This is a genomic window from Streptococcus zalophi, assembly GCF_016481285.1.
GTDB classification, from domain to species: Bacteria; Bacillota; Bacilli; order Lactobacillales; family Streptococcaceae; genus Streptococcus; species Streptococcus zalophi.
In genome coordinates this window covers 57,672-141,158 of record NZ_JAENBP010000005.1, presented here as the reverse complement: position 1 = coordinate 141,158, position 83,487 = coordinate 57,672, and the positions used below count along the sequence as shown (strand labels likewise).

At 36.0% G+C, this 83,487-nt stretch carries 68 protein-coding genes, 1 pseudogene and 1 riboswitch (1 of these 70 cut by a window edge); of the genes and pseudogenes, 19 read left to right on the top strand and 50 right to left on the bottom strand.

Annotation, left to right across the window (positions count from 1 at the left end; genetic code table 11):
• Both JHK64_RS05315 and JHK64_RS05310 read right to left on the bottom strand, forming a co-directional pair.
• The coding region (locus tag JHK64_RS05315) for a discoidin domain-containing protein (protein ID WP_199567961.1) at positions 1-10,450 on the bottom strand (10,450 nt) is incomplete at its 3' end.
• A 335-nt stretch (positions 10,451-10,785) separates the two neighbouring features.
• Positions 10,786-16,653 carry a discoidin domain-containing protein gene (locus JHK64_RS05310; protein ID WP_199567960.1) on the bottom strand — a complete coding sequence of 1,956 codons (5,868 nt, stop codon included), beginning with the start codon at positions 16,651-16,653 and terminating at the stop codon, positions 10,786-10,788.
• A 351-nt stretch (positions 16,654-17,004) separates the two neighbouring features.
• On the opposite strand from JHK64_RS05310, the gene JHK64_RS05305 reads away from it, so the two are divergent.
• Positions 17,005-17,328 carry a hypothetical protein gene (locus JHK64_RS05305; protein ID WP_199567959.1) on the top strand — a complete coding sequence of 108 codons (324 nt, stop codon included), beginning with the start codon at positions 17,005-17,007 and terminating at the stop codon, positions 17,326-17,328.
• 188 nt (positions 17,329-17,516) lie between these two features.
• A complete protein-coding gene (locus JHK64_RS05300; protein WP_199567958.1) occupies positions 17,517-18,002 on the top strand; it encodes a hypothetical protein in 486 nt (161 codons plus the stop codon).
• A 75-nt stretch (positions 18,003-18,077) separates the two neighbouring features.
• Here the strand turns inward: JHK64_RS05300 and dinB are convergent, their stop codons facing one another.
• Positions 18,078-19,172, bottom strand: a complete 1,095-nt coding sequence (gene dinB, locus JHK64_RS05295; RefSeq protein WP_199567957.1) for a DNA polymerase IV — start codon at positions 19,170-19,172, stop codon at positions 18,078-18,080.
• Positions 19,173-19,377: 205 nt separating this feature from the next.
• Here dinB and pflB point away from each other — a divergent pair, with 205 nt between their 5' ends.
• A complete protein-coding gene (pflB, locus tag JHK64_RS05290) occupies positions 19,378-21,690 on the top strand; it encodes a formate C-acetyltransferase (RefSeq protein WP_213086833.1) in 2,313 nt (770 codons plus the stop codon).
• Between the two features lie 63 nt (positions 21,691-21,753).
• Positions 21,754-22,194, top strand: coding sequence for a GNAT family N-acetyltransferase (locus JHK64_RS05285; protein ID WP_199567956.1), 441 nt, complete (start codon positions 21,754-21,756; stop codon positions 22,192-22,194).
• A 47-nt stretch (positions 22,195-22,241) separates the two neighbouring features.
• Here the strand turns inward: JHK64_RS05285 and JHK64_RS05280 are convergent, their stop codons facing one another.
• The 4 genes from JHK64_RS05280 to gla all read right to left on the bottom strand — a co-directional run bounded on the left by JHK64_RS05280 (position 22,242) and on the right by gla (position 25,904).
• Positions 22,242-23,024, bottom strand: a complete 783-nt coding sequence (locus JHK64_RS05280; protein WP_199567955.1) for a histidine phosphatase family protein — start codon at positions 23,022-23,024, stop codon at positions 22,242-22,244.
• A 175-nt stretch (positions 23,025-23,199) separates the two neighbouring features.
• Entirely contained in the window at positions 23,200-24,141 is a 942-nt protein-coding gene (locus tag JHK64_RS05275; protein WP_199567954.1) for a serine hydrolase domain-containing protein, read from the bottom strand.
• Positions 24,138-24,893, bottom strand: coding sequence for a CppA family protein (locus tag JHK64_RS05270; RefSeq protein WP_199567953.1), 756 nt, complete (start codon positions 24,891-24,893; stop codon positions 24,138-24,140). The genes JHK64_RS05275 and JHK64_RS05270 overlap by 4 nt, the downstream gene beginning before the upstream one ends.
• 153 nt (positions 24,894-25,046) lie before the next feature.
• Positions 25,047-25,904 carry an aquaglyceroporin Gla gene (gla, locus tag JHK64_RS05265; RefSeq protein ID WP_199567952.1) on the bottom strand — a complete coding sequence of 286 codons (858 nt, stop codon included), beginning with the start codon at positions 25,902-25,904 and terminating at the stop codon, positions 25,047-25,049.
• A 124-nt stretch (positions 25,905-26,028) separates the two neighbouring features.
• On the opposite strand from gla, the gene JHK64_RS05260 reads away from it, so the two are divergent.
• Entirely contained in the window at positions 26,029-28,305 is a 2,277-nt protein-coding gene (locus tag JHK64_RS05260) for a Xaa-Pro dipeptidyl-peptidase (RefSeq protein WP_199567951.1), read from the top strand.
• A 76-nt stretch (positions 28,306-28,381) separates the two neighbouring features.
• Here the strand turns inward: JHK64_RS05260 and JHK64_RS05255 are convergent, their stop codons facing one another.
• Both JHK64_RS05255 and JHK64_RS05250 read right to left on the bottom strand, forming a co-directional pair.
• A complete protein-coding gene (locus JHK64_RS05255) occupies positions 28,382-29,200 on the bottom strand; it encodes a hypothetical protein (protein WP_199567950.1) in 819 nt (272 codons plus the stop codon).
• A 14-nt stretch (positions 29,201-29,214) separates the two neighbouring features.
• Positions 29,215-29,535 carry a helix-turn-helix transcriptional regulator gene (locus JHK64_RS05250; protein ID WP_199567949.1) on the bottom strand — a complete coding sequence of 107 codons (321 nt, stop codon included), beginning with the start codon at positions 29,533-29,535 and terminating at the stop codon, positions 29,215-29,217.
• 251 nt (positions 29,536-29,786) lie between these two features.
• On the opposite strand from JHK64_RS05250, the gene JHK64_RS05245 reads away from it, so the two are divergent.
• The 5 genes from JHK64_RS05245 to JHK64_RS05225 all read left to right on the top strand — a co-directional run bounded on the left by JHK64_RS05245 (position 29,787) and on the right by JHK64_RS05225 (position 34,036).
• Positions 29,787-30,416, top strand: a complete 630-nt coding sequence (locus JHK64_RS05245) for a TetR/AcrR family transcriptional regulator (protein WP_199567948.1) — start codon at positions 29,787-29,789, stop codon at positions 30,414-30,416.
• Complete coding sequence (locus JHK64_RS05240; protein WP_199567947.1) at positions 30,413-31,267, top strand: ABC transporter ATP-binding protein; 855 nt, start codon at positions 30,413-30,415, stop codon at positions 31,265-31,267. Before JHK64_RS05245 ends, JHK64_RS05240 begins: the two co-directional genes overlap by 4 nt.
• A 1-nt stretch (position 31,268) precedes the next feature.
• Entirely contained in the window at positions 31,269-32,489 is a 1,221-nt protein-coding gene (locus JHK64_RS05235) for an ABC transporter permease (RefSeq protein ID WP_199567946.1), read from the top strand.
• A 14-nt stretch (positions 32,490-32,503) separates the two neighbouring features.
• The gene (locus tag JHK64_RS05230) at positions 32,504-33,517 is read left to right on the top strand and encodes an ABC transporter permease (protein WP_199567945.1); all 1,014 of its coding nucleotides are present in this window, start codon (positions 32,504-32,506) and stop codon (positions 33,515-33,517) included.
• 63 nt (positions 33,518-33,580) lie between these two features.
• Positions 33,581-34,036 (top strand): DIP1984 family protein, encoded by a 456-nt coding sequence (locus JHK64_RS05225; RefSeq protein ID WP_199567944.1) that lies wholly within the window; start codon positions 33,581-33,583, stop codon positions 34,034-34,036.
• A 264-nt stretch (positions 34,037-34,300) separates the two neighbouring features.
• Here JHK64_RS05225 and JHK64_RS05220 read toward each other — a convergent pair whose 3' ends face one another.
• The 29 genes from JHK64_RS05220 to JHK64_RS05080 all read right to left on the bottom strand — a co-directional run bounded on the left by JHK64_RS05220 (position 34,301) and on the right by JHK64_RS05080 (position 65,054).
• The gene (locus JHK64_RS05220) at positions 34,301-36,982 is read right to left on the bottom strand and encodes a pneumococcal-type histidine triad protein (RefSeq protein WP_199567943.1); all 2,682 of its coding nucleotides are present in this window, start codon (positions 36,980-36,982) and stop codon (positions 34,301-34,303) included.
• Between the two features lie 134 nt (positions 36,983-37,116).
• Complete coding sequence (locus tag JHK64_RS05215) at positions 37,117-37,740, bottom strand: DUF8188 family protein (RefSeq protein WP_199567942.1); 624 nt, start codon at positions 37,738-37,740, stop codon at positions 37,117-37,119.
• 66 nt (positions 37,741-37,806) lie between these two features.
• A complete protein-coding gene (locus JHK64_RS05210) occupies positions 37,807-38,355 on the bottom strand; it encodes a GNAT family N-acetyltransferase (protein ID WP_199567941.1) in 549 nt (182 codons plus the stop codon).
• Positions 38,356-38,587: 232 nt separating this feature from the next.
• Positions 38,588-39,679 carry an L-ascorbate 6-phosphate lactonase gene (gene ulaG, locus JHK64_RS05205; protein WP_199567940.1) on the bottom strand — a complete coding sequence of 364 codons (1,092 nt, stop codon included), beginning with the start codon at positions 39,677-39,679 and terminating at the stop codon, positions 38,588-38,590.
• A gap of 171 nt (positions 39,680-39,850) precedes the next feature.
• Complete coding sequence (locus JHK64_RS05200) at positions 39,851-41,521, bottom strand: BglG family transcription antiterminator (RefSeq protein WP_199567967.1); 1,671 nt, start codon at positions 41,519-41,521, stop codon at positions 39,851-39,853.
• A gap of 294 nt (positions 41,522-41,815) precedes the next feature.
• Positions 41,816-42,922: a butyrate kinase gene (buk, locus tag JHK64_RS05195; protein ID WP_246450905.1), complete on the bottom strand. Its 1,107-nt coding sequence runs from the start codon at positions 42,920-42,922 to the stop codon at positions 41,816-41,818.
• Complete coding sequence (locus JHK64_RS05190; RefSeq protein ID WP_199567938.1) at positions 42,922-43,839, bottom strand: bifunctional enoyl-CoA hydratase/phosphate acetyltransferase; 918 nt, start codon at positions 43,837-43,839, stop codon at positions 42,922-42,924. The genes buk and JHK64_RS05190 overlap by 1 nt, the downstream gene beginning before the upstream one ends.
• Before the next feature lie 9 nt (positions 43,840-43,848).
• Positions 43,849-44,655, bottom strand: coding sequence for a helix-turn-helix domain-containing protein (locus JHK64_RS05185; protein ID WP_199567937.1), 807 nt, complete (start codon positions 44,653-44,655; stop codon positions 43,849-43,851).
• A 35-nt stretch (positions 44,656-44,690) separates the two neighbouring features.
• Positions 44,691-46,055 carry an aldehyde dehydrogenase family protein gene (locus tag JHK64_RS05180; protein ID WP_199567936.1) on the bottom strand — a complete coding sequence of 455 codons (1,365 nt, stop codon included), beginning with the start codon at positions 46,053-46,055 and terminating at the stop codon, positions 44,691-44,693.
• A gap of 532 nt (positions 46,056-46,587) precedes the next feature.
• Positions 46,588-47,295 (bottom strand): L-ribulose-5-phosphate 4-epimerase, encoded by a 708-nt coding sequence (locus JHK64_RS05175; protein ID WP_199567935.1) that lies wholly within the window; start codon positions 47,293-47,295, stop codon positions 46,588-46,590.
• Positions 47,289-48,158, bottom strand: a complete 870-nt coding sequence (locus tag JHK64_RS05170) for an L-ribulose-5-phosphate 3-epimerase (protein ID WP_199567934.1) — start codon at positions 48,156-48,158, stop codon at positions 47,289-47,291. The genes JHK64_RS05175 and JHK64_RS05170 overlap by 7 nt, the downstream gene beginning before the upstream one ends.
• Before the next feature lies 1 nt (position 48,159).
• Positions 48,160-48,828 carry a 3-keto-L-gulonate-6-phosphate decarboxylase UlaD gene (locus tag JHK64_RS05165; RefSeq protein ID WP_199567933.1) on the bottom strand — a complete coding sequence of 223 codons (669 nt, stop codon included), beginning with the start codon at positions 48,826-48,828 and terminating at the stop codon, positions 48,160-48,162.
• 66 nt (positions 48,829-48,894) lie between these two features.
• Positions 48,895-49,380, bottom strand: a complete 486-nt coding sequence (locus tag JHK64_RS05160) for a PTS sugar transporter subunit IIA (RefSeq protein WP_199567932.1) — start codon at positions 49,378-49,380, stop codon at positions 48,895-48,897.
• Positions 49,381-49,506: 126 nt separating this feature from the next.
• On the bottom strand, positions 49,507-49,785 hold the full coding sequence (locus JHK64_RS05155; RefSeq protein ID WP_199567931.1) for a PTS sugar transporter subunit IIB: 279 nt from the start codon (positions 49,783-49,785) through the stop codon (positions 49,507-49,509).
• Positions 49,786-49,863: 78 nt separating this feature from the next.
• Complete coding sequence (locus JHK64_RS05150; RefSeq protein ID WP_199567930.1) at positions 49,864-51,300, bottom strand: PTS sugar transporter subunit IIC; 1,437 nt, start codon at positions 51,298-51,300, stop codon at positions 49,864-49,866.
• Positions 51,301-51,606: 306 nt separating this feature from the next.
• Positions 51,607-52,251 (bottom strand): thiamine phosphate synthase, encoded by a 645-nt coding sequence (thiE, locus tag JHK64_RS05145; protein ID WP_199567966.1) that lies wholly within the window; start codon positions 52,249-52,251, stop codon positions 51,607-51,609.
• Complete coding sequence (thiM, locus tag JHK64_RS05140; protein ID WP_199567929.1) at positions 52,247-53,035, bottom strand: hydroxyethylthiazole kinase; 789 nt, start codon at positions 53,033-53,035, stop codon at positions 52,247-52,249. The genes thiE and thiM overlap by 5 nt, the downstream gene beginning before the upstream one ends.
• Before the next feature lie 3 nt (positions 53,036-53,038).
• Positions 53,039-53,833 carry a bifunctional hydroxymethylpyrimidine kinase/phosphomethylpyrimidine kinase gene (thiD, locus tag JHK64_RS05135; RefSeq protein WP_199567928.1) on the bottom strand — a complete coding sequence of 265 codons (795 nt, stop codon included), beginning with the start codon at positions 53,831-53,833 and terminating at the stop codon, positions 53,039-53,041.
• 1 nt (position 53,834) lies between these two features.
• A complete protein-coding gene (gene tenA, locus JHK64_RS05130; protein ID WP_199567927.1) occupies positions 53,835-54,515 on the bottom strand; it encodes a thiaminase II in 681 nt (226 codons plus the stop codon).
• 64 nt (positions 54,516-54,579) lie between these two features.
• The gene (locus tag JHK64_RS05125; protein WP_199567926.1) at positions 54,580-55,248 is read right to left on the bottom strand and encodes an energy-coupling factor transporter transmembrane component T family protein; all 669 of its coding nucleotides are present in this window, start codon (positions 55,246-55,248) and stop codon (positions 54,580-54,582) included.
• The gene (locus JHK64_RS05120; RefSeq protein WP_199567925.1) at positions 55,235-56,521 is read right to left on the bottom strand and encodes an ATP-binding cassette domain-containing protein; all 1,287 of its coding nucleotides are present in this window, start codon (positions 56,519-56,521) and stop codon (positions 55,235-55,237) included. The genes JHK64_RS05125 and JHK64_RS05120 overlap by 14 nt, the downstream gene beginning before the upstream one ends.
• A 3-nt stretch (positions 56,522-56,524) precedes the next feature.
• Positions 56,525-57,082, bottom strand: a complete 558-nt coding sequence (locus JHK64_RS05115) for an ECF transporter S component (RefSeq protein WP_199567924.1) — start codon at positions 57,080-57,082, stop codon at positions 56,525-56,527.
• A 13-nt stretch (positions 57,083-57,095) separates the two neighbouring features.
• Positions 57,096-57,650, bottom strand: a complete 555-nt coding sequence (thiW, locus tag JHK64_RS05110; protein WP_199567923.1) for an energy coupling factor transporter S component ThiW — start codon at positions 57,648-57,650, stop codon at positions 57,096-57,098.
• 161 nt (positions 57,651-57,811) lie between these two features.
• Positions 57,812-57,901, bottom strand: a riboswitch (TPP riboswitch).
• Positions 57,902-57,958: 57 nt separating this feature from the next.
• Positions 57,959-58,612 (bottom strand): HAD hydrolase-like protein, encoded by a 654-nt coding sequence (locus tag JHK64_RS05105; protein ID WP_199567922.1) that lies wholly within the window; start codon positions 58,610-58,612, stop codon positions 57,959-57,961.
• A 147-nt stretch (positions 58,613-58,759) separates the two neighbouring features.
• Positions 58,760-60,424: an ABC transporter permease gene (locus tag JHK64_RS05100; RefSeq protein WP_199567921.1), complete on the bottom strand. Its 1,665-nt coding sequence runs from the start codon at positions 60,422-60,424 to the stop codon at positions 58,760-58,762.
• Entirely contained in the window at positions 60,424-61,503 is a 1,080-nt protein-coding gene (locus JHK64_RS05095) for an ABC transporter ATP-binding protein (RefSeq protein WP_199567920.1), read from the bottom strand. The genes JHK64_RS05100 and JHK64_RS05095 overlap by 1 nt, the downstream gene beginning before the upstream one ends.
• Positions 61,504-61,513: 10 nt before the next feature.
• Positions 61,514-62,548, bottom strand: a complete 1,035-nt coding sequence (locus JHK64_RS05090) for an ABC transporter substrate-binding protein (protein WP_199567919.1) — start codon at positions 62,546-62,548, stop codon at positions 61,514-61,516.
• Between the two features lie 66 nt (positions 62,549-62,614).
• Positions 62,615-63,394 carry a helix-turn-helix domain-containing protein gene (locus JHK64_RS05085; protein WP_199567918.1) on the bottom strand — a complete coding sequence of 260 codons (780 nt, stop codon included), beginning with the start codon at positions 63,392-63,394 and terminating at the stop codon, positions 62,615-62,617.
• Entirely contained in the window at positions 63,372-65,054 is a 1,683-nt protein-coding gene (locus JHK64_RS05080; protein WP_199567917.1) for a sensor histidine kinase, read from the bottom strand. The genes JHK64_RS05085 and JHK64_RS05080 overlap by 23 nt, the downstream gene beginning before the upstream one ends.
• Positions 65,055-65,738: 684 nt before the next feature.
• Here JHK64_RS05080 and JHK64_RS05075 point away from each other — a divergent pair.
• The 4 genes from JHK64_RS05075 to JHK64_RS05060 all read left to right on the top strand — a co-directional run bounded on the left by JHK64_RS05075 (position 65,739) and on the right by JHK64_RS05060 (position 68,567).
• Positions 65,739-66,440: an XRE family transcriptional regulator gene (locus JHK64_RS05075; RefSeq protein WP_199567916.1), complete on the top strand. Its 702-nt coding sequence runs from the start codon at positions 65,739-65,741 to the stop codon at positions 66,438-66,440.
• Between the two features lie 66 nt (positions 66,441-66,506).
• Complete coding sequence (locus JHK64_RS05070) at positions 66,507-67,922, top strand: Y-family DNA polymerase (protein WP_199567915.1); 1,416 nt, start codon at positions 66,507-66,509, stop codon at positions 67,920-67,922.
• Complete coding sequence (locus JHK64_RS05065) at positions 67,919-68,287, top strand: hypothetical protein (protein WP_199567914.1); 369 nt, start codon at positions 67,919-67,921, stop codon at positions 68,285-68,287. Before JHK64_RS05070 ends, JHK64_RS05065 begins: the two co-directional genes overlap by 4 nt.
• On the top strand, positions 68,274-68,567 hold the full coding sequence (locus JHK64_RS05060) for a DUF5960 family protein (protein ID WP_199567965.1): 294 nt from the start codon (positions 68,274-68,276) through the stop codon (positions 68,565-68,567). Before JHK64_RS05065 ends, JHK64_RS05060 begins: the two co-directional genes overlap by 14 nt.
• Positions 68,568-68,632: 65 nt before the next feature.
• Here JHK64_RS05060 and JHK64_RS05055 read toward each other — a convergent pair.
• Positions 68,633-68,848 (bottom strand): annotated as a pseudogene (locus JHK64_RS05055) (YjbQ family protein); the annotation flags it as partial.
• On the opposite strand from JHK64_RS05055, the gene JHK64_RS05050 reads away from it, so the two are divergent.
• Positions 68,803-69,057, top strand: a complete 255-nt coding sequence (locus JHK64_RS05050; protein ID WP_199567913.1) for a nuclear transport factor 2 family protein — start codon at positions 68,803-68,805, stop codon at positions 69,055-69,057. The pseudogene JHK64_RS05055 and the gene JHK64_RS05050 overlap by 46 nt on opposite strands.
• A 54-nt stretch (positions 69,058-69,111) precedes the next feature.
• On the opposite strand, the gene JHK64_RS05045 is transcribed toward JHK64_RS05050, so the two are convergent.
• From JHK64_RS05045 to JHK64_RS05025, 5 genes are all read right to left on the bottom strand, one after another.
• Positions 69,112-69,801: a L,D-transpeptidase gene (locus tag JHK64_RS05045; protein WP_199567912.1), complete on the bottom strand. Its 690-nt coding sequence runs from the start codon at positions 69,799-69,801 to the stop codon at positions 69,112-69,114.
• Between the two features lie 312 nt (positions 69,802-70,113).
• A complete protein-coding gene (locus JHK64_RS05040; protein ID WP_199567911.1) occupies positions 70,114-71,769 on the bottom strand; it encodes a P-loop NTPase family protein in 1,656 nt (551 codons plus the stop codon).
• Positions 71,762-72,697: a dsDNA nuclease domain-containing protein gene (locus JHK64_RS05035; protein ID WP_199567910.1), complete on the bottom strand. Its 936-nt coding sequence runs from the start codon at positions 72,695-72,697 to the stop codon at positions 71,762-71,764. The genes JHK64_RS05040 and JHK64_RS05035 overlap by 8 nt, the downstream gene beginning before the upstream one ends.
• Before the next feature lie 130 nt (positions 72,698-72,827).
• Positions 72,828-75,044, bottom strand: a complete 2,217-nt coding sequence (locus JHK64_RS05030; protein WP_199567909.1) for a DEAD/DEAH box helicase — start codon at positions 75,042-75,044, stop codon at positions 72,828-72,830.
• The gene (locus JHK64_RS05025) at positions 75,037-76,842 is read right to left on the bottom strand and encodes a site-specific DNA-methyltransferase (RefSeq protein ID WP_199567908.1); all 1,806 of its coding nucleotides are present in this window, start codon (positions 76,840-76,842) and stop codon (positions 75,037-75,039) included. The genes JHK64_RS05030 and JHK64_RS05025 overlap by 8 nt, the downstream gene beginning before the upstream one ends.
• A 212-nt stretch (positions 76,843-77,054) precedes the next feature.
• Here JHK64_RS05025 and JHK64_RS05020 point away from each other — a divergent pair, with 212 nt between their 5' ends.
• Positions 77,055-77,354, top strand: coding sequence for a YbaB/EbfC family nucleoid-associated protein (locus JHK64_RS05020; RefSeq protein ID WP_199567907.1), 300 nt, complete (start codon positions 77,055-77,057; stop codon positions 77,352-77,354).
• A gap of 30 nt (positions 77,355-77,384) precedes the next feature.
• Here the strand turns inward: JHK64_RS05020 and JHK64_RS05015 are convergent, their stop codons facing one another.
• Complete coding sequence (locus JHK64_RS05015; RefSeq protein WP_199567906.1) at positions 77,385-77,978, bottom strand: 3'-5' exonuclease; 594 nt, start codon at positions 77,976-77,978, stop codon at positions 77,385-77,387.
• Positions 77,979-78,019: 41 nt separating this feature from the next.
• Positions 78,020-78,553, bottom strand: a complete 534-nt coding sequence (locus tag JHK64_RS05010) for a DUF536 domain-containing protein (protein WP_199567905.1) — start codon at positions 78,551-78,553, stop codon at positions 78,020-78,022.
• Between the two features lie 203 nt (positions 78,554-78,756).
• Between JHK64_RS05010 and aao the strand changes: the two genes are divergently transcribed.
• The gene (gene aao / locus JHK64_RS05005) at positions 78,757-79,932 is read left to right on the top strand and encodes an aminoacetone oxidase (RefSeq protein ID WP_199567904.1); all 1,176 of its coding nucleotides are present in this window, start codon (positions 78,757-78,759) and stop codon (positions 79,930-79,932) included.
• A gap of 52 nt (positions 79,933-79,984) precedes the next feature.
• On the opposite strand, the gene JHK64_RS05000 is transcribed toward aao, so the two are convergent.
• The 4 genes from JHK64_RS05000 to tsaB are packed head-to-tail and all read right to left on the bottom strand — an operon-like array spanning position 79,985 to position 82,571.
• Entirely contained in the window at positions 79,985-80,422 is a 438-nt protein-coding gene (locus JHK64_RS05000) for a GNAT family N-acetyltransferase (RefSeq protein ID WP_199567903.1), read from the bottom strand.
• A 32-nt stretch (positions 80,423-80,454) separates the two neighbouring features.
• The gene (gene tsaD, locus JHK64_RS04995) at positions 80,455-81,465 is read right to left on the bottom strand and encodes a tRNA (adenosine(37)-N6)-threonylcarbamoyltransferase complex transferase subunit TsaD (protein ID WP_199567902.1); all 1,011 of its coding nucleotides are present in this window, start codon (positions 81,463-81,465) and stop codon (positions 80,455-80,457) included.
• A complete protein-coding gene (rimI, locus tag JHK64_RS04990) occupies positions 81,455-81,880 on the bottom strand; it encodes a ribosomal protein S18-alanine N-acetyltransferase (protein ID WP_199567901.1) in 426 nt (141 codons plus the stop codon). The genes tsaD and rimI overlap by 11 nt, the downstream gene beginning before the upstream one ends.
• Before the next feature lies 1 nt (position 81,881).
• Complete coding sequence (gene tsaB, locus JHK64_RS04985) at positions 81,882-82,571, bottom strand: tRNA (adenosine(37)-N6)-threonylcarbamoyltransferase complex dimerization subunit type 1 TsaB (RefSeq protein WP_199567900.1); 690 nt, start codon at positions 82,569-82,571, stop codon at positions 81,882-81,884.
• A gap of 186 nt (positions 82,572-82,757) precedes the next feature.
• On the opposite strand from tsaB, the gene JHK64_RS04980 reads away from it, so the two are divergent.
• Both JHK64_RS04980 and rnjA read left to right on the top strand, forming a co-directional pair.
• Positions 82,758-82,988: a DNA-directed RNA polymerase subunit epsilon gene (locus tag JHK64_RS04980; RefSeq protein WP_199567899.1), complete on the top strand. Its 231-nt coding sequence runs from the start codon at positions 82,758-82,760 to the stop codon at positions 82,986-82,988.
• Between the two features lie 4 nt (positions 82,989-82,992).
• A protein-coding gene (gene rnjA, locus JHK64_RS04975; protein WP_199567898.1) for a ribonuclease J1 crosses the window boundary here: on the top strand, positions 82,993-83,487 show its beginning. Its footprint extends 1,185 nt past the window's final position; 495 of the gene's 1,680 nt are visible here — the first part of the coding sequence; the start codon lies at positions 82,993-82,995; its stop codon lies beyond the right edge, outside the window.

The following is an 83,487-nucleotide window of genomic DNA, read 5'->3' as shown; positions in this document are numbered from 1 at the left end:
AAACCACTTTTTCAACGACTTTACCATCATCAATTGGCATGATAACAAGTGTGTCTTTAAGCGGGCTAATAGCTTCACCTTTAGCATCAACAAGTGAGATGTCAAAGAGATCATAGTCTTGATCTTTAAGCACATTTGGTGTGCTTGGATCTTTGGTTTCTTTATGGGTAACTTCTGCTCCTGTAATCAGTGCTAAATCACCGGTTTCAAGAGTGACGCGAACGCCTGTGCCAGTATGAATGAGTTCACGTGGACTTGTCAACAATGGCACTTCTGAAACTTCATTTACAACACCACTACCATTTGCAAATTCAATTGATGGTTTATCTTCAGCTGTTGGAGCTGTATCTGGTACTTTTGAAATTCTTTCTTCTTGGCTAATTTCAAGAGCATCAATAGCAGCTTGAAGACTTGTCATTGCTTGACTAACAGCAGCTTGATTGCTGTCTGTTGCAGCTAGAATAGCTTTAGCATTATCTAGGGCTTGTACCAATCCTTTAACCGAATCAGCCGTATAATGACTTGCAAGTTCTTGATGTGCTTTCCCTTCAAGAGCAAGTTCTCTAAGTGGTTTTTTAATATCACTTTGAGCAATCATAATTTCTGCCGCAGAACCAAAGCCACCATATCCAGAAATAACATCTAATTTAAGATAACGAAGTTCCTCTGTTGCAAAAGCGATTGTCTTAGTTGAGGCATCATCTGAGAGGGTACCTTCTTTAAGTAGATGATATTCATCAGTATCAGCTAATTTACCATAGAGTTTGTAGCCAGTAATATTACCATTCTTAACCCCTTTTCTTGGAACATAAACAAGTTTGTCTACGTGATGAGGAGCTGTCATATCAATAGTAATACTTGCAGGAAGTTCTTGCTTACTTGGCGACCATTTCGTATGCCAAATGGTTGATAAGTCACCATCAAAGGCTTTATCTGCCGTGCCATCAGCATTTTCATTGTCACTTGCCACTTGCCAGCCAGCTCTATCTAGATAACCATCCTCAGATTGGTATTGATTAATAACAAGATCATCAAGCATTCCCTTAAGAGCTTTTGTCTTACTACCGATAAATTGCGTTGGTAATACCAAGGTAGCTGAACGACGACCGGTTTGTGACTGAGAAAGGGTATCAACTAGATTATTGTTGACATACAATTCTGTACGACCTTCATAACCTCTAAAGGTTAATTGTACCCACTCATCTTTTGGTAAGGTGTAGTTGAATGAGTAATCATAGTTCTCAGCAGAGAAGCCTACTTTACCAGTTTCTTTTTGAACCAGTTTAAGAGCTGTATGATCATTTTCAGCTAGGATTTGTTCGCCATCTGCATCAGCATCTAATTTCACCCAGACAGAGAAACTATTATTTGGCCCAACTGATGTGATTGGTGTTTCAATATAGCTTTCTCCGCCATTAAAACGAACTGCTGTCTTGTTCTTACCTGCTTCATAGTCAACATTCTTAGCTGTTACACCATCATTATTATTTCCTGATAAGTCTTCTAAGTTACTTAAATCAAAACGGTAACGACTAATAACAGATGATTCTGAAGCAACTTCTTTGTAAGGATTTTGTTTAGCAGGTTTACCAATAGCTTCAACTCTAGCAGTTAAATCACGGTAATTTCCGACTGCACGGTTACCCCACATCTTAGCAGCTAGAGCTGGGAGTGATTGTTCAAATCCTTTATAAACATCATAATCTTGGACACCATTAGCACGATTACCAATCAAGTCATTCCAAATCGCAAAGGCTGCTCCAAGCATTTGTTTAGAACCTGCCGGAATAACAGTGTTGCCCATCTTATTAGCTTCCCAGTTGTTATAGAGTGCTTCACTATTTAATAAGTTTTGATAATAGTTTGCACCTGGAACCCAATAAAGTGAAGAATCTAAGGTATTGATAAGTTTATAGCCTTTGTTGTACATATCAGATGGTCTTGCCCATCCTTCACTCCAGATATTCATTTCAACACCATCAACTTGAACTGGAGTGCTTCCTGGTTTAGCTGTTAAACTACCCCAGAAACGAGGTGTTTTCCCTTTACTAATAGCATACTTCAAGAGACTATCTGTGAAGGCACGGAAGGCTTCGTTATTTCCTTCAAATTCATCAACACCCATATGAATAACATTGGTTGAACCAAAGACAGGATCTTCTCCATCGAGGTATTCGTCCCAAACACTCTTGATAAACTCTAATGCTTCTGGATTACTTACTTCTAAATGGTCAACCCAACGTCTAACACTCTTATCAGTCATTGTTAGGTCTGGTCTTACCTTAGTAAAGGCCAAAGCATGAGCTGGTGCATCAAATTCTGGAACAATTTGAATACCACGATTCTTCGCAAAGAGCATTAAGTCTCTAAATTCTTCTTTAGTGTAGAAGAGATCTTTAGCGGTTAAATCAGCCTTGTTAAGACCATTATTGCCACCTTCTTTAATATCTGATTCAAGACGGAAAGCAGAGTATGCACCATAAGGATTGTCAGTATTTTGATATTCTTCTACCCAGATGTAGTTATCATTTAAGTGAAGTTGGAAATCATTGTATTTGTACCATGATAGACTCTTAATCATGTCTTTTAAGGTTGATAACTGCACAGGTTTACGTCCAACATCAAGAACAAAGCCACGACGAGCGTATTTTGGATAATCTCTTGCAATTCCTTTAGCAATTTGATCTGGATCTTGTTTTAAGACTTGTAGAAGGGTTTGCGTTGACCAGAAAGCACCTGTTTTATGGCTAGCCTCTACCTTAACCACATCATCGATGGTCATTAAGTAGCCTTCTTCTTTGAGACCTGGATGAGTTTCATTCAACTCAAAATAGAAGTCTCCTGCAGTTGGATTTGTGTCATAAACAATGGTAATAGTCTTACCAGTGATAGCTTCATAATCTTCTTTAAAGCTTTGAACAGCATAATCAAGAGTATCTTTATCTTTTGGATTAACAACAATACGAGTTGAGGCATTAACCGTAAAGTGACCGGTATGACCTTTCCACTCTGCAATACCTGGTACAACTGGAAGAACCGCATTGTCTTCAGCAGTCACTTCGTACTGACCTTTAACAAGGATAGAGTAGGCTGGTGTTTCGTAGACTTCATCGCCTCTAGTTAGCTTGTAGTTAACTTGAACAGTGGTATCTACTAATGGTTGATAAACGGTTAAATCATAATCAATAATTTGTTCGAAATCAGCACCAATAAAGCTAATCTCAACACCTGCTGGAACTGTTGGTAGAGCCCAACTTGTCATCCCTTTAGCAAGTTCTGGAAGCACTAATTCATTAGCAATGTCTCTAAGTGATTTAACTGCTTTTGTAACAATTGGTTGACCATAAACTTCAAAATCAAAGAGAGAGACTGTTGCCCAATCAACCATTCGACCTGAACGATCTTCTGCACGTGAATCAAATGCTTCAATCAACACTTTCACATGATGAGCTTCTTGTGGAGTATCTAAGTTAATGATTTCCTTCAATTCACTTGGTTTTCTAGTTAATGTTTTTACGGTTGTCCACGTTTGGCCATCTTGTGAAATTTGAATCTTGTATTGACTAGCATTTAGACGCTCCCAATTTAAGACAACTGAAGCGACTTCTTTAGTTGCTCCTAGATCAACTTGAATCGATTTAGTGCCTTGACCAACACTACTTGCCCAACGAGTTGTTGAATTGCCATCAACGGCTTTATCAGCACTTAGACTTGTAACTTCATCTCCATTAGAGGTTGCTACTTTTTGGTGAGCAAAATCTTCAATTTCTTCTGTACCAATGATTTGGAACTCATAAAGTGAAACAGATTGCCAGTTAGATGTACCTCCATCAAAGCGGTCAATTGTTAAACGAACATGTTGAGCAGTAATTGGGTTAGTTAAAGTAATAGTTGTGTCTAACTCATTATAAGCATCATCTGTCTTATGATAAGCCGTTTGATAGGTACTGCCATCTGTTGAATAATCAATCTTGAAGCCTTTAATATTACTTCTTTCCCAGTTAATCACAAAGGAATCAATTGTTTTTTGAGCACCTAAGTCAACATTAAGAACGCGAGGTGTGTCACCACGATTCGTTGACCAACGTGATTGAGATGATTTATTGCTTTCTTCACGATTGACAATACCATCTATTGCCTTGTCTGCTCCCCAGAAATCACGTTCAGTATCACTTGCTGTTGCTGTTGCACCAATCGAATGATTGATACGTTGTGCTTTAAGGGCTTCTGGATTAGTAGTTTGTGGTGTTTCTGGATCAGCTGGTGGTGTGGTACCATCTGATTCTACTCTGAGACGAACTTCACTAGCTGACATAAAGCGATCTGCTTGAGCTTGTGAATCTCCAAGAGTATGAATAGCTTTTAATCTCACATAACGTGCATCAACACCTTCAAAAGTGACCTCTTGCCAAGATTTAACATCACTAAAGCGACCTTCTTTAACTTTTCTCCATGTTGAATTATCACTGCTAACTAAGATCTCATAATCAGTCACTTTACCATTGTTACTATTGTCTTGACGACCCATGTAGGCTAAACCATTAACTTTTTGCACACTACCAGCATCTAATTGAATCCACAAGTTTTCTTTTGCTGTTCCAGCCCAAGCACTGTGCCAAATAGTATTAAGATTAAAGTCTTTAGCATTTGCCACTTGGTTACCATCTCTTTGTTCAGTTGAACCTGCTGTTAGGTTAACACTATTTCTTGGTAAGTAACGACTATCTTCATCTGTAGCTGGACTTTCTGTGATAAGCGTTAAATCATATACCATACGACGTGACTTATCTTCTGACTCAGTAAATATTTTTACCTTATTATTTTTAAGCGGAATAATAGTCACGGCAACGTTTTTCTCTGTGTTGCTTGCAATAATTGTGCCAGCCGCTGCCTTAATTGACATATTTTGAGAAATTTGACTAACAGGAACAGTGTAGTTACCAATTTTAAGACTGTTGATTGTTGCATCTGAGTTTTGTGTAAAGGTTTCAATTGCAGTCATTAACTGAAGTTCAGCAATTCCTGTTGATGGTTTGCGATTATTAGTTAATGTTTCTTCAGAGTTTTCAATATGAACATTAAAGATAACTGCTGGTGTAATATTCTCTAATTGATAGGTTATTTTTGTTAAGCCACCAACGGTTTCTCTTTTAGCGATAGTAGCCGCAACAGCAACATTTCCAGAATCTTTACTAGTACTCCATGTAAATGTAGTTGCCTTTGGAAGACGTAGTGATGCACTATCTTGATGATAGTAAACAACCACTTGCGAAATGTTTTGTGCTGTATCATATCTAAAGGTTAATGTTGAATTCTTATCTCCTTGTTGTGCAGAAGCATAATTTGACCAAATTGTTTGGTTTGGTCCACCATTTGGATTAGGAGAAACCGTTAAACTACCATCTTTGATGGCATCTAAACTATCAGAAGTTTGACCTGCTGTATCTTCCGTTAATTCAACCACAGCAGGAGCTACGTTTTGATCAATTTGTACTATTTTTCTAGCCACACGAATGGTTGCTTTAACTGGTAATTTGTCACCTAAGACATCAGCTATACCATTAATGGTTACAAGACCTTCTCTGTCAAATGGTGCATCCTGTGGAACAGTCCAAGTCACTGGGAATTGTGCACTTAATAAGGTACCATCTGCCAAATAAGCTTGTACTTGTGTTGGAAGTGTCAATTCTTGATCAACTTCTAAAGCCTGACTAATATTTTTAATAGCTGCTACTTGGTCAATAACTGAAATCACAATTTCAGCATTAGTATCTAAACCTTGAATAGCTCCTTTAGCAACAAAAGTCGTACCAGTTTGTAAGGCTTGATTAATAGCTTCTTGATTAAAGGTTAATGTTCTTTCTTCCTCACTACCATCTGTGTAACGAATCTTCACTTTGTCTGGGAGAGAAAGTGGTGTTCCTTTTTTGATGTACATAGTCTTAGAAAGGAGGTAACTATCAATTGATTTATCTCCATTATTTGCTACTCCAATGACATCAAATGAGGCACTAGAAGCTGTTAGACCTACAGAGGAAGCTGTTACTTTAACCGTTCCAGTTTTACCAGTCATTCTTAAGATAGCAACAACTTTCCCTGAAAAGGCTTTACGATTGTTATCTTGATATGATTGATGGTCAGTAGCATCACCATTGTCCATAGCTACTAATTCAGCTGGTCCTTCAACAGCAATAGAGATAACATTATTTGCGTCAGCCACAAAGTTTCCTTCACTATCTTGAACTTCAATTTCAACATAAGCAAGAGAATGATCAGTTACTTTTTCAGATTTCTTAGTAACCTTTGTTACTAATTGATTTGCTGCACCAAATGTTTTAACTTCTTTATTACCGACAGTCTTATCAATGATTTGACCATTAACATCATAAGCAATGGCTTTTAGCGTACCATCTTCATAAGGCACATCAAAAGTCAGATAAAGATTCTTATGTTCTGCTGTTTGTTTTCCTGTCCCTTTATAAATTTGATAAGTGTAACCAGCATCTGTTGTTTCTTGGGTGAATTTTTTCTTACCAAGAGAAGTTATTTGCCCTTGTTTATTGATAAATTGCAATTCAACTTCAGCAGCATTAGAATAAACAACTACTTCAACTTTATTGTTATTATCTTTTTTAACAACTGATTCTTTCCAAGCTGGTAAAACATGTAAGGTGGTGTCTTTAGTATTCCATTGGCTACGATAGAAGTAGTAAGAATCTTTTGGAAGTCCCGCTGTATCAATAATACCAAAGTAAGAACTCTTAGGAAGTGGATTGGTAAATGCTGCTCCTGAAGTGGTATTGTTCCAAGGTGTTGGTTCTCCTAAGTAGTCAAAACCTGTCCAAACAAACTCACCGGCAACAAAGTCACGAGTAATGACATCATACCAAGCTTCACTAGCCACTTTACCCCAGTTAACAGTACTTTGATCATAGGCTGTTAATTGTTTATCAGCACGACGGTCTACACCCTTAACATTATAGATACCACGACTATTAATAGCTGATGCGGTTTCAGAACCATAGATAATCCAGTTTGGATTAGTATTATGTCCTTCATCATATTGAGCACCATTTGCATAGTTATAACCAACTACCCCTTTTGGTCCTTGCGTTTTATTGGTTAAAGCATTAGCCATACTAATAGAGGTTTGGTGTTTATTTTTAAGTTTATTATCTCCTAAAGTAGAAGGACGAGTACCATCCACTTCATCAACCCATTTCATCAAATTAGTAATAATTTGCGGATAAGTTGAAGGATTTCCACCATGTCCTTCAAGGACCTCATTACCTGTTGACCACATAATGATTGATGGATCATTAAGACCACTCTTAACCATTTGTTTGATGTGGTATTCTGCCCAAGTTTGTTCTGCTGATCTAGCACCATTTAAGTGCTGAGCAGTGGTTCCTAATTGTTGATTAAACCAACGAGCATAGTCATAAGTGTTACCGTTTTTAGCATGAATCCAAGTGTCAAAAGCCTCATCAATCAACATCATTCCTTTGCGATTAGCGATATCTTTCATAACACGCGCAGAAGGATTGTGGGTAACACGAACAGTATTAACTCCCATATCTTTTAAGAGCTCAAACTGTCTTTCAACAGCATCATAGTAAGCTGATGCACCTAAACTACCTTGGTCATGGTGCATGCTGACACCTTTTAGTTTCATGGCTTGACCATTTAATTTGAAACCAGTATTAGCATCGAAAGAAACAAATCTAAAGCCAACTTCTTGTTGATTAGTTTGGATTTTTTGACCATCTTTATAAACTTCTGTTCTAAGGACATAAAGATTAGGATTGTCCACAGACCAAAGCTTAGGATTAACTAATTTGAAGGAGCTATTAACTGTACCAGTTTGGTTGGCTAAAATAGCTTGTGAGCTGCTTAACTCAGTCGCATGAATTTGTTGACCTAAACTACCATCTGCATTTCGTTCAAATAAAATAGCTTTTATTTGAACATTGGCCGCATTACTGTCACCATTAACTACTTGAGCACTGATATTTACTGTGCTTCCAGTTGCTTGATTATGAGTTGTTGCAAGATCTGGGGTCTTAACAGAAACCCCATATTCAGCCAAATGTACTTTTGGTTCAAGATTTAAATGCACTGAACGGTAAATACCACTTCCTGAATAAAAACGTGAGCTAGGTACTTTATTAACCACTTTAACAGCCAATGTGTTTTCTTCATTAACCTTCAAATGTGGTGTTAAATCAAAACTAAAGGCATTATAACCATACGGATGCACTCCTAGTGAAATGCCATTAATAAAGACTTCTGTCTCCATATATGAACCATCAAACTGAATGCTAACACGACCATTAGCAACTTCATCATTGACAGAGAATGATTTACGATACCAACCTGTTCCACCTGGTTTATAACCACTTTCAGCCTCACCGTTTGTAGTATAGTCTTGAGTGATACTAAAGTCGTGTGGCAAATTAAGAGTTGACCAGCTAGAATCATCAAATTCTTTACTTGAAGCTCCAGCAACTTCACCTAAATGGAATTTCCAGTCATTATCAAAATTCACATTTTGATCTGTTTTGGTGAAATGATTAAATTTGTGCCATCCTTCAGGAGAAGTGCTAACACCAGCTGTTGACTGAGAGTCTCCTTGATTTGAAGAATCTGTACTATCATTTGCACTTGAATCAGTTCCTTCACCTTGTGAGGTGTCGTTAGTGTCTGAACCATTGTTAGTATCTTCTGTAGCATCAGAATCCTCTGATTCAGTATTTTTAGAAAGCTCTTCTAATTCTTGTTTTAATTGTTTAATTTTAGTTAGACTCGGAACATCTTTATCTAATTCTGCTTTTAAAGCATCTAGTTTCTCTTGGTAAGTTGCTGTATCACTTACTGAACTAGCTGAAGCCTTAAATGATTCATAAGCTTCTTGATCTGAAGTCACAGCAGTTTCTTTAGATAAAACTTGTGAACCATTACCTAAAAGAACGAACTTATCAATTTGAATACCAATATTTTGTGCTGTATCATTTTTTTCAGAATCTAAGCGAACAGTTAAAGAATGATTTCCTTCTGAAAGAGATTTTAGAGTAATTATTTTCTGATTAATTTGTTCAGTATCTGATTTTCCACTGAAATATTGAATTCCTTCAACAGTTGTTGAGTGTCCGTATCCTTCTTGGAAATCAAGTTTTTGACCATCTAATTCAACAGTATAAATACCATGCGCTGGTGCTAGCTTACCGATAACTTCAATACCAGTTCCTTTAAAGAATATATTGGCACTAATATCACTTTTATCATTGTTGTTATTCTTAGGGAAATTACTCCACTTATTGGTTTTATCTGTACGGAACCAAGCACCTTTATAAATAACCTCACTAGCATTATCTGGAACATTGTTACGAACTTCTTCAGAAGGATTTTCTGATTCTGTATTCCCAACTAGAGCTCCCAATTCTTGTTTTAATTGCTTAATTTTAGTTAGACTTGGAACATCTTTATCTAATTCTGCTTTTAAAGCATCTAGTTTCTCTTGGTAGGTTGCTGTATCACTTACTGAGCTAGCTGATGCCTTAAATGATTCATAGGCCTCTTTATCTGGTGTAATAGCAACTTCTTTAGATAAAATTTGTGAATTATTACCTAATAGAGTGAACTTATCAATTTGAATACCAATATTCTGTGTTTTATCATTTTTATCAGGATCCAAACGAAGGGTTAAAGAATGAGTTCCTTCTGAAAGAGAGTTTAGAGTAATGAATTTTTGATCAGTCTGTACTGTATCTGATTTGCCACTAAACTCCTTCACGCCATCTACAGTTGTGGCATGTCCATAACCTTCTTGGTAAGCTAGTTTTTGACCATCTAACTCAACCGTATAAATGCCATGAGTTGGAGCTAGTTTTCCTGTAACTTCAATACCTGTTCCTTTAAAGAAAATATTGGCACTAATGTCACTTTTATCGTTGTCTTGATTCTTAGGGAAATTACTCCACTTATTAGTTTGATTGGTACGGAACCAATTACTATGATAAATCACTTCACTAGCATTATCTGGAACATCATTGCGAACTTCTTCAGTTGGAGTTTCTGACTCAGTATCAGATAAAGTGGTCAAGTCGTTTTCTCCAGCAGCTGTTGGTATAGCTGGTACTTCTGATTCAGAAGATGATGGTTCTGATATCTCATTAACTGTTGACGTTTGATCTGACGTTTCAATAAGTAAACTTTGATCAGTTTTTTCAGCTTGTGGCTGTGATTTTTCTGATGGTTCCTCTAACTTTTCTATCTCAACTGCTGTCAACTGAGTTTCTTCAGGTATTGACTGTGGGGTATTTGCTAAAACTGTTCCTGGATTTGCTCCAAATAAGAAAACCCCTACAACTACCGAACCAACTCCCAGAGTTGTTTTACGGATAGAATAGTGAAAAATTTTATTCCAATTTGATTCTTCACGACGATTCATAAATCCCTCCTATATTTGAAAAAATAATGACGACAATAAATTAGAATATAGTTCTATTTTTCCTAAAAAGTGTTTAACAATTTGATAGTGATTAAAATAAAACTATATTCCTTATAAGAGCACTACTAAAATAGCTTGTGAAAGCGCTTCATATCAATATATTAACATATCTATTTTTTAAATTCAATGATTACTGATAAAATTTTTAATTTGTTATCAACACTAACTAAAAGAAACCAAACCGAACATCCAAAAAGAAGGTTTGATTTCTTTTTTATTCTGAGACTTTAAAATAGTTGTGAGTCATTTAAACATAACTATTTTTTAAGCCATTATTAAATGGTGCGTTTTCTTCTACCATAACCATAAAGAGATAGTGACGATAAAGCTACGATTGTACCTAGCACTGTTGTGCTTGTCGCATCACCAGTGTTTGGTAAGGCTTTAGCCTGTGCTGTTGAAGAGGCTTGATTATCTTTCTTCTCAGACATACCCTTAGCCTTATGACTAGATTCGCTACTCATTGGTGCTAACTTACCATCAAAGGCTAACAACTCATGAGTTGGCGCTGTCTTTGGTATGGCTGTTTCAATCTTACCTTCTGGTAACTCGTAACTTGGTGCAGTCTTAGGCACTTGTGTCTCTAAGGTTCCTTCAAAAACTGGTTTATCTTCTGCCGTTGGAGCAGTATTTGGTACCTTCGTTTCTGGTGTTGAGACTTCTTTATACACAATACCATACTCACTAAAGTGTTTTGCGACAAAGACAACGCCTTGACGAGTCACACCATCAGCATCTACGTATGGCGTCATTTCAAAGTCAAGCTCTTCTTCTTGATCAGTATTTGGTAGGTAAACCACTTTAGCTACTGTTTTACCATCATCAATTGGCATAATCACAAGAGTGTCTTTGAGTGGACTGACCACATTACCTTTAGCATCTACTAGTGAGATATCAAAGAGATCGTAGTCTTGATCTTTAAGCACATTTGGTGTGCTTGGATCTTTGGTTTCTTTATGGGTAACCTCTGCTCCTGTAATCAGTGCTAAATCACCGGTTTCAAGAGTGACGCGAACACCTGTGCCAGTATGAATGAGTTCACGTGGACTTGTTAACAATGGCACTTCTGAAACTTCATTGACGACGCCACTACCATTTGCAAATTCAATAGATGGTTTGTCCTCAGTTGTTGGGGCAGTGTCTGGAATTGCTACTTGACCATCACTACCTGAACCAGAGATGACATAGAGTTCTTGTCCAGAAATAAAGCCACCAACACTTGCTTTAAAATTCAATCTAATAAATTGTGCTTTAGTATTTCTTGGTAGATAAGCTACTTTATCACCACTACTTCTCACCCAATTAATCATTTCACCCGTACTTGACCAATTTTCTCCGTCTAGACTAGTATCTATTGTCAATCCAGTCAATGTGCCATTTCCAGCATCTCTACGTGGGACATAGATAATATGATCAACAATCTGTTGACTACCTAAATCTAGTACCATTGATGATGGAACAGCTTTATCATTAAACCATTGACTGTGATATTGCGTTGATTCATCACCATCAAATAATAACGTCAACGGTTGGTTAGGTTGATCAGGAGCTTCTGCAGTTGCAGTAATACCATCAATCTTATGAGAAAGATCTTTAGTCACTGTTTGTACTGAAATAATTTCAGATGGTTCTGAATTGCCAAGGGGATTATTAGCAATCACTCTGAAACGATAACTTGTTTCTGGTGAAAGATTGTAAACATTAAGAACATTATTTTCTGTTCGATCGACTTCAACAAACTGCGTTTGTCCTCCTTGTGACACTTCTTGTTCTACAATATACCACATGGTTTTTGGATCTTTATGCCATGAAAGTCTTACGCCACCTTGAGTTGCTCTACTTGCTTTCACCTCAGTTGGAACAACTGCCTTATCTTCATAATCAATGGTTTGACGAATTGGCATTGCTGAAACCCTTTGAGTTCTTAAATTATTGGCTACTAAAACGGTATCAAGAGTACTTTCATCTAGGTAAACATCTTTCAAAGCTTCCAAGGTAATGTAGGCTATTTCTCCTGAACCTGACATTGCTTCTTTTTGACCAAAGTTTACAAAACTGAACACAACATCCGTTTTTTCATCACGCGCACGAACACGAGAGAAGTTTTCTGATTGCTTGATAAAGTCAGTTGGTGTCACTGAATTGCTTACTAAACGATATTTTGTATTATCAAATTGGAAAATAGAAGTTAGGGCATTAGTATTGTCCAAATTATCAGCAATCAATCTCACCTTAACTTGTTCACCAGCACCCACTTCCAACTTATCAGCTTCTAGGAAGATGCGACCAGAAGGTGCTTGAGTGGCTGGTGTTTGAACACCACCCTCTAGTTGAACAGCAATGACACTGATATCTTGAGCATCAATCAGACCGTTGTTGTTAACATCGACATGTTTGATGTAATCAAAATCACTATCCACAGTTCTAAGACCAGTATAGTTTAAGAAGGATGTCTTATCATCTTCAGAGATTTTACCATCGCGGTTAATATCTCCAACGATTTCCATTCTTGTTCCTGGTTTTTTGAAGATTAAGATTTCTTCACCAGAGACGAAATTGTTATAGCCTGCTGCAATATTAGCACGAACGTAACGAGCTTTTGGAGCTGTGAAGCGATATGTTTTTACTTGACTATTTCTAGCCCAGTTAGTGTAAAATTCATCTCTTGTCCAGTTTTTACCATCTTCACTCGTTTCAAAGAAAATTCTAGTAATAATACCGTTAGAACCACCGTCTGTTCTTGGATGATATTCCAAATAATCGACTTGATAAACACCACCAAGGTCCATGGTAATGGTTGCTGGGAAGGTTACTCGTTGATTCCATTGACTATGGAATTGGTCACCTAGTTGTTTGTTAAACAATTTTTCAAGACCTTGACCTGGTTGTGCTGTCATACTTGATGTGGCACTAATGCCTTCAATAGCATTCATCAATGGATCTTCACTGGTTTTTGCAGTAACGACAGCTGACCAATCAGAAACACCTTTCGCATTAACCGCTCTGACAGAAAACTCGTGTGAGCTACCATAGTTTAAATCTTCAAACAAGAAAGAGTTGCCTTTAATACCTGTGTAGATAACACCATCTCTCTTAATATCATAAGTATCAGCATCATCTACTGGTTGCCAAACAACTGTGATAGAAGTCGCAGAAATAAGTTCTTCTGGTGTTTCCACTTGAGTGGGAACAGTTGGTTCAGCTAAATCTTCGGGAACTTCTTTATCTGCAGCTTTATTAATGAAACCATTAACTGTTACCACCATTTTAGATGTTGATACATCTATTGCTGCCAATTTAATCTTCACAAGGCTATTTTGAGCCACGCGTAATCCTTGAACCTCTGTGCTCTTAGGATTATAAGTTTCCATGATGGGATGTTCATGGTAGAAGAAGACATTAGTGCCATTTTGATAGGCTTCTAAACTATTAACACGCGTTAGAGTAACTGCTTCACCATTGATGGTTGCTGTCACACTGTCAACATCTTCAGAAACATTGACATGAAGTTCAGTGGTTTTGTTTTTGTTGAATCCTTCAAAACTACCTTCGGTTGCATTGATGGTTAAAACAGCTGTCCCTTTTTCGTTAGAATCGCCAGCATGACTTTCAATGAGTGTTTTTGCAACTTTACCTGATTTGTAATCAACAGTCAAACCATCATCTTCAACTAAAGTGAAGTTAGAATCCTTATGAGGGTAGAAAGTAATGAGGCGATTAGTACGATCAATCTCAGTTGGATTGTTATTAGGATTTGTCATCGGGATAATAGCCCCGTTTTTAACAAACACAGGAATTTTCCAAAGTGGTGCTTCAAAGCCATTTAAGACCTGACCACCTTGATATTTTTCACCCGTATAAAAATCAATCCACTCTATAGAAGCATCCGGCAAGAAGATATTGTTACGAATATCATCACCATTTTCTTGCATGGCAGTATCTTGATAAATCGGCGCCACTAACAAGTTATCACCATACATATATTGATATTGAACAGATTTAGAATAATTGATAGCCTCATCTGGGAAATCAATCAGTATAGCTCTTACAATTGGTTTTCCTTCAGTGCTTGCTTGATGACCAATTGAATAAGCATAAGGCACTAAAGTAGATTTGCGTTTTAATGAAATTCTGTTTAAGTCTGTTGTCTTATCATCAAATGAGAATGGTGTCTTAGGTTTTGCTCCCCAACCATCCATATTCATCATAATTGAAGTGAATGTCTTCCATTGGTATTCTCTAGCATTAATGATTGGATTAGCACCACCAAAGATACCATCCATATCTGACCCCATGTTAGGATTTCCAGATAGACCTAATCCGATATAAGTTGGGATGTGGAAACGTATATACTCCCATTCTCCTCCTGTTTGGTCACCACTCCAGATGGCTGCACTACGTTGGGTTCCTCCCCAACCATCAAGTGAGATGATAAATGGTCTTGCATGCTCTTCACTCTTTTCAGTGATGAGCTTTGCACCCTTATCCACACCATTTAAACCAAAGGAATAACCAGGACCAACCCAAGCCACATCGGTTTTAATGACACGAATACCAGCTTCGCCTACTTCTTTATCAATATCTCTGTGAAGAACAACTTCTTTGCTAGGATCTGTATCATACAAGTCAGATTGCGTCCACAATCCTACCTTAACACCATTTTCTTTGGCGTAATCAACGAATGATTTCAAGTTTTGGATATTACCATCTAGACTATCGGTTTGACCATAACCTGCACCGTAACCATCATTTGGTAAGAACCATGATAATGGCATATCCATAGCTTTATAACGGTCAATCACTGCACGAGCTGAGAATTTGTAGCTATCACCTTCACCATTTAAAGTTTCTTTGATGGCATTTGGACGATCAGCTTCAGGCAATTGGTTGGGTTGATATTCTTTGTAATACTTGCCATCCAATAAGATAGCACCTCTGGTATTACTTGGCACTTCTACCCAATAATCTCTGTTGTAGGCATTCAAATGACCTAGATAAAGGGCATACTCTGGTAGAACAGCAGGTGATCCAGTTAATTCATAGTAATCTTTTAAAAGATTAGCAGGCGTATTGTTAACAAAGAAATAAGCATCAAAACGATCTTCATCGTGAGTTGTTGTCATACTTACTGGGTCTTCTGTTCCAAAATCATATTGTCCTCGCTTAAAGGTATTTCTTAAGACCCCGTAACCTTTTGTAGACCAGTAAAATGGACTTGGTGATGCCACACCACCATCAACCCAGTTGTTTTCATTAACAATGTTAATCTTATTCCCTTTATGAGTGAAACGACCATTTTGCATCCCACCACCAAAGAAGTATTCATTGTCATCTTGAGAGAGTGTTTGTGTTGTCTTATTAGCAGTGATTTGAACTGGAAGAACCTCTTTTGTGATGAGGTTGTTTGATACCTTATCAAAAACAGATAATCTAGCAGTCTGTTTGTCAAAAACTAATTGGACTTTATCCGTTGTAATTTTGTAGCTAGTTTCATCTTCAGACATACTACCTAATGCACTGTTAGTATCACGATAATCCTCTAATGTCTTAATCGCAATTTTTGCTGGTCTATCTTCTCTACTTGGTACTGGATCTTCTACAAATTCTCCTGTTTTATCAATATAGTATCTAAAGACATGGTCATTATATAGGCTAACTCTAGCTTTCTCACCAGTGTTATAAACAATATTAGCAACACCATTTTCAAAGGTTAATGAATCAATAGCACCAACTGCATTGGCTGGTTTTTCAAAAACTTCAGGCGCTTCACTTTCACCTTCTGTATTATCTTCAAGTGCCGTTGCCATTAGAGGTGTCGTTTCTACTGGCTCAGGAGTTGTCTCTGCTGAATTAACTGTTACCACTTCTGGTGTTTCAGTTGTTTCATGAACAGTTTCATCAAGGACAACTGCGTCATTTGTAGCATTCGTTAATTCACTACTATCAGCTACTGTATTAGTTTCATCTTGAACTAATGGTGAGACATCATTAGTAGCTGTTTCTGTAGTCCTTGTTGTTTCTGTTTGATCAGCCAAAACAGGGCTAACACCAAAAAGTGATGCTCCTATAGCAACAGAAGCAACACCTACAGACAAACGTCTGATTGAAAATTTTAATCTTTTATAGTAAGAAAAATTTTTCATATCATATCTCCCTTTATATATTTTTTAGAAAACGTTTACAGGGCATATTTTAACACAACAACAAACATTTGTACACAAAAAGAAACGCCCTATTTCACAAATTATTTCGAATTCGTATTTTCATAAATGAAATGTAAAATAACTATTTCAAAAAGTAATTTACTTATCTCAATCCAATTGAGTGTTTCATTTTAGAACAAAAAGAGAGAAACTACGATTTACAAAGTCACAATAAAATGATATTGTTTTTTTGAATAGAAAATTGATTTCTTAAACAGTGTTCTCTTCTATTTATTTTTTGAATAAATATGATTAAAAAGTTTTTTAGATGACTTAATTTTGGAGGAAAACATGACTATCATTACTATTGCTAAAAAATATGCTATTTATGGTATTGTGGCATTGATTTATTATCTGTCACCACTATTACTGATACAAGATACTGGTAGTGCTATCTTCATATTATTAATCATATTGCCACTATTTGTTTTTATTGTTTCCGAAATATATACAGTAAAAAACGGTTTTAAATGGTATTTTCCAATAGTGGTCGGTTTACTGTGGATACCAAATATCTTTTTATTAAATGATTCAGCAGCTTTTTATATTGTTTTTTATGGCATCATAAGCCTTATTGGGCAAATTATTGGTATTGTAATAAAGATATTTAAGTGATCCTACTATATAATCATATAGTGAACATATATTGGTTAGCTATTTTTAAAACTGTTCCTCAAATAGAATGATTACGACAAAAAATTAGAATTGAAAAAACTAAACTCTTAATCCTGTCTTACTATTTTAATTTTGAATAAATATGATATAATAAGTTTAGTTTAAAATTATTTTATGAGGAGAAAAAAATGAAATCAATGACAAAAATCCGACAAGCCATTCGTACTAGTACAATCACAATTATAGCTATTAATATTTTTTCAATTGTTCTGTCCCTTTTTTCTATTTGGAGTATCTATTTCTCTTTAAATAATATTGATCAAATTGCTGCCAACGATCCTGTTTTGGCTGATACCATTAAAAAAAGTGCCACACCTCTCTTTTTTGTTCAAATAATAGTAGGTCTTATTATCTTAATTGTTATTTCTTTCCTTTGCTTTCAAAATCTCAAATATTTGAAACAAGAAAAAATGGTCAAAAAACTGCCATACTACATTGGAATTGGTTTTTACCTTTTCAATATTGCTACTTCTTTATTTTATATGATAACAGCTGGACAACTGTCAATATTTAGTCTTGCTATTCAAATTATTTTAATATCTCTCTATTCCTTTACTCTTTATAAAACTAGTGAACTAGAAGATAATAAGAAAGAAGAAACATTGAACATTTAATCACATTAAATTAGCGTAGCCGTTGGGCTACGCTTTTGTATTATATCTCTTAATTATTAAAAAATAACTGTGTTCTCACAGATCAAGTAAGATATCATGACTAATGTCTTCAAAGCCACTAACTGTCACACCCAATAGCCGAACACCTGTTTTATTTTCAGGAAGACTTTCAAATAATTGATAAACTTCTTGTTCAATAATATCTTTGTCTTGCGTAGCTTCTTCTAAGCTACGTCTTTTTGTTTTTGTTTCAAAATCAGAATAACGAATTTTTAAAATGATAGTTTTCCCATATCTGTTCATTTCTTCTAAGATCTTAACCACTCTTACCACTAATTTTGTTAATTCTGCTTGAATATCTTCTTCAGTGTATAAGCGTTTGGCATAGGTTTTTTCTTTCCCAATGGATTTTCTAATTCTGTCAGTTCGTACCGGACTATTACTAATACCCCTTGCCTTGCGAAAAAGCTCATAACCGAAGCGACCAAAAGTGTCAATGAGCTCCTGTTCTGAGTAGGCTAGGAGATCTGACCCTTTTTTGATGCCCATTTTTTGTAATTGTTCAACGGATTTTACACCAACACCATGAAATTTTTCAATCGGTAAATCAGCTAAAAAAGCTATCGCATCCTCTGGTAAAATGACGGTTAAACCTTTTGGTTTTTGGTAGTCACTAGCTAGTTTAGCTAAAAATTTATTGTAGGAGACACCTGCCGAACAAGTAAGCTTTAACTCTTTCCAAATATCATATTGAATGAGTTTAGCGATTTTAATGGCAGAAGAGATGCCGAGTTTATTTTCGGTCACATCAAGATAAGCTTCATCAATACTGACAGGTTCAAAAATAGCTGTGTAACGTTTGAAAATACTTCTAATCTGTTTAGCAACTGCCCGATATTTCTCATGATTTCCTGAAATAAAAATAGCTGTTGGGCATAACTCATAAGCCTCTTTTGAACTCATTGCCGAATGAATACCATATTTTCTTGCTTCATAATTTGCTGTTGCCACAACTCCTCTACCACCTGTTTGTCTAGGGTCACTCCCAATCACAACTGGTTTTCCTTTTAATCTTGGATTGTCTCTTTCTTCAACAGACGCAAAAAAGGCATCCATATCGATATGGATAATTTTTCGTGATAAATCATTAACCAAGGGATAAATTAACATGGCAAACCTCCAAGACTATTATACCGCTTATTTCATTTTCTGAAAACAATCAAAATTATAATACAGTTTATCTGTTTTATACAACTGTATTATAAAAGAAATCCCTTTATTAACCCATTTTCTCTTGTTGGTAGCGATTACTATGTGATAAAATGAAGATGTAAAATATAACAGATTAGCTATCTATAAAATAAGGAGAATTCTTATGGCAACTGTAAAAACAAATACTGACATTTTTGAAAAAGCTTGGGAAGGCTTTAAAGGCACTGATTGGAAAGAAAAAGCAAGTGTGTCTCGTTTCGTCCAAGCTAACTACACCCCTTATGACGGTGATGAAAGCTTCTTAGCTGGTCCAACTGAACGTTCTCTTCATATCAAAAAAATTGTTGAAGAAACAAAAGCACACTATGAAGCAACTCGTTTCCCATACGATAACCGTCCAACGTCTATTGCTGATATTCCAGCAGGATTTATCGACAAAGAAAATGAACTCATTTTTGGTATTCAAAATGATGAGTTGTTTAAATTGAACTTCATGCCAAAAGGTGGTATCCGCATGGCTGAAACCACTCTTAAAGAAAATGGTTATGAACCAGATCCAGCAGTACATGAAATTTATACAAAACATGTAACAACAGTTAATGACGGTATTTTCCGTGCTTACACTTCAAATATCCGTCGTGCTCGTCACGCGCATACTGTTACTGGTTTACCAGATGCTTATTCTCGTGGCCGTATCATTGGTGTTTATGCACGTCTTGCCCTTTACGGTGCTGACTTCTTGATGCAAGAAAAAGTTAACGATTGGAATGCTATCACTGAAATTGATGAAGAAACTATCCGTCTTCGCGAAGAAATCAACCTTCAATACCAAGCACTTGGTGATGTTGTTAAACTTGGTGATCTTTACGGTGTTGATGTTCGTCGTCCAGCAATGAACGTTAAAGAAGCTATCCAATGGGTAAACATTGCCTTCATGGCAGTTTGTCGTGTTATCAATGGTGCTGCAACTTCTCTTGGTCGTGTGCCAATCGTTCTTGATGTCTTCGCAGAACGTGACCTTGCTCGTGGTACATTTACTGAATCAGAAATCCAAGAATTTGTTGATGATTTCGTTATGAAACTTCGTACCGTTAAATTTGCACGTACTAAAGCTTATGACCAATTATATTCAGGAGACCCAACTTTCATTACAACATCAATGGCTGGTATGGGTAACGATGGTCGTCACCGTGTGACTAAGATGGACTACCGTTTCTTAAACACTCTTGATAATATTGGTAACTCTCCAGAACCTAACTTGACAGTTCTTTGGACTGATAAATTACCTTATGCATTCCGTCGCTACTGTATGAGCATGAGCCACAAACACTCTTCTATCCAATACGAAGGTGTAACAACAATGGCTAAAGACGGTTATGGTGAAATGTCATGTATCTCTTGTTGTGTGTCACCACTTGACCCTGAAAATGAAGAAAAACGTCACAACATCCAATACTTTGGTGCTCGTGTAAACGTCCTTAAAGCTCTTCTTACAGGTCTTAATGGTGGTTATGACGATGTTCATAAAGACTATAAAGTCTTTGATATCGATCCAGTCACATCAGATGTCCTTGACTTTGATGAAGTAAAAGCTAACTTTGAAAAATCACTTGACTGGTTGACAGACACTTATGTAGATGCTCTTAACATCATTCACTACATGACTGATAAATACAACTACGAAGCTGTGCAAATGGCCTTCTTACCATCACACCAACGTGCTAACATGGGATTTGGTATCTGTGGTTTTGCAAACACAGTTGATACACTTTCAGCGATCAAATACGCTACTGTTAAACCAATCCGTGACGAAGATGGCTACATCTACGACTATGAAACAATTGGTGAATTCCCTCGTTGGGGTGAAGATGACCCTCGTTCAAATGAGCTTGCTGAATGGTTGATTGAAGCTTATACTACTCGTTTAAGAAGCCACAAACTTTACAAGGATGCTGAAGCAACTGTGTCACTTCTTACAATCACTTCAAACGTTGCTTACTCTAAACAAACTGGTAACTCTCCAGTTCACAAAGGTGTGTACTTAAACGAAGATGGTTCAGTAAACCTTTCTAAACTTGAATTCTTCTCACCAGGTGCTAACCCATCAAACAAAGCTAAAGGTGGTTGGTTACAAAACCTTAACTCACTTGCAAGCCTTGACTTTAGTTATGCTGCTGATGGTATCTCACTTACAACACAAGTATCACCTCGTGCACTTGGTAAAACTTATGATGAACAAGTTGAAAACCTTGTTACAGTACTCGATGGTTACTTTGAAAATGGTGGTCAACACGTTAACTTAAACGTAATGGACCTTAACGATGTTTATGAAAAAATTATGGCTGGTGAAGATGTTATCGTTCGTATCTCAGGATACTGTGTTAACACTAAATACCTTACACCAGAACAAAAAACAGAATTAACACAACGTGTCTTCCATGAAGTCCTTTCAATGGATGATGCCTTACAAGGTTAAGCCTTACTCCTAAAACAACTTTGTCAGTCTTGACAAAGTTGTTTTTTTCGTTACAATGACACTATGGAAATAAAATATACTTTACAAACAAACAATACCATTTATCAAGATGCTCTAAGGATTCGAAAGGAAGTTTTTGTCAAAGAACAAGGAGTCTCAGAAACGATTGAAATAGATGATAAAGAAGACAAATGTCTCCACTTTGTCCTTTATAATGATGATCAAAAAGCTGTTGCTACAGCTCGTTTATTCCCCGTCAATACTCAACAAGTCATTTTACAAAGAATGGCTGTTCTAAAAACATTTAGAGGACAACATTTGGGGCAAACTCTCTTGAAACAGATGCTTGAAACAGCTAGTAAACAACACTATCAAGAGATGATTTTGCATGCCCAGTTAACAGCCAAGGCATTTTACCAAAAATTAGGTTTCACAGCTTATGGTGAGATTTTTGAGGAAGCCGGTATTAAGCACATCTCGATGAAAAAAAGCCTATCACTTTAACAAGTAATAGGTTTTTTAGTTGTGGTTCTTTTTAAGTCTTTTCACACTTAAGAGGCTAAAGCTAACCATTCCTCTAAAGTGAGGTTTGCAATCACATGTGGAACACCAGATTCATCCGGCTCAAAAATAATCGTTTGACCAGCATTTAAGTAGTAACCATAAGCTTTCTCAAACTTCCCTTGATGGGTGAAAAGAACAATATTTTCACCGGCTGGCGGTGGTGACACTGTCCAATTTCTTAAACCTTGTAGAGAACGTTCTAATTCATCATTATCACTAAAATTAAGTGAGCCTGTCAAATCACGATTCATCATCACCGGTTCACCCATGGCAGCAACAGCATGTTGGTAGACAAAATAATATTGACTAGACCATACAGAACTGATTGGTACATTTAGACTTTTATAAACATTCCCAAGTTGAGTCATATTATCAATACTGCTAGAAGAGATGCGTTGCCCATCATCAATAGAGCCAGGAATAGACTCATCACCACTACCACCAGAACCGGTATAGCGATGGATAATAACAAGGCCTCCATTAGCTAGACGTTCTTTTAAGTCTGTTGGCGTGGTTGGCTCAGGGTCTCCCAGTTCATTGGTTGTCGCTGTTATAAATTGGTTGTTTTCATAAGCTGTATTAAAAATTTGTGCGGCTGGGTCATTATTGACTTCTGGACGTTGATTTGGCTCTACATCTTTCATCACTTCACTAACCTCCTTAGTTTCTGTCATTTTTAGTTCTGAGGAATTGTTAGCATTTGCGCATGCCACTAAAAAAATCGCTAAGATTAATACCACAGGAATAAAGAGTTTTCGTTTTCTCATCATTTCTCCTCCTTGAATCATCAAACCGTTGCTTATTTAAAAGAACAACCGTTTTTATGATAGAGACAGTATAACAAATATCTTATGAGATAGAAAATATTCTGTTTTGGTGAGTGTATTAGAAAGCACCAGTAGCTTTTGCTACTGGCGTTAATTTTTTATTGTTTTTATCTTATCATCACAACGAATCACGACCAGCTAAGTATGATATCATCACATCTCTTAGTTCTCTTCTTTTAGCAATCCATAAAGGTCTATCATCATAAAGATAGGTTCTATTGGTCAAAAAAATGACTGCTTGTTGCGTATGACGATTAAACATCACAAATGGACCTGTGTAGCCAGTGTGATCTAACCAATGGCCATTCAAATTCCAAGCTAGGGAACGCCGTTTGTTAGAAAAAGCATAATCTTTGGTTAATTGACTGGCAAAATCATTCTTGAGGTAATGCATCATAAAAATTTCCAAATCGTTTAAGGTTGAAAATAATCCAGCAGACCCAGAATGAATGCCTAAAACACGTGCTTTAGGGTCATGAACAAGTCCTTTGGGAGCTGTTTGTGATGTTGGCACACTCTCGGTTTTAGGAGAAAAACCTGTCTTAGTCATTCCAAGAGGTTGAAATAATTTCTGAGAAAAGAGTTTATCCAAAGACTCTTGGTAATAATACTCAAGTAAAAAACCTAGAAGAAGAAAATTGATATCAGTGTATAAAAAATGCTTGTTGTCAGTCACCCTTATCTGATGAATGGCTTCTTTTAATGCTTCGGCTCCCAGATGATCTCGGTTTTTAATAAAAGGATCAATCCCAGAAGTATGCGTCATTAATTGTCTAATTGTGACGCTATCATTGTTGAAAAAAGGGTAATAAGTCTTAAAAGGTTCATCAAGCTTAAAAGTGCCATCATTGATGAGGTAAATCATTAAGGTCCCGACACCAACAACCTTTGAAACGCTCGCTAAATCATAAGAAAGATTCTCCTTGGTTAAAACACCCAGAGTCGTTTCTCCCAGATAGTATTCTTTCCAACCCTTATCGTAAATGGCTAAACTAGCCCCAAGATAAAGATTGTCACCTATTTGTTCCTTTATTTTTTCAATGATATTCTTGTAACTCATTCTTTTACAAACCAGATTTCAATATTACTATAATCAGAAACAACTAAAAGGTTTTGTTTCTTATCAAGAAAGACCGATAACCCATTTTGTTTCAAATGATTGCTCAAGGACAACAAATCATAATCTTTTGAGACACTAAATTCTAAAATTTCTATATCCCAGGCGATGTGAGGTTCAATCGCTAAATCTTTACCCTCATTTTGGACAAAACCAATGTTAAGAGGTAATTGATTTTCTAGAATATCTTGATAGAAGGTTTTTGCTTTCTCAACATCAAGAACATTTAAAATGATGTCTTCTACAGTATAATCAGCTAATCCTTTAAAAGATGCGTTTTGGTCTAATTGTGGTCGATCCACTAATTTTAGACTAGAGATATCCTCTTCAGCATGGATTAAAAAGAGATCATTTTCGGGTGAGACAATCTCAAAAGCATAGCCATTATCTCCCTTAAACACTCGTTTAGCATCAGCACCATTGGCTAAGAGTGACGCAATATCTTCTTTCTTTTTGGCTTTGATAATCATTTTATGTAATTTTTTGGGGCCATTAACGGCTCTTGTACGCATCGCTGGTGATTCTTCAATCGTAAAAATAGGTTTAGTTCGTTCTGAACTGCCAAAAAAAGCAAGAGCATTCTCTTCTGAGAGTAATCTTAAGCCTAGATTATCTTGATAAAATTTGATATTCTCATCACGGTTATTCACTCTTAAAACAGGGGTTTTAAATTCAATATGGTCAAATAATGACATGGTTCTCTCTTTCTTTTCAATTCTTTTTATTTTCTTTATTTTCATGTGTAAATGATATACTCTTACATTATCGTTATTTCGTTAAAATTGCAATCATTATGCCCTTTTGATTACAAAAAAGCATAGAAAAAGAGGTGTTAACCTCTTTTCTTGTTAGTTCATGTACAACCATTTAAAAGTCAAGACTGCTAAAATACCTGCTAAGATAGGGATAAGAACTGGTACCCAAGCATACCACCATTTTGAATCAGATTTAGCTTCTCCTAATATAGATTTTGGTAAGAAATGATGGACAATTCTTGGACCAAGATCACGGGCAGGGTTTAAAGCTGGACCAGTTGGTCCACCTAGGCTAACAACAAGTACTAAAACAAGAAAACCGACACCAACATGGGCAACTGATAAACTACCACTTAAAATGTGCGAAATCGAATCAAATGCTTCTTTGCTCGATATGGCACCACCATATTGGTCAACAATTTTTGAAATCGCTTCAGCTCCAAAATAGTTTTTAGTCAGAGCCAGAGCGCCAAAGAATAGGACGAAAGAACCAACAAATTCATTAGCCACACCATTAAATAGGGAGGCTTTCTGACTTTCTTTAGTGCCATCATCTAAGGCTGAGATAGTTGAAAATGAGCCTAAAATATGATTTGGATTTTCTGTCTTTCGAAAATAAGGATGATAAACTCCCACCACAATTAATTGACCAAACATGGCACCTAATAATTGCGCTACAATATATGGAAAAACATGTTCCCATGGGAATAATCCTGAGACTGCTAAACCAATAGTGAAAGCGGGATTGATATGGTTCCCAGAAACATTACCAAACATTAATGCAGGCATCATTACTCCTAAACCATATCCAAAAGCAATAACTAGCCAACCACTATTGTTTCCTTTAGTGCCTTTTAAATCAACATTTGCAACAGCACCATTTCCCAAAATCATTAAAAGAGCAGTTGCGATAAACTCCGTAAGGTATTTCACAGTCCATGTGACATCCATTTTATTTTTATTCCTTTCGCTGTTTAACTTTTTTAGACAAGTAACATTCTATCAAGTATAATAGAGAATGTAAAGATGTTATAATCATTTAAAACGTTTACATAAAAGGAGTCAAAAATAGTCTATGAAATATAATCAATACAGCTATATTAAACGAAATAAAGAACAGCAACTTGCTGAATTACAAGTGTTAGGGTTTGATTTATCAGACCATCAATCAAATAAAGAAAAGATGGCACATTTTATCAAAAAAACCTTATTACATTACTCTGACAAGGATTTTGCCCTAAGTCGTCTTATCGCTGACAAAGAAACTGATTTGTTAACCTTTTTGAAGGCTGACACACCTCTTACTGCTGAGATTTTCTATACCATTTCTTTGCAATTATTAGGTTTTATCCCAAACGTTGATTTTGATGATACGAAAACCTTTATTAAAACAATAGATTTCCCTATTACTTATAATGAAGAAAATGTGATTGACAACCTCTATCACCTCTTAAACACACGTGGTAAAAATGGGATGACGCTTATTGATCACTTGATTAGTCAAGGACTAATCAAATCAACCAATGACTATCTCTTTTTCAATGGAAAGAGTTTGCCAACGTTTGATACAACACAATTAATTCGTGAGATTGTTTATGTAGAAGCACCGGTTGATACCGACCAAGACGGGCAACTAGATTTGATTAAAACAACGATTATTCGCCCAAAAACAACTCATCTTTTACCAACAATAATGATGCAAAGCCCTTATCATCAAGGCATTAACGATCCTGCATCTAATAAAAAGTTATATAAGATGGAAGGTGACCTGAGTGTTAAAGACCCTCATAGCATTTCAGTAACAAATGAAGAAATTACTCTCAAAGAAACAACTCCTTCTCCCCTTGAAGAGGGAAATGCAGAGGAAAGCTTTAGTTTTACAAAAACCTACAGCCTTAATGATTATCTGCTTGCAAGAGGTTTTGCGAATATCTATGTTTCTGGTGTGGGGACTCTAGACTCAACGGGACTAATGACGAGTGGTGATTATCAGCAAATTGCATCCTTTAAAGCTGTTGTCAATTGGCTTAATGGCCGTGCTAACGCCTATACTAGTCATAGACGTGATAAACAAGTGAAAGCCTCTTGGGCAAATGGACTTGTTGCAACAACAGGGATTTCTTATCTAGGAACCCTCTCTACAGGTCTTGCCACAACAGGTGTGGATGGATTAAAAGTGATCATCGCTGAAGCTGGCATTTCTTCTTGGTATGACTATTACCGGGAAAATGGGTTGGTATGTAGCCCTGGAGGCTATCCTGGTGAAGACTTGGATGTCTTAACAGAATTAACCTACTCACGTAATCTAGTTGCCGGTGATTATCTAAAGAACAATGAACATTATCAAAAATTCCTCAAGGAACAATCACAAGCTTTAGATAGAGAAAGTGGCGATTACAATCAATTTTGGCATAATCGTAATTACGTCAACCATGCTGATAAAGTCACTGCTGAAGTGGTTTACACTCATGGACTCCAAGACTGGAATGTGAAACCACGCCATGTTTATAATATCCTAAACGCCTTACCTGAACAGGTCAAAAAACACGTCTTTCTTCATCACGGTGCCCATGTTTATATGAATAACTGGCAGTCCATTGACTTTAGAGAAAGCATGAATGCCCTTTTAAGCCAAAAATTATTAGGTCATGATAATGGCTATACGCTACCAAGTGTTATCTGGCAAAATAACCAAGAAGCACAAAGTTGGGAAACCCTTGAAACTTTTGGTTCAGAGAAAAAAGAAAGTATGCCATTGGGTGATAAAGAGGCTATCGTTCAAAATCACTATGATGACGACACTTTTAGACGATACAGCAAACAGTTTAGAAACTTTAAGTCTGACTTATTTGATAATAAAGCTAATGAAATTGTTGTTGATATTACGTTGGAGAAAGATCTTCACATCAATGGAGAAATCACTCTTAATTTGAAAGTGAAATCAAGTACTAACAAAGGACTCCTCTCTGCTCAAGTGTTGGACTTTGGTAAAGCTAAAAGACTTGGTGATAATCCAAGAATTATTGATGGCAAAAGTATTGATAATGGTATTGATTTTGCAAGAGACCACCTCATGGAATTACCTTTTGCTGAAAGTCCATACCGTGTCATTACTAAGGGAGTCCTTAACCTGCAAAACCGTACTAACCTGCTAACCGTTGAAAGTGTGACGCCAGAGGAGTGGATGACCTTTAGCTTTAAGTTACAACCAACCATCTATCGCCTTAAAAAAGGAGATAGCATCCGTGTTATTCTCTATACGACAGATTTTGAACATACCATTAGAGATAATAGTGATTATAGCTTGAGCGTTGATTTAGCAGAGTCTACAATGACAGTGCCGATTGTATAACCATTTATATCGGTATAATAACAATTACTTTATTCTAAACTAAAAAGAGACACCAGACGGTGTCTCTTTCTTCATTCTATTTAGATTTCTTTAATAACAAATATAACCAAATATAAAAAGCTATTATACTAATCAACAATAACGATAGAGGAAGCCATCTTTGCCAGAGTTCTCCTTGTAATATCCCTAAAAGATAGTATCTTTTAATCACGCCATTAGAAAAAAGAGCTAATGCAGGGAGAAAAAGCGGTCTAAAATAAGTTATTTTCCGTGCATACGACAGTAACAGTAGAAAAAAACATCCCATTATTAGCCAATCATATGGTTGAGAAATAGTAAGCACATATCCAATGTGACTTAAAATATTAAAGGAAAATGCTATTGCTAGTAAAAAAATAATGATAACACTAGTTGCCAAATAAGTTATTCTTTTACTAAACTGACTATACACACTGTTCTTTAATAAATAAAGGAGAAAAATAATAAAAAGAAAACCTAATAATCCCCAGATAAAGAAAGATAAAATATTAATGTCTAAGGAACCAGAATTAGAAAATTGATACAAAGAAAACGAACCAAGTCCCAAGAATTCTATGGTCACAATAAAAGCTAATGTTTTCCAAAATGGTTCAGGCTTTGTTTGTTTTATCAAATCATCTGCCATTGCTTTGGGATTTTTCCCAAAATAAGATTCAGCTGAAAGATTATTTTTTTCTGCGTCTAGCAAATCAAGAGACATATTATAAATTTGCTCTCTAACTTCCTTTTCATCTACAATTAAAGATGATAATATCATGTAGTATTGTAGATTAGAAAAGTATTCTCGATTTTTTTCTGTCATTTGGGCAATGATTTCTTCAGTTTTTTTGATATAGTTATCTGCTTTAGATGTCATATTTACTTCCTCCACTAAGTAGCATCACTTAATCTTGCTACTTTTATCGTCAATTCCTGCCATTGTTGCCAAAACTCTTTTAAGTATGCTTCACCTTTGGGTGTCAACGAAAAATATTTGCGATCCGGTCCATCATCAGATATCCTTAGCCGACTCTTAATCAATTCTTTTTTTTCTAATTTTTGTAGCAAGGGATAAACAGTACCACCAGTCATTGATTCAAAACCTGATTTTCTCAGATTTTGAATCAATTCATAGCCATAACTTTCCTTTTTTGAGATGATTTGAAGAACACAACCATCCAAAACACCCTTTAATAACTGTGTTTCTTTCACAATCTTCCTCCTCTACTATGTTTTACCTACTAGTTAATTAGAGTATAGCACTTTTTGACTAGTATGTAAAGCATAGTAGTGTTCAATATTTTAAAAATTTATTGTTTAAGTGATTTCTAACTTCATTCAAAAATGATATGAGTTTAGTTTTTTTCTTTGTAATGATAAATAAATAGCCATAATTGACCAGAGTGGTCAAAAATGTTATTCTATAATTGACCAGCTTGGTCAATTTTGAAGGAGGAAGCTCTATGACTACAATTTTTGAACAGATAGATAAAGAAAAAAGAAAGCGTATTGCCAATGCTGCCTTTGAAGAATTTGCTAAAAATGGCTATGACAATGCTTCGACAAATCAAGTGGTCAAGCACGCTAACATTTCCAAAGGTATTCTCTTTCACTATTTTGGTAATAAAAAAGGCCTTTATGATCAATTAGTAGATTATAGTATTGTTCTGATTAAAGAGCATGTCAGTGATCATATTGATTGGAAAGAACGTGATTTTTTCAACCGTATCCAACAAATCATGCTATTAAAAGTTCAATTAGTAGAGGATTATCCCTATATCTATGAATTCCAAAAAAGAATTTTTCTAGGAAAAACACAAAAAGATATGTTAAAAATAGCTGGTGAAGAGGCTACTCTCCTTGCCCAGCGTATTTATAGTGACAATATTGATTTTTCACTTTTTAAAAAAGATATTAATCTTGCAACAGGAATGGAAATTATTAATTGGACCTTTGAGGGCTTAAGTTCAAAACTTTGGAAGACCACACTAAATCAAAAAATAGATTTACAAGAAGCCTTGAGAGAAAGTGAGCGATACATTGCCCTTTTAAAAAATCTATTTTATCACTCAGAAATGGAGAATGACGCATGATTACTGTTAAAAATTTATCACACTCTTACACAAACGATGACCAATTAGCCGTTAAAAATATTAGTTTTGATGTTAAAAAAGGTGAAATTTTTGGCTTTTTAGGCCCTTCTGGAGCTGGAAAATCAACCACACAAAACATTTTAACAGGTCTCTTAGAGCTACAAACTGGTGACGTTATTGTTAATGGTTATGATTTAAAACAATCTCATCAAGAGCGCTTCAATAAAATTGGTGTATCCTTTGAACAATCCAATGTCTATAGTAAACTCACTGCTTTAGAAAACCTCAAATACTATGCTAGTCTCTTTGATGTGCCAACAAGAGATCCTTTTGACTTATTAAAACTAGTTGGGCTAGAAGACCATAAAAATCAACGAGCAGGCACCTTCTCAAAAGGAATGAAGCATCGTTTGACTTTTGCCAGATCCTTGATTAATAGTCCCGAATTGTGGTTTTTAGATGAACCAACAACAGGGCTAGACCCAGCTATTGCAGCGACTATTAAAAACATTATTTTAAAGGAAAAAGAAAAAGGAACCACTTGTTTTTTAACTACCCATAACATGACCATTGCCGATGAGTTGTGTGATCGTGTTGCCTTTATCATTGATGGTGAAATCAAATTAATTGACACACCAGAAAATCTCAAACAAGCATTTGGTCAAAAGAGTGTTGTTGTCGAATACCATAAAAACGGTGAACTTATCAAAGAAACCTTGAAAACAACTGATCAAAAAGAAAAAGAGAGATTGGCCAATATCATTTCATCCTATGAGGTTAAAACCCTTCACTCAAAAGAAGCAACCCTTGAGGAAATCTTTATCCAAGTAACAGGAAAGGGGTTGAATTGATATGAGACTATTTCATACCTTTATAAAGGAGATGAAGCTTGCAGCGAGGGGGTTTTACTTTTATATTGAAATTATTGTAGCCGTGATTGCCCTCATTGTTTTAATGACTTTAGTAAAAGAACAGCCCTCAACAACCACTAATGAATTCATTTTCTTGGATGTCAATATGTCTCAGATTTTTGACAATTTTAACAAGAATACTCAGGAAGAAAAAAGTCACTTATTTAATGCTATCGACATAAGTCTTAAGCCAGTTGATGACTCAGAAATGGTGCTAAAACCAAATGAATTTACCTTGATTGATGATAAAACAGGCTCTGAACAGCACTACTCTTTTTCGGATGAGAAAAAAGTAACAGCTAAAACATTTGAAAAATACAACCCAAAAACAAAGGCAAGCTATGGCTTTATTTATCTCATTGATAATAAAGATGATTTCATCCGTTTAATACAAGAAAAAGGCAATATGGGCTTAATCCTATCACTAGATGATTCAGGAAAGCCACAATTTCAGTATTTTCTTCAAGGCTATGAGCCCACACAATTAAAAGACTTGCTTTATCTACTACACTCAGGTGAAAGTCAAGTTATGCCATCATCTCAAACAACTAACAAGATGAAACGTTTGGAGACAGGAGAAACACTCAATCAAAGAGAATTAATGTTACCACCACTTGTGACCATTTTAGGCTCTCTAATGGGATTTTTCGTCATGGTTTCTTATATTTTTTTAGATAAAGAACAAGGTGCCATCAAGGCTTTTGCTGTATCTCCTGGTTCAATGAAAACCTATCTTTTCACAAAAATCATGGTTGCAATGACAAGTACCCTCATCTCAACAAGTATTATTGTAATTCCAATAATGAAAGCAAGACCAGATTATCTTCTCTTTTATCCTTTACTCATCGCAAGTTCTTTTGCCTTTTGTAGCTTAGGATTATTAGTGGCCAGTTTTTTCAATCACTTGAACAAAGCTTTTTCAGTGCTTTATCTCATTATGCTAATACTGATGTTGCCGATTTTATCTTATTACATCACCACATTTAACCCAACTTGGTTAAGAATGCTTCCTACTTATTTCCTTTTACAAGGGTTTAAAGACATTTTGTCAGGGACATCAGATATCAGTTTTACTGCATTATCAATTGGTCTTTCGATTCTTTCTGGAATGGTGCTACTCATCCTTTCAGACATCAGATTTAAAAAGACATTGACTGTTTAGAAAGGAGATATCCTATGCTACGCAAAATACTAACGATTTTCTTAAAAGATGCTAAGATTGCCAGACGTGATGCCATCCTTTCTTACTTGTTGCTTGTTCCAATCATACTAGCTATTGGAATCTTGTTGCTCCTTCCTCAACTGGGTGAAAACAGTTTTTCCATTAAAACAGCCATGTTAAAGACTGAATCCAAAACATATATCGATTACATGACAAAGTATACACAAGTCGAACTTTTTGATAATAAAGAAGAATTAGAGGACCGTCTTTTAAAACCGGATGATAGCATTGGTCTCATCTCAAAAAACAATGACTATGAGATGATTGTAGAAGGTAACGAATCCTCACAAACGATTCTTCTGGCTCAATTTCTAAACCAAAAATTCAAAGAAGGCGCAAATCCTGAAACAAGTAGTGCTGTCATTGTTACATTTAAGACGAGTGTTAATCCACTAAAAACAAAACTGACTAATATGCTTATTCTTCTAGTGATTATGTCATCTGGTATGATGATTGCCCTAGGACTTGTTGAGGAAAAATCAGATAATACCATTAGTGCCATGACGGTTTCTCCCGTATCTCAAGGAGCTTTTATCCTTGGCAAAAGTCTCTTTGGTGGCTGTTCTGCCTTGTTTGGTATTATCATCTCACTCCTTATCCTAGGTTATACTGATATCAACTGGTTTATGCTTCTTAGTATTGGTTTCATGAGTTTTGTCCTTAGCGCTTTAGTTGGATTTTTACAAGGGACTAATTCCACAGATATTATCGAAGTAGCAAGTAGCATGAAACTAATGATGTTACCAATTGTGGCTGCTGTGGCTGGTTATGAGCTCTTGGCTGATAACTGGCAATGGACCATGTACTGGAATCCTTTTTACTGGATTTATAAGGCAAATGACCTTATTTTATCAAAAGAAGCTATCTGGAATGAAATGTTCTTTTACATGTTAATTGTTTTTGCCATCTCGATGACTGTTTATCTCATTTCTATTCCAATGATTAGAAAAAAACTTCGTAAGGCCTAGTTTTTTAGGAATATGGTATAATGTCCATAACAATAGGTTGATTTTTTAGGAGGGTAATTAAGAATGAAACTAGCAGAAGCATTAATTCTTAGATCAGATTTACAAAAAAGACTGGAACAAATTAAAAATAGATTAAATCAAAATATTTTAATCCAAGAGGGTGATGCCCCTAGTGAAAATCCTGAAAAATTATTGAAGGAATATACCAGTCTCCAAAATGAATTGACAGAAATTATCAAAGCTATTAATAAAACAAATTATCACACTAAATTTGATGATAAAAAGACGTTATCAGATGCTCTTGTCAAAAGAGATGCTCTTTTAGCCAAGAGAAATATGCTTAGTGAGGTTGCTGATGTTGCTAGTCAAAAACAAGCTAGGTATTCAAGAAGTGAAATTAAATATGTCAGCACTGTTGATGTCAAAAAATTACAAAAAGAAATAGACAGTCTCTCAAAAGCCTTTAGAGAATTAGATACTGCTATTCAAGGTATGAATTGGCAGATTGATCTTCTTTAATACGAGACGGTAGCTTCTGATATAAAGGTGAGTATAACTTTGTTTAGGCAGACTTTGGGGCAAGGTCCGTGGTTCGAATCCACTTTTTACAACTGATGCCCAGAACTGTTACCACTGAACAAATCACAACTAATTGTCACTACCACATACTAATTTATATCCGTTGCGAGGGTGGGTACGGGGAATTAAATAACAGTTACAAAACCATCACAAAAAGCTTCTATCAAAAAGATAGAAGCTTTTTTAGTTGTCTTAGAATGACTATTAATACTCAAAATTAGCTAATTCATCACTAATAGGTGTCGGATTAGTTGTTTCATCGATATTAGAAGCCAATAAATCATCTAAATCATTGACATTTGATTTTTTATCCTCTTTAGGTGACGATGGCTCAGCTGTCACTTCCTCACTTGTTGGTGGGAATGGATCAAAATCTGGTCCAAATGGGTCGTCTGAGTCGTCAAATCCTGGTGGGAACGGGTCAAAGTCTGGTCCAAATGGTCCAGCCAAATCATCAGATTCTGGTGCAAATGGATCATAGTCTGGTCCAAATGGGTCGTCCAAATCATCATTTTTGGGTAATTCTTCACGTTTGGTGAAAGAAATGGTGTATGTTGTATCCTCTTCAACCGGTTTATTAAAGTTAGCGATGATATGTGACATATCCCCCGCAACATAACCCTCTTTTGCTTGAGTAGCTGGTGGGAAAATGCTAGCTTGACTAAGTGATGTTCCTTTTCTAATCAAGTAAACAACAGCTCTCCCACGTCCAACTGGGCTAATCAATTCACCATTTTCATCTGCTTGGAAAGCAACAGCGGCATATTTTTCAGGATTATGCCAATAATAATTAGGATGTCTTTGTGGGTCATTTTTGTCTGTTGGATTATCTGGATTTTGAGCAAGATATGGACCAATTTTTAGACTGGTTGTCCCAAAAGCAGCTAAATTAATCGCAGCATTGACAGGCGAATTTTCATCTATTTCTGAAACAGAAACATTACGCCACTCAATAAACTCAAACCCTTCATTAGGAACAGGGGTTGGTATTTTCATCCCTTTTTCCTTAGCTTCTGCCCAAGTAAGATTGCGATTAACGAGATAGATGAAGCCTCCTTGAATATTGCCGTCTAATTCTAATCGACCATTAGTGATAGTGGTGTATCTGATGGCAGTGAAATCTGATAAATCGATATCTGTTGTGTCATCAAATGGGCCATAAACATCTTTTGTAGGTGCTTTTCTGATTTTATCAAATGACGCTATAAAATGTTGACTTTCTCTAGGCATTTTACCTGACGTTGGCATTTCTTCTCGCCATCCTTTAAACAGACTTTTTTCTTTAGCCATGGTTTCTGGCATTGAGATCTCTAACTCAGACCAATCCAAATCCTTACGAACAAGATAGTAAATACGATTGACAAGGCCATCATTTCCTTTTAAATCACCAAATTCATTTTCACTACTAAATTCAAGCAGAATGAAATTTTTAATGTTTTGAACATCATCTACTTTAAAGTAGTCTTTGACATCTGCTTTTGACATTCTTGTTTGATGAACATCTGGGTAAAATGGTCCATAAACCGTTCCTGTTTCAATCTCTAGATTAGTTGTTTCGGTTGTTTCATCACGTTCTGGATCATCTGGAAGACTAGGATCAATTTTATAGATATGCGCATGGTCACCATGTCTAATCGACATATAATTGCCTTTTATAGTAATATCCTCACGTCTCACTTGATAGCGCTCCATGAACTCTTTAATAAGTCTTTCTTTTCGCTCCTCAAGTGTTTCACCATCAATGGTTTCTTCAAGAGTTTCCTCAATATCTTCTTCTGGTGTTTTAAACGGTTGTGTGATGTCGATGTCTTTTAACATTATCACATGACTATGATCTTCGTGAGGGTATTCAAAACCAATCTCCCCCTCAGTTGTTTCAATCAATTTAATCAAGGAAGGATCAATGCCCAAACCAGCTGCTAAATAACTAATTTCCTTTTGATAGGTAGGTTTTTCCTCTGGTGTCGGTGTTTTTTCTTCGTTAGAAGAATCTGGTAGTTCTGGCAATTGTCCTTCTTTAGAAGGTGCAGGCTCTTTTGGTATTGGTGTTTTCTTTTCTGTAGAAGGTGCAGGTTGTTTGACTTGAGGTTTTTGATACTCTTCAACAAGATAAGCCCATCGACTCTTTTTCAAATCATTAAAACTGAGCGAATGAAAATGACCATTATGACCCACTAAAATGCCTGTAGCTGTACTGCCAGCAATATTTTGACCAGTAAATAAGAAACCATCACTCGTTGGGTAATCAAGCCCAGGAATACCATTTTGCGTTTGAATAGTTGGCGGGGCTATTGGTAATGGCTGCGTTCTAATCAATTGATTTGTTTGTTCTTTTTGCGTATTGGATAATTGAGATTTAAAAATATAATGATAATGATCACCATGTCGAACAGTATAACCATTAGCATCTTCTGCAACAATATCTCTTGGGTTAAACACATAACCATCATCTAGTTGGTAACTGCCTACCACTTGATTGGTTGAAGAGACAGAAGAGTTTGGCTTAGCTGTTTCAACATACTCTTCTGGAATCAAGTAAGACCACTTAGTCCCTTTTAACTCTGAATAGAAAATAAAGTGGCTGTGATCACCATGTTTTAAGATAAGACCATCTGCTGTTTTACTTTGAATTTGTGCTTCACTTGAAAATAAAAAGCCATCATCCGTTGGATAATCAACTCCAGAAACACCTTTCTTTTTTGAGGCGTCTTTTTTCTTAGTAGCATTACTTTTAGCTGATTTTTTTGTTTTCTTACTCTTTTTTGTTTCCTGATGCGTTTTAGCTGTCGTCTCTTTTTTTGTCTCTTGGTTTTGACAAGCTGATAAGACAAGTTGACAAGATAACAAAACTCCCATCACACCAAAAATATAGTTACGACGTTTCATTTTTAGTTCCTTTCTTAACCAGTAAATATTTCACCGGTTAAGTATATCATGATTTGTTATCTTGGACAATACTTTAAAGCTATTTTTGACAAAAAAATATCACTTGCACATCAAGTGATATCAGTCTGATATTGTTATAATAAATGCCTATTTCGTTTCATTTCTTTTTCAGCTTTGCGTCGCTTGTTTTCTCTATTCATATGAAGGAAAAAAGCTATCATACCAAGAACCACGCTGATACACATCCAATAAATAAGAAATGTATTATAAGATGCTGCATGTAAAATATCTTCATAAATAATATGCTCTTCAATATTATGACGATAGCTCTTGTCATCCCATTCGAATTGCTCTTCTTCAATCGCGACATTAAACACGGGAATCGGATCACTCTTAGTACCCTTGTGCTTTTTAAATTCTTCTGGGTTAATTTTTACCAGCAAGGATTTATCTTCCAAATCCCCTGACAAATCAATCCAAGCAAGGTCATTCTTTTTTTTATGATAGTAAAGCACATCATAGTAGGTTTGCTGGCTAACAATCAGCTCACTTTCTCTAGAAAAACCAATGGCAAAAAAATCGTCTGATTTGACAAGATGGTAAGACGATAAAGTCACAGACTCAGAATTTTTCACATAATCATCCACACTAATAAAGAGTTGAAGAATTATTGGAACAAGCAACACGAAAACAAGAAACAAACCAGTACTTAAAAACGTTAGTGTCTCAAATGGGGTCAATTCTTTATTCTTTTTCATTCGACCTCGCTTTCTACCCTTATGAAAATGTTTAAAACAGATTTATCATAAGGTAATTATCATCTTCTACCAATTAAACTCAACTAATTTTTCTAAATCAATCCAATATCTTTTTATATTTTCATCATCACTAGCATCATATCTCGTATCCTCATAGATACCGCCATTAGCTAGAATTGTTTTCTCTGAACCAATATTATCCTCTGCACAAGTGAGTAAGACTTTTTCAAGACCCATTTTTTGAGCTTCCAACAAAGCTAAATGGAGTTGTCTAGTCGCATAACCTTTTAAGCGCTCACTTGGTTTAATCGAATAACCAATATGTCCACCAATGTTAAGTAGAAACGCTGTTTTAATATGATGTCTAATATTACACATACCAACAATGGCATTATCAGACTGTCTGACACACAAAAAAGTCGTTGAGGGGGCTCTATCTGGTGGACAAGTTGACTCATCAGACATCTTTTCAAGATAAGAAAGCCAGTCAGCAATCTTTTCATACTGAGCTAAATTGGCTCCCCCATAAATATGTTCCTCATCAAAAGCCTCACGATAAGTCATTAGTTCTGCTTCATAGGCAAGGCTTGGTTGAATTAATGATAAATTATCCATAAGACACTCCAAGCTTTTTCTATTATTATAACATTTTTTGGCTATGAACAACTAGAGGCAAAGAGCCAAAAAGATTTTAACCCACTCTATTAGCAAGTAATAATCTTTTTGTATCAAAAAAGCTTAATAAAAATACCCATCTTTTTTCAGAGATGAGCATTTTTATAATTTTTCCAATAAAGGAGTATTGTTAGGAGCATTATTAAAATATTAATAAAATAATTTTACAATATTATAGTAGAGCCTTAAATTGAATATTAGAATCTTCCAAGAAGCAATCATCAAAACCACGTGGGTGATGATACTCTAGGCGGTTCTTGTCTTGAGGGTAAGTGTATTTACCACCAACTTGCCAAATAAATGGATGAAAACCATATTGAAGACGTTCTTTGCGCATGTTCCATAAAGCGAGAATTTCATCCGTTGAGGCTTGGAAATTAGTCCAAATATCATGATGAACAGGAATAACGACTTTACAACGAAGATTTTCAGCCATACGAAGCAAATCGATAGAAGTCATTTTATCTTGAATACCAATAGGATTTTCGCCGTAGTTGTTGATGGTGACATCAATGTTGAAATCTCTACCATGTTTAGCAGTATAGTTTGAAAAATGTGAGTCAAAACCATGATAAACAGTGCCACCAGGCATTTCAAAGACATAGTTAACTGCCTTACTGTTCATTTCTTCATCAGTCACTGGTAAACCTTTTAAACTACCATTTTGAGCATCTGCTCCTTTAACTGGTAAGGTCACGATACAAGTACGGTCAAACGATTCTAAAGCAGTAATTTTCATATCTTTAAACTCTAGTGAATCACCAGGTTTGACAATAATCATACGTTCTTCTGGAACACCCCATCTCTTCCATGTTTCACCGACTTCGTATGGTCCGATAAATTTAACATGATCAAGTTTTGGATTATTTAAAATAGCTGCCGCAGTATTGATACAGATATGATCACTATGGAAGTGAGATACCAAGTAATAATCCAACTCATTAATTAAAAATGGGTCAAGAACAACAGGTTGTGCTCTCAAGTTTGGTTGTAATTTACGAACACCTGCCATATTGGCCATTTGATGTCCTGGTACCATATCTTTAACCTTTTTGGTTGATTTACCACGACTAGAATAAAGGTCCATGACAACATTAGCACCACCCGGAGTCTTAATCCAGACACCACAGTTTCCTAGCCACCACATGGAGAAATTGCCTTCAGGCACAACTTCTTCTTCAATTTCTTCATTTAACCATGATCCCCATTCAGGAAAAGTGTTCAAAATCCATGATTCTCGTGTTATATCTTGTACTTTAGGCATTGATTTTTTCCTCCAGTTTATTTTTTCTACACTCTTAGTATAATCCTTATAATCACTAAAAAAAAGACCAAGTCTCACACATTAAAGTGTTCAAAAATGGGTCGTTTGGGCACAAAAAATACCCCAGCCCATCTCATACTCTGTTCAGGTAGCTGAGGTGATAACAAAAGATTACGTTCTGGGGAAAATATCATTCATCAGTTCGCGACGGATTAACTTCTCTATTTGGTTTTTTAGTGCCTTACGGTCTATATCTTCTCTTACAAACTGAGAAATAGACTTGTGCAATTCTTCAGAAAGGTAGAAATTATCAGAAAGGCTTCTTTGTTTTGTGAAATGGATTAGTCGAATAATATCTTCATCGCTTAAAATAGGATTAACAACTAAGAAGGGGAGAACAATTTCTAGACAACTACTAGTTGACACAACAAGAGTATCCTCTGAAATTAAATCGCTGACACTTTGAAACTGTTCCGTTGTAAAAATGGCTTGAACGTTACAATTTGGTAAGTAATGTTGAAACTGGTTAAGGAGTAATTTTTGTAAGCCAATACCATCATCAGAAACAAGAATGACTTCTGTCTTGGGAATTTCTTGCTTACTATTTTTAAAAGCACCACCTAGATGAATTGTAATATAAGCAATCTCATCATCATCAAAGGTAAGATCCCAATTTTCTTCTAAGACATGAATATGGGCTTTCGTTATCGTAAATAAGTCATGGTATTTTTCTTTGATATGAGCTGTCAAAGAGTTAGCCGCAAAAATACCATAGGTTTTTCGATAAATAAGTGCCTTACAATGAATCATCAACTGCTTGAGCAAATCATCTTTATGAAGAAACTCGATATGACAACAATTTTCTATTTTTTCAATGAAGGTTTTTAGTGTCTCACGCATTTCCTCATAGTCACGACTTTCAACGTGACTATCTTTGTCCTTGCGGAAAGAAAGCATCAGCATGGCAACAAGACCTGTTTCAATATGATCTAATTGAATACCAAATTGCTCTCGTAATTGCTGAGCAAATTCTTTTGCAATCACGTATTCTTTGCGCTTCCAAATTAAATCAAAATCTTGGTCTAAACCATTCTTAATGTGATTGCTAAACTGCATATTACGGTAGCTAAGGAGAATAAAGGGTAAAATCTTTACCATAAACTGACTATCTTGGCTATTAATGGTCTTACCTAGACTGGTTTGAGAGGAGATAAGAAATTGTTCAATATAATCATGCACTTCTTTTGAGAAGTAAGTGGTTAAGCCTAACGTTTCTTCTAATCGGTGGTCAAAATAATCAATAAAGCTAGTATTTTCACCATGATAAATACCATCTAAAATTTTGTACAGAAATTGAATCAAGGATAAGGGATGACATTCGAAATAATAGCCTCGAGACTTACTCGCATGCAATTTGATACTGTATTCCTTTTGAGCTAATCTTTCTCTTAGCTCATTTAAATCATTTAAAACAGTATTTCGTGAGACATCATTAATCTGCATCAATTTGTCGATAATGACACGCTCAGGAAAGATGGCAATATATACAGCAGAAAGCTTGATTCGCTCATCACTTTTCATAACATAATGATAGTCACTCACCTCGTCTAAGAGTTTACGACAGGCTTCTTTTTGCTCTGTGGATAGTAAGATTCCTACTCTTGGATAAGACTCTATCTGCTCAACGTGTTGAGGCAGTGCATCATTAATCTTTTCCAAATGATAATAAATCTTGCGTCTTGATTGACCCAAAGCATGAGAAATAGTCATTACCGTTTCTGCCTCATCTAAGTTGATTAAATAAGAAAGAAGGTCATAGCTTTTTTTATCTAACAACATCATCTCTAGGTCCCTCACTTTCACGATTCATCCTACTTACATTTTATCACAATTCCATACTTCTTAATAAGCAAAATGTTTAAAATACCAACAACTAAAGTGTTCTTTTTTATTTTTATAATATCATACCCATTCTGCCAATAGTTCTATTGAAAAAGCAGTGTTTATAAACACTGCTTGAAATGAATCATTGGTGGATGATGTAAACTTATTTTGGCAAAGTCTTTATGATTTTTGCCCATAGTAAGCATTAGCACCATGTTTTCTGTAATAAAACCATTTTAAAGAAACAATCTTTTAAACATAGTCATTGAATTTGGTCACTTTATTTTGGACATAATCATCAAAATTTATAATTTGTTTAGGATTTTTTAATGCAGTACAAGCACCATTTGCTAAAGATTCCATTTCTTTTTCACCAGGATAAATCTTAATAGGTGCAATAAATTCACAATATTCTTTAAGTTGTTTTGTCACATATTCTGAGTGGGCAATGCCACCTGTGATGAGGATGGCATCAACATCACCTTTTAAAACAACAGCCATAGAACCAATATCTTTAGCCACCTGATAAATCATGGCATCTAAATAGAATTTCATTTTTTCATCTGTGACAGATTTTTCCTCAATCTCTTTTACATCAGCTGTTCCCAGATAGGCTGTCAAGCCACCCTTACCGTTAATCATTTCAATCATTTCTTTTTTAGTATAATTACCTGAGAAACACATCTCAATGACAGGAGTTACTGGCAGTCCACCTGAACGATTGGTTGTAAAAGCATTTTCACCATATAACCCATGTCCACCATCAATCATACGCCCTTTATAATGAGGCACAACGGTATTGCCTCCTCCCATATGAACAACAATTAAATTTAATGCTTCATAACTATTACCAATATCCTTGGCATATTGCCTAGCAATAGCTTTATGATTAAGAGCATGTACACTACTAATACGGACAATTTTAGGATGACCCGATACACGCGCTAAATCTGAAAATTCATCAGATGCAGGAGGATCTACAACCAAAGCAAGACAGCCAACCTCTTCTTTTAACTGATAGGCAATACTACTTCCTAGGTCTGTTGGGTGAGAACCAAAAACACCACTCAACTGTTCTTCAATCATAAAAGGTGTCACTTCATAAATACCACTTTCAATAGGTCGCGTATTGCCTCCACGACTAACAACAGCATCTAATTTTTTTTTATCAATGTGGTGGCGTGTCATAAAATCTTCAATGGCAGCTTTACGATAATCAATCTGATGACTAACGTTATTAAAAGCCATGAGGTCTTCTGTCGGGTGTTTAACGGTTTCTTGAATAATCTTTTTTTGATCTTCAAAAAAAGCTATTTTGGTTGAGGTGGAGCCTAGATTAATCACTAAAATTTGATACATCACTGATTCCTCCTTACAATTGAAAGGTAGGTGGCTAAAGCAATTGTTGCTAACTTGCCGTCTTCTGATTCAGATCGTGAAGTGAAAACTATGGGAACATTTAGGCCAACAACAGCAGATGCAACTGTTTTTCTTGCATCATAAACTAAAGATTTGGTTAGAACATTACCAACAGTTAAATTTGGAACCAGTAAAATTTGTGCATGGCCTGCTACAGGACCACCAACTTTCTTTTGTTTAGCTGCTTCTTTTGATGTTGCATTATCATAGGCTAGTGGGCCGTCAACAATACAATCTTTAATTTGTTTACGATCATTCATTTTAGCTAATAAGGCGGCATCAATTGTATCAGGCATGGCTGGATTGACATTTTCAAGAGAAGCTAATACGGCAACTCTTGGCATTTGATAACCTAAATCTTTTGAAAGTTGTACGGCATTTTCAATAATTTCTTTCTTCTCCATCAAGTCAGGATTAATAGCCATAGCACAATCTGTTAACAGAACAAGCTCATCTTGATGACTATTTTCATATACTGAAATTTGGCTCACTTTTTTACCAATATTAAAACCTGTTTCTTTGTTTAGAATAGGTCGCAAAAATGTTGATGAGTGCACGAGACCTTTCATGATGGCTTGTGCCTTATTCATTTTAACCAATTCAACTGCTTTCTCTGCAGCTTTTTTATGATTTTCTTGATTAATAATTGGAGTATCCTTTAAATTAAGTGAGTAATTATTGATAAGAGCTGTGAGTTCATCTTCTTGACCAATAAGTATAAATTCAGCAATTTGTAGTTCTTTTGCTTTTTCGATAACTTTTAATGTGCTTAAATCTTCTGGTGACACAACAGCAACAATTTGTTTTTCAAAGCGTGTTAGATGCACAAATAAATCATCAAAATTTTTGATCATCATCTGTCCTCCTTAATACATACTAACTAATTTCAAAGGACTTAATCCAGTATAACTATGAAAATCCTTGATAAGATGAGATTCATCAAAGTAACCCATTTTTTGAGCAATATCAGCGTTTGACATTTCTTTATCAAACATTACTTTAAGTGCTTTTTGAAATCTGTAAATACTACTGTATTTCTTTAAAGAGACTCCATTGATAAGTTTAAATTGATTTTCAATGTGGCGTCGACTATAACCAATAGACTCTACTAGTTTGTTGATTTTAACATCATTAAAATGTTTGTTTAAGTATAGCGCAGCGTACTCAGCAATACCAACATCATAATCAAAATCCGTCATATGAAGCAGATAAAAATTTTTGATGAGGTTAACTCTTTCTTCAAAACTATTCGCTTGAAGAAGTTGAAATTCAAGAATTTCTGCTTGTTCTAGAGCATCACTTAATTCAATGATTTGATTAAACGATTCAGCCGTTTTAATCTTCCAATTTTTAGTGCCGTAGTATGAATAGAGACTTGCCAGAAAAACATCACTTTGAGGATGAAGTTCAACAGTACCTAAATGATCTCTAGCACCAATTAACAAAGACTTATTATTTGTTTTATCAAGTGATATCAATAGTTTAGGACAAGAATCCGGATAAATTTCTAATTTGTGTTGAGGATTGTTAAATTGTGATAAAACCGCAAAAGATTTCACACTTTTTAGATTTAATTTAACAAGGGTCGACTGATAATGTTCTGTTTTTTTCTCTATCCAAGGTTGTACTTGGGGAGCAAAGAGCTCTTTTTTTTGATTTAAACTTAAATTCATCGCCGACCCTCCGTTCTTTTTAATACAAATCAGAGTTATTGATAAATTTCTTCATCGGTTGGTGCTGGGGTATCAAATGTACCTGCCACAATGGCAATATCCAATAAATCTTCAAAAACTAAGTTATGAGAAATACTATTATTACCCCATGAGCCACAACCAATACTTGATGTCGAACGAATAGCATTTGTTAATGTTGCTCCAGTAGCAGATGTTCCAGGTTGATTAATGAGGATGCGTCCAGCAGGAATTGTTAGTCCCACTTTTTCAATGGTTTCTTTATTGTTAGTATAGATAACGCTTGAATGTCCAGCGCCTTGATATTTAAGATTATCAACAGCCAATTGCAGACCTTCTTCAAAATTGTCATATGATAACAAGACAGTCACAGGACACATTTTTTCACCACACAATAATTCCTTATCACCATGAGGCATATCTTGTAAATCTAGCAAGAAGATTTTAGTTGTTGTTGGCACATCAATATGTAGTATCTCAGCAATTTGTAAGGCTGTTTTCCCAACAATGTGTCGAGAAAAAGTACCATTTTCAAATAATAAGTCTCTAAATTGATTCACTGTTGCTTTATCATTGATATAAAAGGCATCAGCTTTTTCAAAGGCCTTGACTAATTCTGGGATTTTTTGTTTTGGTGCAATAACAGCCTGATCACCAACGCACTGAACACCAGCATCCCAGTAACGACTAACCACAACATTTTCAGCAACCTTATTGAAATCAGTGTAATCTTCGGCAACAAGGATTTGGACATTCCCTTGACCAACTCCATAAGCAGGCGTACCACTTGAGTAGGCGGCACGTACAATACCAGCTCCACCAGTTGCTACAACAACATCGACATTAGCCATCAATTCCACTGTTTTATCAGCAGATGGTTCAGAAATAATTTGAATCAGATTTTTTGGTGCTCCGACTTTTTCAAGAGCTTCATTCATAATATCAACAGTGTGTTTTGATACTTTTGTAGCACGTGGATGTGGGGAGATAACAACTGTATTACGTCCTTTTAAAGCTGCTAATGAATTACCAATACATGATAAACTTGGATTAGTTGTTGGTGTTACACATCCAATAACTCCTTTTGGACTAGCTACTTTAAAATAATTTTCCTTTTCGTTTCTTTCAATGATGCCAACAGAAGGCTTGTCTTTCATTTGGTGCCAAATACTAGAACTGGCTCCTTTATTTTTAATGATTTTATGTTCAAAAACCCCCATTTGAGTTTCATCAACAGCTTCTTGTGCTAGAAGTTCCGCGTTATCATAAACAGCTTTTGAAATGGCATAACAAAACTTATCAACCTCCTCTTGAGAACAGTGAATGTATTCTTGCAATGCGACTTTAGACTTTTCAATTAAGTCTTTTACTTCATTTTCCATAATGCACACTCCTTTTTTCTGCTTGATACTTACAGTATACAGGGAAAGCGTTTTCAAAAATTGTAAAATTGCGCACTTTGTGATGTTTTAAAGCCATTTTGACTACTCATAGTAGATTTATTTATCTTTATTTAAATTACTTTTTAAAATGACTATCTCATTGGTGCTATCACTAAGAAAATCTAATAACCTTTCATCATTAGGCAACCAATATTACTAAATAGTATACTTACTTATTACATCATTTTAAAAGTTTTATCTCTTATCCTACTTATATTTTATCACAATCTTAGTTTTCTTAATGAGTAGAGTCTCCAAATCATCAACAAAATGAGAGATTTTTCATAATATCATTTTACTGCCGTTATTGATATGAAGAATTATATTTAGTCGCTAAAAAAGCTAAGACACGAGTCTCAGCTTTTTAACTATTTGAAAGTTGCTATGTTTGACAAAATTGAATTTCTATCAACAGATTTCTTTTATCAAAACTATTTTTATTTAATGATGATAACTTATTTTGGCAAAGTCTTTATGATTTTTGCCCGTAGTAAGCATTAGCACCATGTTTTCTGTAATAATGTTTATCCATAACATGTTTTGGAACCGGTTGAACTCTTGGATTGATTTGTTCTGTGAGACGGCTCATTTTAGCCACTTCTTCTAAGACAGCTGAGTTATAGACAGCCTGTTCAGGCGTTTTCCCCCAAGTAAATGGTCCATGATTACGGACAACAATTCCTGGAACAGCTAAAGGATCAAGCTTACGATTGGTAAATTCTTCTAAAATGACAGTACCCGTTTCTTTTTCATAAGCTGTATTAACTTCTTCTTCCGTCAAAGAACGCGCACAAGGAATTGGTCCAAAAAAACAGTCTGCATGAGTTGTTCCATAAATCGGGATATCTCTTCCTGCTTGCGCCCAACCAACAGCCTCGGTCGAGTGGGTATGAACAATGCCTCCAATTTCTGGCCAAGCTTTGTACAAGGCGACATGGGTCGGCAAATCTGAAGAAGGATTCAAATCTCCTTCAATAATATTACCATCAAGGTCTGTCACAACCATATCCTCAGGTCTTAATTTATCGTAATCTACACCTGATGGTTTAATGACAATACAACCCAATTCATAACAAACTTCAGAAACATTGCCCCAAGTGAATTTGACTAAGCCATGACTAGGAAGTGTTTTATTGGCTTCACAAACTCTTTTTTTAATCTCGTTTAAATCTTTTACCATGTTTTCAACCCTGCTTTCTCAATCAATGGATAAAGAAAATCTTGCGCTTCTTTTATCGCAGCTTTTGTCTCTTCCACTGTTTCACAGTTTTCAGACCACATTTCAATGAGAAATGGTCCATTATAGTTGGTTCTTTTTAACACATCAAATAGTGCTTCCCAGTCCACACAACCTTGACCAAAAGGCACATCTCTAAATTGTCCTTTTGAGTTTTCTGTGACTGGGTAAGTATCTTTTAAATGAATGGCAGCTATGGCATGATGTCCTAAGTAAAATTCACTCCATAAATCATTATGCCAAGCCGAGACATTGCCTGTATCAGGATAGACAAATAGATAAGGCGAATTAATTTCTTTTGCCACTGCCAAATACTTTTCAATGGAATTGATAAAAGGATCATCCATGATTTCAATGGCCAAAATAACTTGTGCTTCTTCTGCCCAATCACAAGCTTGACGAAGATTTTTCATGAAGCGAACACGTGTTTCTGGTGATTTTTCTTCATAATAGACATCATAACCGGCTAATTGAATCGTTCTGACACCTAAATCTTGTGCCAACTCAATACATTTTTTCATCAATTCTAATGATTTTGCTTCTATCTCGGGATTGTCTGACCCAAGTGGGTAACGACGATGCCCAGAAAAACAAATAGTTGGTATACGAACACCCGTTTCAAAAATGTTCTTAACGATGGTTAAACGCTCTTCTTTTGTCCAATCAAGACGTTCTAATCTCGCATCTGACTCATCAATAGACATCTCAACAAAATCAAAACCGAGTTCTTTGGCAAAATACAAACGCTCTAGCCAAGTCAACTGCTTTGGTGTGGCTTTTTCATAAATACCAATGGGACGAACCATATCATGACCCCCAAATTCGTTTGATTTCATCTTTAAAAGCACGCGCTGCTTCTGCTGGGTTTTTGGCTTCAGTGATACCACGACCAGCTATAAAAGTATAAACATCAATGCCTTCAAATAGCTTTAATGTGTCCACATTAAGGCCACCCGTGACAGAAACGCGAAAGCCCATGTCAACTAATTTTTTAATTTTACTTAAATCTTTTTCACCCCATGTTTGACCGGCTAAAAGAGCATCTCTTGATTGATGGTAAATGGCTTGTGAAATACCTGCATCCAGCCAAGTTTGAGCTTCTTCAAAGGTCCAGTTCCCATAGAGTTCAATTTGAATTTCCCCACGATCTCCTTTAACTTCCTTAATGGCTTTAAGCGCTGCTTTCATTGTTGGAACAGTGGCACAACAAATACAAGTCATCCAATCTGCTCCTCTTAGAGCATTATTTTTTGCAACAGTCCCTCCAGCATCAGCACATTTAGTGTCAGCCACAATAATTTTGTCTGGGAAGAGATTATGTAGCACCTCCACTAATTCACTACCAACTTGTAGGAGACAAACAGTTCCTGCTTCAATAATATCAACTTCTTGACCAACTGAAACAGCTGCTTTAACGGCTCCTTGTAAATCTGAGTGGTCTAGAGCTACTTGTAAATTTGGAATTCGATTTTTCATAGGGTTCCTTTCATATAGACAGTCTTTCTTATCTTTAGAAAATATTGCCTGATTCTGATAATATAATTAACTGTTTAAATCCAATCCTTCAAGGTATGGACTATTCTTAGATTCTTCTACCATAGCAAGAACTTCCTCAGCACTTTGGCAACCCACTAAACGCTCAATTGCATTGTCTAACTCCATCAAAGCAATAATTTGAGGGATAGCAACTGAGGTATGAATATCTGAGCTGGTTGCTGCTAAAGCAATAAGAACTTGAACAGACTTGCCATCTGAGAAGACAACTGGTTCTTTTAGCGTGACTAATGAAAAGGCATCTCGCAAAACACCTGCTTCTGGACGAGCATGAGGCATGGCCATTCCAGGCATCAAGACGTAATAAGGACCATATTCTTCAGTAGAGTCAATAATCGCTTGATAGTATTCTTCTTTTACAGCACCACTTTCAATTAAAGGTTGAACAGATAATTGTACAGCTTCTTGCCACGTCTTAGCACTAAGTCCCAACCGAATCGATTGATTGTCAATAAATGCTTGTTTTAAATTCATAACCTCTCCTTTTGCCTATCTCATTGATTAACAATGAGCATTATCAAATTATTTCTTGGCATAAAGAGAAAGTATTGTAAATGGATTAACAATACCTTTCTCTACTATCCAAAAATAATCACTTGATTACAAAACTGCTTGTAATTTTTCTTTGATTTCATTATCATCCATTAGATTATCTAAACCAACGAGATGTCCTTTTGTACGACCATCTAATTCATGGATTAAATGATTTGAGGCAATGACAATATCATAATTAGCTGCCAAACTTTTTGCTTCACCTACTGAACAAGACGCCGATTGGAAATCTGTAATCCCTAGTTGGCGAAGGGCATTTTCTACTTTCATTTTAATAACCATTGATGATCCCATGCCGTTTCCGCATGCTGTCAATATTTTAAGCATTATCTTTCCTCCTAATGATATGTCTAGCCACTTGATTGCTAAGGGCAATAGGGCAAAATGAATGATGAAATAATATTGTTATTCTTGAACTTCACCTTTGTAATAAGCTTCTTTATCTTTTGCTTTTCTATATTGTAATTGTGGAATGACTAATAAGAAGAGACAAACAAGAACGAAACCAGCAATACCAAGGTATTTGAAGAGATAACCAAATGGTAACCAAGGGATAACAAGGTCAATATTACCATGGTAGCCACCTGATAGTTGTAATAAACCAACAGCTATTGCACCAAGTGCCACTTGAAGAATACCTGAGCAAAATGATAAGATGGCTGCAGCTTTCCAACCACCACGTTTATCAGCATACACTGCTAATGCGGCATTATCAAAGAATACTGGAACAAAACCAGTGATGATAAGAATTGGACTCTTAAAGATAACTAAAAGTGCGATAGTGACTAATTGTCCGATTAAACCAAAGGTAAATCCTGAAAGAACGGCATTGGCTGAACCAAAACCATAAGATGCTGCAACGTCAACCGCTGGAAATGATCCTGGGAGAAGTTTATTTGAAATACCTTGAAAGGCATTGGTCAACTCAGAAACGAACATCCGAACACCTTGCATCAAGATAAAGAGATAAACAGAGAAGGTGAGAGATGTTTGAAGAACGTACATGAAGAAGGCTTGTTTGTCTGGATTGTAAGCTCCATTTGTGATGAGTTCAGTGTTAGACATGATTTCTGGACCAAGAACACTTAAGATAACACCAAAGAAGACCAGCATTAGTGTTGCTGAGGCAACCACAGTATCGTGGAAAATACTCAAGAATGATGGTAATTTTAAGTTGTCAAGATTTTCTTCTTTTTTACCAAAGTAAGGTGCAACCTTATCAACAAACCAAATCGCAAATTGTTGTTGGTGACCAATGGCAAAACCTGCACCACCAGTTAAACGTTGTGTAGCTTCCACAGTCATATTTGAGCTAACTGCCCAATAAAGACCACATATAATACCTACTGCCCACGTACCCCAAGTGTTTTGAAGTTGAGGGATTAACAAAAGGACAAAAACTGAAATCGTTGCTGCCTGTTGTACCATGATGTGACCTGTAATAAACAAAGTTCTAATTTTTGTGATTTTACGAAGGGCAACTAATAAAATATTAACACCAAATCCGATTAATAGAGCTGTTGTCGCTACACTAATGAAACCCATTGTATCAAGCTTTGCGTTGGCAGCAGCTAAACCAAAGTAAGGGTCAATGACCGCTGCATTTAAATTAAATTTTTGAGCCAAGGCCACTAGAATCGGACGGAAAGTGACAACCAGTCCTCCTGCACCTACATTTAAAATGAGATAGCCAACGGTTGCTTTCACAAAACCTGCAAATACCTCATGCAAAGGTTTTTTGAGTAGTAAATACCCAATTAAAACCAAGAGACCTACAAAAAATGCCGGGTTCTGCAAAATATTTTGAGAGAACCAGTTTAGGGGCGCTAGAAATATATCCATAGGAACTACCTCTTTTCAAAGTTTTTATTTTCTTTCTAACTTTATTATAATTTTTGTAAGCGCTTTTATAAAGACCAAGTATTGTACACTTATATGTTCAAAATTAGACCTAATGAAAAATCTAAGTGACAAACGAGTTAACCTAAAGACTGAAGATAGTCAAAAACTATAAAAATGAACTAGTTTCTTTTTTACTATTCGTGAGCTAGTAAAGATACTCATCTCTTAAAAAAGATGAGTATCTTTACTATTTTTCCTAAAAATCCTTTTAAACACGACAGACAATAGACATAAAGAAAGGAACTGCTAGTTAGTAAGTGCCAAATCAAGTGTTTGTCTTAACCTTTTTGTGGTTTGATAGACATCTGGACTTTTGGAAATGGCTGAAATAATCGCAACACCATCTGCTTTTGCTTCTATGATAGAAGAAATGACAGATTGATTGATACCACCAATAGCAACAATGGGAAGATCTGGATTGATTTCTCTGATGGCTTTCGTTATGCGATTGCCAATTGCTGGTTTGGCATCTGCCTTAGATTGTGTTGCTTGAAAAGGTCCTACACCAATATAATCGACAAGTTCAATCGCTGATTGTTGATATTCTGCCATGGTACTGACTGATAAACCAATGATTTTATGGGGAAGTCGTTTTCTTGCTTCTTTAACCGCAATATCCCCTTGACCGATATGAAGGCCGTCAGCATCAATTGCTTCCACCAAATCAATATCATCATCAATGATAAAAGGAACATGATAACGATGACACAAGGTTTGTAATTGCTGCGCCATTTTTTTCTTATCCTCTTTTATTAAAGCATTTGATCCTTTTTCGCGAAATTGAAAAAGAGTAATGCCTCCTTTTAAGGCTTCTTCAACAACTGACAGAAGATTATTTTGTGGGCAATCAGCCGTGCCACAGACAAAGTAAAGTTTTAAATTCTCTTTAATCATTAATGATTCTCTGCCTTTCTTTCATTTGATGAGGTCTTATCTGATAAAGGCTATCTAAAAATGTAACCTTAAAACTACCAGGTCCAGTTGTACTGGCTTTTTCTTGTGCCAATTCACCGGCAATATTATAGGCTAACATGGCCTCAGATAAACAATCTAGATAATCCTTTTCTTCAGAAAGACCGATAAAAGCAGCTAATACAGCCCCCAGTAGACAACCTGTTCCTGTCACAAGAGGCATTAAAGGACTACCATTTTGAATGAGTCGCACCTGATTGTTGACAGCAATGGCATCAACTGGACCAGTAACTATAACTGGTATGCTAAAAATAGTGCTAGCTTTTCGGGCCAAAGCACCAATATCTTCAACAAAACCACTGTCAGCTCCTTTTGATGTTTGTTTTTCTCCGATTAAAGCCGCGATTTCACTGGCATTCCCCCGTAAGAGAGTGATGGGATAATGATGTAGCAAATCAAGAGATACTTTTAATCGAAAACGACTAGCTCCTGCAGCAACAGGATCTAAAACGACTGGTACATGATTTTTTTTGGCAATGGTAATCGCATTTTGATAGAGTTGCCATTTAGCCGGTGTCAAGGTGCCAATATTAATCAATAGAGCACTAGCGACTTTTAACAAATCCTCTAAATCCTCCTCATATTCACTCATGGCAGGAGATGCGCCTAAAGCCAATAAGCCATTGGCTGTAAAATTCTTGACCACATTATTTGTAATACAAATAACGAGAGGATTACTTTTCTTTAGTTTTTCTAAATACATTTTCTATCCTTTATAGCTCAAATGATTGACAGGACCATGGCCCTTACCCAATTCCGGTGCATTTTTAATGGCTGAAGTGATAAATGCTTTAGCTGTCTTAACAGCTTCAACAATCGTTTTGCCTTTACCAAGTTCAGCTGTGGCGACAGCAGCAAATGTACAACCCGTTCCATGTGTATGAACAGTATCAATTCGCTCGCTACTGAGCGTCATTAATCCCTCATTTTCTAAAAAGAGATAATCTTTAGCAAGACCAGTCGCATGACCGCCTTTAATAATGACATTTTTAACGTGATATTTATCTTGAATCTCATAACCTGCTTGGATGATACTAGCCTCATCAGATAAAGAACGCCCCACTAAAACTTCTGCTTCTGGTAAATTTGGTGTTATTAGAGTTGCTAAAGGTAATAGTTTACTCTTTAAGGCCTCAATAGCTTCTTCTTCAATCAAGCGATCACCACTTGTTGCCACCATAACTGGATCTAGGACGTAAGGTTTGGAATAATCTTTTAAGTATGAAGCGACAATGTTTATTATCTCAACTTGAGCAAGCATACCTGTTTTAATCGCTTGTGGTTCAATGTCTTCAAACACACAGGAAAGTTGTTGATCCACCATATCAGGAGTAATGTGTTGCACTGCTCTAACCCCTTGTGTGTTTTGGGCAACAACACTAGTTACCACAGCCATGCCATAGGTTTCTCTGGCTTGAAAACTCTTCAAATCAGCCATAATGCCTGCCCCACCACTAGGGTCAGTACCTGCAATCGTTAAAACTGCATCTAATTTAGCCATTTTAATCCTCCCAATCTTCTTGTGTCACAGCCATTTGAAAGAAACGTCTTTCATGTTGACAAGATTTGACAAAATTATCAACAAAAATGGCCTTAGTAGCTTCAGAAATATTTTGTGAATAGTGTTCGATCATTCTGAAAAAATTACCCATTAAGTCTTCCGTTGAATCATCAGCATAGAAATCAACCCATTTTTTAAAAGGATGAGTATCAGCCAAATGATGTTCTGCATTAATTTTTTTAGCCACTTCATGATAAACCCATGGACATGGACCCATGGCTGATAGAGCGCCCGCAATGCCGTGTTCATTGATGTTGTATGACATGTGTTTAATGTAGTGATCAGCTGATGGGTACCATTTGCTATCAGCAACAATACTACTATAAGGCTTACCAGTATAGGCTGCTAACACTTGGTGAGGGCCTTCTTGCCCTTCTAATTCTTCATTTAAAATCATTGACAATTGACCTATAAAGAAGCGCTTGTCAGTGACATTATCGGCTTTTGCCATACATAAAGCATAAATATCAGCAAATTTATTAAGATAGGCATAGTCAGCTTGTAAATAATGACAGACTGCTTTTGGGTCTAAATTACCATTAACAATTCCTTGAATGAAAGGATCATTGTAGATAAGGTCAATATATTTTTCACTTTTTGCAATCATTTGTTCTTTTAACATTGTAAACTCCTTTTTCTTAATTTAAAGTGCACAATAAGTGACTAATACTGTTTTTTTCATCCTTTTAAACGATTAAGATGAGAATTGCTGAGCCAATCGCTACAGCTAGTAAGAAATAATCCTTCATCAAAATCGGATAACGATGAGCATGCGTTCTCCTACTTTCTGAATCAAAGCCCTTTGAAATCATGGCCATCTCTAGATGATCCACCCAGTAGATTGTTTTAAACAGTAAAGATAAGATCAGCTTAACCGATAACAGTCCAACTCGCTGTCCTCTTAGTTTAAAAGCCAGACGATTTCTCTGATACTGTAATTTAATGAGTGGTAAGAGGTTGAAAACTGCAAATAAGCCATAGGCAAACTGGCTGGGAAGAGCAAAACTTTGGTGTAGTGATTCAATAAAGTCATAATTAGAATGGGATAGATGAAAGAGCAATCCAATATTCATAAAGACGAGCGGACGACAAGCAACCGTTAACGACAAGATAAGATCATGAGGATTTTTACCCCAGATAAAGGTCCCAATGAAAAGAGATGCTCCCATCAAAAGACCAAGCCCATTGAGCCATAAGAAGGGACGCTTGACGCCACCATAAAAGAGATCTGTTAACCAAATTAAAGTCAGTAGAAATAAAGTAAGCCATAAATTAAAACTAATACTAAAAGCAAAGGTTAAAATGAGTAAGCTGACAAAGGTCATCGCTGGGTGATAATTTTTAAGGTACAGCATTTGTCACCTCCACAAATCGAGTCGCTAAGGTCTCTTTCAGTGCTTGATCATGACTGGTGAAAATTAATCCACAATGATTTTCTTGACAATAGCTTAAAATCAAATCCATGATCGCTTGTGCATGATAGGCATCTTGACCATAGGTTGGCTCATCAATCAAAACAAGAGAAGCCTGACTGGCTAGAATAATACCAACAGCCAAACGTCTTTGTTGTCCTTGGCTCAACTGAAAAGGGGATAAATCTTTTTTCTCCCATAATTGCAGTGTCTCTAAAATACTTTGTGTTTTTTTCTCATCGCGACAAGTCTGAAAAATCTCTTCATAGACATTGGCAAAAATGAATTGCTCCAATGGGTTTTGAAACAAGAAAGTAATAGCAGACATATCCTTTTTAATGCCTTTGATAGCTCCTTTGTTCTTATAGATACCTAAAAGACCTAAGAAAAAACTGGATTTCCCAATACCACTTGGCCCATCTAAACAAAGCCTTTCACCTCTTTTTAAGCTGATATCTGGATAGAAAATCGTCTTATCCTTTGCCAGTTGCACTTGAAACTGCTTGGTTTCTAGCAAAGTTTCCCCTAAAGAAATCTTTTTATCTTTCAATATTAGAGGTGGGAAATGATGCTTTAAAACGTCATAGTCAACAGCTGATAGTCCCTCTTCAAACCAATAATAAGTCGTCATCTTATCTTTGTAATAATCAATCAAATGATCAATCACAATCAAGATAGCATTGGTTTGTTCTTGATAAGCCAAAACATCATCTAACAGTCTTAAGGCACTTTTTTTGTCAAGATTGGCAAAAGCTTCATCTAAAATCATGATCTTAGGCTCTTTTAAAAAGATAGTTGCCAGAGATAGCCGTTGTTTTTCTCCTTGAGAAAGAGTGTTAATCTGACGATCATGATAATTTGCTAAGCCAACTTTTTGTAACACTTGAGTGACTTTTTCAGCCATGATCTCTGGATTTTCTTGTAAATTTTCTAAGACAAAGAGTAATTCCAAAGCAACGGTATCCATACAAAACTGCAAGTCTGGATTTTGAAAAATGAAACCAACATCTTTGGGAGAAATCTCGACATCATCTAATAAGACAGCACCAGTCGTAGGTTTTTTTAATCCTGCTAATAAAAATGCAAGACTACTTTTACCGCAACCAGAATAGCCACCGATAAGAATTTTTTCTCCTTGCGCCATTGAAACACTCAACTGCTCAAAAAGAGGAGGGTGATCTTGATAAGCATAGCTTAGATTCTCTACTAATAGCATAGCTTAGCCTTTCTGACTGATAGCATAAGAATTAAGAACACCACTGTGTTTAAGCTGATCGCAAATGCCCTTAGTCACAAGGAAAAAGACGATAGATGACAAGGTTCTGACGGTAATCATCACTAGATTATAAGTAAATCCAAAAGCACCATAACTATTGGCATAATAAGACCATGCATAGCTTAGTAATGATGTTAAAATAGCTGATAGAATAAAAGCCGGCCACTTATAATTTTTATAACCAAAGAAAGTAAAGCCAAGCTCTGAGCCAAGACCTTGAAGAGTTCCGATAATCAATACACTGGGACCAAACACTGAACCGGTCAAAACTTCAACCAAGGCAGCTAAAAGTTCTGTGATTATGGCTGTGCCTGGTTTTCTTAAAATATAAATAGCCATGGGTGCTGCAACAAACCAAATCCCATAAATAATTTCATGAGCGACAGGACCAATAAAAGGAACCAATGAGCCAGAGACATAGCCGGCCCCCAAATAGATAATACCAAGTACCACAGATAATAAAGCAATTAATAAAACATCTTTTAATGTTATTTTTTTCATTTCATCATTCTCCTTAAGATATAAAAATAGTTTGTAGACGTGTAAATAAAGGGAGTCGCTTCAATCCTTGAACTAAGAACATCCCAATGATGCCACCGATAATAGTTGCCCCAACAAATCTTGGGGTAAACAAGAAAAGAGACTGAGCTGCTGAGGCTTTGGCTAAAAGTTCACTATCTCCTTGAGCACTAAAAGTCCAATACCACACCATAACAGGTGCTGATAAGATGGAACCTATTAAACCAGTCCCTATAAATTCGCCCAGCCATGATGCCCAATCTTTTTTCCACAATCGATAGCACACTCCAGCTAAGAAAGCACCTGGCCCTGCTCCTAAAATAGCTAAAGGAGCTACCGCAGCGACACCTGATTGGGTTAAAATTCTAATAACTGCTGTTATTAAAGCCATGATTAAAGCAAAGATTGGTCCCATGAGAATTCCTGCTATGACATTAACCACACTGGACATAAAAGCCATCCCTTCAATCCGAAAAATCGGACTCAAAAACACATCAAGCGCAATCATAATCGCTAGCACTGAGAGTTTTGTCGTTTTTTGATTAACCATCACTTCTCCTTTCATGGACTTGAAATGGTAACAAGCTAAAACAAACCTATTAAATCATAAAAACCCCATTTGCAAGCAAACGGGGTTTGAATCATCAATTAGATAATGAAAACGCTTTATATTTCACAAAGAAAAAAAGCCTTTCTCGTCACAAAAAACACTCGTGACGGCACACATTTCCCTGCGACAGTACTAACTGTATCAGGTTCAATGGGTATAATCTCAGCTGTTAAGCACCCCAAATGTCCTATTTAATTTTACAATTTGATAGTAACACAATTTTTAAAAATTCTCAAGAGTTTGTGAAATTAATGAGTAAAAATAGTGCTGATTAATTTTGGTAAATCACTAAATTGAGAAAAACGAAAATCAATAAAATCTTTTTGTTCTTCTAAAGGATAGACAGCATTTTCAAGATATAGTGTTGTGATGCCAAGCGTTTTTGCTTCTTTCAAATTTTGCCAAGAATCCTCAACCATCACAAGATGATGAGGTGAGACACCAATATCACGCGCTACTCTTTGCAAGAAATTCTTTGTTTTATTTTGAAAGTTAAAATCAAAAATGCTGTAGACGGCATTAAAATATGGTAAAAGAGACGTTTCTTCCAATCCTTTTAAGGCTAAGTGACTCTCATTACTAGTCACAGCAACCAACTCGTAACCGTCTTCTACCAACGTTTCAAGTGTTGAGAAAACATCTGGCATCAAGGTTACTTTCTCATAAGCCTTAACAAGTAGCCTGTCTTTTTCTCGTCTCAAATCCTCTAAAGTCCAATCGTTGCCCAAAAGAGATAGCAAATAATCTTCTGCTTGATTTATGGTGCTGTTCCATAGTTTTTGACGAATAGTCGTTGTTAAGCTGAGCTCATTTTGAGCTAGTAACGTTTCAACCACCTGATCCCAGATATGATAGGAATCAAAAATCACACCATCCAAATCCATAAAAATAACTTTTTTCACGATACCAACTCCTTTAACATCATCATATCACAAGAAAATAAAAGACTCAATGCTGTTTATTCTCTAACTATTTTGAGGCTTCTAAACAAAAACCAATTCTCGCATAAAGACAAGAATTGGTTTGATATCATGGCACGAAACTCTTTATTACATGCTAATACTATCACTCTTAGACACTTTCATAAATAAAAGAAGTGAGAGGACAGTGAAAATAGTTAGTAAGGTTGATAAAGCAGCAGCAATACCATAATTTCCTCTAAGAACTTCCGTATAGATGGCTACGGTCATAGTCTTTGTCCGTACATTATAAAGTAAGATAGAGGTTGATAACTCAGAAATCATTGTAATCCAAGATAAGATAGCTCCTGCAATAATCCCTGGCATCATCATAGGAATTGTGACCTTAACAAAGGTATTTAAGCGTGAAGAACCAAGACTAGCTGCGGCTTCTTCAATACTAGGTGATATCTGTTGCAAGGCCGCTACTGATGAACGGATGGTATAAGGTAAACGCCTTACCGAAAACGAAATCACCATAATCAGCGATGTCCCGATAATGGCAAGAAAACCAGTCCCACCAATACCAGTATTAAAAGCTGTGATAAAGGCAATCCCAAGAACCGTTCCAGGAACAATATAAGGCACCATACTCATACTATCAATCAAGGAAGTAAAGGCATTGCGTTTACGAACACTTAAGTAAGAAATAAAAGTGGCAAAAATAACAACCACCACGAGAGCCATAAAAGGAATACGTAAGGTGTTTAAAATACTTGAGCCCATGCGATCAAAGGCCTGTTGATAACTATTCAAAGAATAGCCTGGCACAAAAATCATGCCTGAGGTTTTTAAAAATGAGGTATAAATTAAATACATTTGTGGCATGACAGATAAACCAATAACGCCATAAACCCACAAGTAAACCATAAACTTCTGGAGTCCTTTAACAGGTTTTGCTTCAATCGGGTGGAGAGAATTCATGCTAAAACTGTTTTTATGGGCAATGTATTTTTGCACCAAGAAAATGGTTAAAGCAATGATAATCGCGATAATCGCAAGAGCTGAAGCAAAGGCAGAGTTGCCTCCCACTTCACTGATAAACTGCGTGTAAACGAGTACAGGGAAGGTACGATAGCCCTCACCAATCAACATCGGTGTCCCAAAGTCTGAGAAAGCTCTCATAAAGACTAAAAGAGCTGCTGCTAAAAGCGTTGGTACCAAAAGAGGTAACACAATTTTCGTAAGCCGACTAATTCCCTTCACTCCCATACTTTCAGCTGCTTCTAAAAGAGAATTATCCATACTCTTTAAAGCGCCACTCACATATAAAAAGACTAAAGGAAAAAGTTGAAGGGTAAACACAAGAACAATGCCAAAGAAACCATAAATATCAATGTTTGGAAAACCTAGTGTATTAATCAAAAATTTAGTAATCACACCATTTCTCCCCAAGAGGAGAATCCATGAATAGGCACCAACAAAAGGAGCTGACATAGAGGCAATGATGATTAAAATTTGTAAGACCTTTTTCCCCTTAAACTGAAACATGGCAAAACAATAAGCCAGCAAGGTCCCAACAACAAGTGCCAACAAGGTTGCCATCACCGATACTTTAAAACTATTAAATAAGGTATCAAAATAGTAATCTCTCGAAAAGAAGGTTAAAAAATTACCCAGTGACAACTGCCCATCTACAAAAAGAGCTTGCTTTAAAATAGTGACAATCGGATAGATTAAAAAGATGAGATAAGTGACAAATATGATAATAGAAGATATGAGCCAAATATTCATCCGCTCAAGGGCTTTTTTCATCACGTCACCTCCAATAAATTCACCTGACCATCTGCTGAAAAGACATTGATTTTGGAAGTGTTAATTCTTAGACGGATCTCATCTCCTGGACCAAAGTCTTCATCAAGCGTCGACTCCTCTGTCACTTGAATGCGATCAGAAAAAGGTGTTTCTAGGATATATTCTGTGTTTAAGCCCAGATAAGTACTATCTTTAATCGTTGCTTTAATCGGACCATCAAGGTCTCTAACAAACTCTTCTGGACGCACACTAACTCTTACCTCTTGGTTGTCCAAATGATTTAAAAGAGGGTAAGGAATACTTGAACCATCAGCAAATTGAAGATGAGCTTGTCCTTCTTGTTTCACCAATTGTGCTGAAATCATATTGGTTCGTCCAATAAAGGTAGCTACAAATTCATTTTTAGGGCGATGATAGAGTTCTTTTGGTTTACCAATTTGCTGGATTTCTCCTAGATACATGACAGCAATCTGATCGGAAATAGCCATAGCTTCTTCCTGATCATGCGTCACATAAACCGTCGTAATACCAACTTCTTTTTGAATTTCTTTGATGGCTTGTCGCATCTCTATTCTGAGTTTAGCATCCAAGTTACTCAAAGGTTCATCCATTAAGAGTACATCTGGGCTGATAGCTAGAGCTCTTGCTAGAGCCACACGTTGTTGTTGACCACCACTGAGATTTTCTGGCTTTCGGTCTCTAAATTGATCAATCTGCATCAATTTTAAATAGCGATCAACCCTTTCAGCCATTTCTTCTTTATTGAGTTTTCGCTGTTTAAGTCCAAAAGCAACATTATCTTTAACAGATAGATGAGGAAAAATCGCATAGTTTTGAAAAACCATCCCAATGTTACGTTTGCTGGGTTCCATTTGATTGATACGGTCATTACCAAAATAGAAATCACCACCTTCAATCGAGTTAAACCCTGCAATCATTCGAAGTAGGGTTGTCTTTCCACAGCCTGATGGCCCTAAAAGAGTAAACAGACTACCATCTGGAATGACAACATTCAAATCTTCAATAACGGTTGTATCTCCATAAATTTTTTTGGCATTTTTAATGATAATTTCACTCATTTAGCCACTCCTATTTTGATTGTAGGTCAACAAAAATCTGATTGTAATGATTAACGATATCTTCTTGATGTTCAATAACGTAATCATAATCTTCTACAAGTGTTTTGATATCTTCAAGTGGCTTCATATTATCACTAACTGCCACATTTTTACGAACAGGGCGATTAGTGGTTTCAGTACCAAGAGTGTCTTGTGCTTCTTTTGAAATCACAAAGTCGATAAATTTTTCAGCATTTGATTTATTAGGGGCATTTTTAATAATAGCAGTACTAGCTGGAAGGAAAACAGACCCTTCTTCTGGGTAAATGACTTCAATATTTGCGCCATCATTAAGCAGTTTCACGGTAGGATCTTCATAAGACAAACCAACAGCCATTTCACCATCTGCTACCGCCTTATAAACAGCAGAAGAACTTGAGTTGATTTTACCATCAATCAAAGTGAAGAGATCTTCCACATATTGCCATGCCTCATCATTATCATAACCACCATTAGCTTGAAGCATGTTGGTTAATTGGGCAAAGGCACTAGAAGAGTTGGATGGGTCAGCTGTCGCAATTTTCCCCTTCAATTCTGGATTGAGTAAATCCTTATAACCTTTGATATCCATACCTTTGGTTAAGTCCTTATTAACAATCAAAACAGAACCATCCAGTGCGTAAGGTGTAGAATAGCCAGTTGTGTTTTGATATGCTTCAACAACATTCTCATTTTCAGGAGACACATACTCCTCAAAAAGTTCTGGATGTTGTTCGTATTGTGTGTAAGACCCACCAAAAATGATATCAGCAACAGGTTGACTAGCTTCGCTTTCTAATTTTTTAAAGAGTTCACCAGTACCTGCTTGAATTAATTCCACCTTAATGCCATATTTTTCTTCAAAAGCTGGAATAATCGCATTGATTAAGCCTTCAGAGTTAGGTGAATAAACGACTAGTTTATCGCTTTCTCCTGAGTTATTTTCTGACGTCTGGCTTGAACCACAGGCTGTCAAACCAATAAGAGCAATAAAACCAACAATTAGTGACAAAAATTTGTTACGCATAAGAATGCTCCTTTCATTTATTCACCCTCATTGTATAAAAGAAAGCGCTTTATTGATAGGAAAATTCTATCCTTTATGGGTAAAATTCTCTTTAAATTCGGTAAAACTCAAACCGGTATAACGACGAAAAACCTTACCAAAATAGTTATAATCGGAAAAACCAACAGCCTCAGATACTTCATAAGCCTTGACATCAGGCAAACTCATCATCAGCTGAATAGCTCGCTTAATCCGGTAACGATTGAGGTAGTCTGTGAGGGTAATTCCTAACTCCTCCTTGATTTTTTTATAGAGATAACTTTCACTGTAACCAAAATGCTTGGCCAAATCTTCTGTGGCGATTGGTTTATCGTAGTTAAGATGTAGCCACTCAACCAGTTCTTTTGCCCAATCCTCAGACATGACCTGAGGCAGATTAAGTGATGAGAAATCAGACCAGATAGGCTCCTTCTCCTCGGCACTACTACTATCGTCTTTCTTTTTTAAGTCCAACTGAATTTGCCAGAGGCAATCTCTTAATTCTTCTAGGTCAATCGGTTTTTCGATGAAATTATAAACACCATATTGCATCGCTTTCTTGGCATGTTGAAAGTCACTATAGGAAGACAAAATCACTTTTTCATAGGCCACCTCTTTTGTTACTTCAAACATTTCAAAAGCCGTTTTATGAGGCATTTTAATATCGGTCAACACCACATGAGGTTTTAATGTTTTAATGAGACTGGCTCCTTCTAAGCCATCTTTTGCGACCGCTACCACCTCTAAACCTAGTTGATGATAATCAAGTGCCTGTGTTAGCCATTGTCTAATGAGTGTTTCATCTTCAACGATGATTAATCGGTACATCGCCTCTCCTTTCTATAGATAGAGTCACCAGATTCTTATCTTCTTGTTTAGCAATCATAATCTTGGTGCTTGGATAAAGCATGACCAAACGCCTGTAAGAATTAATCAGACCATGATGTGTATCATCCGTATGGATGTAATCAGCAAAAACGGCTAGAAAATCTTCGGAAAAACCTGACCCATTATCAGCCACAGTAAAAAGAATTTTTCCATTCTCCTCTTTAACCGTCAATCCGATATCTAGAGCATGACGATCTTTCATACCATGTTTTAAAGCATTATCAACCAAGGGAAGAAGAAACAATCTGGGGATGGTTAACTCACTTAGATGATTAGGATAGTCGATAGTGTAGGTTAATTCTTCAAACCGCACCTGATTAACTAAAAGATAGTCTTCAATAATCGCCAAATCATCTGCTAAAAAGCCATAATCAGATATCGACGTCACACTATAGCGTAGCACACGATTGAGTGAGAGAATCATCTGTTCTGCTTTTTTCACATCGAAATACATCAAAATTTTAATCGCTTCTAAGGCGTTATAGAGAAAATGCGGATTAAATTGTGCCTCCAGCAATTTGCGTTCACAACGCGCTTTTTCTTGTTCTGACTGCAAGGTTTGTTCAAATAAAAGTTGCATGGTTTCGACCATTTTATTAATTTTATCAGCGAGATAACCAAACTCATCATCGGTACTCACTGCAACAGATTCTTTAAAGCCTTTCATCATGAGATCCAAATCAGAAACTAAAATATCAATACTATCACTACTATGAAGAGTTATTTTTCGTGACAAACGATTAGACGCCGCAAAAAGAATAAAAATGATAACTGTTGCAAAAAGACCCGTGAAGGCAAAAAGGTAGGTGAGTGGTACTACCAAAATATAAGTGTAGAGATAAAGATCTTTATTTAAAAGTGTTTTATTCGCTAGATAGAGATTGCCTTGTCTCAAACTTAAAAGTCGTGATAATGATGCCCCATCTATCTTTTCAAGAGACTCAGCATCATACCTAGAGCTGTTAGAGGCAAAGAGATTATCAAAATAATCGGTGATAACATACTGGATAGCTTCTGATTCAACAGAAGATTTAAAATCATTACTATCAATATAAAGAACCAGATAGCCTTCAATCTCGTTTTCTTGATAGATGGCTTTTAGCTTGATGAGATAGTTGTTTGATTGATGATCTTTCATGATTTTAAACAAACTCTCTCTTCCAAGATTGTTGAGAGCAATTTTGACATAGGCATCATCTTTTAGACCATCACGATTGGGGAGACGAGTGGTCAACAAGAGCTCCTTATCAGCGCTATAGATAGCAAGTGTTGAACGAAAAGGTAGCTGATTGGTTTCTTCATAAATCTGACGAAACATCTCACGCTCACTGATATTACCAGAAATAAAAGAGTCCAGATTACCTGCTTCCAAGTCTTCAAAAACACGACTAGTCGTAGCATCTATCTCTTCAAAATAAGATTGAACCATCCTTTTGCCCTGCATTAACTGACTATATTGTAAGAGTAAAATAAAAAAAGTCAGTATAAAGAGGTAGGAGAGCCCAATAACAAGGGCAATTTTCTTAAAACTATGTCCCATTTCAGCGCGTAATTTATCTCTGAAAGGCACAATTTCTTTTTTCTCTACTGGTAAGGCCATATCCATTTCCTCGCAAACAAAAAAGTGTTTCTCCTCATTCCTTAACGACACTGTCATTATAACAGGCAAAAACAAAAATGTAAACGGTGTCAAAAACAAAAAATCCTCACACAAAAGTGTGAGGAATATTTACTAGAGAACATAGCTTTAAAACTTTCTAACAGTTAATTTTCTTTATCATTTTTATAAAACATTTTCCAATTTAAAAGAGTCCCCAAAAAAGCACAGACAAAAACAATTACTCTAGTCATAGTTATCTCTTGTGACAAGATAATCACTGCAGAAACTATCTCTATGAGTAATAAAAGGATAAAAAATATATCTAATCGGCTATATTTCATTTTAAATCTCTTTTCTTTCTTAATGGAACTATTCGAAACAACACAGCGCGTTAAAATAAGTTTTAAACGTACACATTCTGGCACCGTCTCGGTGCTTTTTTTATTATTATATCAATTTTTAGATAATATAGAAATAATATACAAAATTTTGTTTTAAAAAATTTTTATCTGATAAATAAATTCATAGCACTAGTTTACTGTCTCATTTGAGAAATAAACTAGTGTCTTTTTTATTTTGATATTTTAAAATCAATTCCTTATATTAAAAACGTTTCCTCTCTCTTGCAAATTCTCTCAAAAGTGATATAATTTTGTTAAGTTATAAATTAACAAGAGGTGTCTTATGTTTTCAAAAGAACGTTTAAAACAAAAAAGAGTCGAAAAAGGGTATTCTCAAGCGAGGATGGCAAAAGAATTAGAGATTAGTCGGGTAGCTTATCATCACTGGGAGAGTGGTAAAACCATTCCCAACCAAAAACATTTGGCAACACTTGCCCTTATTTTGGAAGTGGAGACCACCTATTTTGAATCAGAATATCAGATTGTCAGAGACTATCTCAGACTCTCCCCATCAAATCAACAAAATGCTGAGGAGTATGTGGCTGATTTATTAGAAATACAGCAACAACAAAAACAAAAAGTCAGACCACTGTTTGCTGTCTCTGTCCTAGCAGATGTTGCACTCTCAGCTGGTTTGGGAGAATCACTCTTTGACGAATACGAGACAGAAACTGTCTATTCTGATGTCGAACAATATGGCTATGATATCGCGACTTGGATTAAAGGAAACTCGATGGAACCCATTTATCAAAATGGTGAAGTCGCCCTCATCAAGGCCAACGGTTTTGACTATGATGGCGCCGTTTATGCCTTATCTTGGAATGATACTCTCTACATTAAAAAACTCTATCGTGAAAAAGAAGGTTTTCGTATGGTTTCTCTTAATAAAGAGTTCCCCGACCAGTTTATTCCCTACGAAGATGAGCCTAAAATTGTGGGACTGGTTGTCAGTCACTTTATGCCAGTCATTAAAGAAGCATTGTGACAAACAAGAAGTCAAAAACAACCGTTCTCACTACTCATCCCAAATTTAATAATACGGAGAAGCACTATGGGTTACATTGATTATACGAGAGAGCCTCAATCTGATATTGCTTTTGTCGATATGAAATCCTTCTACGCATCCGTTGAGTGTGTGGCGCGTGGGCTAAACCCACTGACAACATCTCTTTGTGTGATGAGTCGTGCCGACAATGCTGATGGGCTCATCTTAGCGGCGTCACCTACCTTTAAAAAAATATTTGGCCAACATAATGTTGGTCGCTCCTACGATTTACCCTTTCATCTTAAAACCCGACGTTTCAATTATTATCGGGCAAAACAAAAAGGACTTACGCCAACACCAAAAGAGATTGCTTTTGTTGAAAATTGGGCAAAGCGAACACTCATCGTTCCTCCTAGGATGGATAGCTATATCAAGATTAATAGTCAAATCCAGAAAATCTTTCAACAGTATGCTAGTCCACAGGATATCCTTCCCTACTCGATTGATGAAGAATTGATTGATCTTACTTCTTCACTTGATTATTTCATCCCTGATAAAACACTCTCAAAAAAGAAAAAACTTGATTTGTTATCTGCCAAAATCCAGCATGATATCTGGCAGAAAACGGGTATTTTCTCAACTGTCGGCATGAGTAATGCCAATCCACTTCTTGCCAAATTAGCACTTGATAATGAAGCCAAGAAAACCAAAACCATGCGAGCCAACTGGTCCTATCAGGATGTCGAAAGCAAGGTCTGGAATATTCCTCAGCTCACTGATTTCTGGGGCATTGGTCATCGCATCGCTAAGCGGCTAGAAAAATTGGGTATCACATCGATTAGAGAACTAGCCAATACCAACCCCGATCAACTCAAAAAAGAATTTGGTGTTATCGGCGTCCAGCTATGGTTCCATGCCAATGGCGTTGATGAAAGTAACGTTCACACGCCTTATCGCGTGAAAGCAAAGGGGCTTGGAAATTCGCAAATTCTCCCCAAAGACTACACCAAACAACGAGATATCGAACTTGTTCTGAGTGAGATGGCAGAACAAGTCGCCATTCGCCTTAGAAGAGCTCATAAAAAAACAACCACTGTTGCCATCGATGTCTCCTATTCAAAAACAGAGATGAAAAAAGGGATTCACACTCATACCAAGATCGAACCAACCAATAACACACAAGTGCTACAAAGGACAGTTATTCGGATTTTTCGACAAAAATATACTTCCGGTGCCGTTCGTCAAATTGGCGTTAGGTATGCTGGGTTAGTGGATGAGCGTTATGCCTTAATCTCTCTCTTTGATGATGTTGCAAGCCTTGAAAAAGAAGAAAAACTACAAAGCACTATCGACACTATCCGTGACCAATTTGGCTTTTTAGCATTACAAAAAGGCACTGTCCTCTTAGAGAATTCTCGTAATATCGCACGCAGCAAATTGATAGGAGGGCATTCTGCTGGAGGATTGGAGGGACTCAAATGATTGACCGCTCCTATCTGCCTTTTCAGTCAGCAAGAGAATATCAGGATAGAAAAATGGCAAAATGGATGGGCTTTTTCCTTTCAGAACACACTACTGCCCTATCAGACGCCTTCACTTCCGACATCTTCTTTTCAGAAATGCCACTCAAAGAAAAAGTAAGTCTTCTTGGACGCGTCTATGCTAACCAAACAAGCATTAACATTAGTGTCAAAAACAAGAAAAAAAGAGATGACTATTATGGTAGTATCTCAAACATCGATAAAAATCACCTCATCCTTAAAACCAACAAAACCTATCTCAGACTAAACTTAGACGACATCATAACAATAAAACAGGCTAAGGAGGACGATGATGAGTCTATTTGATTATGAAAAAAATGCTTTACAAATGGATTATTTCAGTGAGCAATACAGACAATTTGAAAAAGATTTCTACAAGTATTCTGCACTAGACATTCCACTCACCTTTCTCACGGACGATCTGATGCGAAGCATGGCAAACGCCCAAAAATCCTACTTTAAACTCAACAAAGAAAATGCCAAAGACGGTCTTGACCACTACTTCTTCTTTAGCATAGAGACCCCACCAGATAATACACTGATTAGAAAATACACCTATCAAAAAACCATGACCAGTCTTAAATAACAAAGACCGTCATGGTTTTAAAAAATGATAGAATTTTTAAATCAGTTACACAGTAGTTAGCACTCTTACTCCCCTATAACAGTAACATGATAATATCGTTTTCTCTTTCTAGTAGTATCAAAATCTACAAAGAAAACATATCCTGTTTTACCAATTCCTAAATCACCGGAAATAATTGGCAAAGTTTCGCTTGCTCCAATTAAACTAGCTTTCAAATGTGCATCAGCGTTCCATAATGCCTTTTTATCTCCTCCTGGTAACCATTGTTCTGGATTATCCCAACAAAACCATTTCCTTTGTACGCGCCATCGCAGAGGGCGACCTTATTTCTCTTCACACACACCAAGTGTGGCACTACACGAAAGAAGAAGCTCACGAATTTGTTACCATGGATTTTTTCCGCTTTGATCCTCATGGAAAAATCATTGAACACTGGGATGCTATTCAAGAAATCCCTGAAGAAAGTATGAATGGCAATACCATGTATTGATGATCATAATGAATAAAACTAGCCCTATCACTCTGTGATAAGGCTAGTTTTTTCTTAATTGATTTGCACAGGAATAGCACTTGGAATATTTTCATAAAACCATTTAGCTGTTTCTCTTGGCATCCTTACACACCCATGAGAACTTGGCATGCCAAGTCTGGCTGCTTCTTCAGGAATTTCATTACCATAACGATCAGTAGGCAAACTATGAAACAGATAAAGGCCGTGATCCTTAAAAGAGACCCAGTAATAAGCACCTTCACCAGAAGCTTCATTAAAGAAGAAATCACCTCTTTCCGGCTCAATGATAAATTGACCAGTCGGTGTTGGACTTTCTGGGGCACCTGTTGAAACCGTCGTTGAAAAAATCACCTGATTACCCGATAAAATGGACATTTTTTGTTCAGCAATAGAAACCTTAATCGATAAATCATTGTACTGAGCAAGGTCAGGGTAAAAAGACTCTTCCTGCCTAGGTGCATCAGTGGCTACTGAAGCCGTGTCCGCCACCTGTTCTGTCAGCGGTGTCTCTTCCTGAGTGACTTCTACACTAGTCGTTGACGCCACAGAACTAGACACTTCTTTGTCCTCAGTCGACGTCTTTTTGGCAACAGTCACAGTAGGTTTACCCGCCTCTTTACCAGCACCCGTTTTCCCCAAGACCTGATAAGTAGCATACCCTCCAACCAAAAGAAACACTACTACAATGATGATTAATGTTATAGGAGACCGTTTTTGACGCATCCTTCTCACCCTCTCTATCATCCATTAACAATTGATTTGCTAACCTTTTCACATGTTCAACCCTAGTATAAAACAAAAGAAAAATAATCGCAACGAAAAATGAAAGATTGTGAGGATGGTTTAAAAAGTTAGAAAAAACAAAAACCTTCAAATTATTTTAAACAGTATCAAATCCTAAATAAATCCTTCTTATTCTATTAATTATGTAATTCTACAAGAGCATTTATTTTTTATTTTCCATTGCAATCATTAAATATTGACAAAGTTGTTATTATCATATTTCAAATAACACAAATCCTAAATTATACCACCCTAAATAATTTCCTTCTCCAAACTATCATAAAGCTCACTTTTTAATAAGGGACTATTGATTTTTACATGATTAATCTGTGGACTAATGTATGTTAAATTTTCTTCAATAATTGAAAAAAATGTTTGATTTTTCAAATTTAAAAAATATTCATTAATACCTTGAAACATTCTCTTCAGTACTCTTTTATCCGTTTCATTTTTTACAAATGAATCGATAGCAAAAGGAAAACCGATTTCTGACTTACTATCAACTAAGTTTATATAAACCAGAAACATAGTTAATAAATCCCTATTTAGATTTGTTCCGCTTCCCTTCAATTTGTTGAAATCTCTAAACTTCTTATTAGCAACTCCTTCTGAACCTATAATAATTGATAATTTATTCTTTAACTCTTCAAACTGTCCTTCCATTTCTTGAGATTTTTCAGAAAGTTCTTTTTTAAGTTTTCTAAGTTCCTTTTTAAGTTGAGTGATAAATATTTCAATTCTTGTTTTTTCTTCTGTTTCTTGAATCTCCATGCTTTTAAGTTCCAATAGAACATTTTGATTCACATACTCATTAATATCTGATAATTTTTTTAACTCTGTTAATCGTTGATGATATTGATTAAATTGTTTTTTGAGTTCTTCCATTGTCTTTTCTTTTTCAACAACAATTCTTTCAATTTTTATAATTTGTTGACAAATGTGATCCTTTCGCACATTTATAGCCAACTCATTATCTTCTAATTCCAATCGTGTTAGGGATTGTCCTCTTGTTAGTACTGAATGACAATAGACACATTCATGTTTTATGTCTGAGTATCTTTCTTTAGTCTTACTTGATAGTTTTTTAAGTTCTTCTAAATCTTGTTTTAAAATATCAAGTTTTACTTTATCTCGAAATAATTCACTTGTTTTTTTTGTAATTTGTTCTGAGAATTTATTTGTTTCATCAACATAAAATTTCACTTCTTTTTGAAATTCATCATAATTTTTAGGAATTGTTTCCGTAATATTTTTTTGAGAACGAAATGTTTCATATACAGATTTAATTTGATTAATTTTTCCATTTACTAATTCTAACTGCCGTGAGTAATCATTCTTTTTACTTTCCTTATCATTTATCTGATTGTCTGAAAGCCCCAAATAATAATCGAAAACATTTTTTGGAAAAGAGTCTGATTTGTATCGACCTAATCCTTCAAATGAATCTTTGAATAGTTTACCATCCCACGATTTATCTTGGTCAATATACATTGGACTTAGGAGCGCATCAATTGAGGCTAAACTAGAATTATTGCTACTTTTGCTAACTAACTGCATGTCCATTCCCAGTTTACTTTGAAACCAAACTGAATACTCTTTAAAATTCTCAAATACTTGAATTTCATCATTTTCTAAAACTGAAATTGTCTTGTTATGCCTCTTTATTAATAGTGATTCATCATCAACAAATATTTCTAGTTGAAAGATATAGCTATCAGCTTTCCAATTTTGAGGAAATAGTTTAATATTTGCACCTAAAGCATAGTAAATCGATTTAACAATACTAGATTTTCCTTCACCATTTGTACTACTTACTATTAAATTTGCAGAATCAGAAAATAAAAATTTATTCGCTTCTTCTTTATTGTAGTCTACAATTAAAAGACTTTTTATTCTAAGTCTACTCATTCGCAATGCCCTCCAAAATGTCGCAATAAGCCGATATACTCACCGCATACTTAGCGTATTCCGATAATGTTTCCATTTCAGGTAAATTAAAAGATTGAGGTAACAATATAATTGCTTCCTCCTTTTCTAATCTATTTTCATCACGCTTTAGAAAGGCAATAACAGCTTTTTTAGCAGTCATATACTTTAAAATAATATTCATTTCTTCATTCTTAATTTTTACATTTTTTATAGAAGTGAAATGAAATTTCTCAAGTTCTTCATCAAAGCGAGCTTTTGCAGTTATTTTTTGTAATATTAAATTCAATTCTTCTGAAGTGATTTTTTTTAGTTCTTTATCAGTATTTGTTCGTATTTCTTTTTCTGATTTTTGAACAATTTGTTGTAATAACTCATTGAGAATAATATCATCCCTGCCATCAATGGAAATGTTTTGATTTGCTAGCTCACCTTTTAAAAATGTTCTAGCATTAACGATATTTTTATCAAAAGCGGTCTTTACTAAAGAAAATTTTTCTGTTTTTGGATTGTTAATTGATTCTTTTTGATTGTCAGACAATAACCATGAGCTATCGAAAAGTTCCTCTGAGTCAATTTGTTCTTGCATTTCTTGTAAATCTCTTTCTTTGAAGTTATAAACCACTACTTTGTAGATTGAATCCATTGTCCCAGATGAAAAGTTTTTTTCAAAAATTGAAGGTCTGTCTTTAGTGCTCTTCAATAATTTACTAATACTCATGCTTTTTTCACCTTTGACCTGAATATAAGCATGATAATTTTCATCGTATGTAACCTCAAAATCATCATCTGTTTCAACATATATTGAAAAATTAGATTTTTTATAATTTCTAATTGCAACTAAAGAGACGACACAGTTTTGATAATTAAATCCTTTTTGTGCAATTGCTCCTCCATTATCTTTTACCATAACATTCTCCATTGTCCTTACTATTAAATATTGTACTCAGATAAATATATTCTTCTTACTACTCACTAAACACCAACTTTAATAAACTTTATTTCTACAATATTATTATTAAGAACCATCAAAAAATCCATCATCTAAACAACTCATCAATGTCATGCCACATGGTCATGTCATCAATCCATTCATCTTCATTGAGATACCATAGTTTTTCATCGTAATCACGGACAAATGCCCACTTGACTTTATGGCGATTAGCATAATCTTTGAGTGCTGCATATTTTACAGGTGCGTAGGGGTCGATATTCTTATCAACACCGTAGTTAGTGACACCACCTTTTGTTTCCACGATATAGACATCTCCATTTTTCATCTTGATGATAAAGTCGGGATAGAAATGACTTCGTCCACCATTGGTTCCAAAAGCGAGTGAAAAATACTGTGTTCCCCTATCTCCATTCTTATAGACAAAATCAACGGTATCTGAGTGGTCTTCAAGATAACGTTCAAACAGACGTTCCACAAGACTAGGTCTAACAGCAATAGAAGCTGTTGTATAACCCTCATAAGCACTTGTCTCAACCGGTTCGGATATGATACTAGGATTATAGGTGTAACGTTCTTCTAAAGGAATAGTGAAATCGTTCACTCTCAGTTGTTGTAGGTCAAGAGTGACTGCTTTCTTAACATCAACTTTTCTAAATTCTTCTCTCAGTGTTCGCCAATAGTTCAAAATAAAAGCCGTCCACTCTTGAGCATCCAGTTGTAGCAAGCTTTCTTTTTTCTCTCTACCATCTTTCAAGAAGAAACGTTTAAGGATAGCTTCTACCTTGGAAACTGGTAAATGGATAACGCGATCTAATTCATGAAAAGCATGAAGAAGCTCAAGACGATTGCCACGATAATCAACTTCGACAAATCGTTCAAGATCTTCTAGTCTATCCGAGTGTTCTAGTGTATCAAATCGCCCTTGTTTATAGGTTGTTTTGATGGTTCTACCGATTTTAATGCCTTGATTTTCGATAATCTTTCTATTTTCCAAAGGGTTATCAGTAAGATGCCATGATGATTTTAAGCCTCCATAGAGATTATTTAAAATCGCTTTTTCACTCTTTTCTTCTTCCGTATTAGCAATTCTTTCACTATCAAGGCGGAAACTCTTTGCCCTATCTTTCAATTTCAAGATAGGTGTAGGTGCGATTCCTCCCCCTTGCGTATAGGCTCCACTTAGAAAATCACTATCAAAAGTATAGAGATAAGCATTATCAAGGACATCTACACCATAATGTCCTCGATTGGGTTGTGGCATTCTTCTTATCCGTCCAATCGTTTGAATGGTGAAGGTTTCGTTCATATTTTCACGAACCTTGATAAGAACTTTTGCACGAGGAGCATCCCAACCTGTTGCAATGGCCTGCTTGATGATGAGATACTGTACAGGACTATCTAGTTTTTGAACGTCTAAATGATTTCTTTTTTTATCGGATAACCAAATACCAAGTGTTTCATCCTCATAATTTTTATGTAGCGTCTCTTGGAGATATCTTTCGACACGTGCCAATAGATCTGGTTCATCATCCGATTTATCCGGCAATTGTACGATAACAAGGGGGTTAACACCTATTACACCATTTTCAGCATAAGCCTTCACAATTGCTTGTCGTTTTTTCTCAGCCGCTTCAAAAAGAATTGCACTCTCATCTTCAACATCAAGAGTGACATCAATGTCTTCATTCACAACAACTGCTTTGGTGATTAAGCCTGATTTGATAACAGCGTCTTCACCCACTTCGTAAAATTCTACTTTATCGGGTATGTTTGGATCATCAATCGTTGCTGAAACACGAACTGTTTTTGAAGCCTTAAACTGTGAAATAATATCACGCGCCTTTTTAGTATCATTACGATGCGCCTCATCAATCACGAGAACAAAATGACGATCTTGCTGGAAAGCTTTTTCAATCTTGTCTACTAGATTGTCACGCTCACTATCTGTCAACATTGCTTTTGATTTTTTTCCAATAACACGTTCATAGTTGATAAAGGTAACCGTTCCCTTATCAAAACCGTGCAAGAGGGCATCATCTACCGATTGAGATTTGATGCTTGCAAAACCACTTGCCTTATCCTGACTTTGTTCTTCCAATTCCCCTGCACCAGGAGTAAACCAGACAAAAGCCACATTATCATGAGTTGAAGCGATATAGTTGTCAATCCACGACAATAGAGTTATCGTTTTCCCAGAACCCGTTGGTGATTTGATAATCAGTTCATCCACAGGATAGTCGGGAGAAGTGAAACGAAGTAATTTGTCAGTAACATTATTTTGAAAATCTTTCAGATTAATCATTGGACCATAGTTCCTTTCCAAAGAAGTAGTCAGGGATTTCCTGCAGGGTGATATTGAGGCGAGAGATTGCCTCTTGTTCTTTCGTATCGATGAAAACATCTGGATGGATAAATAGAGTGGCTCCTTGTTTTAATTGCTCCTCTTCAAGCAATCTCTCTAAATGTTCCTCGGTCAAAATAATCTCAACTGATGGATTAGAAATATCGATACCAAACTCCAATTCAACAAGAGTTGTAATATAATTTAACAGTTCAAATTCAAGAGAGATGTCAGGAAATTTCGTCTTGTCAACAAAATCTGTTTTAAAATATTTGAGGTTGTGCGGTAACTCTTCTTGAATATTACTTAATCTTTTATAAGTCACTTCTTCTGCAATCTTATTCTCATTATTAGTACAAAGAATATATTTGCGATTACCACCATCTTCTTTATTCAGTTGAGCAACCGCATGACCGGTTGTTCCCGATCCGGCGAAGAAATCTAAAATTGTTGAATTCTTAGTCTCAGTTAGCTCCAACATTTGCATTATAAGATTAATTGGTTTTTTCCCATTTTCGAATTTTATCTTTCCTTCTTTACTTACGTTAATCCAACTAAAGCCATCCCAAAATGTACCAATACGCTCTTTTTTTACTATTTTATTATTTAATTTTTGACTAGTATCTTTTAACCAGATTACTAATACCTTCTGTTTTCCCTTAAAAATTAAATCAGTTGTTTTTCCCTTATTTTTTCCACTTTTTGGTACATATGTTGCCATATACATATTATCTTCATTATCAGTTGCTTCCCAAACTCTTGTCCGAATCGAAGTTTGGGCATTGGTAGTAGTCATTATTTTATCATAATATTTAAAATACACTTCCTCTTCAGAAATTTCTTCCAGTTTAGCAATCGCTTTTACTGTCAAAATTGAATAGTTATTTACTTTTTTTATTATAATGTCATTTCCTGTACCATCTTTTATTATTTTATATGGTATTAAATCATCAAATTCATAAAGAACATTGGTATATTTAAAACTTTTTCCTTCAGATTTCATCTTTTGAACATATGTCATCAACTCTGTCTCTTTATAAATTGGTTTAAGAGGTGGGAGGATAGATGAATTTTTACAATATACTAGTAAATATTCAATATTCTTTTTAAGTTTCTTATCTTCCCCTCCTCCACTGGCACCTGCACTAACTTTAGAATTAATAGAGATTTGATTTAAATAATTTGATTCTCCAAAAATTTCATCGCACAATAATTTTAATTGTGACTGCTCATTATCATCAATAGAAATGAATAAGACTCCTGCAACTGATAAAAGCTTTCTAGCAATTTTTAAACGTTTCTCCATAAAGGAGATCCATTTAGAATGTCTATAGCTATCCTCTTTAACAATATAACTGTCATTATAGATAAAATCTTTATTCCCTGTATTATATGGCGGATCAATATAGATAACATCAATCTTCCCCGCATGCGTTTTTTCAAGCAAGTGTAAGCTGTGGAGATTATCGCCTTCGAGTAAAAAATTATAATCCTCGGATTCAGGATTCCCAACAATCTTTTTACCTTCATCTTCCACAAAGACCGGTATTTGCGTTTTCATCTTTTCTTCAACCAGTTCCGCATGTTCTTCCCACACCAATCCATATTTTTTAGTATGAAGTAGACGTACTAATTCTTCTAGCTTTTCAATATCTTCATTACGATTCTCTTCTCTAGCTTGTTGCAACAACAGCTGAACATACTGGATAGCATTTTCTTTCTCGTTCTTATGTGGTCGTTCTACAAATTGTTCAGTCAAACCCAAATCCCCCATTATTCTGTTCTATAAGTGTTATTTTAATTATTTATTATATTATATCACGCCAAACAGCATTTTAATAATAATTTATGAATAGTATCCATTTTGTCTTCTCTCTCAAACATGGTATAATAGGCATTAGCTAAAAAGACCGTTCGTAAAGAACAGTCTAAATATGATTTTAAGGATAAACAAAGGAGACACTAAACATCATGATGAATATGCAAAATGTGATGAGACAGGCACAAAAATTACAAAAGCAAATGGAAAAGAAACAAGCTGAGCTAGCTGCTGCTACTTTTACCGGTAAATCAGCACAAGACCTAGTGGTTGCAACCTTTACTGGTGATAAACAACTGGTGTCAATCGATTTCAAGAGTGATGTGGTTGATCCAGAGGATGTTGAAACGCTTCAAGACATGACCATCCAAGCGGTCAATGATGCCTTGAAACAAATCGAGGACGAAACACAAAAAACCATGGGTGCCTTTGCTGGTAAACTACCCTTCTAAAACGAAAAAGCCGAACTGAGTTCGGCTTTTTTATTCGGATAGGATATCAGATAAGTTGAGGTTTGCAAAAGGATTATGGGTCACTTCTTCTTGCTTGTCTAAAAGTGCGATATTGTCATCAAACTCGCAAAACTTTTCATAGACAAGGGCTGTCATGCGTGCATCTTCAAGGCTATTATGGCTTTTCCCACTAATCTCTAAAAACTTGGCAACGGTGTGGAGCTGGAGATTACTAATCCCATTTAAGTCTTTACTGCGTCTTTTTTTAGCTTCCTCATAAACGTCAACCATGTAGTTTTCTCTGAAATCCAACTCATGTGCCAACAAAAGCGGTAAATCACTTTTTTTAGCATTGTAGCCAATCAAAGGCGTTGAAGCAACAAAGGCTTTAAAATCAGCCATTACCGTTTCAATAACGGGTGCTTTTTTAATCTTGTCAGCAGTAATCCCCGTCAAACCATTGATAAAACTTTGTAAAGGGACGTCCGTATAGACATAGGTATCAAACGTCGCAATCTCTTGGTGCTTATGATATTTCACCGCTGACACTTGGATAATATGGCTAACATGATCAACCGTATTAAACTCCAAGTCAAAAGCAATATAGGTGTCTAAGTGTTCCATAACATAACCTCATCTAAAGAAAAAGCCTCCCATCAGAGACTTTATTTTCCAAATAAACGGGCAAAAAACCCTTTTTTTCTAGCGTCTTGTTGTGCCTGCGTACGCTCAACTTTATGTTTTGTTTCTTCTACCTCATTTTTAGCCTCTTCCAACTCTAATAGAAGAGTCTCTTTTTCTTTCATGGCAGTCAGGGTCAATTGTTGTTGTTGATCGAGTTGTTTATCTTTTTCAGCAATTTGGACATCCTTAACACTCAATTGTTTATCTTTTTCAGCAATTTGAATATCCTTGGCTTTAATCTGTTCATAAAGACGAGTGATTTCCGTATTTTTTTCGTCTACTAAAATCTCAAGGAGTTCACGTTGTTTTTCTTCCTCACTAATCGGCTCATCTTCAAAAATAGTTTTCTTATAAATTTCTTCTAGTTTAATCAGACCACTGCGAGTGACGACAGTAACCCCTTTGTCATTTTTATCGACATCTTCCTCAGAAAGTGTCTTGACACGGTTATTGACTGCCTGACGGCTGACTCCTAAAATTTCAGCTAGTTCGCTGACTGTCTTCTCAATTGCCATAATTCCCTCTTTATCCTGACATAATACTTATAAAAATAGTATCATAACCTTAGGATAATGTCAATTTTGGACAGGACTTAAAAGACTTGATTTTTTCCTTAAAAACAAGGCATTTCAAGCTTTTTTAAATAGAATATTTTCTCTCATGAAAAAATATTTTTTCACTATTCAGACTTTTAACCAAGCTATGTTATAATGGCAGTATGAAACATTATAATACAATCATTATTGGCGGTGGGCCTGCAGGAATGATGGCTGCTATTTCCTCAAGCTTTTATGGACAAACAACACTCCTCTTAGAAAAAAATCGACGATTGGGTAAAAAACTAGCTGGTACTGGTGGCGGTAGGTGTAATGTCACCAACAATGGCACACTAGAAGACTTGCTAGAAGGTATCCCAGGTAATGGTCGTTTTCTTTATAGTGTATTTTCCCAATTTGACAACCATGATATTATCCAATTTTTCACAGATAATGGTGTCGCCTTAAAAGTTGAAGACCATGGTCGTGTTTTTCCGACAACTGATAAATCTAAAACCATCATCTCCTGTCTTGAAAATAAGATTACCGAACTTGGTGGGCAGATTAAAACAGGTTTTGAAGTGGTTTCTGTTAAAAAAAGCGATCAGCGCTTTCACGTTAAATCACATGATGAAGAGTTTACTTGTGATAAACTCGTGGTGACGACAGGTGGTAAAACTTATCCCTCAACTGGTTCAACTGGCTTTGGCTACGAGATTGCTAGGCATTTTAAACTTGCCGTCACAGACCTTGAAGCTGCAGAAAGTCCACTTTTGACTGATTTCCCACATAAAACCCTTCAAGGTATCTCTCTCGATGATATTACGATAACGTATCAAAAACACATCATCACTCACGATTTGCTCTTTACCCATTTTGGCTTATCTGGTCCGGCAGCACTGAGAATTTCCAGTTTTGTTCGTGGTGGGGAAACAATTTTTATCGACTTTCTCCCACAGGAAACAAAAGATAGCCTCAGTAGCTACTTGAAAGAAAACCGTGAAAAGTCTTTGAAGAATGCCTTAAAACAGTTTTTCCCAGAACGTTTAGCAGACTTTTTAGTATCAAACTACCCGGAAAAAGTCAAACAGCTAAATCCAAGGGAAGAAGAAAAACTATTAGAAACCCTCAAAAACTACCCTATCTTGGTTACTGGGAAAATGTCTCTGCCCAAATCCTTTGTGACAAAAGGTGGTGTTGACTTAAAAGAAATCAATCCGAAAACCTTGGAGAGTAAAAAAGTGACAGGCCTTCATTTTGCCGGTGAAGTGTTAGACATCAATGCCCACACAGGTGGTTTTAACATCACTTCTGCTCTTTGTACCGGTTGGGTGGCAGGCATGCCGCACTACGATTAAAGAAATAAGCTAAAAATAAACAAGAAAGGACAGGTATGACTACCCGTCCTTTTTAATCTTCAAATTGTTTTAAAAAACGTTTTTGCGTCTTATCAGACACATAGCCACATCTCTCATAAAAGACATGAGCAGCTCTTCTGTGCTCAGCTGAATTAAAGCGAATATAGGGGTAATGTTTTTTCTTTGCTTCATCCTCCAAAGAAAGTAAGAGTTTCTTTCCTATTCCCTGATGTTGATAGTCAGGATGAACAGCAAGCCCCATAATATTAAAACCTGCTTCACTATAAATACTTTCATAGCGACTCGCATGAAGAAAACCAACTACTGTTTGAGTTGTCTCTTCTTCAAAAACCACCAAATACTGATTAGGATCTTTGGTTAAGCGAGTGATTTGTTCTTGTACCAACTCCGTTGAAACACTATATCCTAGACTAATGTCACAGATATCTCTGAGTTCTTGTGCATCTGACGTTTGTGCTATTCTAATCATTCCATTTACCTCACAACTCATTTTTTAAAGGATTAGGATAAGGTATTAAAAGCAAGGCTTGGTTTAGCATTTAAGTCAAGCTCTGCAAAATGACCTTGTTCATATTCAACCGATGCTGCAAAAGCAATCATCCCAGCATTGTCACCACAAAGGCGTAGTTTTGGAATGACAACAGGTACTTCTGTGATTTCTTTAGCTAGACGTTCTCTTAGCCCCTTATTAGCAGCAACACCACCAGCAACAACTAGTGTTTTGACTGGGTATTGTTCTAATGCTTTTTTGGTTTTAGCGAGTAAAACATCTAAAACGGCAGCCTGAAAAGAGGCACACAAATCTTCTAAAACCAACTTTTCACCTTTTTGCTCAGCATTATGGTGAAGGTTGATAAAAGCTGATTTCAAACCTGAAAAAGAGAATTCCAAATGATCTTCTTTAATCATGGCACGAGGAAAATCATATCTGTCTTGACCTTTATGGGCCAATTCATCAATTTCACGGCCAGCTGGATAGGAAAGACCCATCACGCGCCCTACCTTGTCATAAGCTTCACCGACAGCATCATCACGTGTTTCACCAACGATGTGGTATTCTCCTGGTTTTGGAACATAAACCAACTCAGTATGACCACCAGAGACTAGTAAAGCTAGTAAAGGATAAGTCAACTCCCCTTCATCTCTAGCTGCCATCAAATGCCCCGCCATATGATTAACTGGAATCAAAGGAAGGTTGTTAGCCCAAGCAAAGGCCTTGGCAGCTGCCATTCCCACTAAAAGAGCACCAACAAGCCCTGGACCATAAGTAACCGCAACAGCATCTAGGTCACTTGTCTCAACACCTGCTTCTTTAAGAGCTTCATCAATACAAACCGTGATGACTTCGACATGATGACGGCTTGCCACTTCAGGAACGACGCCACCAAAGCGTTTATGGCTCTCTACTTGACTAGCGATAACGTTTGATAAAAGTTCTGCTTCATTCCTTAATACGGCCACACTTGTCTCATCACAAGAGGACTCAATTGCTAAAATATATCTATCTTTCATTATTTTCTTCTCGCTTCATAATCACAGCATCCTCAATCGGATCGTGATAATAGTTTTTTCTCTCGCCCACGACCTGAAACCCATTTTTTTGGTAAAAAGCTTGTCCTTTATGATTAGAGGCTCTTACTTCTAAAAAAACGGCTTCTGGTTTATTGAGCAACTGTTGTAATAATGTCGCCCCAAAACCTTTATTTTGAAAGGCACTTTTGACGGCGATATTTGTGATTTCTAATTCACCATAGAGGTATTCAATTGCTAAAAAACCCACTGCTTCTTTTTCATGATAGACGAAAAAATAGTCGGTGTTTTCTTTTTCAAGGTCTGCTTGAATCTGTCGTTTACTCCATGGTGATTTAGTATAAACATCCTCTAAAATGGCGTGAATCACATCTACTTTTTCCATTGTTGATAACATCTTAAACTCGCTTGATAAAATCATCTTCATTGGCTGGTTCATGCGTTTTCAACCAATTTTCTTCAGCTTCAACACGTTTTAAATACTCAGGAACAAACAGATCGACATTTTCCGGAGGTAACGTCAAACCTAACTTACCAATCTCATAAGCACTTGGCAAAACCTCTAAAATCTTAGCTTTTGGTAAGTTTTCTTGAATGGTGTTATAAAAAGCACCAACCTCACCTACAATGCTGATCTCATTTTCCGTCCCTAGACTAGCCAAAACATCACTAAAACTCATGTGCTGATCTGGTTTAACAGACTGACCATGACGGTAGAAACCAGCATAAACATTTTGTCGTCTAGCATCAATAATTGGTACTACAAGACCAGTTGTTTTAGCATTTAACGCAATAGCAGCTAAACTAGAGACGCCAACGACATCGATTTTTAACGTATAGGCTAGTGTTTTGGCCGTTGCAACAGCAACTCTAAGACCGGTGTAGGAACCAGGGCCCTTAGCCACAACAATTCTGTCTAAATCCTTAGGTGTTAAACCTACCTGAGACATCAAAAAATCAATTGATGGCATCAGACTAATACTATGATTTTTCTTGATATTTAAAGTGATGTCAGCCAATAAAACGTCATCTTCTAATAAAGCGATTGACATGGCTTTGTTTGATGTATCAAATGCTAAAACTTTCATTATTTGAATTCCCTTACTTGATTATACCTAATATTGTATGATATAATGACTTCAAATGCAACGAATCAGGATAAAATATACTACACAATAGAAATGGAATAGTTTTTTTGTCAAATTTGCCAACAATTTGACGCGTTTTTTTGTAGTTTAAAAAGCCATCGTTACTTAGGAAAGGAAACACAACACATGATTTATAAAGTTTTTTATCAAGACAGCAAAGACAATAGTCCTCGTCGTGAACAAACCAAATCAATTTACTTAGACATCACAGCTGACAATGAATTAAAAGGACGCATTATCGCACGTCAGCTTGTAGAAGAAAAAACTAATTTTAATGTAGAATATATCGAAGCCCTCTCAGAAAAGCATCTTGCTTATGAAAAAGAGACTGGTGCTTTTGAATTAACGGAGTTATAATAATATGTCAAAAATCAATTTAAAACCTAATGAAGTCGGGGTTTATGCCATTGGTGGACTAGGAGAAATCGGGAAAAACACCTACGGTATTGAATACCAAGACGAGATTATCATTGTTGATGCCGGGATTAAATTCCCAGAAGATGACCTTCTAGGTATCGACTATGTGATTCCAGACTACTCTTATATCGTTGAAAACATTGACCGTGTCAAAGCTCTCGTCATTACGCATGGTCACGAGGACCATATTGGTGGAATTCCTTTCTTGTTTAAACAAGTCAATATCCCTATTTATGCATCTCCTCTTGCCTTAGCTCTTATTCGTGGTAAATTAGAAGAACATGGTCTTCTTCGTGATGCCAAGTTATTTGAAATCAATGGTAAGACTAAATTAACCTTCAAAAATTTAAGTGTGACCTTTTTTGATACCACCCATTCAATCCCAGAACCTCTTGGTATTGTTATCCATACACCTGAAGGAAAAATTGTAGCCACCGGA

Coding starts and splice junctions, on each gene's coding strand:
- JHK64_RS05210 (WP_199567941.1), bottom strand. CDS start 38,355: ATGGATAATTTATCATTAATTCAACCAAGCCTTGCCTATGAAGCAGAA.
- JHK64_RS05220 (WP_199567943.1), bottom strand. CDS start 36,982: ATGAAACGTCGTAACTATATTTTTGGTGTGATGGGAGTTTTGTTATCT.
- ulaG (WP_199567940.1), bottom strand. CDS start 39,679: ATGCCTAAAGTACAAGATATAACACGAGAATCATGGATTTTGAACACT.
- tenA (WP_199567927.1), bottom strand. CDS start 54,515: ATGTTAAAAGAACAAATGATTGCAAAAAGTGAAAAATATATTGACCTT.
- JHK64_RS05285 (WP_199567956.1), top strand. CDS start 21,754: ATGGAAATAAAATATACTTTACAAACAAACAATACCATTTATCAAGAT.
- JHK64_RS04980 (WP_199567899.1), top strand. CDS start 82,758: ATGATTTATAAAGTTTTTTATCAAGACAGCAAAGACAATAGTCCTCGT.
- JHK64_RS05080 (WP_199567917.1), bottom strand. CDS start 65,054: ATGGCCTTACCAGTAGAGAAAAAAGAAATTGTGCCTTTCAGAGATAAA.
- JHK64_RS05230 (WP_199567945.1), top strand. CDS start 32,504: ATGCTACGCAAAATACTAACGATTTTCTTAAAAGATGCTAAGATTGCC.
- JHK64_RS05305 (WP_199567959.1), top strand. CDS start 17,005: ATGACTATCATTACTATTGCTAAAAAATATGCTATTTATGGTATTGTG.
- JHK64_RS05200 (WP_199567967.1), bottom strand. CDS start 41,521: ATGATGTTGTTAGATAAAAAAAGCTATGACCTTCTTTCTTATTTAATC.
- JHK64_RS05255 (WP_199567950.1), bottom strand. CDS start 29,200: ATGACATCTAAAGCAGATAACTATATCAAAAAAACTGAAGAAATCATT.
- JHK64_RS05020 (WP_199567907.1), top strand. CDS start 77,055: ATGATGAATATGCAAAATGTGATGAGACAGGCACAAAAATTACAAAAG.
- JHK64_RS05075 (WP_199567916.1), top strand. CDS start 65,739: ATGTTTTCAAAAGAACGTTTAAAACAAAAAAGAGTCGAAAAAGGGTAT.
- JHK64_RS05180 (WP_199567936.1), bottom strand. CDS start 46,055: ATGGAAAATGAAGTAAAAGACTTAATTGAAAAGTCTAAAGTCGCATTG.
- JHK64_RS05050 (WP_199567913.1), top strand. CDS start 68,803: ATGCCTTTTTATCTCCTCCTGGTAACCATTGTTCTGGATTATCCCAAC.
- dinB (WP_199567957.1), bottom strand. CDS start 19,172: ATGTTAATTTATCCCTTGGTTAATGATTTATCACGAAAAATTATCCAT.
- JHK64_RS05045 (WP_199567912.1), bottom strand. CDS start 69,801: ATGCGTCAAAAACGGTCTCCTATAACATTAATCATCATTGTAGTAGTG.
- JHK64_RS05270 (WP_199567953.1), bottom strand. CDS start 24,893: ATGTCATTATTTGACCATATTGAATTTAAAACCCCTGTTTTAAGAGTG.
- gla (WP_199567952.1), bottom strand. CDS start 25,904: ATGGATGTCACATGGACTGTGAAATACCTTACGGAGTTTATCGCAACT.
- JHK64_RS05060 (WP_199567965.1), top strand. CDS start 68,274: ATGAGTCTATTTGATTATGAAAAAAATGCTTTACAAATGGATTATTTC.
- JHK64_RS05040 (WP_199567911.1), bottom strand. CDS start 71,769: ATGAGTAGACTTAGAATAAAAAGTCTTTTAATTGTAGACTACAATAAA.
- JHK64_RS05280 (WP_199567955.1), bottom strand. CDS start 23,024: ATGATGAGAAAACGAAAACTCTTTATTCCTGTGGTATTAATCTTAGCG.
- JHK64_RS05155 (WP_199567931.1), bottom strand. CDS start 49,785: ATGCTTAAAATATTGACAGCATGCGGAAACGGCATGGGATCATCAATG.
- JHK64_RS05000 (WP_199567903.1), bottom strand. CDS start 80,422: ATGATTAGAATAGCACAAACGTCAGATGCACAAGAACTCAGAGATATC.
- JHK64_RS05085 (WP_199567918.1), bottom strand. CDS start 63,394: ATGTACCGATTAATCATCGTTGAAGATGAAACACTCATTAGACAATGG.
- JHK64_RS05160 (WP_199567932.1), bottom strand. CDS start 49,380: ATGAATTTAAAACAAGCATTTATTGACAATCAATCGATTCGGTTGGGA.
- thiM (WP_199567929.1), bottom strand. CDS start 53,035: ATGTATTTAGAAAAACTAAAGAAAAGTAATCCTCTCGTTATTTGTATT.
- JHK64_RS05030 (WP_199567909.1), bottom strand. CDS start 75,044: ATGATTAATCTGAAAGATTTTCAAAATAATGTTACTGACAAATTACTT.
- JHK64_RS05235 (WP_199567946.1), top strand. CDS start 31,269: ATGAGACTATTTCATACCTTTATAAAGGAGATGAAGCTTGCAGCGAGG.
- JHK64_RS05185 (WP_199567937.1), bottom strand. CDS start 44,655: ATGAATTTAAGTTTAAATCAAAAAAAAGAGCTCTTTGCTCCCCAAGTA.
- JHK64_RS05245 (WP_199567948.1), top strand. CDS start 29,787: ATGACTACAATTTTTGAACAGATAGATAAAGAAAAAAGAAAGCGTATT.
- JHK64_RS05070 (WP_199567915.1), top strand. CDS start 66,507: ATGGGTTACATTGATTATACGAGAGAGCCTCAATCTGATATTGCTTTT.
- JHK64_RS05090 (WP_199567919.1), bottom strand. CDS start 62,548: ATGCGTAACAAATTTTTGTCACTAATTGTTGGTTTTATTGCTCTTATT.
- tsaD (WP_199567902.1), bottom strand. CDS start 81,465: ATGAAAGATAGATATATTTTAGCAATTGAGTCCTCTTGTGATGAGACA.
- JHK64_RS05215 (WP_199567942.1), bottom strand. CDS start 37,740: ATGAAAAAGAATAAAGAATTGACCCCATTTGAGACACTAACGTTTTTA.
- JHK64_RS05035 (WP_199567910.1), bottom strand. CDS start 72,697: ATGGTAAAAGATAATGGAGGAGCAATTGCACAAAAAGGATTTAATTAT.
- JHK64_RS05310 (WP_199567960.1), bottom strand. CDS start 16,653: ATGAAAAATTTTTCTTACTATAAAAGATTAAAATTTTCAATCAGACGT.
- JHK64_RS05240 (WP_199567947.1), top strand. CDS start 30,413: ATGATTACTGTTAAAAATTTATCACACTCTTACACAAACGATGACCAA.
- JHK64_RS05275 (WP_199567954.1), bottom strand. CDS start 24,141: ATGAGTTACAAGAATATCATTGAAAAAATAAAGGAACAAATAGGTGAC.
- JHK64_RS05150 (WP_199567930.1), bottom strand. CDS start 51,300: ATGGATATATTTCTAGCGCCCCTAAACTGGTTCTCTCAAAATATTTTG.
- JHK64_RS05225 (WP_199567944.1), top strand. CDS start 33,581: ATGAAACTAGCAGAAGCATTAATTCTTAGATCAGATTTACAAAAAAGA.
- JHK64_RS05015 (WP_199567906.1), bottom strand. CDS start 77,978: ATGGAACACTTAGACACCTATATTGCTTTTGACTTGGAGTTTAATACG.
- JHK64_RS05165 (WP_199567933.1), bottom strand. CDS start 48,828: ATGAAAAATCGAATTCCAAATTTACAAGTAGCTCTAGACCACTCAGAT.
- JHK64_RS05095 (WP_199567920.1), bottom strand. CDS start 61,503: ATGAGTGAAATTATCATTAAAAATGCCAAAAAAATTTATGGAGATACA.
- tsaB (WP_199567900.1), bottom strand. CDS start 82,571: ATGAAAGTTTTAGCATTTGATACATCAAACAAAGCCATGTCAATCGCT.
- pflB (WP_213086833.1), top strand. CDS start 19,378: ATGGCAACTGTAAAAACAAATACTGACATTTTTGAAAAAGCTTGGGAA.
- JHK64_RS05260 (WP_199567951.1), top strand. CDS start 26,029: ATGAAATATAATCAATACAGCTATATTAAACGAAATAAAGAACAGCAA.
- aao (WP_199567904.1), top strand. CDS start 78,757: ATGAAACATTATAATACAATCATTATTGGCGGTGGGCCTGCAGGAATG.
- buk (WP_246450905.1), bottom strand. CDS start 42,922: ATGTATCAAATTTTAGTGATTAATCTAGGCTCCACCTCAACCAAAATA.
- rimI (WP_199567901.1), bottom strand. CDS start 81,880: ATGTTATCAACAATGGAAAAAGTAGATGTGATTCACGCCATTTTAGAG.
- JHK64_RS05170 (WP_199567934.1), bottom strand. CDS start 48,158: ATGGTTCGTCCCATTGGTATTTATGAAAAAGCCACACCAAAGCAGTTG.
- JHK64_RS05100 (WP_199567921.1), bottom strand. CDS start 60,424: ATGAAAAAAGCCCTTGAGCGGATGAATATTTGGCTCATATCTTCTATT.
- JHK64_RS05190 (WP_199567938.1), bottom strand. CDS start 43,839: ATGATGATCAAAAATTTTGATGATTTATTTGTGCATCTAACACGCTTT.
- JHK64_RS05300 (WP_199567958.1), top strand. CDS start 17,517: ATGAAATCAATGACAAAAATCCGACAAGCCATTCGTACTAGTACAATC.
- JHK64_RS05010 (WP_199567905.1), bottom strand. CDS start 78,553: ATGGCAATTGAGAAGACAGTCAGCGAACTAGCTGAAATTTTAGGAGTC.
- JHK64_RS05175 (WP_199567935.1), bottom strand. CDS start 47,295: ATGGTAAAAGATTTAAACGAGATTAAAAAAAGAGTTTGTGAAGCCAAT.
- JHK64_RS05125 (WP_199567926.1), bottom strand. CDS start 55,248: ATGCTGTACCTTAAAAATTATCACCCAGCGATGACCTTTGTCAGCTTA.
- JHK64_RS05115 (WP_199567924.1), bottom strand. CDS start 57,082: ATGAAAAAAATAACATTAAAAGATGTTTTATTAATTGCTTTATTATCT.
- thiW (WP_199567923.1), bottom strand. CDS start 57,650: ATGGTTAATCAAAAAACGACAAAACTCTCAGTGCTAGCGATTATGATT.
- JHK64_RS05120 (WP_199567925.1), bottom strand. CDS start 56,521: ATGCTATTAGTAGAGAATCTAAGCTATGCTTATCAAGATCACCCTCCT.
- JHK64_RS05065 (WP_199567914.1), top strand. CDS start 67,919: ATGATTGACCGCTCCTATCTGCCTTTTCAGTCAGCAAGAGAATATCAG.
- thiD (WP_199567928.1), bottom strand. CDS start 53,833: ATGGCTAAATTAGATGCAGTTTTAACGATTGCAGGTACTGACCCTAGT.